This window comes from Oerskovia sp. Root918, assembly GCF_001428945.1.
Taxonomy (GTDB): domain Bacteria; phylum Actinomycetota; class Actinomycetes; order Actinomycetales; family Cellulomonadaceae; genus Oerskovia; species Oerskovia enterophila.
In genome coordinates this window covers 573,728-689,070 of record NZ_LMJG01000001.1, presented here as the reverse complement: position 1 = coordinate 689,070, position 115,343 = coordinate 573,728, and the positions used below count along the sequence as shown (strand labels likewise).

At 72.0% G+C, this 115,343-nt stretch carries 95 protein-coding genes, 2 tRNA genes and 1 riboswitch (2 of these 98 running past the window's edge); of the genes, 48 read left to right on the top strand and 49 right to left on the bottom strand.

Annotated elements, in window-relative coordinates:
* Positions 1–1,224: the 3' portion of a phospholipid carrier-dependent glycosyltransferase gene (locus ASE27_RS02950; protein WP_082608432.1), read on the top strand. It extends 465 nt beyond the left edge of the window; only the last 1,224 of its 1,689 coding nucleotides appear in the window; its start codon lies off the left edge, out of view; it ends in the stop codon at positions 1,222–1,224.
* A gap of 166 nt (positions 1,225–1,390) precedes the next feature.
* On the opposite strand, the gene ASE27_RS02945 is transcribed toward ASE27_RS02950, so the two are convergent.
* The gene (locus ASE27_RS02945) at positions 1,391–2,854 is read right to left on the bottom strand and encodes a family 20 glycosylhydrolase (RefSeq protein ID WP_056645554.1); all 1,464 of its coding nucleotides are present in this window, start codon (positions 2,852–2,854) and stop codon (positions 1,391–1,393) included.
* A 124-nt stretch (positions 2,855–2,978) separates the two neighbouring features.
* Entirely contained in the window at positions 2,979–4,658 is a 1,680-nt protein-coding gene (locus ASE27_RS02940) for a hypothetical protein (protein WP_157257351.1), read from the bottom strand.
* Between the two features lie 111 nt (positions 4,659–4,769).
* Between ASE27_RS02940 and ASE27_RS02935 the strand changes: the two genes are divergently transcribed.
* Both ASE27_RS02935 and ASE27_RS02930 read left to right on the top strand, forming a co-directional pair.
* On the top strand, positions 4,770–5,357 hold the full coding sequence (locus ASE27_RS02935; RefSeq protein ID WP_157257350.1) for a DUF4190 domain-containing protein: 588 nt from the start codon (positions 4,770–4,772) through the stop codon (positions 5,355–5,357).
* 215 nt (positions 5,358–5,572) lie between these two features.
* On the top strand, positions 5,573–5,881 hold the full coding sequence (locus ASE27_RS02930; RefSeq protein WP_056645543.1) for a hypothetical protein: 309 nt from the start codon (positions 5,573–5,575) through the stop codon (positions 5,879–5,881).
* A 49-nt stretch (positions 5,882–5,930) separates the two neighbouring features.
* Here the strand turns inward: ASE27_RS02930 and ASE27_RS02925 are convergent, their stop codons facing one another.
* From ASE27_RS02925 to ASE27_RS02915, 3 genes are read right to left on the bottom strand one after another with little or no spacing between them, the layout of a single operon-like run.
* Complete coding sequence (locus tag ASE27_RS02925) at positions 5,931–6,794, bottom strand: carbohydrate kinase family protein (RefSeq protein WP_056645540.1); 864 nt, start codon at positions 6,792–6,794, stop codon at positions 5,931–5,933.
* A gap of 11 nt (positions 6,795–6,805) precedes the next feature.
* Positions 6,806–8,716 carry an ABC transporter ATP-binding protein gene (locus ASE27_RS02920; RefSeq protein ID WP_200955874.1) on the bottom strand — a complete coding sequence of 637 codons (1,911 nt, stop codon included), beginning with the start codon at positions 8,714–8,716 and terminating at the stop codon, positions 6,806–6,808.
* 45 nt (positions 8,717–8,761) lie between these two features.
* Positions 8,762–9,388, bottom strand: a complete 627-nt coding sequence (locus tag ASE27_RS02915) for a GNAT family N-acetyltransferase (RefSeq protein ID WP_056645538.1) — start codon at positions 9,386–9,388, stop codon at positions 8,762–8,764.
* Between the two features lie 464 nt (positions 9,389–9,852).
* Between ASE27_RS02915 and ASE27_RS02910 the strand changes: the two genes are divergently transcribed.
* Entirely contained in the window at positions 9,853–10,539 is a 687-nt protein-coding gene (locus tag ASE27_RS02910; protein ID WP_235534038.1) for a PAS and ANTAR domain-containing protein, read from the top strand.
* Positions 10,540–10,718: 179 nt separating this feature from the next.
* Here ASE27_RS02910 and ASE27_RS02905 read toward each other — a convergent pair.
* The 3 genes from ASE27_RS02905 to ASE27_RS02895 all read right to left on the bottom strand — a co-directional run bounded on the left by ASE27_RS02905 (position 10,719) and on the right by ASE27_RS02895 (position 13,053).
* Positions 10,719–10,791, bottom strand: a tRNA-Ala gene (locus ASE27_RS02905).
* A gap of 78 nt (positions 10,792–10,869) precedes the next feature.
* A complete protein-coding gene (locus ASE27_RS02900) occupies positions 10,870–12,348 on the bottom strand; it encodes a hypothetical protein (protein WP_235535357.1) in 1,479 nt (492 codons plus the stop codon).
* A gap of 81 nt (positions 12,349–12,429) precedes the next feature.
* Entirely contained in the window at positions 12,430–13,053 is a 624-nt protein-coding gene (locus ASE27_RS02895) for a GNAT family N-acetyltransferase (RefSeq protein ID WP_056646612.1), read from the bottom strand.
* Between the two features lie 276 nt (positions 13,054–13,329).
* Here ASE27_RS02895 and ASE27_RS02890 point away from each other — a divergent pair, with 276 nt between their 5' ends.
* Positions 13,330–13,968: a 5-formyltetrahydrofolate cyclo-ligase gene (locus ASE27_RS02890; RefSeq protein WP_056645528.1), complete on the top strand. Its 639-nt coding sequence runs from the start codon at positions 13,330–13,332 to the stop codon at positions 13,966–13,968.
* A gap of 153 nt (positions 13,969–14,121) precedes the next feature.
* Here ASE27_RS02890 and ASE27_RS02885 read toward each other — a convergent pair whose 3' ends face one another.
* The gene (locus ASE27_RS02885) at positions 14,122–16,824 is read right to left on the bottom strand and encodes a penicillin acylase family protein (protein WP_082608430.1); all 2,703 of its coding nucleotides are present in this window, start codon (positions 16,822–16,824) and stop codon (positions 14,122–14,124) included.
* A 159-nt stretch (positions 16,825–16,983) separates the two neighbouring features.
* Between ASE27_RS02885 and ASE27_RS19640 the strand changes: the two genes are divergently transcribed.
* The 3 genes from ASE27_RS19640 (at position 16,984) to mscL (ending at position 18,773) form a co-directional block, all read left to right on the top strand.
* Entirely contained in the window at positions 16,984–17,343 is a 360-nt protein-coding gene (locus tag ASE27_RS19640) for an FmdB family zinc ribbon protein (RefSeq protein WP_082608429.1), read from the top strand.
* Positions 17,344–17,442: 99 nt separating this feature from the next.
* On the top strand, positions 17,443–18,141 hold the full coding sequence (locus ASE27_RS02875; RefSeq protein WP_082608428.1) for an RcpC/CpaB family pilus assembly protein: 699 nt from the start codon (positions 17,443–17,445) through the stop codon (positions 18,139–18,141).
* A 185-nt stretch (positions 18,142–18,326) separates the two neighbouring features.
* Entirely contained in the window at positions 18,327–18,773 is a 447-nt protein-coding gene (gene mscL, locus ASE27_RS02870) for a large conductance mechanosensitive channel protein MscL (RefSeq protein WP_056645515.1), read from the top strand.
* A 498-nt stretch (positions 18,774–19,271) separates the two neighbouring features.
* Here mscL and ASE27_RS20425 read toward each other — a convergent pair whose 3' ends face one another.
* The 4 genes from ASE27_RS20425 to ASE27_RS02850 all read right to left on the bottom strand — a co-directional run bounded on the left by ASE27_RS20425 (position 19,272) and on the right by ASE27_RS02850 (position 26,774).
* Positions 19,272–23,414, bottom strand: coding sequence for a hypothetical protein (locus ASE27_RS20425; RefSeq protein WP_369818979.1), 4,143 nt, complete (start codon positions 23,412–23,414; stop codon positions 19,272–19,274).
* A gap of 462 nt (positions 23,415–23,876) precedes the next feature.
* A complete protein-coding gene (locus ASE27_RS02860) occupies positions 23,877–24,521 on the bottom strand; it encodes a vitamin K epoxide reductase family protein (RefSeq protein WP_056645508.1) in 645 nt (214 codons plus the stop codon).
* Positions 24,522–24,847: 326 nt separating this feature from the next.
* Positions 24,848–26,119: a HAMP domain-containing sensor histidine kinase gene (locus ASE27_RS02855; RefSeq protein ID WP_082608427.1), complete on the bottom strand. Its 1,272-nt coding sequence runs from the start codon at positions 26,117–26,119 to the stop codon at positions 24,848–24,850.
* The gene (locus tag ASE27_RS02850) at positions 26,112–26,774 is read right to left on the bottom strand and encodes a response regulator transcription factor (RefSeq protein WP_056646608.1); all 663 of its coding nucleotides are present in this window, start codon (positions 26,772–26,774) and stop codon (positions 26,112–26,114) included. The genes ASE27_RS02855 and ASE27_RS02850 overlap by 8 nt, the downstream gene beginning before the upstream one ends.
* 189 nt (positions 26,775–26,963) lie before the next feature.
* Here ASE27_RS02850 and ASE27_RS02845 point away from each other — a divergent pair, with 189 nt between their 5' ends.
* The 5 genes from ASE27_RS02845 to ASE27_RS02825 all read left to right on the top strand — a co-directional run bounded on the left by ASE27_RS02845 (position 26,964) and on the right by ASE27_RS02825 (position 31,792).
* Complete coding sequence (locus tag ASE27_RS02845; protein WP_056645502.1) at positions 26,964–27,446, top strand: hypothetical protein; 483 nt, start codon at positions 26,964–26,966, stop codon at positions 27,444–27,446.
* Positions 27,443–28,546, top strand: coding sequence for an efflux RND transporter periplasmic adaptor subunit (locus tag ASE27_RS02840; RefSeq protein WP_056645499.1), 1,104 nt, complete (start codon positions 27,443–27,445; stop codon positions 28,544–28,546). The genes ASE27_RS02845 and ASE27_RS02840 overlap by 4 nt, the downstream gene beginning before the upstream one ends.
* Entirely contained in the window at positions 28,543–29,232 is a 690-nt protein-coding gene (locus ASE27_RS02835) for an ABC transporter ATP-binding protein (RefSeq protein ID WP_056645496.1), read from the top strand. Before ASE27_RS02840 ends, ASE27_RS02835 begins: the two co-directional genes overlap by 4 nt.
* Complete coding sequence (locus ASE27_RS02830; protein WP_056645493.1) at positions 29,229–30,419, top strand: ABC transporter permease; 1,191 nt, start codon at positions 29,229–29,231, stop codon at positions 30,417–30,419. The genes ASE27_RS02835 and ASE27_RS02830 overlap by 4 nt, the downstream gene beginning before the upstream one ends.
* Positions 30,420–30,604: 185 nt before the next feature.
* A complete protein-coding gene (locus ASE27_RS02825; protein ID WP_082608426.1) occupies positions 30,605–31,792 on the top strand; it encodes an alpha/beta hydrolase in 1,188 nt (395 codons plus the stop codon).
* A 35-nt stretch (positions 31,793–31,827) separates the two neighbouring features.
* Here the strand turns inward: ASE27_RS02825 and ASE27_RS02820 are convergent.
* The 6 genes from ASE27_RS02820 to ASE27_RS02795 form a co-directional block, all read right to left on the bottom strand.
* A tRNA-Arg gene (locus tag ASE27_RS02820) sits at positions 31,828–31,903 on the bottom strand.
* Between the two features lie 189 nt (positions 31,904–32,092).
* On the bottom strand, positions 32,093–33,136 hold the full coding sequence (locus ASE27_RS02815) for a glycoside hydrolase family 6 protein (RefSeq protein ID WP_056645490.1): 1,044 nt from the start codon (positions 33,134–33,136) through the stop codon (positions 32,093–32,095).
* A 107-nt stretch (positions 33,137–33,243) separates the two neighbouring features.
* Positions 33,244–34,443 (bottom strand): ABC transporter permease, encoded by a 1,200-nt coding sequence (locus ASE27_RS02810; RefSeq protein ID WP_231907611.1) that lies wholly within the window; start codon positions 34,441–34,443, stop codon positions 33,244–33,246.
* Positions 34,437–35,297, bottom strand: coding sequence for an ABC transporter ATP-binding protein (locus tag ASE27_RS02805; RefSeq protein ID WP_369818978.1), 861 nt, complete (start codon positions 35,295–35,297; stop codon positions 34,437–34,439). Before ASE27_RS02805 ends, ASE27_RS02810 begins: the two co-directional genes overlap by 7 nt.
* Positions 35,294–36,466 (bottom strand): peptidoglycan-binding protein, encoded by a 1,173-nt coding sequence (locus ASE27_RS02800; RefSeq protein ID WP_056645487.1) that lies wholly within the window; start codon positions 36,464–36,466, stop codon positions 35,294–35,296. Before ASE27_RS02800 ends, ASE27_RS02805 begins: the two co-directional genes overlap by 4 nt.
* Entirely contained in the window at positions 36,463–37,083 is a 621-nt protein-coding gene (locus ASE27_RS02795; RefSeq protein WP_056645484.1) for a hypothetical protein, read from the bottom strand. Before ASE27_RS02795 ends, ASE27_RS02800 begins: the two co-directional genes overlap by 4 nt.
* A gap of 144 nt (positions 37,084–37,227) precedes the next feature.
* On the opposite strand from ASE27_RS02795, the gene ASE27_RS02790 reads away from it, so the two are divergent.
* Both ASE27_RS02790 and ASE27_RS02785 read left to right on the top strand, forming a co-directional pair.
* On the top strand, positions 37,228–37,884 hold the full coding sequence (locus tag ASE27_RS02790) for a response regulator transcription factor (protein WP_056645481.1): 657 nt from the start codon (positions 37,228–37,230) through the stop codon (positions 37,882–37,884).
* Positions 37,881–39,284 carry a cell wall metabolism sensor histidine kinase WalK gene (locus ASE27_RS02785; protein WP_056645479.1) on the top strand — a complete coding sequence of 468 codons (1,404 nt, stop codon included), beginning with the start codon at positions 37,881–37,883 and terminating at the stop codon, positions 39,282–39,284. Before ASE27_RS02790 ends, ASE27_RS02785 begins: the two co-directional genes overlap by 4 nt.
* Here ASE27_RS02785 and ASE27_RS02780 read toward each other — a convergent pair.
* The 3 genes from ASE27_RS02780 to ASE27_RS02770 all read right to left on the bottom strand — a co-directional run bounded on the left by ASE27_RS02780 (position 39,281) and on the right by ASE27_RS02770 (position 42,313).
* Entirely contained in the window at positions 39,281–40,756 is a 1,476-nt protein-coding gene (locus ASE27_RS02780; RefSeq protein WP_162259208.1) for an ATP-binding protein, read from the bottom strand. The genes ASE27_RS02785 and ASE27_RS02780 overlap by 4 nt on opposite strands.
* 112 nt (positions 40,757–40,868) lie before the next feature.
* Positions 40,869–41,477: a dihydrofolate reductase gene (locus tag ASE27_RS02775; protein ID WP_056645477.1), complete on the bottom strand. Its 609-nt coding sequence runs from the start codon at positions 41,475–41,477 to the stop codon at positions 40,869–40,871.
* On the bottom strand, positions 41,474–42,313 hold the full coding sequence (locus ASE27_RS02770; RefSeq protein WP_056645475.1) for a thymidylate synthase: 840 nt from the start codon (positions 42,311–42,313) through the stop codon (positions 41,474–41,476). Before ASE27_RS02770 ends, ASE27_RS02775 begins: the two co-directional genes overlap by 4 nt.
* A gap of 163 nt (positions 42,314–42,476) precedes the next feature.
* Between ASE27_RS02770 and ASE27_RS02765 the strand changes: the two genes are divergently transcribed.
* The 3 genes from ASE27_RS02765 to ASE27_RS02755 all read left to right on the top strand — a co-directional run bounded on the left by ASE27_RS02765 (position 42,477) and on the right by ASE27_RS02755 (position 44,609).
* A complete protein-coding gene (locus tag ASE27_RS02765) occupies positions 42,477–42,956 on the top strand; it encodes an OsmC family protein (RefSeq protein WP_082608424.1) in 480 nt (159 codons plus the stop codon).
* Positions 42,957–43,020: 64 nt separating this feature from the next.
* Positions 43,021–44,040, top strand: a complete 1,020-nt coding sequence (locus tag ASE27_RS02760; RefSeq protein WP_068626139.1) for a hypothetical protein — start codon at positions 43,021–43,023, stop codon at positions 44,038–44,040.
* Positions 44,037–44,609 carry an SRPBCC family protein gene (locus tag ASE27_RS02755; RefSeq protein ID WP_056645472.1) on the top strand — a complete coding sequence of 191 codons (573 nt, stop codon included), beginning with the start codon at positions 44,037–44,039 and terminating at the stop codon, positions 44,607–44,609. Before ASE27_RS02760 ends, ASE27_RS02755 begins: the two co-directional genes overlap by 4 nt.
* A gap of 154 nt (positions 44,610–44,763) precedes the next feature.
* Here the strand turns inward: ASE27_RS02755 and ASE27_RS20795 are convergent, their stop codons facing one another.
* Together ASE27_RS20795 and ASE27_RS20790 are read right to left on the bottom strand one after the other, a co-directional pair.
* Positions 44,764–45,207 (bottom strand): PadR family transcriptional regulator, encoded by a 444-nt coding sequence (locus ASE27_RS20795; protein WP_068706591.1) that lies wholly within the window; start codon positions 45,205–45,207, stop codon positions 44,764–44,766.
* An 11-nt stretch (positions 45,208–45,218) separates the two neighbouring features.
* Entirely contained in the window at positions 45,219–45,557 is a 339-nt protein-coding gene (locus tag ASE27_RS20790) for a hypothetical protein (protein ID WP_235535329.1), read from the bottom strand.
* Positions 45,558–46,094: 537 nt separating this feature from the next.
* Here ASE27_RS20790 and ASE27_RS20095 point away from each other — a divergent pair.
* The 5 genes from ASE27_RS20095 to ASE27_RS02725 all read left to right on the top strand — a co-directional run bounded on the left by ASE27_RS20095 (position 46,095) and on the right by ASE27_RS02725 (position 51,716).
* The gene (locus tag ASE27_RS20095) at positions 46,095–47,060 is read left to right on the top strand and encodes a dimethylarginine dimethylaminohydrolase family protein (protein WP_056645469.1); all 966 of its coding nucleotides are present in this window, start codon (positions 46,095–46,097) and stop codon (positions 47,058–47,060) included.
* A 137-nt stretch (positions 47,061–47,197) separates the two neighbouring features.
* The gene (locus ASE27_RS02740; RefSeq protein ID WP_056646595.1) at positions 47,198–48,430 is read left to right on the top strand and encodes an aspartate aminotransferase family protein; all 1,233 of its coding nucleotides are present in this window, start codon (positions 47,198–47,200) and stop codon (positions 48,428–48,430) included.
* Positions 48,431–48,440: 10 nt separating this feature from the next.
* On the top strand, positions 48,441–49,709 hold the full coding sequence (locus ASE27_RS02735; RefSeq protein WP_056645467.1) for an aminotransferase class I/II-fold pyridoxal phosphate-dependent enzyme: 1,269 nt from the start codon (positions 48,441–48,443) through the stop codon (positions 49,707–49,709).
* 157 nt (positions 49,710–49,866) lie between these two features.
* Positions 49,867–50,874: an ATP-binding cassette domain-containing protein gene (locus ASE27_RS02730; RefSeq protein WP_056645464.1), complete on the top strand. Its 1,008-nt coding sequence runs from the start codon at positions 49,867–49,869 to the stop codon at positions 50,872–50,874.
* On the top strand, positions 50,874–51,716 hold the full coding sequence (locus ASE27_RS02725) for an ABC transporter permease (RefSeq protein WP_056645461.1): 843 nt from the start codon (positions 50,874–50,876) through the stop codon (positions 51,714–51,716). Before ASE27_RS02730 ends, ASE27_RS02725 begins: the two co-directional genes overlap by 1 nt.
* Before the next feature lie 83 nt (positions 51,717–51,799).
* Here the strand turns inward: ASE27_RS02725 and ASE27_RS02720 are convergent, their stop codons facing one another.
* The 3 genes from ASE27_RS02720 to ASE27_RS02710 all read right to left on the bottom strand — a co-directional run bounded on the left by ASE27_RS02720 (position 51,800) and on the right by ASE27_RS02710 (position 54,929).
* Positions 51,800–52,747, bottom strand: coding sequence for a universal stress protein (locus ASE27_RS02720; protein WP_056645459.1), 948 nt, complete (start codon positions 52,745–52,747; stop codon positions 51,800–51,802).
* A gap of 266 nt (positions 52,748–53,013) precedes the next feature.
* Positions 53,014–53,652, bottom strand: coding sequence for a C40 family peptidase (locus tag ASE27_RS02715; protein WP_231907562.1), 639 nt, complete (start codon positions 53,650–53,652; stop codon positions 53,014–53,016).
* 149 nt (positions 53,653–53,801) lie between these two features.
* Positions 53,802–53,991, bottom strand: a riboswitch (cyclic di-AMP (ydaO/yuaA leader).
* Between the two features lie 221 nt (positions 53,992–54,212).
* Positions 54,213–54,929, bottom strand: a complete 717-nt coding sequence (locus ASE27_RS02710) for a metal-dependent transcriptional regulator (protein ID WP_056645453.1) — start codon at positions 54,927–54,929, stop codon at positions 54,213–54,215.
* Positions 54,930–55,061: 132 nt separating this feature from the next.
* On the opposite strand from ASE27_RS02710, the gene serC reads away from it, so the two are divergent.
* Positions 55,062–56,195, top strand: coding sequence for a phosphoserine transaminase (gene serC, locus ASE27_RS02705; protein ID WP_235534043.1), 1,134 nt, complete (start codon positions 55,062–55,064; stop codon positions 56,193–56,195).
* Between the two features lie 112 nt (positions 56,196–56,307).
* Here the strand turns inward: serC and ASE27_RS02700 are convergent, their stop codons facing one another.
* Both ASE27_RS02700 and ASE27_RS02695 read right to left on the bottom strand, forming a co-directional pair.
* Positions 56,308–57,651, bottom strand: coding sequence for an MFS transporter (locus ASE27_RS02700; RefSeq protein ID WP_056645449.1), 1,344 nt, complete (start codon positions 57,649–57,651; stop codon positions 56,308–56,310).
* Positions 57,648–58,115, bottom strand: a complete 468-nt coding sequence (locus tag ASE27_RS02695) for a MarR family winged helix-turn-helix transcriptional regulator (RefSeq protein ID WP_056645445.1) — start codon at positions 58,113–58,115, stop codon at positions 57,648–57,650. The genes ASE27_RS02700 and ASE27_RS02695 overlap by 4 nt, the downstream gene beginning before the upstream one ends.
* A gap of 107 nt (positions 58,116–58,222) precedes the next feature.
* On the opposite strand from ASE27_RS02695, the gene ASE27_RS02690 reads away from it, so the two are divergent.
* A complete protein-coding gene (locus ASE27_RS02690; protein WP_235534045.1) occupies positions 58,223–58,690 on the top strand; it encodes a hypothetical protein in 468 nt (155 codons plus the stop codon).
* A 124-nt stretch (positions 58,691–58,814) separates the two neighbouring features.
* Here the strand turns inward: ASE27_RS02690 and ASE27_RS02685 are convergent, their stop codons facing one another.
* Together ASE27_RS02685 and ASE27_RS02680 are read right to left on the bottom strand one after the other, a co-directional pair.
* A complete protein-coding gene (locus ASE27_RS02685) occupies positions 58,815–59,570 on the bottom strand; it encodes a DUF6270 domain-containing protein (protein ID WP_157257348.1) in 756 nt (251 codons plus the stop codon).
* Complete coding sequence (locus ASE27_RS02680) at positions 59,567–60,670, bottom strand: LCP family protein (RefSeq protein ID WP_235535328.1); 1,104 nt, start codon at positions 60,668–60,670, stop codon at positions 59,567–59,569. The genes ASE27_RS02685 and ASE27_RS02680 overlap by 4 nt, the downstream gene beginning before the upstream one ends.
* Before the next feature lie 309 nt (positions 60,671–60,979).
* On the opposite strand from ASE27_RS02680, the gene ASE27_RS02675 reads away from it, so the two are divergent.
* The 7 genes from ASE27_RS02675 (at position 60,980) to ASE27_RS21150 (ending at position 69,311) form a co-directional block, all read left to right on the top strand.
* Positions 60,980–62,212, top strand: a complete 1,233-nt coding sequence (locus tag ASE27_RS02675; protein WP_056646586.1) for a glycosyltransferase family 4 protein — start codon at positions 60,980–60,982, stop codon at positions 62,210–62,212.
* Positions 62,209–63,957 carry a glycosyltransferase family 4 protein gene (locus ASE27_RS02670; protein WP_056645439.1) on the top strand — a complete coding sequence of 583 codons (1,749 nt, stop codon included), beginning with the start codon at positions 62,209–62,211 and terminating at the stop codon, positions 63,955–63,957. Before ASE27_RS02675 ends, ASE27_RS02670 begins: the two co-directional genes overlap by 4 nt.
* Positions 63,954–64,895, top strand: coding sequence for an ABC transporter permease (locus ASE27_RS02665; RefSeq protein ID WP_082608420.1), 942 nt, complete (start codon positions 63,954–63,956; stop codon positions 64,893–64,895). Before ASE27_RS02670 ends, ASE27_RS02665 begins: the two co-directional genes overlap by 4 nt.
* Complete coding sequence (locus tag ASE27_RS02660) at positions 64,882–65,817, top strand: ABC transporter ATP-binding protein (protein WP_082608419.1); 936 nt, start codon at positions 64,882–64,884, stop codon at positions 65,815–65,817. Before ASE27_RS02665 ends, ASE27_RS02660 begins: the two co-directional genes overlap by 14 nt.
* Before the next feature lie 2 nt (positions 65,818–65,819).
* Positions 65,820–66,968 (top strand): non-hydrolyzing UDP-N-acetylglucosamine 2-epimerase, encoded by a 1,149-nt coding sequence (gene wecB, locus ASE27_RS02655; RefSeq protein WP_056645435.1) that lies wholly within the window; start codon positions 65,820–65,822, stop codon positions 66,966–66,968.
* Entirely contained in the window at positions 66,962–69,085 is a 2,124-nt protein-coding gene (locus tag ASE27_RS02650; protein WP_056645431.1) for a heparinase II/III family protein, read from the top strand. Before wecB ends, ASE27_RS02650 begins: the two co-directional genes overlap by 7 nt.
* Before the next feature lie 94 nt (positions 69,086–69,179).
* Positions 69,180–69,311, top strand: a complete 132-nt coding sequence (locus tag ASE27_RS21150) for a leucine zipper domain-containing protein (RefSeq protein ID WP_082608418.1) — start codon at positions 69,180–69,182, stop codon at positions 69,309–69,311.
* 247 nt (positions 69,312–69,558) lie between these two features.
* On the opposite strand, the gene ASE27_RS02645 is transcribed toward ASE27_RS21150, so the two are convergent.
* From ASE27_RS02645 to ASE27_RS02615, 7 genes are all read right to left on the bottom strand, one after another.
* Positions 69,559–71,121: a DUF6270 domain-containing protein gene (locus ASE27_RS02645; RefSeq protein ID WP_056645426.1), complete on the bottom strand. Its 1,563-nt coding sequence runs from the start codon at positions 71,119–71,121 to the stop codon at positions 69,559–69,561.
* Complete coding sequence (locus tag ASE27_RS02640; RefSeq protein ID WP_056645422.1) at positions 71,114–74,827, bottom strand: glycosyltransferase; 3,714 nt, start codon at positions 74,825–74,827, stop codon at positions 71,114–71,116. The genes ASE27_RS02645 and ASE27_RS02640 overlap by 8 nt, the downstream gene beginning before the upstream one ends.
* Positions 74,824–76,074, bottom strand: coding sequence for a UDP-N-acetyl-D-mannosamine dehydrogenase (gene wecC, locus ASE27_RS02635; RefSeq protein ID WP_056645419.1), 1,251 nt, complete (start codon positions 76,072–76,074; stop codon positions 74,824–74,826). The genes ASE27_RS02640 and wecC overlap by 4 nt, the downstream gene beginning before the upstream one ends.
* An 8-nt stretch (positions 76,075–76,082) precedes the next feature.
* A complete protein-coding gene (locus tag ASE27_RS02630; RefSeq protein ID WP_369818976.1) occupies positions 76,083–77,909 on the bottom strand; it encodes a glycosyltransferase in 1,827 nt (608 codons plus the stop codon).
* A 197-nt stretch (positions 77,910–78,106) separates the two neighbouring features.
* Entirely contained in the window at positions 78,107–79,390 is a 1,284-nt protein-coding gene (gene manA / locus ASE27_RS02625) for a mannose-6-phosphate isomerase, class I (RefSeq protein WP_056645412.1), read from the bottom strand.
* Between the two features lie 16 nt (positions 79,391–79,406).
* A complete protein-coding gene (locus ASE27_RS02620; protein ID WP_056645409.1) occupies positions 79,407–80,876 on the bottom strand; it encodes an NCS2 family permease in 1,470 nt (489 codons plus the stop codon).
* A 68-nt stretch (positions 80,877–80,944) separates the two neighbouring features.
* Positions 80,945–82,462: a sugar transferase gene (locus ASE27_RS02615; protein WP_082608417.1), complete on the bottom strand. Its 1,518-nt coding sequence runs from the start codon at positions 82,460–82,462 to the stop codon at positions 80,945–80,947.
* 591 nt (positions 82,463–83,053) lie between these two features.
* Here ASE27_RS02615 and ASE27_RS02610 point away from each other — a divergent pair.
* Entirely contained in the window at positions 83,054–83,302 is a 249-nt protein-coding gene (locus ASE27_RS02610) for a DUF2530 domain-containing protein (protein WP_235534132.1), read from the top strand.
* Positions 83,303–83,451: 149 nt separating this feature from the next.
* Positions 83,452–84,561 carry an acyl-CoA desaturase gene (locus ASE27_RS02605; protein WP_231907564.1) on the top strand — a complete coding sequence of 370 codons (1,110 nt, stop codon included), beginning with the start codon at positions 83,452–83,454 and terminating at the stop codon, positions 84,559–84,561.
* Positions 84,562–84,586: 25 nt separating this feature from the next.
* On the opposite strand, the gene ASE27_RS02600 is transcribed toward ASE27_RS02605, so the two are convergent.
* From ASE27_RS02600 to ASE27_RS02585, 4 genes are read right to left on the bottom strand one after another with little or no spacing between them, the layout of a single operon-like run.
* Entirely contained in the window at positions 84,587–85,861 is a 1,275-nt protein-coding gene (locus ASE27_RS02600) for an MFS transporter (RefSeq protein ID WP_082608416.1), read from the bottom strand.
* 19 nt (positions 85,862–85,880) lie between these two features.
* Positions 85,881–89,348 (bottom strand): hypothetical protein, encoded by a 3,468-nt coding sequence (locus ASE27_RS02595; protein WP_056645403.1) that lies wholly within the window; start codon positions 89,346–89,348, stop codon positions 85,881–85,883.
* On the bottom strand, positions 89,345–90,394 hold the full coding sequence (locus ASE27_RS02590; protein WP_056645401.1) for a DUF3027 domain-containing protein: 1,050 nt from the start codon (positions 90,392–90,394) through the stop codon (positions 89,345–89,347). Before ASE27_RS02590 ends, ASE27_RS02595 begins: the two co-directional genes overlap by 4 nt.
* A 1-nt stretch (position 90,395) precedes the next feature.
* The gene (locus ASE27_RS02585) at positions 90,396–90,779 is read right to left on the bottom strand and encodes a cold-shock protein (protein WP_056645398.1); all 384 of its coding nucleotides are present in this window, start codon (positions 90,777–90,779) and stop codon (positions 90,396–90,398) included.
* 274 nt (positions 90,780–91,053) lie between these two features.
* Between ASE27_RS02585 and ASE27_RS02580 the strand changes: the two genes are divergently transcribed.
* Positions 91,054–93,042, top strand: coding sequence for a DUF3352 domain-containing protein (locus tag ASE27_RS02580; RefSeq protein ID WP_056645393.1), 1,989 nt, complete (start codon positions 91,054–91,056; stop codon positions 93,040–93,042).
* Positions 93,043–93,567: 525 nt separating this feature from the next.
* On the opposite strand, the gene ASE27_RS02575 is transcribed toward ASE27_RS02580, so the two are convergent.
* On the bottom strand, positions 93,568–94,227 hold the full coding sequence (locus ASE27_RS02575) for a TetR/AcrR family transcriptional regulator (RefSeq protein WP_056645389.1): 660 nt from the start codon (positions 94,225–94,227) through the stop codon (positions 93,568–93,570).
* Between the two features lie 72 nt (positions 94,228–94,299).
* Between ASE27_RS02575 and ASE27_RS02570 the strand changes: the two genes are divergently transcribed.
* From ASE27_RS02570 to ASE27_RS02560, 3 genes are all read left to right on the top strand, one after another.
* Positions 94,300–95,262: an alpha/beta hydrolase gene (locus ASE27_RS02570; RefSeq protein WP_082608415.1), complete on the top strand. Its 963-nt coding sequence runs from the start codon at positions 94,300–94,302 to the stop codon at positions 95,260–95,262.
* A gap of 84 nt (positions 95,263–95,346) precedes the next feature.
* Positions 95,347–97,923, top strand: a complete 2,577-nt coding sequence (locus tag ASE27_RS02565; RefSeq protein WP_056645385.1) for a helicase-associated domain-containing protein — start codon at positions 95,347–95,349, stop codon at positions 97,921–97,923.
* A 47-nt stretch (positions 97,924–97,970) separates the two neighbouring features.
* The gene (locus tag ASE27_RS02560) at positions 97,971–99,638 is read left to right on the top strand and encodes a DNA repair helicase XPB (protein ID WP_056645383.1); all 1,668 of its coding nucleotides are present in this window, start codon (positions 97,971–97,973) and stop codon (positions 99,636–99,638) included.
* A gap of 30 nt (positions 99,639–99,668) precedes the next feature.
* Here the strand turns inward: ASE27_RS02560 and ASE27_RS02555 are convergent, their stop codons facing one another.
* Entirely contained in the window at positions 99,669–100,397 is a 729-nt protein-coding gene (locus tag ASE27_RS02555; protein ID WP_235535326.1) for a DUF5701 family protein, read from the bottom strand.
* Positions 100,398–100,628: 231 nt separating this feature from the next.
* Here ASE27_RS02555 and ASE27_RS02550 point away from each other — a divergent pair, with 231 nt between their 5' ends.
* Positions 100,629–102,806, top strand: coding sequence for a TPM domain-containing protein (locus tag ASE27_RS02550; RefSeq protein ID WP_056645380.1), 2,178 nt, complete (start codon positions 100,629–100,631; stop codon positions 102,804–102,806).
* A gap of 99 nt (positions 102,807–102,905) precedes the next feature.
* Positions 102,906–103,700: a PspA/IM30 family protein gene (locus tag ASE27_RS02545; RefSeq protein WP_056645378.1), complete on the top strand. Its 795-nt coding sequence runs from the start codon at positions 102,906–102,908 to the stop codon at positions 103,698–103,700.
* Between the two features lie 178 nt (positions 103,701–103,878).
* Here the strand turns inward: ASE27_RS02545 and ASE27_RS02540 are convergent, their stop codons facing one another.
* Both ASE27_RS02540 and ASE27_RS02535 read right to left on the bottom strand, forming a co-directional pair.
* Complete coding sequence (locus ASE27_RS02540) at positions 103,879–104,178, bottom strand: Dabb family protein (RefSeq protein WP_056645375.1); 300 nt, start codon at positions 104,176–104,178, stop codon at positions 103,879–103,881.
* A 78-nt stretch (positions 104,179–104,256) separates the two neighbouring features.
* The gene (locus tag ASE27_RS02535; RefSeq protein WP_235535325.1) at positions 104,257–105,015 is read right to left on the bottom strand and encodes a type 1 glutamine amidotransferase; all 759 of its coding nucleotides are present in this window, start codon (positions 105,013–105,015) and stop codon (positions 104,257–104,259) included.
* A gap of 106 nt (positions 105,016–105,121) precedes the next feature.
* On the opposite strand from ASE27_RS02535, the gene ASE27_RS02530 reads away from it, so the two are divergent.
* Positions 105,122–105,730, top strand: coding sequence for an NYN domain-containing protein (locus ASE27_RS02530; protein WP_056645372.1), 609 nt, complete (start codon positions 105,122–105,124; stop codon positions 105,728–105,730).
* 117 nt (positions 105,731–105,847) lie between these two features.
* Here ASE27_RS02530 and ASE27_RS02525 read toward each other — a convergent pair whose 3' ends face one another.
* On the bottom strand, positions 105,848–107,053 hold the full coding sequence (locus ASE27_RS02525; RefSeq protein ID WP_056645370.1) for a winged helix DNA-binding domain-containing protein: 1,206 nt from the start codon (positions 107,051–107,053) through the stop codon (positions 105,848–105,850).
* Between the two features lie 140 nt (positions 107,054–107,193).
* Between ASE27_RS02525 and ASE27_RS02520 the strand changes: the two genes are divergently transcribed.
* From ASE27_RS02520 to ASE27_RS02500, 5 genes are all read left to right on the top strand, one after another.
* On the top strand, positions 107,194–107,943 hold the full coding sequence (locus tag ASE27_RS02520) for a response regulator transcription factor (RefSeq protein WP_056645367.1): 750 nt from the start codon (positions 107,194–107,196) through the stop codon (positions 107,941–107,943).
* Positions 107,940–109,709 carry a cell wall metabolism sensor histidine kinase WalK gene (locus tag ASE27_RS02515; RefSeq protein WP_157257345.1) on the top strand — a complete coding sequence of 590 codons (1,770 nt, stop codon included), beginning with the start codon at positions 107,940–107,942 and terminating at the stop codon, positions 109,707–109,709. Before ASE27_RS02520 ends, ASE27_RS02515 begins: the two co-directional genes overlap by 4 nt.
* Positions 109,710–109,771: 62 nt before the next feature.
* Positions 109,772–110,509 carry a hypothetical protein gene (locus ASE27_RS02510; RefSeq protein WP_056645363.1) on the top strand — a complete coding sequence of 246 codons (738 nt, stop codon included), beginning with the start codon at positions 109,772–109,774 and terminating at the stop codon, positions 110,507–110,509.
* A 197-nt stretch (positions 110,510–110,706) separates the two neighbouring features.
* Positions 110,707–110,997, top strand: a complete 291-nt coding sequence (locus ASE27_RS02505; RefSeq protein WP_056645360.1) for a WXG100 family type VII secretion target — start codon at positions 110,707–110,709, stop codon at positions 110,995–110,997.
* 28 nt (positions 110,998–111,025) lie between these two features.
* Positions 111,026–112,663: a PQQ-binding-like beta-propeller repeat protein gene (locus tag ASE27_RS02500; protein ID WP_056645354.1), complete on the top strand. Its 1,638-nt coding sequence runs from the start codon at positions 111,026–111,028 to the stop codon at positions 112,661–112,663.
* 2 nt (positions 112,664–112,665) lie between these two features.
* On the opposite strand, the gene ASE27_RS02495 is transcribed toward ASE27_RS02500, so the two are convergent.
* A complete protein-coding gene (locus ASE27_RS02495; RefSeq protein WP_056645352.1) occupies positions 112,666–113,067 on the bottom strand; it encodes a helix-turn-helix domain-containing protein in 402 nt (133 codons plus the stop codon).
* Positions 113,068–113,148: 81 nt separating this feature from the next.
* On the opposite strand from ASE27_RS02495, the gene ASE27_RS02490 reads away from it, so the two are divergent.
* Entirely contained in the window at positions 113,149–113,559 is a 411-nt protein-coding gene (locus ASE27_RS02490) for a RidA family protein (RefSeq protein WP_056645349.1), read from the top strand.
* Between the two features lie 64 nt (positions 113,560–113,623).
* Positions 113,624–114,460 carry a 4'-phosphopantetheinyl transferase superfamily protein gene (locus tag ASE27_RS02485; RefSeq protein ID WP_056645346.1) on the top strand — a complete coding sequence of 279 codons (837 nt, stop codon included), beginning with the start codon at positions 113,624–113,626 and terminating at the stop codon, positions 114,458–114,460.
* Between the two features lie 2 nt (positions 114,461–114,462).
* Here ASE27_RS02485 and ASE27_RS02480 read toward each other — a convergent pair whose 3' ends face one another.
* A protein-coding gene (locus ASE27_RS02480) for an iron chelate uptake ABC transporter family permease subunit (protein WP_056645343.1) crosses the window boundary here: on the bottom strand, positions 114,463–115,343 show its 3' portion. The gene runs 82 nt beyond the window's last position; 881 of the gene's 963 nt are visible here — the last part of the coding sequence; its start codon lies beyond the right edge, outside the window — the gene reads right to left on this strand; it ends in the stop codon at positions 114,463–114,465.

Here is a 115,343-nt window from a genome sequence, read left to right as displayed (position 1 = left end):
GGCGGGGCCGAGAACCCGTGGTCGTGGCGCATCTCGACCGCGCTCGTCGGGATCCTCGCGGTGTTCCTGCTGGCCCGGATCGCGCGCCGCCTGTTCGCCTCGACCGCGATGGGCGTCCTGGCGGGCGGGCTGCTCGCGATCGACGGCATGGCGATCGTGCACTCGCGCACGGGGCTGCTCGACAACTTCCTGATGTTCTGGGTCCTCGTCGCGTTCGGCTTCCTCCTGCTCGACCGCGAGCAGGCACGACGCCGGCTCGCGGACCGGGTCGCCGCCGTCGTCGACTCGGGACGGGAGATCGGCCGCTACGGTCCGCGGCTGGGGTGGCGCTGGTGGCGCTTCGCGGCGGCCGTCTCGCTCGGTCTCGCGTGCGGGGTCAAGTGGTCGGGCCTGTACTTCCTCGCGGTCTTCGCCCTGCTGTCGGTGCTGTGGGACGCCACGGCGCGCCGCACCGTCGGTATCAAGAGGTGGTGGGAGGACGCGCTGCTCGCCGACGCGGTCCCGGCCGCGCTCGTCATGCTGCCCACCGCGGCGCTCACCTATCTCGCGACCTGGTTCTCGTGGTTCCGCTCACCGAGCTCGTACATGCGCGACTGGGCCGCCGAGCATCCGGGCGAGGGCGTGCAGTGGCTCCCCGAGGCGCTGCGCTCGCTGTGGGCCTACCACCAGAAGATGTGGGACTTCCACACAGGGCTCAGCGCCGAGCACTCGTACGCGTCGAAGCCCATCGGCTGGATCGTGCAGTGGCGGCCCACGTCCTTCTACTACCGCGACGGGTCCGACGGCGTGACGGGCTGCGGCTACGACGAGTGCGCACGGGTCATCACGTCGCTGGGCAACCCGGTCCTGTGGTGGTCGGCCGCGCTCGCGATCGTGGCCACGGTCGTGCTCCTGGTGTGGCGCAAGGACTGGCGCGCGACGGCCGTGCTGAGCGGCCTGGTCGCGGGCTGGCTCCCCTGGTTCGCGTACCCGGACCGCACGATCTTCACGTTCTACGCGATCGTGTTCACCCCGTGGGTGGTCCTCGCGCTCGTCTACGTCGTGACGGTCCTGCTCGAGGCCACCGACCGGGACCGGACGGCCCGCGGCTGGGTGATCTGGGCCGTGACCGCGCTGCTCACCGCGATCGTCGTGATGAGCATCTTCTTCTACCCGATCTGGACGGCCATGAACGTCCCCGAGTGGTTCTGGCGCCTGCACATGTGGCTGCCGAGCTGGATCTAGGCGTCGCCGGCCGGGTGCGGTCTCCCCGTCCGCACCCGGCGGAGGTCGTGAGCCGAGCATGCGGTTGCGGTCGGTCGAGCATGCGGTCGTCGTCGTGGATCCCAGGATCTCGGACGACGACCGCATGCTCGGCACCGCAGGGCGGGCGGCGCCGCCGAGCGGACGACTACACCCAGTCGACCTGCGGCGTCTCGTGGAACGACAGGCCCTCGCGACGCCACGTCGCGGACTCCGCCACGACGCGGGCGCGGTAGTCGTCCCAGTCCTTGCGCTCGGGCGCGGTCCACGCGACCTCGGCGACCGCGGACAGACGCGGCAGGAGCATGAGGAAGAGCTCCTCCTGGGTCGAGAGGGTCTCGGTCCACACCGCGGCCTCGACCCCCTCGATCTGGTCGGCGGGCAAGCCCTCGATGACCTCGGCCGGGTCCCAGTCGTACGCGGTGCGCAGCTCGATGAGGCCCGCCCAGTCCTGGCCCAGGGGGTACTCGGCGGTGTACTTCATGTCGAGGTAGGCGCGGTTTCCCGGGGACATGACGAAGCGCGAGCCGCGAGCCGCCGCGGCGAGGAACGGGGCGCTGTCGACCCGGTTGTCCCAGTACTGCAGGAGCGTGTCCGGGCGGGTCCCGGCCTGTGCCGCCTCCTGCCACGTGATGGCCTTCTTGCCCGTGTCGGCCACGATCTCCTCGAGCAGCGCGATGAACTGCGCGTACTCCTCGGCGCCCAGCGTGAGCGCCTCGTCGCCGCCCACGTGGAGGTACTCGCCGTCGGTGATCGCGGCGACGTCCGCGAGGACCTCGCGCAGGAACGGCTCGGTCGCGGGCAGGTCGTAGGTGAGCTGCGAGAACCCGACCTCGATGCCCTCGTAGGGTGCGGTGCGCTGCCCGTCGACCCGCAGCTCGCCGTAGACCGAGGTCGCGGCGTTGGTGTGCCCGGGGAGGTCGATCTCCGGGACGACCGTGACGAAGCGGTCCGCGGCGTAGTCCTGCAGGTGCCGGAAGTCGGCGAGGCTCAGGTGCCCGCCGGCCGTGCCGCTCGTCGAGGTCCCGGACGCGAGCTTCGCGAGCTCGGGGCGCGACGGCGTCTCGATGCGCCAGCCCTGGTCGTCGGTCAGGTGCAGGTGCAGGACGTTGAGCTTGTACGAGGCGAGGACGTCGATCACGAGCTCGATCTGCTTCACGGGGAAGAAGTTGCGGGCCACGTCGAACGAGAGGCCGCGCCACGGGTAGCGCGGGGCGTCGTGCACGACGACGGCGCTCACCTCGGGGCCGTGCTCGCCCTCGGTCACGAGCTGGCGGAGCGTCTGGACCGCGTCGAACAGGCCGACCGTCGCGGTGGCTGTCAGCACGGCACCCGAGCCGTCGACCTCGAGCGTGTAGCGCTCGGGGCTGTCCGAGCCGGCGGGGCCCGCGACGTCGGCGAGCCGCAGCGCGATGGAGGGGGCGCCGTCGGGCACGGAGCCCGCGACGGTGACGTGCGTGCCCGCGGCACGCGTCAGGAGGTCCGCGGCGTAGGCGGCGACCCGCTGCTCGGCCTCGGTGGGCCCGGCCACGAGGACGGCACCCTCGAGCGGGAGCGCGGCACCGTCCACGGGGGACTCGACGTGCAGGGGCTGGGGGATGATGGCGACCATCGGGGGGACCTCGTCGTCGTGTCTCTCGACCCGAGCGTGTCGAATCGATTCGTCTGTTCTGGTCGACATACCGTAACTGCCCCGGCAGGCGCGAACAAGCGGCCTCCTGCGCGGGCGCCCTGCCCTACTCCACGACGACGACGAGCGGAGCACCCGCTCCGCCACCGGCAGCGGAAGGTCCCGCGGTCGCGTCGCCCGCCATGTCCGTCCAGCCCCACCACGACACCTCGGGGACGGCCTTGGTGAGCTCGTTCCAGGCCTTCTCCCGCGCGGCGGACGGACCCGAGACGTCGGAGTGCAGCACCACGGCCACGGCGTCGTCGGTCGTCGACAGCGACTGGGCCTCGGTCAGCGCGCCGGGCCGCGAGACGTGCACCACGAGCATCTTCTGCGGCAGAGCCTTGCCCTCCACGACCCCGGCGAGGTAGTCGACGACCGCGTCGACCTCCTGCGCGGGCACCACGCCGTCCTTCTTGACGGCGCCGCTCGCCCGTCGCGCGTCGAGATCGAGCGAGACCCCGACACCGGGCAGGGCCAGCAGCTCCGCATACTGCCGGACCTGCTCGACGAACGTCGCCTTCCCCGGCTGGAACTCGAGGAGCACGTGCTGGCCCGCGCCGAGGGCCGCCTCGACCGCGGGGCGCACGGCCTCGACCGTGAGCTCGGTCGAGTAGTTCCCGTCCTTGCCCGCCGCGCCGGACGCCTCCGTGACGACCAGCTCGAGGGTCGGGACGGTCACGGTCGTGTCGGTCTCGCCCGACTCCCCCGCGACCGCGACATACGGCTCGGCGCGAGCGGCGGTCCGCGCGACGGCGTCGTTGATCTTGGCGGGGGTCGCCGGGACGGTCGTCCCCGGCAGGACGACGTAGCGCTTGCCCGCCGTGACGAGCTGCCCGCCGCCCGTGAGCTCGACACCCGTCTCGGCCGACCGGACGCGGGCGGTCAGCTGTTCGACCGTCCCGAACGACTCGCCGATCCCGACGACCGCGAGCGCCTTGGCCTGCGCCATGGCCTGGACCGAGACGCTCGAGGCCCGGGGGTCGCCACCGGGCACCGCGAGCGGGACCACGCCCGCGGCCTGCGCCGTGGCGAGCGCCGTCGCCTGCCCCGGGGTCTGGTCGACCAGCGCGAGCACCTCGGTCAGGAGCCGTGGGGACTCGGTCTCGGGAAGCTGTTCCTGGACCTCCGCGAGGTCCCGGTCGTCGATCTCCGTCCCGCCGTCCTGGGTCTCGACGAGCGCCCCGGCCCCGAGGAGCACCGTCTGCAGGTCCGGATCGATCGCCCGGACCGTCTTGCGCGCCTCCTCCTCGAGGTCCTCGGACGAGGACACGGACGAGACCGCGGCGACGCCCGCCGCGCCGGAGGCACCGGACGTGCCCGACGCGTCGACGCGCGGGGCCGGGTCGGGCGTCACGACGACGGCCGTGACGGCGCCGAGCCGGGCGATCTCCTTGGTGAGACCGCTGTCGGCGATCGCCCCGCCGGTGAGCAGGACGGGAGCGTGGAGCGGGAGCGCAGCAGCGGCCGCGGCCGCCTGGGCGGTCTCGTCCTCCGCGTCGGCGAGGATCACGACCGGCGCGGAGGCGAAGAACGCCTGGCTCGCCGTGAGCGTGAGCTCGGCGGGGTCGCTCGAGCCGAGGACGACGACGGGCGCGACCTCGTCGGCTGCGACGACGCGCAGTCCGCCGTCGGGCACCTCGGCCGTGCTCGCTGGACCGCCCTCCTCCCCACAACCGGCCAGCAGCGGGGTCGCCACCAGGACAGAGGCGGCAAGAGCGACGATTCGGACCTTCCGTGAATTCACGTCTCTATCATCGCCTACCTGGTCTGTCGCGCCGAGTCGTGGGCGAGTCGTGGACATCCGGGGCGGCCCGCCGCGCCCCAGGAGGCCCGACGGCGCCGCACCCGACACGGGGTGTCCTCACCATTGTCGTGGGTCTTCACGCACGACATACTGTCGGCGATCATCGACCGCACCACGAGGAGTGACATGTCCTACCCCGAGCAGCCCGAGCAGAACCCGTCCGGTCAGCCGAACCCGTACGCCGGCGGCCCCCAGGACCCTGCTGCCGGTCAGGCACCCCAGGCTCCCCAGTACGGTGCCCCGCAGGCCCCGCAGTACGGCGCGCCGGCGCCGGGCGCACCCCAGGCCCCCTACGGGGCGGGCGCTCCGCAGGCGCCGTACACGCCCGGTGGCGTCCCCGGCGCCCCGGCCCAGGACCCGGGCAAGACGCTCGGCATCGTCGGGCTCGTGCTCTCGATCATCGGCTGCACGTCGCTCATCGGCCTGATCCTGAGCATCGTCGCGCTCAACAAGTCCAAGAAGGCCGGCTACAAGAACGGCCTCGCGCTCGCCGGCATCATCGTCGGGGCGGTGCTGCTGGTCGGCAGCATCATCGCCCTCGCAGCGTTCGGCGGGCTCATCGGTGAGGTGCTCGAGAAGTGCGCCGACCTCGGTCCCGGGACCCACTACGTCGACGGCGTGGAGTACACCTGCTCCTGACCGCTCCGCACGACGTCCGTGGGCCCCGACCGTTCGCCGGTCGGGGCCCACGGGCGTTCCTGGGACGGGCACCGGGCGAGACCGCCGCTCGGCCATACTGGAGACGGCCGGCCGGCGGACCCAGACGGCCCGCCGAACGTCCACCGCACCCGCAGCACCGACCGCACCCGGGCACGCCGCCCCGACGAGCGCCCGCACCGACCGTGAGGATCCCCGTGACCCAGACCGAGCCGATCACCCCCACCCCCGGCAAGACCCTGGGCATCGTCGCGCTCGTGCTGTCGATCCCCCTGTCGCTGGTCGGGCTGGTCCTGGGGATCGTGGGACTCGTCAAGGCACGCCGGGCGCACAGGAGCAACTGGTGGGCCGTGGCCGCGATCATCGTCTCGTTCCTCGTGATCGTAGCCATCGTGATCTGGGCCGCGACCCTGGTCTGGCTCATGGGCGAGTGCGCCGAGCTCGGCCCGGGGATCCACGAGGTCGACGGGCGTCCGATCGAGTGCGTCGCGCCCGCCGGGTCCTGACCGGCACGCCCCACCCCTCGACCCCCGCTCGGAGCCCCTCGCGCTGCGCTCAGGCCGGCGGCGCGAGGTCCGGGCTCTGGACGCACAGCGCCCCACGCGCCGCACCCGCCCGCAGCGCCTCGACGACGGTCGCCCCCGACAGGTACGCGTCGAGGAACCCCGCGAAGTACGCGTCCCCCGCCCCGTTGGTGTCCACGACGTGCTCGACCGCCACGGCCGGCACGTCGAACCACTCACCGTCTGCCGTCAGCACGCTCGCTCCCCGGGCTCCGTGCGTGCAGACCACGAGCCGCGCGCCGGCCGCCACCCGCTCCTCCATGAACGCGCGGTATCCCGGCAAACGGTCCGAGCTGAGGAAGAGGAAGGTCGCGGCGTCGAGGAACTCGCGGTGGAACGTGGCCTCCCCGTCGTAGTCGTGCACGTCGCACCAGATCTCCTTGCCCCGTCGCCGCGCCTCGCGCAGCAGCGGCAGCGCGGGCACCGCGAGGTCGATCACGACCGCCGGGGCGGCGCTCAGCGCCGCGACCGCGGCCTCCCAGGTCTCGCCACGAGGCACGTCGCCCGGGGCCTGGAGGTAGATCGACAGCCGCTCGCCCGCGCCACCCATGAGGTTGAGGTGCCGCTCGGTCCGGCCGTCCGGGTCCGGCTCCACGAGGAGCGTGACCCCCGCCCCTCGCAGGACGTCCTCGACACGGGGAGCGACGTCGTCGGACCCCAGGACCGTGCGCAGCGTGACCGCGCGCCCCAGCGCGCGCAGGTTGAGTGCCTTGCCCGCCGAGGTGCCGCCCACCGTGGCGCGGTGGCGCTGCGCGAAGAGCGTCTGCGAGCGGGGCTCGGGCAGGGCGTCGAGGTAGACGAGCTCGTTCCACGACACGGGGCCGGCGACGAAGACCGGAGCGGGCTGGGGTTCCATGCCGCCCGACGCTACCCGTCGTCGCCCGCCGCGACGGTCGGCTCGGGCGCGGGGCGCTCCGGCGCGTCGACGTCGGTGCCTGGGGCACCCTGCTCGCGGTCCCGGTCCGAGAGCTGGGCCTCGAACATCGTGTAGTACCTGCCGCGCAGGGCCACGAGCTCGGCGTGCGTCCCCTGCTCGGCGACCACGCCGTCGGCGAGCATGTAGATCACGTCGGCCTTCTCGATGGTCGCGAGCCGGTGGCTGATCGCGATGATGGTGCGTGACCTGTCCGCGAACAGGCGGCGGAAGATGTGCGCCTCGGCCAGGGCGTCGATCGCCGACGTCGGCTCGTCCATGATGACCACGGGCGCGGCCCGGTAGAAGTTGCGCGCGAGCGCGAGGCGCTGCCACTGACCGCCCGAGAGCTGTGTGCCGCGCTTGCGGCTGCCCTTCTCCTCCATCCAGTTGCTCAGGTAGGAGTCGATCCCGCGCGGGAGCTTCTCGAGAAACTCCTTGGCCTCGGCGTCGTGGGCGGCGGCCAGCGCGCGCTCACGGCTGGGCGGGTCCTCGATGTCGCCGTACTGGATGTTCTCGAGGGCCGTCGCGAAGTCGTACTTGAGGTAGTCCTGCTGGAGCACCGCGAGCTGCTCGTGCCAGGAGTTCACGTCGAGCTCCTGGAGGTCCACGCCGTCGAGCCGGACCGCTCCTGTCGTGGGCGCGTAGAGGCCCACGAGGATCTTGACGAGCGTCGACTTGCCCGCGCCGTTCTCGCCGACGATCGCGACGTGCCGCCCGCGGTGGATGGTCAGCGACACCCCCTTGAGGACGTCGACGTCGGAGCCCGTGTAGCGGAACGTGACGTCCTCGACCGCGATGGTCTCCGGTGCCGCGGCGAGCTGACGTTCACGCTCGCCCCGCACGGGCAGCGCCATGAACGCCTCGTAGTCGAACAGGTTCGCGAGGTCCTCGTCGATGCTGCTGAGCGAGTCCACCAGGCCGTTCGCGCTGTCCAGCGCACGCGAGACGACCTGCTGGACCAGCACGAACTGCCCCACGGGCTGGGCCTGGAGCACGATCTGGCGCACGACCCAGACCAGGGCCGTGACCTCGGCAGCCGCCTGGAGGCCGTCGCCCAGGAGCTGCTTGGGGATGTACGTCTTCTCGAACTCCATGCGGCGCTTCTCGTCCTCGTCGCGCAGCTCCCGGCGCAGCCCCAGCAGGTGGCGGACCATGCCGTAGACGCGCAGCTCGGAGATGTACTGGGGCTGGAGCAGGCCGCGCTCGATCATGCCGCGCCGACGGCGCACCTCGATGTGGGAGTTCCAGTGCGCGATCTGGGCCCGGGACAGCTTGAACTGCAGGTACACGCTCGGCAGGATCGCGACCAGCACGATCAGCGCGATCCACCAGCTCACGAAGAACAGCGTCACGACCGACAGGATCACCGAGACCACCTGCGTGAAGATCGTCGCGAGCCGGTCCAGCACGCGGGGGTACGCCTCGGAGAACCGCTTGGCGCGGTCGAACAGGTCGACCGTCTCCTTGTCGTCGTAGCGCCAGAACTCGAGCGACATGAAGCGCTCGAACATCATGTCGGAGACCTTGGCGCCCACCTTGTACTGCATCGAGCGCTGGATGTAGCGGTCCACGCTGTTGAACGCGACCATGAACAGCCCCAGGGCCGCCGTGACGATCACGTACACGATCGCCCGGTTGCCCGCGCCGTCGGTGCCGGCGTAGGCGTCCGCGAGCGCCGTCGTGGTCAGCGCCGCGAAGAACGTCGTCACGAGCGGGAGCGCGGCCGCCACGATCGACCCGACAACCTTCATGGTCACCGCGAGCGGCGAAGTGCGCGCCGAGAGCCGGACGATCTCCGACAGGGCGCGGACGTACTGGGCGGGCTCGAGCTTCTTGGGCCGGACAGCGCCCTCGGTCGTCATCCGACCATCGTAGGAACCGGCGAGCGGATCGGCCTGGGCTGCGGCTCAGGCCTCGTACTGGGCGGGCAGCAGCCTCGGGGCGTCGGTCTGGCCCTGCAGACCGTTGAGCACGAAGAAGCGGTGCCCCGGCTCGGGCGTCACGACCGGGCGGAGCGTCCGCCCGTCGGCGAGGGTCACGAGCCGGTCCGACGCGAGCATCTCGTCGACGCCCCCGACCCGGAACCCGAGCCGGTCCCAGAAGCCCGCGGCCTCGGGCGGCGTCTGGCCGTAGAGCGTCGAGACCCCCGCGGCACGCGCCTGCTCGACGACCTTGCGGACCAGGTAGGAGCCCAGCCCGGCGCCCGAGCGCCCGTCCGCGACCGCGATCGCGTTGAGGCACCACCACGGCTCCGCGACACCGGCCTGCTCGTCGAGCGCGGCGTCGACCCAGGCGAACGCGACGACGCGCTCGTCACGGACGTCCGAGCCCTCGCCCTGCTCGCGCAGCACCGGGAAGTACCGGTCGCGCGGGTGGAAGCCCGGACCGAACCGGTAGGTCGTGCTCCAGAGCTCCTCGTCGTGCAGGTGGAGCATGTTGGGCAGACGTGCGCGCGAGAGGTCCGCCAGCCCGGGGCCGTCGTGGTGGCACCCGATGGCGAGCGCGAGGGAGTCAGGAAGGAACGGCTCGGTCATCCCGCGACAGTACCCGAGCGGGGGCCGCGGGCTGCGGTCGGGTCCTGGGCGGGGGCGTCCCCACAGCGCTCGGTGGGAGGTCCTCGAGCGGTCTTGACCGGGTGTCACGATCCGCTAACATTCCGGACTGGCACTCGGTGCCGTGGTGCAGATGTTCCTTGTCGTCCGATGCATGAAGGGGGTCAGCGAGCGTGTCCAGGACTCGAGGCTGGAAGCAGGATCAGCTGTGCGCTCAGTGTGGCGGCGTGGTGCTGGTCGAGTGGAGCATGCAGGTGCCGGAGGCTCCTGGGGAGTCGGTGGACGGGGTGGCTGTGGGGTTCGACGCCGCGGGCCACGAGTTCATCTGATCGGCGAGGCCGGTTCGTCGGCAGCGAACCGGTCAGGACAGGCTCAGAGGCGCGGCGACAGGATCCCGCCAGGAGTCTGGAAGTAGGCCCTTCGCTTCCCTGCACCTAGGAGTTGAGATGACGACTTCGTACAACGTGGCTCGCCCTCTTGATGCGGACCTCATGGAGGTTCTGCTCGCTGGGACTCCTCAGCCGGTCGGCCAGTTCGTCCTGACCGTGCGCACCGGCGAGTGGTGGTGGTCCGACGGGCTCTATGCGATGCACGGCTTCGAGCCCGGCGGCGTCGTTCCCACCACCGGTCTCATGCTCTCGCACAAGCACCCCGACGACCGATCTCGCGTGGAGTCGGTCCTTGCGCAGGCGTGCTCGTCCGGAGAGCCGTTCGCGTGCGTGCACCGCATCCTCGACGCGAACGGGCACACGCGCACGCTCGGCGTCGTCGGCCGTGGTCGCAAGGAGAACGAGACCGGGGAGGTCGTCCAGGTCTCCGGCTACTTCGTGGACCTGACCATCACCCAGCGCACGCTCGCCCAGCGTGAGGCGACCGAGTCGATCAGAGCGTCTGCCGAGAGTCGGGCCGTGATCGAGCAGGCCAAGGGAGCGGTCATGACGGTCTACGGGATGACCGAGAACGAAGCCTTCGACCTCCTGCGCCATCACTCGAACGTCACCAACGAATCGCTGCGCAGCCTCGCACGCCGCCTCATGGAGAGCATCGCCGAAGGGAGCGACGTGAGCTCCCCGACGCCGGGCGACCTGGACCTGTTCTTCGAGGCCCCGCCTGCGCCGGCCGATCCCGCATAGGACCGACGCGGACACGGCTGCAGCGCCCGATGCTTCCTGCGCAGCCCGATGCAACGTGCCCCTGGTCCATCCGCTCCGGTCGCGTGCCCTGCTTGTTGATGCCCCCTGCAAGCACTGACCCCACCGAGCAGGGGAACGACGAAGGCCCGGAACCGTGAGGTTCCGGGCCTTGTGCCGGGTGGAGCTAGGGGGATTCGAACCCCCGACCTTCTCATTGCGAACGAGACGCGCTACCAACTGCGCCATAGCCCCAGAACGAGGTCAACATTAACACCTGACCAGCGCACTTCGACAAATCCGCTCCCCCCGGCGGGGTGAGCGGCCCGCGGGCTACTGCCCCGAGACGCGTCGGCGAGCCAGGATCTCGTTGAGGTCCAGACCCAGCGTCTCGGTCCGGGGCTTCTTCTCGTCCCCGGGGGCCGGTGACGGCACGGGCTGGTCGCCCTGAGGAGCCCCGACGCCCGACGGCGTGCCCTCCGACTCCGCGGACCGCGGAGGGGCCGGGTTCGGCTGGGCGGGCGAGGCGGTCGGGACGGCCACCTGGACGGGCGGCACACCCGTCTCCTGAGCCGTGGGCTTCATGGTGTACGTCGGGCGAGGCACCGGCACCGGGTCCCAGGCGGCGCCGATCTCCGCCTCGGGGGTCTCCGGACGGTCCGTGGGCACGACAGGGGTCGGTGCCGACACCGGAGAGGTCGCCGTCGCGGCCGAGCCGACATCAGCAGAGGCGCCGGCTGCCGTCCCCCCACGAGGAGCGGTACCGGTCTGCTCCGCCGCGGAGCCTTCCGAGCCCGTCGAGCGGTCGCGGTCGTCGAACAGGTCGCCGCCGCTCGCGCCCGTCCGGGGCCGTGCTTGGTCGGGCTCCGTCGAGGACTCGACGCGCGCGGTCGACCCGGTCGCGGGGCGCTGGTCCCTGCCGCGCGCGGCGCCACGGGCCAGGTCCTCGGCGGTCACGCGCGGGATCATCTGGGTGCTCGTCTGCGAGGAGCGCACCGCGTGCCCCGTGACGCGCGAGGGGTGGACGTTGCGGGGCGCGACCGGGCTGCCCGCGACGGGCCCCCGGGCGGCCCGGGCTGCGTCGCGCGCAGCCGTGCGGCGGTCGGCATGCCAGGTGGCGTCGGCCCGCTTCCCGGCGAGCGCCGCCTGGCGGCCCAGGACGAGGACGAGGGCGAGGACCGCCGTCGGGCCTGCTGCGGCGAACCACGGCACCAGCCCGTACCCGAAGGCCACCCACGCCCCCACGCTCACGAGGAGCAGCACGACCGTCAGCGCCAGACGACGGCGCGCGGCCTTGGCGCGGCGTTCCAGCATCGCGATGCGCGACGGGGACGCGACCTTGCGCGGGGGGAAGGGGTCGTCGAACCCTCCACCGGCCGGCTGTCGGCGCGGCGGGATGCTCGGGCGAGGATCGCTCGCGCGGACGTCTGTCTCCATGGTCTGCGGCTCCTCCTCCGACGATGGCCGGCGGTCGGTGGTGACCCCGGTCGTGACCTGCAGGACGCGTGAGGTCGACCTGGACGCGTCGGACGCCCTCGACATCAGGGCGACGTCCGGCTCGCTGACCGGGACCGGGCCCAGGAGCAACGAGCGCCCCTCGCCCGACGACGCGTGCTCCGCGCCCTCCCCCGGTGCCGCGCGCCGACGTCCCGAGACGACCGCGAGGACCCGCAAGGACCCCGAGAACCTGTCCTCGACCCGGGCGTCCTGCAGCTGCTGGCGCTGCTTGACCCGGTGCGGGACGTAGTAGGCGAACCACAGGACGAACAGCGCAAGGACCGCCACGCCTCCTGAGCCCGTCGTCGAATCCACATCCCGACCGTAGGCGAGGCCCCTCGCGGTCGACCGGACGCCGGGCGGCGTGTCGGTCCTTTTCGCGGTCGCGTCCGTGCGCTAGGAGGCCGAGCGCCGCGTCTCCTGCCACCGCGCGAGCAGGCCGTCGGGGACCTCCTCGGCCGTGATCGCGAAGGTCCGGTGGTCGCACCACTGCCCCTGGATGTGCAGGTATCTCTCGCGCAGCCCCTCGTCGCGCAGCCCGAGCTTCTCGACGACCCGGATGCTGGGGCCGTTCTCCGGGCGGATGTTGATCTCGATGCGGTGCAGGCCGAGCACCTGGAAGCAGTAGTCCGTGCTCATGGCGACCGCGGTCGGGATCACCCCGCGGCCCGCGACGTGCTCACCGACCCAGTAGCCGATGCTCGCCGAGCAGAGGGACCCGTACGTGATGCTCGAGACCGTGAGCTGACCGACCAGCTCACCGTCGAGCTCGACCGCGAACGGCAACGACGTCCCGGCGCGCGCCTGGGCGGCGAGGATGCGCGCGTACTCGCCGAACGTCGGCGGGCCGCCGGCTTCCGTGCCGGGTCGGGGCGAGGTCGCCTCCCAGCGTTCGAGCCAGGACGCGTTGCGGGCCCGCAGCGTCATCCAGTCGTGGCCGTCACGGCGGTGCAGCGGGCGCAGCACCACGCTGCCGTCGACCGCGTCCTCGCGCAGCGTGACCGGCCAGGGCTTCGACATGCTCCATGCTCGTGCGATCTTGTTGGTCATCCTCGTGCGCCCATCGATCATCCGTTCCCGGCAGCAGAGCCCGAGACGTCCTGCCTCCGAGCACCAGGATCACTGACGTGAGGCCCGGTGGACAGGGTGTATCACGATCTGGCGCACCGACGATAGCGCCGCGCGCCGGGTCACGCACCACGCCCGGCCGCGCACGAGCCCCCGCGTCCCGGACCCTTTCCGTCCGACGACGGGACCCCGGACACTTCTTGCCCGAACCTTTGCGACAATAGGCGCATGAGTGGCCCGGTTCAGCCCTACCCCTTGCACGGAAGCATCGAACCCGAGGACGCGAAGGAGATCCTCCGAAAAGCCATCCGCACCGCCCGATCCACGCGCAGCGAGAGGCGCCGCGACGAAGCGGCCGTCGCGATCGCGGACGTGATCGAGACCATCCCCGAGGTCCTGTCGGCCCGCTGCGTCGCGACCTACGCCGCACGCCCCACGGAGCCCGGCACGACCGCGATGCTCGACCGCCTCGCCGCGCGCGGCGTCCGCGTCCTGCTCCCCGTGCTCGGCGCGGGACTGCAGCGCGACTGGGCCGAGTACGCGGGCTCGCACGACCTGCGCGAGCGCGCCCCTGGCCGCCCGCCCGAGCCGAGCGGACCTGCGCTGGGCGCGGCCGCGCTCGTCGACGCCGACGTCGTCATCGCGCCGGCGCTCGCCGTCGACACGCGCGGGGTCCGGCTGGGCCAGGGCGGCGGCTGGTACGACCGGGCCCTGGAGCACATGCGCCCCGGCACCAAGGTGATCGCCGTGGTCTTCCCCGACGAGGTCTACGACGCCGACGAGCGTCCCCTCCCCCTCGAGAAGCACGACCGGACGATCGACGGCGTCGCGACCCCGCAGGGTTGGCGCTGGCTCGTCCAGGACTGACCCCGCACCTCCCCGACGACGAAGGGGCCGGCCCGGGCGCGATGCGCTCGGACCGGCCCCTTCGTCGTGCTCAGCCGACCGCCCGCCGGGGTGGGCCGGGCGGGCGGGTGCGTGGCGCCGTCGGGCAGCAGGTGCCCGACGGCGGTGCGCCCGTCACGGGACGAGGCGGAGCTCGTCCTTCGTCTGGGCGGCGACGGCCGAGACCGAGAACGGCCACGCGTACGTCTCGCCCGCGGCCCACGTGCCCAGCTGGTCCTCGTAGTGCTTCGAGGCCGGGTGGCCCGAGACACCCGTCACGGTGACCCAGGTCGAGGAGTCCAGGTCGTCGAGGTCGACGACCATGCGCATCGACGGGCCCGAGGTGACCTCGAAGTTCCCCGACGCGGCGTCCCACGACGTGGCGTTGACGATCGAGGACCCGCCCGGCATGCTCACCGTGCGCGGGTTCATGTACGCGCGGACGAAGCCCGGGACGGCGTCGTTGTCCAGGACGAGGTGCCCCAGGGACAGCGTGTGCAGCTTGCCCCACTCCCAGTCGGTCGTCTTCTTGGACAGCTCGGTCGTCAGGTCGAGACGGGCCGAGACGAGCGCCTGGTTGAGGACCTCGTCACGAGTCTCGACGACGCTCACGGTCTGCCGGTCGTCCCAGAACGCGTTGGTCTCGTCCAGGAGCATGTTCTGGACCACGGCGAGCCACCTGCTGCCGCCCGCGGGACGGATCTCCTCGGGCAGGTCGTCCCAGAACGTGATCTCGAGCAGGTTGCGCCAGACGGCCGCGAAGTAGGCCGCGGCTGCCGAGTCCTTGTCCATCGAGCCGTCCCAGTCGGCCAGCAGGTCCTGCCCCTCGGCCGCGAAGTCGTTGCGGACGCCCTTGCTGTTCTCGATGTCCTGGTCGAGCAGCGACGGGACCAGGGCATCGGCGAACGGGCTCCAGTCGTCGTTCTGGATGGTGTTCATCGTCTCGACGTCGATCTTGCGGCCCGAGTCGATCTCGGTCTGCAGGAGCGTCCGGATGCGCTGCGAGCGGTAGCCGTAGTCCCAGTCCGTCGTGAGGAACGGGGTGGTCCCGGCGGGCAGCACGGCCTGGTTCGCCGCGACGATGAAGCCCTCCTCGGGGTCGACGACCCCCGGCATCTGCGCGGCGGGCACGTAGCCCGTCCAGTCGAAGCGCTCGTCCCAGCCCGGGCGGGGCCAGGTGCCGTCCGAGGGCACCGGCCCCTCGACGACCTCGCGCACCGGGATCCTGCCCGGGGCCTGGTAGCCGATGTGGCCGTCGGTCGTCGCGAAGACGACGTTCTGCGCGGGCACCTCGAAGAGTGCGGCTGCCTCGCGCATGTCGTCGGCGCTCGCCGCGAGGTCGAACGCGAAGACCGCGTCGGCCGTGCGGCCGGGCTCGAGCGCGGTCCACTGGAGCGCGACCTCGTAGTCCCCGAGCGGGGTGCCCTCGGTCGGGGCCTCCGCGACCTCGTCCAGGGGCAGCACGGTCGAGACGATCGGGCCGTGGAGCGTCGACGAGACCTCGAGCTCGACGTCCTGCCCCCCGTTGACCTTGATGGTCTCCGTGCGGGTCTCGAGCGGCACCCAGTCGTCGCCCCGCAGGTACGTCTCGTCGCGGACGCGCTCGATGAAGAAGTCGGTGACGTCCGCGCCCATGTTGGTCAGACCCCAGGCGACGTCGGCGTTGTGGCCGATGATGACGCCCGGGAACCCGGCGAACGAGAAGCCCGCGACGTCGAACCCGCACGAGGGGCTCACGGTGTTGCAGTGGAGCCCGACCTGGGCCCAGACCCCGGGGGCCTGGAGCGCGAGGTGCGGGTCGTTCGCCAGGAGCGGCTTGCCGCTCTCGGTGTGCTCGCCCGAGACGGCCCAGGAGTTGGAGCCCGTCCCCTCGCCACGCCCGACGAGGACCGGGACGGCTGCGAGCGCACGGTCGGCGGCGCCGACCGCGGACTGGAGCTCGCTGCCCCCGAGGGTCGGCATGTAGCTCGTCTGCTCGACGTTCTCGACGTCGACCTCGGCCGGGGCGGTCGCCGTCGGGACGTCGGCGGGGTCGAGGATGGGGAGGTTCACGTCCGACAGGTAGGCCGGGAAGAGCGTCCCCACGCGGGCGACGTCCTGCGCGACGCGGGCCGGGTCCTCGGTGCCCGTCCCGCTGCCGGCGAAGCTGCCGTAGGCGATGGCGCGCTCGAGCTCGTCGTCGTAGTTGCCGCGCAGGTCCCAGGCCATGGCCTTGAGCCAGGCGAGCGAGTCGATCGGGTCCCACGGCTCGGGGTCGGCCACGCTCACGCTCGTCCCGAGCACGGTGTACTCGAGCGCGATCTCGCTCGGGTCCCGGTCCTCGAGGTACGCGTTCACGCCGTCCGCGTACGCCTGGAGGTAGGCCTTGGTCTCGGGAGCGACGATCTTCCACTCTTCCTCGGCGACGAGGCGCCAGCCGAAGGTGCGGGTGACCTTGTCCGCGTCGATCGCCTCCTTGCTGTCCCCGACCAGCTCTGCCAGACGGCCGGACGTGACGTGGCGGCGGTAGTCCATCTCGAAGAACCGGTCCTGCGCCTGGACGTAGCCCTGCGCGCGGAACAGGTCCTCGGGGGTGTCGGCGTAGATCTGCGGCACGCCCTGGGCGTCGCGGAGCACGCTGACCTCGCCGTCCAGGCCGGGGACCGTGAGGGTGCCGTCGGTCTGCGGGAGGGGGCGGCGGACCGTGACGAACGCGAAGATCGACACTCCGACGAGCAGCACGACCAGCAGCGCGGCGATCGCGATCGTGGCCCGGCGGGCTCGGGAACCTCCCCGTCGGGACGTGTGGGCGGGCGGCGACGGGTCGCCGTGGACTCCGGCAGGGACTTCAGCAGACACGGTGCGAGACTACCCCGGGCGGGCCAGGCGTATGATTAGCACTCAGAAGCCCCGAGTGCCAGTCCGGCCCTGCCTCCGAGCGGGCGCCGGGCACCCGGTCCAGGCTCGCGCCCGGCCCGCGACGACCGCACTCCCCCCGCGACCTCTTGAGGAGAGACCGTGCCCACCTACGCGTACACGTGCACTGCCTGCGGCCACGCCTTCGACATCCACCAGGCGTTCACCGACGATGCTCTGACGGTGTGCCCGGAGTGCGGCGGACGCCTGCGCAAGGTCTTCTCGTCGGTCGGCGTGACCTTCAAGGGCTCGGGCTTCTACCGGACGGACTCGCGGTCCTCGAAGTCGTCCAGCATGGGAGCCGGCAGCGCGTCGACCGCGCCCTCCGCAGGGTCCAAGTCGTCGGACTCGTCGAGCAGCGGCTCGTCGTCGAGCGGTTCTTCGTCGAGCGGCTCGACGGGCACGTCCTCGTCGAGCGGGACGTCGAGCTCGTCGAGCTCGTCGGGCTCCTCCGCGAGCTGACGCACCTCCTGGCCGTCCACAGGCCGTGGGCGGCGCGGTCCGTCCACAGGTAGACCCGAGGCGACGCACGACGCCCCGCGGACGCTCTACGGTCGCGCCATGCCTCCTGCCTCAGAGCGCTCCCGGCGCACGTCCCGGCCGCGGACCTCAGCTGCCCGACGGCGCCTGCACGCCCTCGCGTGGCGGTCACGTCCCGTCGTGGTCGCCGTGGGGTGCGGCCTCGTGGCCGCGGTCGTCGTGGGCAGGGTGAGCCCGCCGCCCCCCGAGACCAGCCCCGTGCTGGTCGCCGCCCGGGACGTCGGTGCCGGGGTCGTGCTGACCGCACGCGACCTCCGGGTCGAGGACGTCGCGTCGTCGCTCGCACCGCAGGTCTCCCTGACCAGGGTGAGCGACGCCGTCGGGCGCACGACGTCCGTCGCACTCCCGCGCGGGCAGACCATCTCCCCCTCGCTCGTGACCGCGGGCGAGCTCGCGGCGGCCGCCCCCGCCGGGACGGTCGTCGCACCGGTGCGGCTGGCCGACCCGGCCGTGGCGACCATGCTGAGCCCCGGGGACCGGGTGGACCTCCTCGTCGCCGCGTCCGGCGCCGACGGGTCCTCTGACGGGGCGCCCGGCACGTACGTCGCGCGGCGTGCGCTCGTGCTGGCCGGGGCACCCGCCGAGGAGTCGGCGGGCGGGCTGCTCGGCGGCGACACCGCGGAAGGCGGCGTGACGTTCGTGGCTGTGCTGCCCGAGGAGGCTGCGTCGCTCGCGGGGCTCGGTCAGTGGGGTGGGCTGTCGGCCGTGCTGGTGCCGTAGTGGCGGGTGGCGGCCGCGGTCGCGCCCCCGCCGGCGGCGGGGCCCGGACACGCGGCGCGCCGAGACGTCCAGATGCGCGACCACCCGAGCATGGAAAGATCACGTCAGGACAAACCTGCCGGCCGGACGCCGCCGAGACCTCGGCGCGCAGACCGGGTCTGCGCCCCTCTCGAAAGGACCCTGGCATGAAGAACGTGTTCAACGGCTTCAAGGAGTTCGTGCTCCGCGGCAACGCGATCGACCTGGCGGTCGGTGTCGTGATCGGCGGGGCGTTCACGCTCGTCGTGACGTCGATCGTCGACGGCCTCATCAACCCGCTCGTCGCCGCCATCTTCGGGAAGCCGGACCTGACGGGTGTCCTGAACTTCACCCTCAACGGTGCCGACTTCAGCATCGGTCTCATCCTCGACGCGCTCTTCAAGTTCCTGTGCGTCGCCGCTGCGCTCTACTTCGTCATCATCCTGCCCATGAACCACCTGGCATCGATGCGCAAGACGGGTGAGCAGGCCGAGCCCGAGGCACCGGCCGAGGACGTCCTGGTCCTCCAGGAGATCCGCGACCTGCTCGCGGCGCAGAACGCACGCGGCGCCGGCCCGGGTTCCGGTCCGGTCGACGGGCCCGGCATCCGCTGAGGTTCGTGCTCGCGCCCTCTGGGCGGCGGCCGCGTGCCGCCCACCTCACCTGCGGGTAGAGGAGGGTGTTGTTTCTGCGTAGCCACCACCGTGGTGGTGGCTACGCAGAGACAACACCGCCCCCCTGGCAACACCGACCTCCGGCACCGACCCACCGGCGCGGCCCGCAAGAGCGCCGGCCCGACCGGGCAGCCCGCCGAGCAGCGGACGACTCAGGACCAGTGCGGCGGGACGTCTCGCAGAAGCTCGGCGTCGTGACTGCTCTCCGCAGCCCCCGGGCGGGCGTCGCCCCAGGTCGCGGCGTCGTCGTCGGACCCCAGTCCAGCGACTCCTGCCTGCTCGGTGCCCCGTCGCACGACCCGGCGGGACCTGCGCCGCGGCGGATGCCCGCTCGCCGCGCCCACCGCCGGAACGTCGCCCGCAGCGTCCCCCGCAGGGGCCGGGGCATCGGGGCGGGAGGCTGGGTCGTCGGGGAGCACCCGTCCATTCTCTCAGCCGTCAGTCGGTACCGAACTCGTCGTCCGCGACCACGGGCACCACGACGATGCGGTCACCGCCGCCCGTCTGCGCGATCCCGCCCCGCTCGGGCAGCCGAGCGTCGCGCACCGCCTGGACCACGCGGCGGATGCGCTCGGCCTCCTTGGCCGGGTCGAGGAACGCCGCTGCGGACCACACCTGCGCCACGACCCATCCCGCGGACTCGAGCCGCTCGGCGATCTGCCGGTCGCGGACGCGGACGCTGCGCTCGGCGACGTACGCGTCGTCGTCGGTCAGGACCGCCACGAGGAGCTCGCCCGGGAGGTCGGGGTGCCCCACGACGAGCGGGATCCGGTCGCCCCCGGCGACCCCGTAGTCGGTCTCGACCACGAGTCCCGCGCGCCACAGACGCTCGGCCAGGTCGATCACGAGGCGGTCCGGGTTCCCCCCGACGTCCACGCCGTTGCCGAGCGTGACCTGGTCCGCGCGGCCGTTGCGCTGCTCGGCCAGGTCCAGGACCTCGGCGAGCAGCTTGGCGCCGTGCCCGCGCAGCCTCTCGGGGTCGAGGTCGGCCGCGGTGAAGCACGTGACGACGTGCAGCCGACGGCGCGTCGAGCCCAGCGTGTCGAGGAGCATCGCGTCCCCGCCCGCGGCGTTGAGCACGCCGAACCGGTGCAGGACCCGCCCGTGCGGGGTGCGGCCGTAGCCGACCGACAGGACGATCGCGTCACGCGTGAGCCCCGCGACCGCCGAGACCTCGGCCACCACGACGGGCTCGGCCCGCGCACCGGAGAAGAACGCGGCGAGGGCCGGGTTCTGCCGGACCTCGGCGAGCAGCGCGTCCCGGATCCGGTCGGCGTGCACCGCGCTCACCGTGACGATCGCGAGCGACTCCTCGGGGCGCGTCATGGCGTGCTCGATCGCGATCTCCACGACCCGGTCGACCTCGGCCTGCGTGCTCTCGACCGCTCCCGACGTCGGGTCGGGCATCCCGGCGCCGTCGACCAGGTCGAGGTGCACCAGGGGCTCGGCCCGCGGCAGCGGGCTCGGGCGGAGCACGCCCTCGTACCCGTGCGCGACGAGGAAGGCCGTCAGGTACGGGTCGCGTCGTGCACCACCCGCGGACAGGGCGACCGTGGGCAGGACCGCGGCGAGCTCCTTGACGGCCGACCCGGACGCTGCACGCGGGTCCCCGACGACCACGACCTGACGGCCGCGGGCGAGGGACGACAGCACGAGCTCGACCGGCAGGTGCTGGACGGCGTCGAGGATCACGAGGTCGACCGTGCGCGCCGGGGTGAACAGGTGCGGCACGAGCGTGGGCGACGCGACGACGCACGGGCGCAGCCGGCGCAGGATCTCGGGGTAGAGCTCGTGCGCGTCGCGCAGGCTCGTGAGCCGCCCCTCGAGGAGCTCGGTGAACAGAGCCTCCGCCTCGGACCGGTGATCGCGCATCGCGCCGCCGAGGTGCTCGCGCACCGCGACCCGCACGGGGGCCGAGAGCGCGGTGATGTGGGTCCGGTCGAGCTCGCGGAACCGGCCCGCGAGCGCTTCGAGGCCCGCACCGTCCTGACCCGCGAGCGCTGGGTCCTGCGAGAGGATCTGCTCGAACACCGAGCTCCACCACGCGAGGTCGAGCTCGGGCCCCACCAGCTCCTTCTCGACGCGTCGGGCCGAGAGGTCGTCGAGCAGCTCGCCGAGCCCCTCGTCACGCAGCGACCGCAGGGCCGCGGTGCGCGCGGGCAGGTGCTCGAGCGCGTCCTTCTCCTCGCTCAGGCTCAGCAGGCGTGCGGCGAGCTCGGGGAGCGGAAGATCCATCAGGTCCGCACCGACGGGGGTCGTGGACAGGACGGGCTCGAGGTACTCGAGGTCGAGGCGCACGGCCTCGAACGTGTCCTCGATCGCCGCGAGCCCCTCGGGGAGGGTGGGCCAGCCGCCGCGGGGGCACTGCGCCTGCCAGACCGCGCGCTGCGCCTGGACCTCGACGAGGGCCGCGTGGAGATCGGCGACCCGGACCCCGGGGCGGAGCATGTCCTTGGCCTGCTTGCGCAGCCGTCGCCGGTGGGCCCACCCCATGTCGATCCCGTTGTCGGCGCGCCACTGGCGCGTCCCGGTGGCCTCGACGAGGTCGGTCGCGGTGCGCTCGAAGATCAGCGGCTGGAACGCGTCCAGGGTGCCGCGCATCCCGCCGAGCATCGTGAGCTGCTCGCCCCACTGGCGGACCGACGTAGCGGGCGTGAGGCCCGTGGTCCGGGCGACCGACTCGACCTGCTCGCGGAGCTCGGGCAGGGTCCGGCCCGCGAGCCGCTCGACCCGGACCAGTGCGTCCTGGGCGCCCTCGCTGCTCGTGATGTCCGCGCCGAACCAGGGCGTGGACGTCGAGCGGAGCGTGAACGCGCCGACGTCGGCCGCGCCCTCGAGGCGCGCCGCGAGCTCGGCGCGGCGCTCGGCGCCGATCCGGAGCGTGACCTCGGGTCCGAGGCGGACGGTCGTCGCGGGAGCGGGGCGCTGCGCGGTCAGGCGGGCGAGCGCCTGCAGGGCCGCGTACGCGGACACCCCCCAGGGCTCGCGCACCAGGTGCAGCGACTCGACGTATCCCGAGAGCTGGGCACGCGCACCGAGGAGCCCGTCGCGCACGCGGGCGACGGCGTCGGTGTCGACGACCTCGGCCTCGGCGGCCATGGCCGCGAGCAGGCGGTGCGAGGCCGTGGCCCGCCACGTGGGCTCGGGCTCGATGTCGAGGATCAGTCCGTCCAGACCGAGCGTCTCGAGCCGGTGGGTCAGCGAGTCGGCCGCCCGGCGGTGCCCGGGGACGTAGAGGATGCTGCGCCCGCTGGCCGCCGCCTCGGCCACGACGGCCGCGAGCGTGCCCGCGACGTCGGACCCCGCGGGAGCGTCGACGAACAGGTGGCTGCCGGTCGCGAGCGTGTCGATCACGTGGCGCTGGGCGGGGTCGAGGTCGCCCACGCCGCGCTCCTGGGTGGGGTCCGCGTCCCCGACGCGCGGCGCCGGGAGCTCGCGCTCGAGCGCGGTCGCGGCCTCGTCGGAGCCGGCGAGCGCCGCGACGACCTCGTGCCGCTCCAGGCCCGAGGCCAGCTCGTCGAGGTCGTCGACGAGCACCTGGCCGGGGTGGACGAACGTCCCGACGAGCACGCGCTGGGTCATCTCGAAGTCGCCGAGCACGGCCCGACCCACGGCCGTGATCCTGGTGAGCGCGTCCGAGGGGTCGAAGCCCGCGGGCGTGAAGGCGCTGCGGGCGAGCGTCACGGGGTCGATCAGCCCGCCGTGGGCGCGCAGGGTGCGGGCGAGCAGGGGGTTGATCTCGACGGTCGGTTCGAGCGTGAGGTCGTAGTCGGTCTCGCTGTCGCCGCGCGGGGTGAGCGTGAGAGGTCGTAGCAGGACGGGGGCGCGCACGGTGCGCGGCAGGACCGGGTCGGGCGCGTGGGCCTCGGCGGGGTTCGCCGTGGCGCCCTCGGGCCCGACGGCGCCGCTCACCGCGTGCGGCGCGCCGGCGGCGGCCTCGTGGTCGCCCTGCGCGGCCTGGGCCGGGTCGGCCGAAGGGTCGTGGGCAAGGTCCGCGGGGTCGGCCGGCAGGCCGGTCGCCCCGTCGATGGTCCGGCCGTGCGACGAGCCGGCGACGTGCGCGAGCGCGGCGACGTCGTCGGTGGGGAGCCGTGAGGGCTCCTCCTCGGTCCAGGTCGTGACACCGATCGCGAGGTAGGTCGGTGCGACGCCGTAGCGCTGGGCGTGCTCCTGCGACCGGACGACCACGGCGCGGGCCCGGCGGCGAGCAGCGGGCAGCGACGCCCCTTCGCGGAAGAGGTTGGACAGGCGGGTCGGTCGGCCGGCGAAGAGCTGCGCGACCCCCGACGGGTGGGCCGCGGTGAGGTCGATGACGGCGTCCCCCAGGAGCCCGATGTCCGCGAGCGAGGAACCGCCCGCGAGCTCGACGAGCGAGGCACGCCAGGACCGGACGGCGTCCTCGACGAGCTCGGCGGTCGTGGGGGGCTCGACGAGCACGGGCGGCCCTGCGACGGTCGCGCCGTCGGACCCCTTCGGCGGGGCACCGGCTGAGGCGCCGTCGGGCGCGGTCTGGTCGGTGAGCGGCCGAGCGGGATCGGCCACGGACTCGTGGGCAGATGAGGTGCGGGCGGCTGCGTTCACTCTGGAACGCTAACCGTCGCGGGTGGCCGAACCGGCACCGGCACGCCGTGGGCGGCCGTTTCGGGTTGCTCGGGGCGACGAGAATGGCCACCAGGGCGACTGCGGGGAGGGAGGTCCGGCTCCTGTGAACTCGCTGTGAGCGTCATTGCGCACCGAGAACGGGCCGAGAAAGTGTGAGGACGGTGCGCACCGCGCAGGGGGCAGGCGATACGCACCGTCAGAGATGATTCTGCAAGGTCTTCTACGGTTCGTCAAACCTGTGAGCGGACGGCAGCGGGTGAAAGTGGACGAGCGTCCAGTTCGCTGCGGCAGATTCTTCCTGGACGGCCGTCAACGTGGCATTCAGTGCCACACCGGCCACATCGCGTGGTGACGCACGAGCGGCCGCGCCCCGGGTGGGGCGCGGCCACGAGGGTGAGCGCCGGCGTCGGGCGGGAGGCTCTTCCCCGCCCTGCGCGGGGCTCAGCCGAAGAGCTTGGAACCGTGCTTGAGCACGACGCCCGCGATCATCAGGACCACCCAGGCCGCCGTGAGGAACACGTCCGCGTCGGAGCGGACGAACGACAGCGCGCGCTCCTGCGCCCTGGCCGGGAGGTAGAGGTTGTTCTCGAGGATGTTCCAGTGCAGGAGCGTCATGAAGACGAGCGTCGTCGAGAGCGTGACGAGCAGGCACCAGGGGCACAGCGCGCCGATCACGAACATGGACTGGTAGAAGAGCCAGTACGCGAAGATCAGTCCCAGCGTGTAGACGACCTGCGCCGAGAACATGAACCAGCGCGGGAACCGCACCCCGCCGAGGCTCGCGACCGCGATCGTGATGACCACGGGTTCGGCGATCAGCCCGAGGAACGCGTTGGGGAAGCCGAACAACGACGACTGCCACGCGACCCCCACGGCACCGCAGGACAGGACCTCGTTGACGTTGCACGAGAGCTCGGCCGTCGGGTTCGCCGCAAGGAGCACCGCGTCGTAGGACAGGACGAACGACGCGGTCAGGCTGACCAGCGCCGAGAACAGCATGGTGCCGAACACCCACTGGCGGCTGTGCCGGAAGCCCTTCACGGTCAGCGGGTCGAGGGTCTGGTCGTCGTGCAGAACGTCGCTCATGCGTGCGGCCCTTCAGGCAGTGGCCCCGGCCATCCCCGGGGCGCCTCCAGCCTAGGGGCGTGGTGCCCGCTGCACGTGCGGGTGCGGCTTCTCGCGGACAATGCGCGATCAGCAGATGGACCGACCGCGCGGGTACGGTGCACGAAAGAAGCCGTGCACCTCCGGAAGAAACATCTGGAGAATTCGCCACGGATGCTGGGGCGAACATTCCTGACGCCTTTGTCAGGGCTGCCCGGAAAGAGACCCCTCTGGAATTCGATATCCGACCGGCCCCTCGTCGGGAGGGGCGGCCCCGGCGAGGCGACCCGGGCACCGGATCACCTTCTTCACGTCGTGGACCGCGGGTGCTCGCCGTTCACGCTGCGGGCCGGCGGGAGGACCACGCTCACTCGCAGGCCCCCGCCCTGGCGCGGCGCGAGCCGGAGCTCGCCCCGGAACCGGTCGACGATCGCCGCGACGATCGACAACCCCAGTCCCTGTCCGGCCGAGCTCGCATTCCTCGTGCGCCCGGTTCCTCTCATGAACGGATCGGTGAATCTCTCGACGGCCTCGGGATCGAGGACCTGGCCGGAGCTGACGACCTCGATCTCCCATCCCCCCGGAACGTCGGACGGGGCGGCCTCGACCGCGAGAAATCCGCCGGGCTCGTTGTGCCGAATCCCGTTCTGCACAAGATTGGTGACCAGCTGGCGGAGCAGGACGGGTTCGCCGTCGATGGTCGTCTCGGTCAGCCGGTGCTCGATCCGCACGTCGTGGGCCGCTGCCTCCTCGGCGCACGACTCGATCGCCTGGGCGACGACCCTGGACGGGTCGAACTGCTCGAGGCGCGGTGGCGACGAGTCGATCCTCGCCAGGTCCAGCAGGGCCGTCACCGTCTCGATGTTCCGTTCGTTCATGACCCGGAGGCGGTCGAACACGACCCTCTCCTCCGGGTCGTCGTGCTGGGCCAGGGCGACGTCCAGCATGGCCCGGGTCGTCGCGAGCGGGGTCCGCAGCTCGTGCGAGGCGTTGGCCGCGAAGCGGCGCGTGGCCGTGAAGGACCGGTCGAGGCGATCGAGCATCTCGTCGAAGCTCTCGGCGAGCTCCGAGATCTCGTCCCGGGGTCCGGACAACCGGATCCGCTGCGCCAGGTCGCCCTCGCTCGCCCGGTGCACGGCCGAGTTGATGTCCTGCAACGGCCGGAGCATCCGGCCCGCCACCGCCCAGCCGACCGCGGTGCCCAGCACCGCCAGGACGACGAGCACGACGATCGAGGTCACGAGCAGGAGGTTGAGGAGCTGCTCGCTCGACGTCACCAGGAGCTCGGACGCGGGGACGACCACCGCTGCCGGTGCCGTCGGGTCGTCGGTGGGGACCAGCGAGCCCCCGGGGGCGACCGAGGCCGCGTCGGTGGACGCCGTCGTGGCCGCGGCGAAGTCGTAGGTGGGGACATAGCGCATGAAGACGTAGACGATCGCGAGCAGGACGATGCCCGCCCCCGTCAGGAGCGCCGAGTAGGTCAGTGCGAGCCGCGCGCGCACCGTCAGGCGGTAGCGCTTCGTCACCGGCTCCCCGCCGTCGAGGTCCGACGGCGGCGGGGTGGGCCGCGGGCTAGTCATCGCTGATCACGTACCCCGCACCGGGCACCGTCGCGATGACTCCCGGGTCGCCCAGCTTGCGCCGCAGCGTGCTGACGGTCACCTTGACGGCGTGCGTGAAGGGGTTGGCGTTCTCGTCCCACGCCTTCTCCAGGAGCGTCTCCGCACTGACCACGGCTCCGTCGGCTGCCAGGAGCAGCTCCAGCACCGCGAACTCCTTCCGGGTCAGGGTGACGCGCCGACCCCTGACCGTGACCTCGCGGCGGAACGGGTCCAGGCGGACTCCGCGTCGCTCGAGCACCGGAGGCCGGGACGTGAAGCTGCGCCGGTTGAGGGCGCGGAGCCGGGCGATGAGCTCGGGGAACTCGAACGGCTTGGACAGATAGTCGTCGGCGCCGAGGCCGAGCCCGTCCACACGGTCGTCGAGGGTGCCCGCTGCTGTGAGCATCAGCACCGCGGGCCCGGCAGGGTCGGCCGCCAGGCGCCGGCAGACCTCGTCCCCGTGCACGCCGGGGATGTCCCGGTCGAGCAGCACCACGTCGTAGTCGTACAGCTCGACGGCGAGGAGCGCCGCGTCGCCGTCCGGGGCCACGTCGGCCGCGATCGCCTCCATGGCCAGACGTGCCCGGACGGCGTCGGCCAGGTACTCCTCGTCCTCCACGATCAGCACTCTCACGTGCGCGTCCACCTACCTCTCGTTCGCTCCGCCGTTCGCGGCGCCTCGCCGATCCATCTCCCTCAGGAGACCACGGAGAAGGTTGCGTCGAGGTAAGGCGCGGACCTTACGTTTCCGCAACCAAGGGCTTGATGAGATCGGCGCAGCACGTCAGGTCGCCCGACCTCGACGCGACGAAAGGACAACACTGTGCGCACGACGACCATCCGTTCCCTCACCGCAATCCTCGGGACAGGCCTGCTCCTCGCGGTCTCGGCCTGCTCCCCCGCTGCGGACTCCGACCCCGAGCTCGACACGGGAGCCGCCAAGATGACCATCGAGGAATGGCGGCAGGACGTCGACGACTGCATGCTCGACGCCGGCTACGACCTCGTCGCCATGAGCGAGGGGGGTGGCAGCACGCCGTCGATGACGAGCGAGGAGTCGGCGGCGTTCGACACCGAGTACACGGCCTGCATCGACGAGATCGGCGAGGCCCCCGTCGACGAGAACATGCCGTCCGAGGACGAGATGTTCGAGGCCCAGCTGGCATTCGCCGCGTGCATGCGCGAGGCCGGCTACGACTACCCCGACCCCGTCAAGGGATCGGGCATGAGCGAGGCGCTCGGTCCTGAGATCGACCCCGACGTCGTCGACACCTGCTACGCCAAGAGCCAGGAAGCCGTCCAGTGAGCGCTCCCACCACCACCGACCAGTCCTCGGCGACCACCACCGCCCGCCCGCACCGAGCACGACGCTGGATCCTGACGACCCTCGGCGCCCTCGCAGCCGTCGCGGCCGTCGTCGGCGTGGTCGCTCTCACGCGTCCGCCCGCGGCCCCCGACCCCACGAGCACCCGGCTCGAGCTCGAGACCGTCACCGTGAACCGGGGTGACCTCACGGAGCAGGTCCGGACCCAGGGCACCTTGGCCCACAACGCGCAACGCGACCTGGGGACGGAGCTCACCGGGGTGATCACCGGGCTCCCCGCGCCGGGCACCGTGGTCACCGTGGGCCAGGAGCTGTTCCGGATCGACGACCTCCCCGTGACCCTGCTGCGAGGGCCCCTGCCCGCCTGGCGCGCGTTCACCGCCGGGATGTCCCCGGGGAACGACGTCCTCCAGCTCGAGCAGAACCTCGCCCAGCTGGGCTTCTTCGTCGCGAAGCCCGACTCCACGTTCAGCGAGAGCACGACGGCCGCGATCAAGAAGTGGCAGAAGTCGCTGAAGGTCGAGCAGACCGGCACGATCGACCTGGGCCGGGTCGTCTTCTCGCTCGTCGACGTCCGCGTGCAGTCGCACAAGGCGCAGGTCGGCGACACCGCCGGTCCCGAGATCCTCTCCGTCACAGGACCGGACAAGCAGGTCCAGGCCTTCCTCGACCAGGCACAGGCACCCATCGCCCCCGTCGGCACCAACGTGGCGATCACCCTCCCGGGAGGCGTCTCCACGACGGGAACGGTCGCCGAGGTGGGGGCGCCGGTCGAGCAGGAGGGCGGCGACGACAAGACGCTCAAGGTGCCCGTGACCCTCACGCTCGACGACCCGGCTGCGGCCGAGTCTCTCGACAACGTCGCCGTCACGCTCGTGCTCACCCGGACCCGCGCGACCGACGTGCTGACCGTGCCCGTCCTGGCCCTGCTCGCGCAGCCGGGGGGCGGCTTCGCCGTCGAGACCTCGGACGGCGACAGCACGCACCTGGTGCCTGTCGAGCTCGGGACGTTCGCCAACGGCCTGGTCGAGGTGACCGGGGGCGACCTCGAGGTGGGCGACACGATCGTGGTGGCCAAGTGAGCACAGCGATCATCGACCTGGAGGACGTGACCCGCACCTACGGGTCACCACCGACGGTCGCGCTCGGTGGGGTCACCCTGAGGATCGACGAGGGCGAGATGGTCGCGATCGTCGGCCCGAGCGGGTCCGGCAAGTCGACCATGCTCAACATCATCGGGTCCTTGGACCGCGCGTCCTCGGGCGCGACCAGGATCGCCGGGAACGACGTGACCGCCATGAGCGACGCGAGCCTCTCGGCCCTGCGGGCCTACACGATCGGGTTCATCTTCCAGCAGTTCCACCTGTCCGACGGCGTCACGGCCCTCGACAACGTCGCGACCGGTCTGCTGTACACCGGCCTGGCGCCCCGCGAGCGCCGTCGCCGGGCGCGCACTGCTCTCGAACGCGTGGGCCTCGGCGCACGGTTGCACCACCACCCGCGGCAGATGTCGGGCGGAGAGCGCCAGCGCGTCGCGATCGCGCGCGCCGTCGTCGGCGAACCTCGCCTGCTCCTGGCGGACGAGCCGACCGGCAGCCTCGACACCGCCTCCGGCGAGGGCGTCGTCGAGATCCTCCACGACCTGAACAGGTCCGGGACCACGGTCGTGGTCATCACCCACGACCAGGAGCTCGCCGACCGCCTGCCCCGGCAGGTCCGCATCCGCGACGGCAAGATCCTCTCCGACGACCGGGAGGACAGCCGATGAGCCTCGACCGCCGTTCCAGGCTCCGGCCCGGCGACCTCTTCAGCCTCGGCCTGCACGGACTGCGCGCCCGCCCCATGCGCGCGATCCTCTCGTCCTTGGGCATCGCGATCGGTATCGCCGCCATGATCTCCGTGATCGGCATCTCGACCTCGAGCCAGGCGCTCATCAAGGACAAGCTGTCCGCGCTGGGCACCAACCTGCTCACGGTCACGGCCGGCACGGACGTCCTCGGCCAGGACGCGCCTCTCCCACCGGACGCGGTCGCGCTCGTGCGGCGCATCCCGGACGTCCTGCACGTGAGCTCGATCGGCACGCTCGACACGATCACGATCTTCCGCAGCTCCGAGGTCGATCCTGGCCGCACCGGAGGGTTGACCGTGGCGGCCGCCGACCTCGACCTGCTCGAGGCGACCGGTGCCCGGATCATGCACGGGTCGTGGCTCAACGAGTCGACCGCGCAGTACCCGGCGGTCGTCCTGGGCCGCGGGACGGCCGAACGCCTGGGGATCGGCACGGTGGGGAGCCTCGTGTGGGTGGGCGGTCACCCGTTCACCGTCGTGGGCATCCTCGAGTCGTCGCCCCTCGCCCCGGAGCTCGACTCGACGGCACTCGTCGGCGAACCGATCGCCTCCGACCTCTTCGACCACGACGGCGCGCCGACGACGATCTACGAGCGGTCCACGGAGGAGAGCGTCGCCCAGGTGCGCAAGCTGCTGCCGCCGACGATCCACCCCGAGACGCCGAGCCAGGTGCAGGTCAGTCGCCCCTCGGACGCCCTCGCCGCGAAGAACACGGTCGACCAGGCCTTCACCGGGCTCCTGGTCGGGGTGGGCTCGATCGCCCTGCTCGTCGGCGGGATCGGGGTGGCCAACACCATGGTCATCTCGGTCCTGGAACGTCGTCAGGAGATCGGCCTGCGACGCTCCCTGGGTGCCACGCGCAAGCACATCCGGGTGCAGTTCCTCTTCGAGGCGATGCTGCTGTCGGCCCTCGGCGGGGTCGCCGGAGCCGTCCTCGGGTGGGTCATCACGGCCGTCGTCGCCAGGACGAACGGGTGGAGTCTCGCGATCCCACCCGAGGTCCCCGTGCTGGGGGTCGTCGTCACGATCCTCGTGGGGGCGGTCGCAGGCGTCCTGCCCGCCGTGCGCGCGTCCCGCACCTCGCCGACCGCGGCGCTGAGCAGCTGACCGACGCCCCGTCGGCGCGGCGACAGGTGCCGCACCGGCGGGACACCCCGTGGCCGTCAGCCCTCCCCGGGCTGACGGCCGCGGTGCCTGGCCGTGCGGACCTGCCCGCGCGCCGTCGGGCCCGGCGGTGTAGACCGGAAGACGCGGACGACGACGCGTCCGCGCGGGCGGCGAAGGAGCGGGCCATGGCGATCGGGTACCTCGTCCCGGTGCTGCTGCTCGCGTGCTGCACCACGACGTCCCTGGTCCCCGCCCGCCGGCCGCCCGGGCTGGGACGGTTGAGCTTTCGCCTGAGCGTCCTGGTGAACGAGCAGCCGTTCGTCATGCTGGCCGCGCTGACCGCCCTGTCGGTGATCGCGGTCGTCGACGGCGACGGCGCGACGCCCGCCGGCCGTGTCGGGCTCGCCCTGGCCGTCCTGACCGCGGCCGGGCTCGTCGTGGTCGCGCGACGTGGCCTGCGCGCGGTGCCCGCGCTCGACCGCACGCTCGTCGCGGGACTTGCGACCGCGCCGGGAGCCGTCACGGCGCGCGGGCTGCCCTGGCGCCGGATCCTGCTGGCCCCGTTCGCGGTGCGGCGACGCGACGTCGTGCGCGTGCGCGACCTCCCGTACGGCGACGGCGCCCAGCACCACCGGCTCGACGTGTACCGCCCCCGGTCGCGCCCGCCCGACGGGCCGACGCTCGTGTACTTCCACGGCGGTGGGTACGTGAGCGGGCGCAAGGAGCTCGAGGCACGCGCGATGCTCTCGCGCCTCGCGAGCCACGGCTGGGTGTGCGTGAGCGCGAACTACGGACTGCGCCCGACGACGAACTTCCCCGGCCACCTGGTCGACGCCAAGCAGGTGCTGGCCTGGGTCCGCGAGCACGGCGCCGAGCACGGGGCCGACACCGCTCGCGTCGTCGTCGCGGGCAGCTCGGCCGGCGCGCACCTCGCGGCGCTCGCGGCGCTCACCCCGGGAGACGCCCGGTTCCAGCCCGGGTTCGAGGGCGCCGACACGTCCGTGGTCGGGGTGGTCTGCCTCTACGGCTACTTCGGCGAGTACTACGGCAGCGGCCGCGACCTGGCCGTCGCCTCGTCGCCGGCCGACTACGTGCGGCCCGACGCTCCCCCGTTCCTCGTGGTGCACGGCGACCAGGACACCCTGGTGCCGGTCGAGGGGGCGCGACGGTTCGTGCGGCACCTGCGGGAGGTCTCGTCGTCGCCGGTCGTGTACGCCGAGCTGCCCGGGGCGCAGCACGGGTTCGACCTGTTCCACTCGATGAGGTTCGACGCGGTCGTCGCAGCGGTCGAGGAGTTCGCCGAGCGGGTGGTGGCGCGGGACCGGGCGCCGGAGGCGACGAGGGCGTCGGTCGAGCGGCAGGACGAGCGATAGACCGCGCGGGTCGGGGCATGGCGCCTCGAGAACGGTGGTGCGCCTGGCCAGATTCGAACTGGCGACACCCGCTTTAGGAGAGCGGTGCTCTATCCCCTGAGCTACAGGCGCGTGGGCGCGAACACGGAGGATCGGGCCCGGTGGGACGCCCGACAGCCTAGCGTCCCGGCCCCGGACTGTCCCAACCGCGCCCACCCTGCGTCTACCCCGCGACCGCGGCGACCCGGCCACGGCCCGGCGACCACCGGCCGCCCAACCAGCCACGCACCCGGCCGTCTACTCGGCGCCACGCCGGCCGCCCTACCCGCCCGCGCGCTCGACCAGCCCGATCGCGTACTCGGGCCAGAACTGACCGGCGGCCGGGTCGCCGCGGTCGCACTCGCCGTCGGACTCCCCGGGGACCTTGACGTAGAGGTAGGCGTCCAGGGCGCTGCCGTCGTCGATCGCTGCGGGCTTCTCACCGAGCGCGCGCCCCGCGGGGTTGCACCAGTCGAGCGGTCCGTCGCCCAGGGGCCCGAGCCCGTTGCGCGACGTGTCGACCACGTAGTGCGTGCCGAGCAGCGCGGCGAGCTCGTCGCCGTACGCGCGCTCGTCGGACGTGGTGCGGAAGTTCGAGACGTTGATCGAGAACCCGCGGGCGTCCTCGATCCCGGCCTGCCGCAGGCGGTCGGCCATGGTCGGCGCGTCGATCCACGCCGAGTTCCCGGCGTCGAGGTAGACGCTCGCGCCGGCGTCCGCGAGCGCCGCGGTCGCCTGCCGCAGCAGCCCGGCGCGGTCGCCCTGCGCGTCGCATGCGCCGAGGTCGGCGAGCGCGTCGGGCTCCAGGACGACGGCGGTCCGGGTGCCCCGCAGCCCGTCGGCGACGGCCTGGACGAAGTCCGGGTACTCCTCGGGCGTGAGGCCGCCGTCGGAGAACGAGCCGCAGTCCCGGGCCGGGATCGCGTAGACCGTGACGACGCCCGTGCGTCCGGCCGCGTGGGCCGCGGTCGCGTAGTCGTGCACGAGCATCTGCGCCGCGGCGGGGTCGAACCAGTCCCCGACCCACAGGGACGCCCCCACCTCGCTGATGACGTCGAGCGCGGCGGCCCCGTCGGGGTCGCTCGCCCGGAGCGCGTCGGCGGCGTGCACCGACTGCATGTCCGGGTCCGCCGCGGGGGCGCCCGCGAGGAACGGGTTGGTGTCCGCACCGGCCGGGGGCCCTGGCGGGGTCACGGCCGGAGCGGGCTCGGCGCTCGGCGACGCGGCCTCGTCGCCGGTCCCCGCGCTGCACGCAGCGAGCCCGACGGCGAGGATCACCGCGCCCAGCCAGGTCGCGGTGAGGTGTCGGTCCGGTCGCGGGAGCATGTGTCGGGACACTACGGCCTCTACGGTGCGCCGGCCCGGGCGTCCCATCCCGCCGGGCTGTCGACGGTGGGGTGCCGGACCTGAGGCCCGGCACCCCACCTGGGCAGTCAGACCGCCGCGAGCGCCTCGGTCGGCGCCATGCGCGCCGCCCGCACCGCGGGGTAGAGGCCGGCGACGGCCCCGATCGCGAGCGTCGCGACGAGCCCTCCGGCCGCGACGACGGGCGGCACGGCGACCGGCCACCCCTGCGAGGTGGCGTACCCGGCCGTGATGCCGACGCCGATCAGGACCCCGGCGGCCCCTCCCATGAGGGAGAGCACCAGGGACTCGACGAGGAACTGCCCGCGGATCTGCCCCCGCGTCGCCCCGAGGGAGCGGCGCAGCCCGATCTCCGCCCGTCGTTCGAGCACCGAGATCACCATGGTGTTGGCGACCCCGATCCCGCCCACGAGCAGCGCGACCGCGCCGAGCCCGACGAGCAGACCCGTGAACGCCTCGTCCGTCGCCTGCTGGGCCGCGAGCGCGTCCGAGGGGCGCGAGACGTCGACCTCGTTGGGCGCCTGCGGGTTGGCCGTGGGGCCGAGCACGCTGCGCACCTGCTCGACGGCGTCCTCCCGGGTCCGCGTGAAGATCGTCGTCGGCAGCTCGTCCCAGCCGAGGTGCTCCGCCGCGGCCTCGCGCCCGACGAGGGCCCCGAGGTCGACCTCGGGAGCCAGGGGGACGGGGTCGAGGATCCCGACGACCGTGAACCACTCGCCGCCGATCCAGACCTTGACGGCCGGGTCCGGGGCCGAGATCCCGAGCCGCTCGGCGGTCGTGTGCCCCAGGACGACGGCCGGGAACTGCGAGGTCGCCTCGGTGAGCCACGCGCCCTGGGCCACGCTCCCCCCGATGGACTCGAGCAGGTCGAGGTCGGTCGCGTACACCCCGATCCCGCCCGACTCGCCCGCCGGGACCAGGTCCGTGCGGTACGCCTTGGCCTTGAGCAGCGCGACCGACGTCGCCGTCTCGACGGGCGCGATCCGGCGCACCATCTCGACGGACTCGGGCGGGAGGCTGGCCGCCTCCCCGAACAGGTCGGTGCCCGGCGCGACCCGCAGCAGGTTGGTCCCGAGGGTCGCGAGCGTCCGGTCGAGCTCGGCGCGCGAGGAGCTCGAGATCCCGACGACCGCGACCATGGCCGCGATGCCGATCGCGATGCCCAGCGCCGACAGCACGGCCCGCAGCGGGCGGGTCCGCAGCCCGGTCGCACCGACGCGGAGCACGTCGGGGGCTGCGAGCCGGGCCGGGCGCAGCACGGTCAGCACGACGCCTCCTCGGTCGACGCGTCGGTCGGGTGGCCGGCGACCACGCCGTCCGGCACCGCGCCGAGGACTCCCGGCGACGCGTCGAAGACGGTCCCCCGGTCCTCGCGGGCCGGGCCCGAGACGTCCGCGACGATCGCGCCGTCGCGCATCACGACCTGACGCGGCAGCGAGGCCGCGAGATCGCGGTCGTGCGTGATGATGACGACGGTCGTGCCGGCCGCGTTGAGCCCGCGCAGCACGTCCATGACCCCGGCCCCGGCGACCGTGTCGAGCGCGCCCGTGGGTTCGTCGGCGAGCAGCAGGGGCGGGTCGCCGACAACCGCGCGGGCGATCGCGACCCGCTGCTTCTCCCCGCCCGACAGCTCGTGCGGCCGGTGCGTCAGCCGGTGCCCCAGTCCGACCCGCTCGAGCGCTTCCGCCGCCCGACGACGCCGCTCGCGCCGCCCCACCCCGCGGTACAGGAGCCCGTCGGCCACGTTGTCGAGCGCCGAGACCCCGACGGCCAGGTGGAAGTGCTGGAACACGAACCCGATGCGGCTCGCGCGCAGCGCGGACACCTCGCGGTCATCGAGGTCCTCGACGAGGAAGTCGTCGATCATGACGCGCCCCGAGGTGGGCCGGTCGAGCGTGCCGATCACGTTGAGCATGGTCGACTTGCCCGACCCCGAGGGCCCGACGATCGCGAGGAGCTCGCCGCGCGCGACGTCGAGGTGGACGTCGCGGAGCGCGGCGACGCCCCCGGGGAAGACGCGCGAGACCTGGTGCAGCGTGACCACGGGCCCGCCGCCGCCTTCCGGGGTCCCCGGCCCGGGCACGGACGCGGAGGGCGCGAGCGCGACGGTCGCGGCGCTCACGACGGCATCCCGACGACGTCACCCTCGGCCAGGTCGCCCGTGACCTCGAGGTTCCCGTCGGCGAAGAGCCCGGTGGTCACCGCGACGATACGGGTCGAGCCGCCCTCGACGACCTCGACGCCGTACCCGCCCTCGGCGAGCGCGAGGAGCGCTGCGACGGGCACGGTGAGCACGTCGGGCCGTTCGTCGGCGACGAACGTGACCTTGACCGTCCCCGCGTCGGCCTCGGTCCCGTCGGCGAGGGTCACGGTCACGGGGACCACGGTCGTGTCGGAGGCCCCGGGCATGCCGCTCTCGTCCTTGACGATCTCGGGGCTCCCGACGGAAGTGATCACGCCGTCGGCCGACCCGCCGCCGGGGAGCGCGACGCTCACGGCGCCCCCCTCGACGGCCAGGTCGCGGTCGGCGAGGTCGAGGTCGACCGAGATCGCCCGGTCGACGCCCGTCGTCGTGAGGATCTCGGCCGCGGCCGGGGCCCCGACGCGCACCTTGAGCGCGTCGACCCGCACCGGTCCGGGGACCACGAGCACGTCGGCCGGGCCGACGCTCCCCGTCTTCTCGAGCCCGCGGTCCTTCTGCCACTTCTCCACGGCCTTGGCGGTCGCTGCGGTGAACTTGGCGTCCACGGTGAAGCCCGTGTAGCCGAGCGCCGCGAGGTTCTCCTCGAGCTGGCGCACGTCGTCCCCCTCGGCGTCGACTCCCAGGTCGCGGTACATCGGCAGGCTGCCGAGCAGCAGGACCGTGGGGTGCTCGTCGACCTTGAACAGGACGCCCCCGCGGTCGACGACGTCGCCCACCCCGGGCAGCCAGGTCACGGTCCCGCCTCCTCCCCCGCCGTCGCCGCCCGCACCCTGGTGTCCCTGGACGACGGCCTCGCCGTACCCGAGCACTCCCTTGACGGTGCTCCGCTCGACGAGCGTCTGGCGCGTCACGGTCGCGGTCGCACCGGGCCCGGACGCGGTCGGGTCGGGTTCCGTCCCCCGGCCGAACCCGCCCAGGACCAGGACGGCGCCGGCGCCGATCACCACGGCGCCGGCGACCCCGCCGACGATCGCCCCGCGGCGACGCCTCCGTCGGGGCGCGGCATCCGCCGGCGCGGCATCGACCGGTGTCGCGACCTCGACGCTCCGAGGGCTGTCACCCGGGGCGACGTGCCTCCGGCGGCTCACTCGCCACCTGCCGGGACCGCGCCGCCGACCGAGAAGCTCGCGCCGCCCTCGCCGTTGCACGCCTCGATCGCCGCGTCGAACGCGTCGACGTCGTCGGGCACCTCGAGCGCCTGCGTCATGCCACCGTTCGGGTCAGGGTCCGGCATGTCGATGCCGTTCTCGCGCATGCACCTCGCGAACTCGCGCTGCGACTCCAGGTCCTCGGGGCTCGGCTTCATGGGCTCACCGCCGTTGGGCAGGAACTCCTTGCAGGCCTCGAAGGCCTTGTCCATCTCGTCCATGTCGGCGCCCGACTCGGTCGTGAGGGCGACGGCGCCCGAGGAGTCCGGGTCCGGCATGTCCACGCCGTTGTCCCGCATGCAGCTCGCGAACTTGCGGGACAGGTCGTCGCGCTCGGCGTCGGTCATCTCCTCGTACGACTTCCCGTCCTTCGCCTGGCTGTTCTCGCCCTTGCCTCCGCCCGCGCTCGCGACGTCCGGGGCGCCGTCGGGCGCGCACGCCGAGAGCGTGACCGACAGGAGCGCGACGACGAACGCGACCGACGCCGCGCTGCGACGCGAGCGGACTCTGCTGCGCCCCGTGGTCGGGGCCGGGGCCGGGGTCTGGTGGATGGTCATGGTGCGTCCTCACGTCGTGGTCGGTCCCCGTGGCCGCACGGCCTCGGGGACGGGGTGCACGAACAGTTCAGCGGGCGGCCCGTGAGACCCCCGTGAGTCACGCCCTCACAGAGATCTCACAGTGCTCACCGGCATGCTCCTCAGGTGCGAGTACTGGTGGTGGAGGACGAGGAGCTGATCGCGGAAGCGGTCGCGACGGGGCTGCGACGGCTCGCGATGGCGGTCGACGTCGCGCTCGACGGGCACGAGGCCCTGGCGCGGATCGACGTGAACGCGTACGACGTCGTCGTGCTCGACCGGGACCTGCCCGGCGTCCACGGCGACGACGTGTGCCGGGCGCTCGTGGCCTCGGGCGGCGACGCGCGGGTCCTCATGCTCACAGCCTCGGGCGGCGTGCTGGACCGCGTGAACGGGCTCGACCTCGGCGCCGACGACTACCTCGTCAAGCCCTTCGCGTTCGCCGAGCTCAGTGCCCGCGTACGGGCCCTCGGCCGGCGGGCGCGCCCCGCTGCCCCGCCCGTGCTCGAACGCTCGGGCCTGCGCCTCGACACGAGCCGGCACGAGGTCTACCGCGAGGGGAGGTTCGTGCACCTGTCGCGCAAGGAGTTCGGCGTGCTCGAGGAGCTGCTGCGCGCCGACGGGCGGCCCGTGTCGGCCGAGCACCTGCTCGAGAAGGTCTGGGACGAGAACATCGACCCGTTCACGGGCGTCGTGCGCTTCACCATCAAGCAGCTGCGCCGCAAGCTCGAGGACGCCTCGCTCGTCGAGACCGTCACGGGTGTCGGGTACCGGGTCGCATGAGGCCGCTCCCGCGCCCCGTGCTGCGCCCCACGCTGCGCGCTCGCCTCACGGCCGTCTACGCCGCGGCCTTCGTGGTCGCCGGGGCCGTGCTCATCGCCGTCCTGTACGTCCTGCTCGCGGCCGCGATCGACCGCCAGCCGCTCGACTCGGTCGGCATCGCGGTGGGCGCCGTCCAGGCGACCGACCCCGGCCTCTACGCGACCTTGGACGCCTCCACGTCGGCCGCCCTGGTCTCGGGCGAGGCCATCCCGCTCAGCAGCCCGGTCGAGGACCTGACACCCACCGCGACGTACTCCGACACCGCGGGGACACTCACCGACCTGCGCGACGTCGTCCAGCTCAACAACCAGGAGGCCCGCGACCAGACCCTGCGCACGGTCCTCACGTGGTCGGTCGTCGCGCTGCTCGGGATCGGCGTGCTCGCGGTGGGCTTCGGCTGGGTCATGTCCTCGCGCGTGCTCGCGCCCCTGCACCGCATCACGGCCACGGCCCGGCGCGTCGCGGACACCAACCTCCACGAGCGCATCGCGCACTCTGGGCCCGATGACGAGCTCAAGGACCTCGCCGACACGTTCGACGCGATGCTCGAGCGCCTCGACCGGTCGTTCGACGGACAACGCCGTTTCGTCGCCAACGCCTCGCACGAGCTGCGCACCCCGCTCACGATCAGCCGCACGGTCCTGGAGGTCGCGCTCGACGACCCGGAGACGCACCAGGACACGCGCCACCTCGGCGCGACGCTGCTCGCGGTCAACGCGCGCCAGGAGCGCCTCATCGAGGGGCTCCTCACGCTCGCCGCCGCGGACCGGGCCCCGATCGTCACCGAGACCGTGGACCTTGCCGAGGTCGCCGCGCAGGCCGTCGCGACCGCGGGCGTCTCCGCGCGCGACGCCGGTGTCGACCTGCGCCTCGACACGGCCCCGACCCCCCTGCTCGGTGACGCCGTGCTCCTCGAACGGCTGGTCCAGAACCTCGTCGACAACGCCGTGCGCTACAACGAGCCCGGCGGCCGGGTCGCCGTCGCGACGCGCCCCGGGCCGGGCGGGACGGTCGAGGTCGCGGTGTCCAACACGGGCCCCGTCGTCCCGTCGTACGAGGTCGAGGCGCTGTTCGAGCCGTTCCGGCGGCTCGGGCGCGACGGGGCCGTGGCCGACCGGCGCGGCGGGTACGTGCGCGGCGGCGTGGGGCTGGGCCTGTCGATCGTGCGCTCGGTCGCGGCCGCGCACGACGGCGAGGTCACGGCCGAGCCGCGCGAGGGCGGCGGGCTGACGGTCGTCGCGCGGCTGCCGGGTGCTGCGCGGCCGCCGGGCACTGCGGGCACTGCGGGCGCACGGACGGGCCGGGCCGTCGAGACGACCCGGCCCGGGGCCGCGAGCGTGAGGGCCGGCGCGGGCGTCTAGCCCGGCATCGGCACGGGCACGTCCGAGCCGCCCTCGACCGTGCGCCGGGCGCCCATCTGGATGATCGCGGGGGCCGGCACGAACCCGCCCGCGATGAGCGCCTCACCCTGGTGGAAGAACGGGGTCGCGGCGAGCAGCTCGGGCGGTGCGAACCCGAAGACGGCCTCGAGCTCGACCAGGTCGGCGGGAGAGCTCATGCGCATGACGATCACGTTGTCGCACTGCGAGAGCACGTTGGGGTGGATCTTGGAGGGCCGCTGCGTCGAGAGCAGCAGCCACAGCCCGAACTTGCGTCCCTCGGCGGCGATCTGGATCACGCGCTCGGTCGTGAGCCGCTGGAGCTGGGTCGCGGGCTCGGCCGAGACCACGTTGTGCGCCTCGTCGATCACGATCAGTCGGGGCTTGCGCGTGGCGCGGTCGGCCCACAGCTCGTCGAGCAGGGCGAGCGAGACCGCGAGCTGCTCCTCGTGCGTGTGTAGGCTCCCGAGGTCGACCACGACCGCGCGGGGCCCCTCGTCGAGCACCTCGCTCACGGACTGCCCGACGCCCGCCCACACGTCCCAGTCGAGGATCCCCAGGTTCTCGACGCGCTGGGCGAGCCGGAGCGCGTCGGGCTCGCCCGTGGCGCGCAGGGCCGACGGGATCGAGTGCGGGTTGAGCATGCCCTCGGTCGCGATCGCCGGCGGCCCGGCTGCGGCGCCGAGCGCTCCCGCGACGCCGCCCGGACCCGTCGCGCTCTCGAGCATCCGCAGGAACGTGTTGTACTCGCCCCGGTCCGTCAGCGGGTCGAGCTGGAGCACCGCGGCCTGGCTCGCGGCCTCCATCGCGGTGAGCCGCGCGGTGACGGGGTGGTGCTCGCCGTCGTTGCGCAAGACGCGCACGTCCAGCTCGCGCAGGCGCTGGGCGTCCTCCGACGACGCGGACTCGAGGAGCTCGCCGATCCGCACGAAGTCCGAGTTGGGGTCGAGGATGACCATGGGCAGGTCGGTGTCGATGAGGAGCTGCTCGAGGAGGACCCCGAGCGCGTACGTCTTGCCCGAGCCCGACTGCCCGCACAGGAACGTGTGCCGGTTGAAGCGGTGCGGCTGGAGCAGCGCGTCCACGTTCCCGCGGCTGTGGTGCAGGTCGCCGATCCGCAGCGTCGCGCGCTCGCGCGCCTGGAGCGCCTCGAGCACGCCCGCCCCGGCCGGGGCGAGGTCGTCCGACGTGAACGGGTCGCCCCCCGACGTGGCCACCGTGCCGTCCGGGCGCAGCTCCCCGAGGATCCGCCCGTGCCCGACGGCGTCCCCCGCCTTGGTCGCCCGCGTCAGGACCTGCCCCATGACCAGGGCCGCACCGGGGTGCTCGGCGGTCTCCGGGAACGTCACGCCGATCGTCACGAAGTCTCCCGGGCCGATGCTCGACACGCGCGGGAGGCGGTAGGTGAAGCGCCGACCGTCGAAGGACTCGGCGAGCGTGGTCTCGGTCGTCATGCGGGGCCTCCGTGGTCGCAGGTCGCGGCGGGCGGGCGTCATCGCGCCACCCGTGCAGGACAAGGATCGACCAGGGTGCGCGCGAGCGCACGCGCAGGCTCCCGCGACCGGGCTAGCGCCGCCGCTCGTACGTGAGCATCCGGAACCGGACCCCCGCCGCAGAGGTCTGCCAGCCGCCGTCCGGGGCGCCCGGAGCGTCCGGAGCGTCCGGGGTGCCGGCCACGAGATCCCAGTCGCCACCCGGGCCGGCCGCGAGCGCCGGCGCGAACGCGTCGCCGTCGACCTCGAGGTCGATCTCCGTGACGACGCAGCGGTCCGCGAGCGGCAGGGTCGCGGCGTACACCTGCGCGCCGCCCATGACCCAGACCTGCCCCGAGCCCGACTCCTCGGCGGCGGCCGACGCGCGCGCCAGCCCCTCTTCGACGGACGCGGCGACCACGACGCCGGTGCCGAGGGCGCCCGGTTGAGCGGCGCCGTCGGGCACCCAGCCCTCCTGGCGCGTGACGACCACGTTGCGCCGCCCCGGCAGGGGGCGGAAGCGCGGCGGGAGCGAGTCCCACGTGACGCGACCCATGAGGACCGGGTGGCCCGTAGTGACGCGGCGGAAGTGCGCGAGGTCCTCGGGCAGGTGCCACGGCATGACGCCGCCCGCGCCGATCACCGGACGTCCCGCGGCGTCGTGCGCCTGGGCCCAGACCAGTCCGACAGCCGGACGGCTCACACCGCCACCGGGGCCTTGATCGTCGGGTGGTGCTGGTAGCCCACGACCTCGACGTCCTCGTACGTGTAGTCGAACAACGAGTCGCGCGGGGCCAGGCGCAGCGTGGGGGCCGGGTAGGCCTCACGGCTGAGCTGCTCGCGCACCTGCTCGACATGGTTGTCGTAGATGTGGCAGTCGCCGCCCGTCCAGACGAAGTCGCCGACCTCGAGCCCCGACTGCGCCGCGACCATGTGCGTGAGCAGCGCGTACGAGGCGATGTTGAACGGGACTCCCAGGAACAGGTCCGCGCTGCGCTGGTAGAGCTGGCACGAGAGCTTGCCGTCGGCCACGTAGAACTGGAAGAACGCGTGGCAGGCGGGCAGGGCCATCTTGTCGAGCTCGCCCACGTTCCACGCCGAGACGATCATGCGCCGCGAGTCCGGGTTGGTGCGCAGCGTCTCGAGGACCTGGCTGATCTGGTCGACGTGCTGCCCGTCCGGCGTGGGCCACGAGCGCCACTGGACGCCGTAGACCGGACCGAGCTCGCCGTTCTCGTCGGCCCACTCGTCCCAGATCTTCACGCCGTTCTCCTGGAGCCAGCGCACGTTCGAGTCACCGCGCAGGAACCACAGCAGCTCGTAGACGATCGACTTCAGGTGCACGCGCTTGGTCGTCACGAGCGGGAAGCCCTGCGACAGGTCGAAGCGCATCTGGTGGCCGAACACGCTGCGCGTCCCCGTCCCCGTGCGGTCCGACTTGTGCGTCCCGGTCTCCAGGACGAGCCGGAGGAGGTCCTCGTAGGGCGTCGGGACGGGTGAGCTGCTGGGCGCGCTGGAGCTGTCGCTGACGGTGACCACGGGTGCCAGTCTAGAGAGGGAGTCTCCCCACAGCGCACTCGTGGACCCCTTCCAGGCTGTGAAACCGATGACTCGTCCGGGGAATGCGCGGTCCCCCGGCGGCGTTGGTCCGGGCACCGGTCGCACGGAACGGCCGTACCCCGAGGATGGGAAGATCAGCAGCATGACGAACACCGCAGCCGCAGCCGAAGAGATCCCCACGTCGTCGCCGTCCCCGACGGACGCCCTGTGGGTCGAGCGCACCGGCACCCGCACGTACACCGGCTTCTCGGCGCGCGGCGCGAGCGTGTCGATCGGCCCCGCGAGCGAGGGTGCGGTCTTCACCCCGGGCGAGCTCCTCAAGATCGCGCTGGCCGCGTGCGCAGGCATGAGCAGCGACGCGCCGTTCGCGCGCCGCCTGGGCGACGACTACCAGGTGACCATCCGCGTCGACGGCGCCAAGGACATGGCCGAGGACCGCTACACGGCCATCACCGAGCACTTCGAGATCGACCTGTCGGGCCTCGAGGACGACGCGCGCGAGCGTCTCCTCAAGGTCGCCGACCGCGCGATCGAGACCACGTGCACCGTGGGGCGTACCGTCAAGAACGGTGCGACAGTGGAGCACACCTTCGGCCCGGTCGTGGGTGCGGTCGGCGAGTAGTCGACACGTGGCACCGCGGTCCGGGGCACGAGGGACAGCAGCCGTCACTGGAGGGAGTCGTCCGATGGGTCGCAAGAAGAAGGACACCGAGTCCCAGATGGCCGTCTGGGGAACGTCGGACAGCGTCCGGCCGGAGCCGCAGTACGGGCACCTGACCGCGGTCCAGGACGCACCCGAGGGACAGACCGCCGACGACTGGGGCGACCTGCGCAGCACGCCGCTGCTCGACGCAGCCCTGGACAAGGCCGTCACCATCCCGTCGTCGGTCATCCACGCGCACGTGGACGGCCTGCGCCGCCGCAACCCGCACTCGTCGCCCGCGCAGATCATCGGGATCCTCGAGCGCGAGTACCTCATGGTCATCGGGACCGCGGGCGGCGCGGTGGGGGCCGCCGCGGCGTTCCCGGCCGTCGGCACGGGCGTGGGCATCGCGCTGACCGCGAGCGACGTCGCGACGTTCTTCGGGTCGTCGGCCGCGTTCTCGCTCGCGGTCGCGGACGTGTACGGCTTCGAGGTCGACGACGCGGCACGTCGTCGCGCCCTCCTCATGGCCTCGGTCCTCGGGGACAAGGGGTCCCAGGCGGTCGAGAAGGCGTCGGGCGGGTCGGCGCTCGCGTGGGGCAAGGTGCTCATGACGAGCATGCCGTCGAGCACGCTCAAGCAGGTCAACAAGGCCCTGACGAACAAGTTCATGCGCACGCAGTTGGTCAAGCACGGCGGCCTGGCGATCGGGCGGCTCGTGCCGTTCGGCGTGGGCGCCGTCGTGGGGGTCGCGGGCTCGCGGGCGCTCGGGAAGACCGTGATCAGCCAGTCCCGGCGGGCTTTCGGCCCGCCGCCCCAGGCGTTCCGGCCCGTCCTGGAGGTCATCGAGGTGCCCGACGGCGCCGCTCCCCCTCTGCTCGTCCCCGCACCAGCCGACCGGCTCAGCCTGGTCGACGCCCCCGTGCCCGGCGCCGGGCCCGGAGTGGTCGACGAGGCAGCAGAACGGGCAGCGGCCCGCAGGGCACGCGGTGGGTCCGGCGCCGACGGTGCGCCGCGCGGCATCCGGTCGGTGCGCTGGCGCCGACCCAAGAAGTCTTCGTGACAGCAGCGGACGGGCCGAGCACCCCAGCACGACCGGGACGCGTCGAGCTCACGCACGTCCTGCCCCTCGACGCCGAGCGGGCTTTCGCCCTGGTCGCGGACGTGCGGACGCACCCGCGCTGGGTCCCCCTGAGTCGTGGCACGTTCCACGGCGCGGACGGTTCACCGCTCCACGCGACGGCCTGGAAGCCCGGGGTCGGCGCCGAGTTCACCATGGTCTCCGGGCCGTTCGCACCCCAGGGTGCGCCGGGCTTCCCCGACCGCATGCGGATCACGGCCTGGGAGCCGCCCGGACCCGGCGGCCAGGCGGGGCGCGCGACGTACCTGAAGCTCGGGCCCGCGCTGCTCGGGGAGGCGGGGATCGTCGTCGTGCCCCTCGCGGCTCATCACCTGCCCGCCGCGACCCCGCGCGAGCCCGTGGCACGCTGCGCCGTGACCTGGTGGGAGGACGTGTACCTCGCCGGTCCGCTGCCCCGATCCATGACGGCTCCGCTCGCCGCGCGCGTGCTGGACCTCATGATCCGGCTGTCGCTGCGCCGTCTGGACCGGATCGTCGCGCGCGGGCTCTGACGCCGACGGCTCGTCGGCCCTCGGCCCAAGGTCCGTGCCGAGAGCCGGGCGTGGCCCCGCTGCCGAGCATGCGGTCGTCGTTCGTCGACCATGCGGTCGTCGCTCGGAACCAGCCGATTCCTGACGCCAAGCGCATGCTCGGCACCGCTGGGGGTCAGGCCTCCTGGTCCGGCGTCTCCGCCGCGTCAGGCGTCTCGGCGACCGGCGCGTCGGCCGGTCCCGCGAGGATCAGGTAGAGCTCGCGGCGCGTGCGCTCGAGGAGCGCGACGGCCTGGGCCACCTGCTCGTCCGAACCCGACCGGGCGACCTGCCGCAGCGCCTCGGCGACCTGCTGGAGCGAGCCACGGAGCTGCCGCGCCGGGCGGACGCCGCCGTCGGCCGCGTCCTGCCAGGGAGAGCCCAGCTCGTCGGCGTGCTCGGTGACGTAGGTGCGACCGTCGTCGGTGAGGCTCGCGAGCTTGCGCCCGCCCTCAGCCGTGATGGTCACGAGGCCCTCGTCCTCGAGCAGGCTCAGCGCGGGATAGATCGCGCCAGGGCTCGGACGCCACGCACCCGAGGTGCGCTCGCCGATCTCCTGGATGATCTGGTAGCCGTGCATGGGCGCCTCGGTCAGGAGGAGCAGGACGGCGGCGCGGATGTCGCCGCGCCCGGCGCGGCCGCCCGGGCCGCGTCCTCCGGGACCACGGTGGCCGCGAGGGCCGCCGCCGGGTCCGCCGCGGTGCCCACGGGGCCCGCGTCCTTCGAACCGGTCGTCGAACCGCTCGTCGGGTCCCTCGTGGTCGTGGTGCTCGTGGTGGCCCGGGTGACCGTGGTGGCCGTCGGGTCCACGCCCGGGACGGCCCGAGCCCTCGGGCCCGCGACGGGGCGCGTCGCCACGTCCTGGCTCACCACGGCCGGGGCCGTCGGGTCGGCCGCCGCGGCGACCGCGCGGGCCGCCGAGGTCGGCACCGAAGTCCGGGCCGAAGCCCTCTCCGGCGGCGGGGAAGTCGTCGCGTCGGCGACGGGGTCGGCCCCCGAAGGAGTCGAAGGCGCCTGCGCGGCCGGAACGGTCGCGGGGCGGGCGGGAAGCATCTGGGTGCTGGTGGGGGGTACGCATGTGGTGTCTCCTGTGATGAGTCGAGCGTGTCTGGGGAGCCCCTTCGCGGGGCGTCCGAGCGCTGGGCTCGGGTGGCGGGTGCCGGCGGGTTCTCGTCGGTTCTCCGACGGGCCCTCGGCCTGACATCCGGGTCCTCGACGCGGTGCGTTCTTCCGCACTCTCTGCGTCGATGAGTTAAAGATATATCGTTGACGTATCGATAGTCAACCCCTGATCTCGATCGTGTTCCGGGGCCGGTCCGCCGACCACCCAAGTCACCGTCCAGGTCGTACAGTGACGGGAAGGCCTCGGACCGGCTCGCGACCCGGGGTCCCGCAGCAGACACCGTGCAACGACGCACACCCCGCACCGTCGCACGTCCCACGCCCACCCAGACCCCAGAGGCGCAGATGACGACCAGCATCCCGGGACCCACGCAGGTCCCCCGGCACTACCTCATGTGCCGCCCCACGTACTTCACCGTCAGCTACGAGATCAACCCGTGGATGGACCGCGCCCGGCCCGTCGACACCGCGCTCGCCGTCTCCCAGTGGGAGCGCCTGCGCGACGTGTACCTCGACCTCGGGCACCAGGTCGACCTCATCGAGCCCGAGCCCGGCCTGCCCGACATGGTCTACGCGGCCAACGGCGCGACCGTCGTCGACGGCCTCGTCTACTCGGCCCTGTTCCGCCACCCCGAGCGCGCCCCCGAGGGCCCCGCCTACCTCAAGTGGTTCGCCGACCGCGGCTACGTGACCCACTCGGCCGACCACGTCAACGAGGGCGAGGGCGACCTGCTCGTCGCGGGCGACGTCGTCCTCGCGGGCACGGGCTTCCGCACCGAGGTCAGCGCCCACCAGGAGGCCGCCGACCTGTGGGGCCGCGAGGTCCTCACGCTCGAGCTCGTCGACCCCCGCTTCTACCACCTCGACACCGCGCTCGTGGTGCTGCGCGGCAGCGAGGGCGACAACGGCAGCGACGGCACGGCGCGCGTCACGCCGGGCGGCACGCCGCCGCCGCTCCTCTCCTCCCTGCCCGACGGCGCCGCTCCCCCGCGCGACGCCCCGCACCTCACGCACGCTCGCCCCGCCGAGGTGACGGTCGACGTCGCCTACTACCCGCCGGCGTTCTCCCCCGCGTCCCAGGAGCTCCTGGCCGAGCGCTACCCCGACGCCCACCACGCGACCGAGGACGACGCCCTGGTCCTGGGCCTCAACGCCGTGAGCGACGGGCTGCACGTGATCCACACGCCCGCGGCGACCCGTTTCGCGGCGGCCCTGGCCGAGCGAGGCTACGAGACCGTCGGGATCGACACGTCCGAGCTCCTGCGCGGGGGCGGCGGCTCCAAGTGCTGCACCCTGGAGATCCGGCCGTGAGCGCCCAGAGCCAGGCGGCCCCCGCGCCCGCGACCAGCCCGGACACCGCCGACGCCGCCCGGGCCCACGCGTCGGGAGCGGCGCCGTCGGGCACCCGCACCGACCGTCGCGACTCGCTCGCGCACAACTACCACCCGCTGCCCGTGACGATCGCGACGGGCGAGGGCGCCTGGGTCACCGACGTCGCGGGCCGTCGCTACCTCGACCTGCTCGCGGGGTACTCGGCCCTGAACTTCGGGCACCGCCACCCCGGGCTGATCGCGGCCGCGACCGAGCAGCTCGGACGCGTCACCCTCACGTCGCGGGCGTTCGACCACGACCTGCTGCACCCGTTCGCGGACCGGCTCACCCGGTTGATCGGGCCGCTCGTCCAGGGCGCCGACCACGGCACGCCGGCCGGACGGGCGGGCGAGAAGGGCGCCCCGGGCGACTCCGGCAGCGCCGTGATGGTCCCCATGAACACGGGCGCCGAGGCCGTCGAGACCGCGATCAAGATCGCCCGCAAGTGGGGCTACGAGGTCAAGGGCGTGCCGGCCGGGCAGGCGAGCATCGTCGTCGGGCACGGGAACTTCCACGGGCGCACCACGACCATCGTCTCCTTCTCCGACGACCCCGACGCGCGCGACGGGTACGACCCGTTCACGCCCGGGTTCCGCCTCGTGCCCTACGGCGACGCCCGTGCCGTCGCGGACGCGATCGACGAGACCACGGTCGCCGTCCTCATGGAGCCGATCCAGGGAGAGTCGGGCGTCGTCGTGCCTCCCGACGACTACTGGCCCGCGCTGCGCCGCGTGTGCGACGAGCGCGACGTCCTGCTGATCGCGGACGAGATCCAGTCCGGCCTGGGCCGGACCGGGACCACGCTCGCGTGCGAGCTGTGGGACGTGCGGCCAGACCTGGTGACGCTCGGCAAGGCCCTGGGTGGCGGCGTCGTGCCGGTCTCGGCGGTCGTCGGGCGGCGCGAGATCCTCGACGTGCTGACCCCCGGGACGCACGGGTCGACGTTCGGGGGCAACCCGCTCGCGTGCGCGGTGGGCCTCGCGGTCGTCGGGCTCCTCGAGACAGGCGAGCTCCAGGCCCGCACGCGCGACCTGGGCGGGCACCTGCACGCACGCCTCGGGAGCCTCGTCGACGAGGGGCTCCTGACGGGCGTCCGGGGTGTGGGGCTGTGGGCCGGGATCGACCTCGACCCCGCCCGCGGGACGGGCCGCGACCTGTGCGAGGCCCTGCTCGCGCGGGGTGTCCTGGCAAAGGACACGCACGGCTCGACCATCCGGCTCGCGCCCCCGCTCGTGATCGAGCGTCCAGACCTCGACCTCGGGATGGCCGCTCTACGTGACGCCCTGACGCAGCTCGCCGCAGATCGGTAGAGTCCGGAGGGTGACCACTCCTGCCTCTGACACCTCCACCCGCCTCGCCGAGTGGCAGCAGGCCTACGCTGACCTGCAGTCCCTCGGCCTGAAGCTCGACCTGACGCGCGGCAAGCCCTCCGCCGAGCAGCTCGACCTCTCCGACGCCCTCCTGGCACTGCCGGGCGCAGGAACGGTCACCGACGCCGACGGCACCGACGTGCGCAACTACGGCGGGCTCGACGGCCTGCCGCAGATCCGCCGCATCTTCGCCGAGCTGCTGGAGGTCCCCGTCGCCCAGCTCCTCGCGGGCGGCAACGCGAGCCTCACGCTCATGCACGACACGCTCGCGTTCGCGATGCTGTTCGGTCTGCCCGGCTCCGAGCGCCCCTGGTCCCGCGAGGAGAAGGTCCGGTTCGTGTGCCCGGTCCCGGGCTACGACCGGCACTTCGCGCTGTGCGAGGCGTTCGGCATCGAGATGGTGACCGTCCCCATGACGGCCGACGGTCCCGACGCCGAGGCCGTCGCGGCCCTCGTGGCGGACGACCCGAGCATCAAGGGCATGTGGGTCGTGCCCACCTACGCGAACCCGGACGGCTCGGTGGTCTCGCGCGAGGTCGCCCAGCGCCTCGTGTCGATGCCCGCCGCTGCGCCCGACTTCCGCATCATGTGGGACAACGCGTACGCGGTGCACCACCTCACGGACGTCGAGACCGAGTCCGCGCCCGCGCTCGCACTGGCCGCCGAGGCCGGCAACCCGGACCGCGTGCTGCTCTACGCCTCGACCTCCAAGATCACGTTCCCCGGTGCGGGGGTCGCGTTCCTGGGCGCCTCCCCGGCCAACATCGCCTGGTACAAGAAGCACCTCGCGGCCCAGTCGATCGGCCCGGACAAGATCAACCAGCTCCGCCACGCCGAGTTCTTCGGCGACGCCGAGGGCGTTCGTGCCCACATGCGCAAGCACCGGGACGTGATCGCACCCAAGTTCGAGGCCGTCGACACGATCCTGCGCGAGCGCCTCGGGACGGACGGTGTCGTGTCCTGGACCGCGCCGCTCGGCGGGTACTTCGTGTCGCTCGACGTCGTGCCGGGCACCGCGGCGCGCGTGGTCCAGCTCGCCAAGGAGGCGGGCATCGCCCTGACGCCTGCGGGGGCCACGTTCCCGTACGGCAAGGACCCGCAGGACGCCAACATCCGCCTGGCCCCCACCCTGCCCCCGCTCGACGAGGTCCGGGTCGCGATCGACGGTGTCGCGACGTGCGTGCTGCTCGCCGCGGCGGAGAAGGCGGCGGACGCCTGACCTGCACCGCTCCCGACGGGCGGCCCCGGACCTCTGGTCCAGGGCCGCCCGTCGTCGCATGATGGAGATCTCGGCCGCCCGGCACCGATGAGTTCTCACGCCGCCGCCGGTCGAACCTGGACAGACCCGTGCACCACCCACGACACAGGGAGCACGTATGACCAGCGCACCAGATCTCGCGATCGAGGCCCACGGCCTCGTCAAGCACTTCAAGGAGACCCGGGCCGTCGACGGGATCGACCTCGCCGTGCCGACCGGCACGGTCTACGGGGTCCTCGGTCCCAACGGCGCGGGCAAGACCACGGCAGTCCGCATGCTCACGACCCTCCTGCGCCCCGACGCGGGCACGGCCCACGTCCTGGGGCACGACGTCCTGGCCCAGCCCGACGCCGTCCGCTCGCTCGTGGGTCTCACGGGCCAGTACGCGTCGGTCGACGAGGACCTGACCGGCGCGGAGAACCTGATCGTCATCGCGCGGCTCTACGGGTTCTCGAAGCCCGCTGCGAGGCGCCGGGGCATGGACCTCATGGAGGCGTTCGGCATCGCCGAGGCCGCGAACCGGCCCGTCAAGACGTACTCGGGCGGCATGCGCCGCCGCATCGACCTCGCCGCGAGCCTCGTCATGAGCCCCCGGGTGCTGTTCCTCGACGAGCCGACCACGGGGCTCGACCCCCGCAGCCGCAACCAGGTGTGGGACATCGTGCGCGTGCTCGTGGCCGACGGCGCGACCGTGCTGCTCACGACCCAGTACCTCGAGGAGGCCGACCAGCTCGCGGACCGCATCGCCGTGATCGACCACGGCAAGGTCATCGCCGAGGGCACCGCGACCGAGCTCAAGCGCTCGGTCGGCGAGGGGTCGGTGAACCTGCGTCTCGCCGACTCGTCCGAGCGCGCCCGGGCCGCGGAGATCGTCGAGCGCGTACTGCGCGCGGAGGTCGTGCTCGCGCCCGACCCGTACGCGTTCTCGGCGCGCGTGCCCGACGACGGCGCGGACCTGGCAGCACAGCTCCTGCCCGCTCTCGCGGACGCGGGCATCGGGGTACCGGAGTTCACGCTCGGGCAGCCGAGCCTCGACGAGGTGTTCCTGGCGCTCACGGGCCAGCCGGTCGACGAGGAAGACCAGAACCGAAGTGGCACCACGAGCCACACCGAGGAGGTGGCCTGATGGCCGCGACCCAGACCGAGGTGATCACCACCCCGGAGGCACAGACGCTGCGCGAGGCCATCGCGATCGACCAGCACCCGACCCGGCCGTCGCCGCTCGCGAACACCCTGACGTTCGCGTGGCGGGCGCTGCTCAAGATCAAGCACGTCCCCGAGCAGCTGTTCGACGTCACGCTGACGCCGATCATCTTCACGCTCATGTTCACGTACCTGTTCGGCGGGGCGATCGCCGGGGACACGACGACCTACCTGCAGTACCTGCTGCCCGGCATCCTGGTGCAGACCGTCCTGATCATCACGGTCTACACGGGCTTCACCCTGAACACCGACATCACCAAGGGCGTGTTCGACCGGTTCCGCTCGCTCCCGATCTGGCGGCCCGCCCCGATCGTGGGCGCGCTCATGGGAGACACGGTCCGGTACACGATCGCGTCGGTCATCACGGTGGGCCTGGGGCTCGCGATCGGCTTCCGGCCCGACGGCGGGCTGGTCGGCGTCCTGCTGGCCGTCGCCCTGCTGCTGGTCTTCGCGTTCGCGATCAGCTGGATCTTCACGATCCTGGGCCTCGTGATGCGCACGCCCAACGCGGTCATGGGGGTCTCGATGCTGGTGCTCATGCCGTTGACGTTCGCGTCGAACATCTTCGTCGACCCGGACACCATGCCCTCGGCGCTACGCACCTGGGCCGAGATCAACCCCGTGAGCCACCTCGCGACCGCGGTCCGCGCCCTCATGGCCGGCACCGCCACGTTCGACCAGATCGGGTGGGTCCTGCTGGCCTCGGTGCTCCTCACGGCCGTCTTCGCGCCGATCACCATGCACCTGTACCGCACGCGCAACTGAACGCGCCCCGGCCGCCGGCGTGCCGGAGCGGGCGTGACCTCGAGATCACGCCCGCTCCGGCACGTCCACGCGGTGCGGTGTCGTCAGCCCTCCGCCGAGGCGCCCTTCGCCACCGGGGGCTTCTCGTCCTCGCAGCGCTTGGTCACGACCATGACGGGGCAGGCCGAGTGGTGCAGGACCGCCTGGCTCGTCGAGCCCAGGAGCAACCCCGTGAATCCACCACGCCCGCGCGACCCGACCACCACGAGGTCCGAGGCCGTCGAGAACTCCGTGAGGAGCTCGGCCCCCGTCCCGTCGAGCACGATCCGCTTGATGGGGACGTCGGGGTTCTCGGCCTCGTGCCGGTCCACGATGACGTTGAGCCCCTCGGTGATGTCGTCGAGGACCTGCTGGTGGTCGATCGAGGCCGGCAGCCAGGCGAGCAGCCCGGCCCCCGCCCCGACGGGCACGCCGGCGACGGCGACGAGCTCGGCGCTCCACGCCCTGGCCTGCTTGATGGCGTGCCGCAGGGCGATGTCGGCCGACGGTGAGCCGTCCACGCCGACCACGATCCGCTTGAGCGGCTGGATCGCCGGCAGCTCGCCGCCCTCCCCGCCCGACTTCAGGGGCACGACGACCGTAGGGCACCGCGAGTGAGCGGGCAGCGCCGACGAGACGGTGCCGAGCAGACGCTCGGTGAACCCACCCCGCCCGCGGGTCCCCACCACGACCAGGCTGTAGTCCTTGGAGAGCTCGACCAGGACACCGGCGGCGTCGCCGGTCGCGATCGCGGCGGTCGTCCTGACGCCCGCGGCCTCGGCCCGCTGGGTGGCCTCGGCCAGGACCGCCTTGGCACCCTCCTGGATCGCGGTGTCGTCCAGGGCCGCGTAGCCGCCGTCGAGCGAGGCCGCGGTGAAGGACGGGAGCGAGTACGAACACACGACGTGCAGGGGCCAGCCGACCTGGCGCGCGTACGCAGCCGCCCAGTCCAGGGCGTGCAGGCTGGGCTCCGAACCGTCGACCCCGACGAGCACGATCTCTGCACGAGTCATGGTTTCATCTCCTCCCGATGGTGAAGCACCATCCTGAGACAAACCTATCGAAAGAACAGGCAAAGTCCACCGAGACGCCGGACCCCCGGAGGGGCGGGTCGCTCCCTCGTCGGCGCACTGCGCTCCCACGGCCCGCCTGCCGTCGGCCCGGCCCTCGCTCCCCCGCGAACGACAGCACCCCGTCCCCCTGCACGAGGCAGGGTGACGGGGTGCTGTTCGAGCTGCGGAAGATCGCTCCCGCGAGGCTCAGAGGCCTGCGAGGGGACTCAGGCGACGCGGATGAACGTGGGGTTCGACTGCCAGATCTGACGGAACTGGATCGTCTTGCCGGGACGCGGTGCGTCGATCTGCATGTTGTCACCGGCGTAGATCGAGATGTGGCCGGGGGTCCAGATCAGGTCGCCGGGCTGAGCGTCGGCACGCGACACCTTGGTGCCGACGTTGCCCTGGGCGCTCGACTGGCGCGGGAGGGTGATGCCGACCTGCGCGAAGACGTAGCTCGTGAAGCCGGAGCAGTCGAAGCCGTCCGGGGTGGTGCCGCCGTAGACGTACGGGACGCCCACGTAGCGGCTGGCGATCGAGACGATCGCGCTGCCGTTGGCCGAGGCCGGGACGGAGACCGAAGCAGCCTTCTCGGTCGTCGACGTGGTGGCCGTGGTGTTCGCGGTGCGTGCGGCCGAGCGCGAGGAGGCCTGCGTGGCGCGCTCGACGACGGGCTCGGGCTCGGGCTCAGGAGCGGGGGTCACGGCGACGGCCGCGCTCTCGATCGTGAAGCCGGCCTCAGCGGCGACCGTGACGGACGGAGCGGACTCGAGCGCGGCGCGGGCCTGCGTCGTGAGTGCGTTCAGGTCGACGGTGTTGAGCTTGGCCGTGTCGTGGTCGACGGGCGCAGCGTTGGCGGGCATCGCGCCGAGCATCGAGACGATCAGTCCCGACGAGGCAGCGACGACAGCGGTGCGGCGGCCGACGGAGGAAGCCGTCGCCGCCGAAGCAAGGGTGGAAAGCGGGCGTCGCGCTGCACGGTGGCGTGCGCCGGTCGTGACTGCGTTCACTGGATACCTCTCCTGGACGCCTGCGAGGTCAGCTGTCGGGTTCGGGTGGGAGAATCACCCGGCCGTCAGGACCGAGGTCCGTCTGGCTTCACCCCAAGGGCACCGTTTCCGGTACCCGAATTTGGGTCCCCCGTCCCTGTCATCGGGTCGTGGTGCTCCTCGCGCGGTGACAGGGTTCGGCGTTCCGCGCAAGGGCCTCGACGGACGATTCATCCGTGAAGCAGAACCGAACGTACACGACCTCCGGGTGAATGTCACGTTCCCGTCACGACGCCCTGGAAAGGCCTGGTATAGCAGGACGAACCGGCACAAGATCGTTGCCCCGGGCACCCCGCGAAGGCGCCGAGAACACCGCCGCCCCGCACCCCACGAAGGGGGTGCGGGGCGGCGGCGGAACCCGTGGTGCGCTGCGCTCAGGGCGCCGTGACGAAGATGTGGCGAGCGACGTCGTCGGGCAGGTCGAGGACCGTCTCCGCACCCTCCGCGGACACCGTGAACGACCCCGCCTCCGGCGTGACGGTGACCTCCTGGCGGGGCAGGATGCCCGCGGCCGCGATGCGGGCCAGCAGGTCCGTGTCCGTCTGGAGCGGCTCGGCGATGCGCTGCACGACCACGCGCAGCCCGCCCGGCTGGCGTCCCGCGCGGTCCGCGGCGGCCACGTACGCCGGCAGGGACACCACGCCGTCGAGGTACTCGATCTCCTGGATGTCCTCACCCAGCTCCGAGAGCCCCGGGATGGGGTTGCCGTAGGGGTCGTAGTGCGGGTGGTCGAGCAGGCCGATGAGGCGCTTCTCGACGAGCTCGCTCATGACGTGCTCCCACCGGCAGGCCTCGACGTGCACGAACTCCCAGTCGAGCTTGATGACGTCCGTCAGCAGTCGCTCCGCGAGGCGGTGCTTGCGCATGACGCGCTGAGCCTTGGCGTGGCCGTCCGGGGTGAGCTCGAGGTGACGGTCCCCCGTCACGACGACGAGACCGTCCCGCTCCATGCGGGCCACCGTCTGGGAGACGGTGGGTCCCGAGTGTCCGAGTCGCTCCGCGATGCGCGCACGCAGGGGGACGATGCCCTCCTCGTCGAGCTCGTAGATGGTCTTCAGATACATCTCGGTGGTGTCGATCAGGTCGGTCACGTCGCGCTCCTGTCGCTTGGGGGCTTGGGGGCACCTGCCGCACCGGCGGGCCGCTGACCTTAGTTTAGGTCCGAGCCACCGACATTGTGGACGCCCGACGGTGTTCGCGCCAGGCCGGACTATCGTTGCCCTGTGCCTGAGCCCACCCAGATCACCGTCCCCCCGCACCTGCTGCCCAGCGACGGCCGCTTCGGCTGCGGGCCCTCCAAGGTCCGCGACGCACAGGTGCGCGCGCTCGTCGAGGCCGGCACGTCCGTGCTCGGCACCTCGCACCGCCAGGCACCGGTCAAGTCCCTGGTCCGCCGGATCCGCTCCGGGCTCACGGACCTGTTCGACGCCCCCGAGGGGTACGAGGTCGTGCTCGGCAACGGCGGGTCGTCGGCGTTCTGGGACGTCGCGACGCTGTGCCTGGTGCGCGAGCGCGCCCAGCACGCCGCGTTCGGCGAGTTCGGCGCCAAGTTCGCGACCGCGACCACCCGCGCACCGTTCCTCGAGCCCTCGCAGGTCGTCACCGCTCCCCCGGGGTCGGTCGCGCTCCCCGAGCTCGCGGACGGCGTCGACGTCTACGCCTGGCCCCACAACGAGACCTCGACCGGAGCCATGGCCCCCGTGCGCCGCGTGCCGGGATCGCGCGAGCAGGGCGCGCTGACGCTCGTCGACGCGACGTCGGGCGCGGGCGCCCTCCCGGTCGACCTCGCCGAGACCGACGTCTACTACTTCGCGCCCCAGAAGGTCTTCGGGTCCGACGGCGGGCTGTGGGTCGCGATCCTGTCGCCCGACGCCGTCGCGCGCCTCGAGGAGATCGAGTCCGGTGACCGCTGGGTCCCCGAGTTCCTCTCGCTCCAGGCGGCGCTGACGAACTCGCGCCTGGACCAGACCCTCAACACGCCGTCGGTCGCGACGCTCGTGACGTTCGCCGAGCAGGTCGACTGGCTCAACGAGCAGGGCGGCCTCGCATGGTCGAGCGCCCGCTCGGCGACCTCGGCACGCACGCTCTACGCGTGGGCCGAGTCACGCGAGTGGGCCACGCCGTTCGTGACGCGCCCCGAGGACCGGTCCACCGTCGTCGGGACCATCGACCTGGACGAGTCGATCGACGCGACCCAGGTCATCGCGGCGCTGCGCACCAACGGGATCCTCGACGTGTTCCCCTACCGCAAGCTGGGCCGCAACCAGCTGCGCATCGGGATGTTCCCCGCGATCGAGCCCACGGACGTCGAGCTGCTCACGCAGAGCATCGACTTCGTGGTCGACGCGCTGGCCTGAGCCCTGAGACACGACGCGGCCCGCCCCGGACGTCCGGGGCGGGCCGCGTCTGTGTGTGCGCCTGCTCGGAGCGATCGCTCGCCGCGGCCGCTCGGCCCGTGGCCGAGCGAGGTCAGGCTGCCTCGGCCACGTCCTGCGCGTCGTCGACGCCCAGCTGCCCGCGCGTGTCGCTGCGGCTCGCGCGCCGCGCAGCGCCGCCCACGGGGTAGGTCACCAGGAGGTGCGGGCGCTGCGTCACGCGGTAGCTGACCGTGAACTTCCAGTTCCGCATGGCCCAGATCGCCGCGCCCACCGAGACCAGGAGCGCCGTGATGGAGCCGATCCCGATCGCCCAGCGAGGCCCGTAGGCCTCGGCGATCCAGCCGACGATCGGTGCACCGACGGGCGTCGCCCCGAGGAACACGATCATGTACAGGGACATGACGCGCCCGCGCATGACGGGGTCCGTCGTCATCTGGATGGTCGTGTTGGCCGCGGTCATCATGGTCAGCGACGCGAAGCCGACGGGAATGCACGCGAGCGCGAACGTCGTGTAGCTCGGCATGAGCGCCATGACCCCGGTCGCGACCGCGAAGGCGAACGCCGACCCGATCACGAGCCGCACGCGCGGCCGTTCGCGCCGCGCCGCCATGAGGGCACCGGTCAGCGAGCCGATCGCGAGGATCGACCCGAGCATCCCGTACTCCCCCGCGCCCATGCCGAACTCGACGCGCGCCATCATGGCCGACGTGAGCTGGAAGTTGAGCCCGAACGTCGACACGACGCTCAGCACCACCATGATGACGATGATGTCGGAGCGACCGCGCACGTAGCGGATGCCCTCGCGGATCTGGCCCTTCTCGCGCGAGGCGCTGGGCAGTCTGTGCATCTCGCGCGTGCGCATGCGGGACAGCGCGAAGATGGTCGCGCCGAAGCTGATGCCGTTGATGATGAAGACCCAGCCCGTGCCCACCGCGGCGATCAGCAGGCCGGCGACGCCGGGGCCGATCAGGCGGGCCGCGTTGAACGACGCACTGTTGAGGCCCACGGCGTTCGAGAGCTTGTCGCTCGGCACCATCTCGGCGACGAAGGTCTGACGCACGGGGCCGTCGAGCGCGGACACGCACCCGAGCGCGAGCGCGAACCCGTAGACGTGCCACAGCTCGACGTGCCCCGAGAGCACCAGGGCGCCGAGCCCGAGCGCGAGCAGGCCCGAGGCGCCCTGCGTGGCCATGAGCATCTTGCGGCGCGGCAGGCGGTCCGCCAGGACGCCGGCCCACGCGGACAGCGCGAGGACGGGCGCGAACTGCAGGGCCGTGATAACGCCGACGGCGACGCCGGAGTTCGCCGTGAGCACCGTCAGGACGAGCCAGTCCTGGGCGATGCGCTGCATCCAGGTCCCGACGTTCGCGACGAGCGCGGAGCCGAACCAGAGGCGGTAGTTGTAGTACTTGAGGGAGGAGAACGTCGCGCTCATCGTGCGGCGATCCGGGTCAACAGGTCACTGGCGCGGGCCAAGGTCTCTCTTTCTTCGTGGGTCAGGCTGGTCAGCTGCTGGGTGAGCCACGCGTCGCGGCGGCGCCGGGTCTCCTTGACCTCGAGCACGCCGGCGTCGGTCAGCGCGACGACGACCTGGCGCCCGTCCGTGGGGTGCTCGACCTTGTGGACCAGGCCGAGCTCGACGAGCGCGTTCACGGTGCGCGTCATGGAGGGCGGCCGGATGCGCTCGTGCGTGGCGAGCGCGCCGGGGGTCATGCCGCCGTGCTTGTGGAGCACGGTCAGGACCCCGAACTGTCCCTCGGGAAGGTCAGCTCCTCCGCGCTGCGAGCGCAGCGCGCGCGAGACACGGGTCAGGGCGACGCGCAAGTCACCACCGAGGGTCGCGGGCCGACACTGCGCCTTCGTGGGGGACGAGGACGTGATCGGTTCCGCAGCAGGCATCTCTTTACCTTAACTCATTACCTTAGGTAAGGAAAGGGTTCGGGCGGGACGAGAACGCTCCCGACGGGGCACCCGACTCGCCCCGAACGTCCGCTATGGTGTGCGCCGTGCATCAGGAACTCACCCTCGCCGAGACGCTCCACCTCCTCGGGCTCATGGGCCGCAATCTGCCGTCCTTCATCACCTCCGTCTCGGGGCGCGACGACGCGCTCGACCTCGTCGCGGAACCGCGCCAGGTCAAGCGCCTGCCCGCCCCCCTCAAGCTCGCGACCCGCCTCGCGCCCACGGTCCGCGCCACGCTGCGCGTGGTCGAGGTGACCGACGGCGTCGCGACGTTCTCCGTGGACGCGCACGCGGGCGGCTTGCCCGCGCACAAGCTCCTCGGCCTCGCCGCGAGCCGGATCGAGACGGTCGTCACCGCCAAGGGGCTGCCGGCCGGCTCGGTACGCGTCCTGCCCGACGCGAGGATCGCGCTCGACGTCCAGCGTCTCCTCCAGGCCCGCCTCCCCGGCGCCAGCGTCGCGGACGTGTCGTTCCGGGACGGGCTCGTCGTGCTCGACGGAACCGCTGCCTGACCGACCTCCCTGGGCCCCTCGACCCGTCCCGCCGCTCAGCGACGCCCTGCGACGCTCAGCGGCGGGACCAAGCCACTGTTCAGTGGCGGGGCAGGCCGCTCTCAGCGCCCGGCGACGCCGTCGCTCAGCGGCGGGGCGACGCCGTCGCGCGGTCCAGCAGGTCGAGGAAGGTCCGGTAGTACTCCTCGACGTAGTGGACGGGCGAACGACCCCACCGGTGGTCGGGGTCACCGACCACGAGGTGCGCCGGCACCCGGACGAACTGGTTGGGCGCGAGATCCTGCCGCAGCCGCCCGTACATGTACTCGAGCAGATGGTTCGCGTCAGCGGACGCCTGGTAGTCGAACTGTGTCCCGTCGGCACATCGTTCTGCCCAGCGGGCCTGATGCACGACGATGCGGTCCGCCAGACCGGCCGCCCGTGCCTCGGCCATGAAACGACGACGACCGGCCTCCCAGGCCATGAGGAAGTCGATCGATCCGGGAACGACCCGGTGGAGGTCGGGCGAGATGCCGTCCGCACGCAGGAGCTCCGCCGACGGGGTCCCGACGCCTGAGCGGTCGTCCACCAGAAGCCCGTAGCGCTCGTCGACGAGGTCGACGACGATCACGTCCGCCTGCACGTCGGCGAGGTCGCGCCAGAAGTGCTTGCCCAGGTCGCGATCGACCATCCGCCGCTGGAAGGGGGACGGGATGGTCGAGGTTTCGACCCCCTGAAGGCCGTGGTCGGCGAACGCGCTCGCGAGCGAGCTGCGCGCGTAGTAGTCCACGAGCTGGAAACCCGACTCCCCAGGGAGCGCGAACGCATCGCGCGTGACACAGCTCCCGTGGATCAGGACGGACCGTGCAGCGCTACCTGTCGAGCTGTTCGGAGCCTTCACTTCACCGTCGCGGGGAGCACCGTGAGCACTCCCTTGTTCTCCTCGACGAACTGCGCGGCGGTGTCGCTCGCGAACGAGGCCATGAGGGGATCGAGCAGCTCACGGTTGAGCACCACGATCGACTGGCCGTCGGCCGAGCGCCCCGTGCCGTTGTGCGGAGCCGTGAGGAACGTGACGTCGTTGGTCGACAGCCCGCGCGCGCTCATGTACAGGTTCTGGATACGGTCCATCGTGAACTGCTCGTCGACCGCCACGGACTGGCTGAAGGCCGTGAAGAACGACGTCATGAGAGGCACGTCGTTCCGGTTGTTGTTGACCTTGGCAAGGATCGAGCGCATCCAGTTCTGCTGACGCTGCGCACGACCGAAGTCCCCGTTGGGCAGGCCGTGGCGCTGACGCGTGTAGGCGAGGGCCTGCTCACCGGTCATGATGTGCACGCCGGCCTCGAACTGGACCTTCTTGCCGTCGCTGATGTCCTCGGGGATGCGGATCTGCACGCCGCCCAGGGCGTCGGTCAGCGACGTGAAGGACGTGAAGTCGGTGAGCGCGAAGTGGTCGATCCGCACGCCCGTGAGCTGCTCGACGGTCTCGATCATGAGTGCCGGGCCGCCGTAGGAGAAGGCCGCGTTGATCTTCGCCTCGCCGTGCCCCGGGATCGGCACCCAGCTATCACGCGGGAACGAGACCACCTGGGCGGACTTCCGGTCGGCCGGCAGGTGGACGAGCATGATCGCGTCGGTGCGCTGCGCCCCCGCCTTCCACTGGGACGGGTCGCCCGCCGAGATGCGGCTGTCCGACCCGAGCACCAGGATGTTGACGGCCTCGTCGGGCACCTCGGGGTCGCTCGGCGCGGCCTCCGGCCGGTTCTGGATCCCCTCGAACGGGTCGGCCAGCTTCTCGATGTTGCTGTCGAGATTGTTCCGGAAGGCGACCACAGCCGCGACCCCGCCCAGGCAGAGCACCGCGACGAGCGTTCCGAGGACGATCAGCGCCGTCCTGGCGCCTCGCCTGCGCTTGCGGACATGACGGCGACCTGCCCCGACGTCGCCGGAACCTGGGGTGGACTCGGTCCCGACGGGGAGCAGCTCGTTGTCTGACACGGCAAGGATCTTAGGACACCGGCAGTGCTGCGGGTCCCGGAATCGGCGCCCTCGCGCGGATGTTCACCCCACCTACCCATCTCTTGGCGTACCAACGGTCCCCTGGCACGGAGATAGACTGTGGAGGTTTCGCGTCGAACACGTGGGACGCACGTGCAATATTTCGGGCCGAACCGGCCCAGACCACGAGCAGTGTCGATGCCGACCTACCGGGATCGCTGAGAGAAACCAGGGGACATGGCCGGTCGCGCACCGAGGGGGGCGCTCCACGCGCGGCGGAAGCCGTCGTCGGGGCATCGCGTCCTCCTCGTGACCCATCACTACGCGCCCGAGACGGGGGCCCCGCAGCGCCGTTGGGGAGCGCTCGTCGCCCGGTTCGTCCCGGCCGGAGTCGATGTGAGCGTCCTTACTCCGCCTCCGCACTACCCCTCGGGCATCCTCGCCCCGGGGTCCGAGGCGCACCTGCCCGGGACGGTGTCTCGTGGCGCGCACGGTGAGCGCATCATCCGCGTGCGCTACCGGGAGCACACGACCTCCCTGGTCTCGCGCACGCTGGACCATCTCGTGGCCGCCCTGAGCTCGATCCACCTCGGCTGGCGGCGTCTGCGTCGCCGTACCGTCCGCCCCACGGTCGTGATCGGGACCGTGCCCGGGATCCCCAGCATGTTCGCGGCCTGGGCGCTCGCACGGATCTTCCGCGCCGCCCTGGTCGTCGAGATGCGCGACGCCTGGCCGGACCTCATCCGCCCGAGCGGGATCATGACCGGTTCCCTCGCCCAGCGACGCCCTGGCCGGGCGTTCGCGACGACGCTCGCGCACCGGGCCATCACGCGGCTGCAGTCCCGTGCTGACCTGGTGGTGACCACCACCGAGACGTTCGCTGACGTCGTCCGCTCCCGTGGCGCTCGCAACGTGGCCGTCGTGCGCAACGGCACGGCCTTCCCCGTGGTCAGCCAGCCTGCCGTGGCTCCGGGCACGGATCTCGCACCCCGTCCGTTCCGCGTCGTCTACGCCGGGACGCTCGGCAGGTCCCAGGGGCTCGAGGTCGTGGTGCGCGCGGCTGCCGTGGTCGAGTCCCGTGGGCTGCCGATCGAGGTCAGGATCGTCGGCGCCGGCAACGACGCGACGCAGCTCGCCGCACTCGCCCGGTCGTTGGGCGCGCCCGTGACGATCGGCCCGCCCATCCCGCACGCCGAGATCGAGGCCCTCTACGGCTGGGCCGACACCCTGGTGGTCTCCCTGCGCAACTGGGAGCCGTTCCAGTGGACCGTGCCGTCCAAGCTGTACGAGGTCATGGCCTCTGGTCACCACGTCACGGCGTGCGTCGCGGGAGAGTCTGCCGAGCTGGTCCTGTCGCTCGAGGCGGGCGACGTGGTGCCCCCGGGGGACGTCGAGGCGCTCGCGAACCTCTGGGCGGGCTACGCCACGTCCGGGATCGCACCCGTCGCGAGCCACGCGGCCAGCGCGTGGGTCGCTGCCCACGCGAACGACGACGTCCTCGCCGAGACCTACCTCGCGCTGCTCGACGGCCTCGCCCGATGAGCCGCCGGTCCCCCGCGCGCGAGCTCGCGCGCAACGTCCGCTTCGCCGCGTCCTTCGCGACGCACGCAGTCCTCGACGACCCGGTATGGCTCGTGATCCAGGCCGTGCGGCGCTCGCCCGCCCGGGTCCGCGCCGTCGTGATCCGTGCGCTGGGGCTCGCACCGTCCCCCTCGGCCTCGCGCGCTCTCTCGCGCTACCTCGCGGGCGACTCGTCCGGTGCCGCCGACGAGTCGTCACGGCTGCTCCAGACGTCGGGCGGGCGCTCGCGCATCGGCGCCGAGGTCGCCGTCGCCGTCGGACGACCCGACCTCCTGGACGGCGTCCTCTCCCCCGGGCCCGCGGGCCTGCGGGCGCTGTGGCAGCGAGGGGACGTCGCGGCCCTGCGTGCTGCGCACGCGTCGGGTCGCGCCGAGAAGCGGGTCCTGGCGAGCCTGCTGGGTCAGGTCGAGGCGCTCGCGCCACGCGCGGAGGTCCGGCTGCGGGAGGTTGCCGCGCCCTCCCCCGGTCCGACGGCGCCGCTCGCCGTGCTGCACCACCTCACCAACTCGTTGCCGCACACCCAGAGCGGGTACACCCTGCGCAGCCACGCGGTCCTCACCGCGCAGCGCGACGGGGGGCTGCGCGTCGAGGCCACCACACGCGCGGGCTATCCCGTGACGATCGGCTCGTTGGGTGCGCGGGGCGTCGACGTGGTCGACGGGATCCCCTACCGACGGCTCATCCCGACCGGCCTGCCGAACGATCCGGCGCGCCGTTTCTCGGACGCAACGGACCTGCTGGTCCGGGCTGCGGAGAGGTTCGAGCCCGACGTCCTGCACACCACGACGCCCGGGACCAACGGAGAGGTCACGCGTGCCGCCGCGGAGCGGTTGGGGATCCCGTGGGTCTACGAGGTGCGCGGGCTGCCCGAGGAGACGTGGGTCGCGTCGCACGGCACGCCCGAGGCCCGGGAGGTCGCGGAGCGGTCTGAACGACGCGCTCTGCTGCGCGCCAAGGAGACCGAGCTCGCGGTAGCCGCCGATGCGGTGGTGACCCTGAGCGCGACCATGCGCGACGAGCTGGTCTCCCGAGGTGTCCCGGCCGAGCGGATCTCGGTGGTGCCGAACGCCGTGCGCTCGTCGCTCCTGGCCGAGCATCCGGCGCCCGCCGCTGCGCGTGCGTCGCTGGGGCTGCCCGAGGCGTCGTTCGTGGTGGGCACCGTGAGCAGCCTCGTCGGGTACGAGGGGCACGACACGATCCTGCACGCGGTCGCGCTGCTCCGGCAGCGCGGTCTGGACGTGACTGCGCTCGTCGTGGGCGACGGTGTGGCCCGGCCAGGCCTGCTGCGCCTGGCCGACGAACTGGGTCTGGGGCCGCACGCGGTCTTCCCTGGGCGTGTGCCGCACGCGCAGGCCGCGCTGTACATGGCGGCGCTCGACGCCTTCCTCGTGCCGCGCCGCGACGACCGCGTCACCCGCCTGGTCACGCCCCTCAAGCCGGTCGAGGCCATGGCGATCGGGCGTCCTGTGATCGCGAGCGACCTGCCGGCCCTGGCCGAGGTGCTCGACGCACCGCACGGGGGGCTGCTCGTCGCCCCCGATGACCTGCCCGGGTGGGCGGATGCGATCGAGTCGCTGCAGCACGACCCGGCCCTCGCCGGCGAGCTCGTTGCCCGAGGTCGAGTACTTGCGAGCGAACGCACGTGGGCGAAAAACGCGGATGCGTACCGGGGTATCTACCGAGGTTGCCTAGGATTCACCGCATGACCGCATCATCGAAGGCTCCCACGACGGGGCAGACGGAGGGGAAGGCCAGCCCGGTCGACCTCTACTCGATGCTCTTCGAGGGGCCCGAGACCAAGGTCGAGGTCATCTCGGCGGGGCGCCTGACGCGGGTCGGAGCCCGGCCGCCGTTGGGCGAGTACATCGCCCAGCTCTGGGACCGGCGCTACTTCCTGTGGGCCGACGCGCGGGCCAAGGTCACGAGCGGGACGCGCGAGACGCTGCTCGGCACGGCGTGGCTCGTGCTCAAGCCGATCCTGGACGGGCTGACGTACTTCCTGATCTTCGGACTGCTGCTGCAGTCCGGCCGTGGCATCCCCAACTTCTTGGGCTACCTCATCATCGGCACGTTCCTCTTCTCGTTCACGACGCGCTGCGTGACGGGGGGCGCGAGATCGATCACCGCGGGACGAAACCTCATTCGGGCATTCGCCTTCCCTCGTGCCGCGCTCCCGATCTCCGTGGTGCTCCGCGAGATGCTCAACATGATCCCGGTCCTGGGCGCGATGATCGCGCTGCTCCTGGTCCTCCCTCCATCCGAGATGCTCACGTGGCGGGTACTGCTCGTCCCTGCTGTCCTAGCGCTTCAGGTGATCTTCTGTACCGGTCTCGCGCTGCTGCTTGCGCGCGCTGCGGCCAAGGTCCCCGACCTCAACCAGCTCATCTCGTTCGCCATGCGCCTCTGGCTCTACGGTTCCGCCGTGTTCTTCTCCTACGAGAAGTTCATCGACCACCCGACGATCCTCTCGCTCATGGAAGCCAACCCGATGTTCATGGTGCTGAGCATGGTGCGTGACTGCCTCCTCTACGGCGAGACTCCCGCGGGATCCATGTGGCTGTCACTGAGCGCTTGGGCATTCGGCGCCCTCCTCGTTGGGTTCGTCGTCTTCTGGCAGGGGGAAGAGTCGTATGGTCGCCTCTGACCCGTTCGCCTCGGCGACCGTGGCGGTCCAGGACGTCCACGTCCGCTACCGCGTCCCGTCGACCGACGCGTCCGAACGGCGCCGGGCAAACCTCCTGGCTCGCGCCGCCAAGACGCTCCTGGGCCAGCAGCCCATGGTCTTGGTGCGCGCCCTCGCCGGCATCTCGTTCGTCGCTCGATCCGGTGAGCAGATCGGCATCGTCGGTCAGAACGGCTCGGGCAAGAGCACACTCTTGCGCATCATCGCCGGACTCGAGAAGCCGGCCCGCGGTCAGGTGCTCGCGGAGAGCACGCCGGTCCTGATCGGTGTCAACGCAGCCCTCGTCCCTGACCTGTCGGGCGAACAGAACGTCCGCCTCGGTTGCCTCGCCATGGGTCTCACCCCCGAGGAGACCGCCCTGGCTGTTCCGGACGTCATCAAGCTCGCCGGCCTCGGGAAGTCGATCTACCTCCCCATGAAGACCTACTCGTCGGGCATGGGCTCTCGCCTTCGCTTTGCGATCGCCACTGCAGCGAACCCGGACATCCTCTTGATCGACGAGGCACTTGCGACGGGTGACGCCGCGTTCAAGGAACGCAGCGAGGTGAGGATGGAAAAGCTCCGCGAGAACGCGGGCACGGTCTTCCTCGTGAGCCACGCCGCCCAGACCATCGAGGAGACCTGCACCCGCGCGATCTGGCTCAACCATGGGCGCCTCATCCTGGATGGGCCCGCCGAGGACGTCGCTTTGCGCTACCGCAAGTGGGCCTGGGCGATCGCCAAGGAGAAGCCCGAGGAAGCCAAGACCATCATCGAGGACGCGCTCAGCGAGCGTGAGGACACGTTCGTCAAGATCGAAGAACCACCGGGAAAGCTCTACACCCCCCGCCACGTACGAGGGCAGCGGCCGAACATCCGCGCCGACAAGACAGAGAGTAGGTAGCGATGCGCCCCCGCATCATGACCGTGTACGGCACCCGTCCTGAGGCCATCAAGGTGGCTCCCGTGATCAAGGCGCTCGAGGCGAGCGACGAGTTCGACAGCGTCACGGTGGTGACCGGCCAGCACCGCGAGATGCTCGACCAGGTGAACGAGCTGTTCGGGATCGTGCCGGACCATGACCTCAACATCATGAGCCACGGACAGACGCTCGCACAGATCTTCGCGCGGGTGATCGAAGGCCTCGACCCGATCCTCGAGAAGGAGGAGCCCGCGGCCGTGATCGTCCAGGGCGACACGTCGACGTCGACTGCCGCCGCACTCGCCGCGTTCTACCGGCAGATCCCCGTGATCCACGTCGAGGCCGGTCTTCGCTCGGGCAACATCCACTCCCCCTTCCCTGAAGAAGCGAACCGCAAGATCACGACACAGATCGCCGCGTTGCACCTCGCACCGACGCAGACCAGCCGGACGAACCTGGTTGCCGAAGGTGTGGACGACTCGACGATCGTGGTCACCGGCAACACCGTGATCGATGCCTTGCTCATGACCGTCGACAAGGAGGTCGCCTTCAGCGACTACCGCCTCGAAGAGCTCGCGGCATCAGGCCGGCGCATTCTCCTGGTGACGACGCACCGCCGCGAGAACTGGGGCGGTGCGATGGAGGGGGTCGGGCGTGCACTCGCCCGCATCTCGCGCGAGTTCCCCGACATCGAGATCGTCCTCCCGGCGCACAGGAACCCGATCGTGCGCGACGCTGTCCTACCACAGCTCGTCGGCGTCGAGAACGTGACCGTCACCGAACCGTTGGCGTACGGGGAGTTCGCACGGATGATGTCTCTCAGCACCGTCATTCTCACCGACTCGGGCGGAGTCCAGGAAGAGGCGCCGAGCCTCGGAAAGCCCGTCCTCGTCATGCGCGAGAACACGGAGCGGCCTGAAGCCGTCGAGGCGGGCGCCGTCCAGCTCATCGGGACGGACGAGGATCGGATCGTGAACGGGGTCTCGCGGCTGCTGACGGATGCGAGCGCCTATGCGGCCATGTCCAACGCCATCAACCCCTACGGTGACGGCCGAGCCGCCCAGGCGACCCTGTTCGCGCTTCTCGCCAAGACCTCCAGCGCGTCAACAAATCAGGAGATCAGCACGTGCTAGAACTGCTCGACTCGATCGGATGCGACGGCGGAGACGTCGTGTCAACCTGGCCCACCGCACACCTCGACGAGCGCTCAGCGCCCACCCTCAGGTCGAGTGGCGCTCTCGACGAGTCCGGCGACTCGACTCACATGGGCGTATTGTTCGAGGGCGGTTCCCAGGTACACGACCTCCAAGCGCACTTCTCCCTCGCGGGCTCCACCCCGCGGGGCCTCGTGATCCGGTATCGGACATCCGGCTGGCAGACGCTCCAGTACCTGGCGGTGGGCTGGCAGCAGGGAGGTCAGTATTTCCATGTCAAGGTACGTCACGCTAGACAGAACACATGGAACACCGCGCACCTCTTCGTGGACGACCTCATCATGCGGGCGCAGGGCTCATCCCCGCCGGCGGTGCCGAAGATCGACAACATCCGCTTCTTCATCAAGGGCACGCCTACCCACGACGGCGCCCGCCTGGACGTGGCCAGGATGGCGCTCCTGGACAAGCGGTCGGCCACGTCGTCGACCATCGAGTTCTCGGCACGTCTGCACAATGCTGTGGAAGTCATCTCTTCGTCGCTCGTGAGGAATGACAAGGCCGCAACGAATCGTGAGGACCTCGAGGCGTTCGTCACCGCGGGGCAGATCCCTCTTCTCCCTGGGATCCGCGCTGCCTGGGCCCCGTCGGCGATCAGTCCTGTCGCCACAGACGACAACCCGACGCTCCGCTTCTCCTGGAACGCGCTCCACCCGCTGGCATTGCTCGCGATCGAAGCGGACCGCGTCTCCAACGAGACAGCACTTCGATCCGTCGCAGAGATCGCGATCCAGTGGATCACCCTGAACATGCACGCCTTGTCGCCAGATCCGAGATACGCCTGGTATGACCACGGGGCCGCCGAACGACTGAACTCTCTCCTCATCGTCCTCAGGCTGACCGAGCCGCTGATCGGCGGCTATGCGCGCGCGTTGATCTGCGACGCCGTTCTGCAGCATGCCCGACTGTTGGCGAACGAGGCGTTCTACGCTGCGAACCAAGTCTCCCGCCACCACAATCACGCATGGTTCCAGGATATCGCGCTCCTTGTGGCGGCCCAGGCGTTCAGATCGCGCGAAGCCGATGCGTGGCGCAAGCTGGCGATTGAGAGGCTCGACGACCAGTTCAGCAAGCTGATCTGCTACGACGGCCCGTTCGCCGTATTCACCGAGAATTCGATCGGGTATCACAACGGAGTGACCACCCTCATCCGGATCGCCGCCACGCTCGCGGATGGCGCCTCCTCAGGTCGGTTCACGGACATCGCGGACCGCATGGACTCGTTCTCGCACCTCTTCTCATATCCGGACGGAACCTCTCCCGCACAAGGCGACACGTATCGAGCCCGTCAGACATCCCGTCAGAAACTGGCGGTCCGAAACGAGTCCTTTGTGCTTCCCCGCGCTGGCTACGCCGTCGCGCATGGCAGCGACGCGGGCGCACCCTACTCGCTCATGCTCATGAACTCGGGCCTGAACAGCACGCACAAGCACGAGGACAACGCATCCTTCACGCTGTGGTTCGCCGGGGTCGAGTGGCTGACCGACCCGAGCTTCTACTCTCACGCCTACGCGGAGCCCGTCCCGGCCTACCTCCGAAGCCGCTGGGCCCACAACGCCGTCGTCGTCGATTCCTCGCCGTACAGCATCGACCCGGAGCACATGCAGTGCGTCACCTCCGGTCGCGCTGAAGGTCAGGGCTATCGCTTCGCCGCGGAACACACCGCCTACGCGCAGACCACTGTGCATCGTGTCATCGAGGGACGCACCGACGGCCTGGCCTTGTCGATCGTCGACCGTGTCTCGAGCGCTGATCCTGGTTCGGCGTACTCCGTCATCCACCTCGGGCCCGACGTGCGCTGCGTAGCGGCGACGTCTACGGACGACTCCGTCGTCTACCGGCTCGAGCATGCGCTCGCGACGCGGCACCTGACGTTGCGTCTTCCTCGGCACGCGCCGAGGACGGTCGTCGGAGAAGGGGACTCCCCTAGGACGACGAGCATGGTCGGCTATGGCTTCCGAGAGCACGTCGCCACCACCTCGATCCTGGTTCCGATCCAGGCAGGCCACGATCTTCGATGGTCGATCGGTGCCGTCTAGTTGTACGGGCCAGGATCACCATTGACGTCGTGAGAGACCTCCGTATCGAGTAGGAGCTGGCTAAGAGCCCTGCTCGGACCAACGGAGGTCTCTCATGCCTCACGCTAATGCCCGGCTGACGCCTGCCGGAAGGTTGACCATGGTCCAGCGCATTACTGCGGGCAGCCCGGCCGCGCATGTCGCGGCGGAGATGGGGGTCTCGCGCACGACGGCGTGGCGGTGGTAGCGCAGGTTCCAGGTCGAGGGGCGCGCAGGCCTCGTCGATCGGCCGACCGTGGCGCGCACACACCCGCACCGGACGCCCGTTTGTGTCGAGACACCGGTGCGGATCGCGCGGATGCTGACGCGGCGTGGGCCACGCACTACAACCTAGAACGACCCCACCTCGGCATCGGCGGCCTCAACCCATCGACCGACTCAACAACGCTCTTGGTCAGTAGACATAGCGCCTCTGCAGCCCTCGTAGCAGGGCCTCACCCGATGAGCTCCGCGCGAACGCGGTGGAGGAAGTGGTTGTCGGCCGCCTCGCGGCCCGCGTACCCCCCTTGTCGGAGCTCAACACAGCGGGAGAGTCCTTGCGCGGCGACCAACAAGGTCAACGGCTCGATGTGGGCCTGCCAGTACCCGGTGTCCGACCCGTACGAGATCGACATCGATCCCCGGAAGCGGGGACCGTAGCGCTCGAAAATACTTGGGACCAGGTTGTCCGCGGCATCGCGATCACCGTCATCGACCCGCCCGAAGATCGCGTACGCCACGCTCCGCTGCCACTCCAACTGCTCCGGCTCTTGGTACAGGAATGCTCCGAGAGCGATCTGCGGCCCACCGGCGATGACTCGCCCGCCGCCGTGCATGAGCCCGAAAGCGATCGCCGCTGTGCCCCCCTTCGAGGTGCCGACGAAGTACACGCCCTCTGGGGGCACGGAATACTGTGCGATCAGCTCCCTGATCAACGACAGGACCACGTTGCGGATCTGGTTGTCGCCGGAGACGCTCAGCAAGTAGCACCCGTGCGCTCCAACATGGTCCTTGAGATGAACCACGGTCGCGTCGAGCTCCGCACCGAGCCGCCAGTGCGACATGCTGGTGACACCCGGAGTCGAGTCCAGGCCAGGGAAGACGAACACGATCCGTCCGGATTCCGCGCGCTCATGGACTGAATAGACGAGGTGCCGCCGGAGATATACGTGCGCCGCGTCGCGCACCGAAACCTCGGCCTCCCCCGGTTCCTTGCCACGCGAGCGATCCGAGGACACGACTGCCCCGCACTCCCATGCAGTGTCCTTGACGTGGCGTGGTCCCGCGGAAGTCCGTGGCTCGATCACAAGCTCCGAGAGGAAGTGCCGATAAAACGGGTCGATGTAGTGAAAGGGTGAGGCGCCCCACTTGTGCCCTGGATCCCCGACGAAGAGCTCAGGCGGGTACCGCACGAACTGCCAGTCCTCCAGGTCCTGCTCCATGATCGAGTAAAGTCGGCCCAGGAACGTGTTCGCCCGATCGATGCCCTTCCGCGAATACGAGCTGGCGAACTCCTCGTCGCCCGTGCACCCGTCGGCCCAGAACACTCGATTGACGCGAAGGCGCGACCGGGCTCCGAGGGAGTCCAGAGTCGCCAACAGGCGGTACCAGCCCACGACCCACAGGCGCAGGAACTCCTCGCTCCCCGACCGGATCGTCTCGTACGGCGGAGCGGCCGTCGCTGAAAGAAATTCGTTCGACACGGTCGCGATGCTCCCGTCGCCCAACTGAGCCAGGTTGAATCGTTCGTCGATCGGGTCGAAGACGAGGAGGTCGAATTCCACCTGGCGCAGAGTGGTCTCAAGCGCCTTGTCCAGGTCCTGCTCGACCGTCCTACGTTGGAACGCTGAGGAGATGGTCGACGTGTCCACCCCGACGAACCGCTTGCGACGAAACGCGCTGGCGAGCGACGTGCGCGCAAAGTACCCAACGAGCTCCATCCCCGTGGACGCGTCGAGCTCGAACGCGTCGCGCGTCACACAGGAGCCGAGGACGAAGACGCGGGTGCTCTCAGACATCAGACCCACCGACGAGCGTCAGCTCGGCCTGGACGACGAGGTCGCCCGCGACCTGGGCTCGAACGCGCTCTGCCGCTCCCGCAGAGAGCCGCAGGAACATCTCCGGATCGCGGACGAGCTCGATGATCGCAGCAGCGAGCGACGACGCGCTCTCTGGCTCACACAAGATGCCCGAGCGTTCGTCGACGAACTCCGGGACGGCCGCCACACGTGTCGTGACAGGAACGAGTCCTGACGACATCGCCTCGTCACGCGACACTCCTTGCGCATCCATGCGTGTGGGGACCAAGAAGACTCCACTGCGCTTGTGAAGGTCCGCGATCTCTCGATGAGATAGGAACCTCCGGTCCAACGTCACGTTCGAGAGGCCCCGCAGCGGCTGTACGGTCGACTCGAAATGGGGGCCATCTCCGACGAACATGAACTCCATGCGCTCGAACTCCGGTTCGTCGCGGAGCAGTTCTACGGCGGCGACACTCAGGTCGTTGGCGTACTTGGGAGAGGCGTAGGGGCGCACCGAGAGGATCCGCAACCGGTCCTCTGCCGACTTCTCCTCGTACGAGAAGAGGTTCGTGTCGACCGGGTTGTGGATGATGCTGTATCGAGAACCCTCCAGCGTGACCCCCACGTCTTGCATGACCTCGTTTGCGAAGTATTTCGACACGAACACGAAGTGAGTGTTCGCCGCGCGGTCCAAGAACACACGTTGCCAGAAAGCCATCCGAGCATCGGAGGCTCCCTTGGCTCGGTCCAGATCTTCATCAGTCGTGTAGTTGTAGCTGCGCCGCCACCAGGGCTGGACCTCGGCACCATGCAGCCAGACGATGACGCGACGACGGCTACCCGCACGCCGGATAACGTCCCACATGGACTCGTCGAGAAAGTGGACGAGGAGCGGCGCCCCCGGGTCCGAGACCTCGAGCGCCCTCTCGAGCAGATCAATGGAACCCGAGTGAACGTCGACGCCCTCGTGAACAAATGTTTCGTACGACCGACGCGCGGACACCGAGAGCACATCCACGTCCAGCCCCGCGTCCTTATACGCGAGCACGCGCGAGTGAACGAATCCGTTCCGATAGCGGTCCATGTGCGAGGGGTAGACGTTGGTGACCACGATGGCCTGCCCACGCATCTGCATGAACGATGGGGCAGTGGCGCGGTGCGCGAACTCCGCAGACTTCAGGATCGCGGAGCCCTCACCTGCGACGCGAAGCGCAAGACGCAACGACTTCGCGCCGTCCGGCGCCGTGCTGGTGGCGTTCTGATTCGTGAAGTGGACGGACGAGCCGCTGCGGCGATGCTCCTCGTCATAGTAGATCACGGCCACCTGCGTGTTGAGGCCGGGCTGACACTCGACGTGGAGCCGGATATCGCCGTCCTCCGAGACATCCGCGATCGCGTGGGTCTCGCGGGAGAAGAGGTAGTCGTGCGTCCCGGGCGCCAACGTGGACACGACCTCCACGCCATCCCCCAGCTCCCGTGTCAGGACTGCGGCCCGGGCGAACCCGGCGAACCCAACCGCGACGTTCTCGCGCACTGGCACGGTGACGGCCTGGAACGGCAACCGGACGTCCAAGGACTCGGCCCTCGCATACAGGCTCTGCATATCGACTCCCGCGTCCCGCACCTCGGCCTCCACCTCTGCGGCCACTGCCTCGGCATCCACCAGCATTCCTCGTGGGACCTGGCAGTAGCCGAAGATGTCGGTGGCGAAGGCCCCAAGAGCCAACCCGTCCAGTGTCAGCAGAGAGGAAGCCATGGCGTTTTCGCCGAGGTCTTCGACGCGGACGACGGGCGTCCGGAGCGACCCTATCGGCGCGTCACCGTAGCGTTGCCCACCTCGTTCACGGACGCCATCGACCGTCCACTCGTAGCCCCCGGCAATCCCGACGACCTTGCGATCCGAGTACCGGTGGGCCAGAGCCAGGTCAAGAAGAAGATGCCGCCCGTGATGATCAGGCATCGTCCACACCGCTGCGAACTCCGCGGTCGGGGCGAGGTCCGCGACTTTGAGCTGCCGCAGATCGGCGCGCGAAAAGATCCGAGGCCCCCCAGCCTGCGTCAGCCGTGCTACGACACTCTCGTCCGGACTCACCGCCACCGGGACGACATCCACGCCAAGCTGCGTCTCAGCCTGGGCGGCGAAGAGCAGCAGTTCCTCGTGCGATCGCACTTCCGCGACGACAAGGATCTTCGGGAGATGGCCCGTGTAGGCACTTCCCATGATGCGAGAGACGAGGTACTCGATCCGATCCGCGTAGGTGTGCTCCTGGAGGACTTTTCTCAGAGCCGCCTGGCGGAGTCGGCGTGACGTCCGGGGGTCGCTCTCCAACTCCTGGATTCGACCGGCCGCTTCCTCGCCCGCATCGACCGAGGTGGTGAGATTCCCGAACAACATCCGCACGCCACGCGAATAGTTCCCGACGATAAGAGTTCCGCTGGCCATCAGTTCGAAGACCCGCCTCGCGAACATCGTGGCGGACTGCTTCACAGAGTTGAGATTCAGGCCGTACTCGTAGGCACGATAGGCGTGATGCACGGAGTCGGGTGACAAGGTCCCCTTGATCAAGGGGAGATACGAGTCCGGGAACTTGTAGTTCTCGTCCTGCTCGTGAAGGTTGCGGTCGAAAATCTCGACCTCGACGACCGAGGATACGTGGGAGACGAGCGACTCCAGATCCCGATTGCGATCCGGGTATCTCCGATAGTATGCGCCAGCGAACATCATCGCGTTCTTGCGAGGAGCATCCGCAACGGGGTTGTGCAGACGCGGCTGAGCGGCGAACGGCATCAACCAGACCTGCTCGTGCCCCAGGGTCTCCCGGTATCTGGGAATCATCTCGATATCGGTGGTGAAGACATGTTCGAAACGCGAAGCCACGTTGAGGAACGTGGAGAAGTGGACGGGGTCCTCCTTGTTCCAAAATGCGGTGGGCACTCCATGCTCCGCGCACCACGCCAGGATGTCCAGCAACTCTGGGGGAACATGGCCGACTGTGTTGCTCCAAAGGTTGTCGATGCCCCGCCAGGCAGACTCGACGAACAGCAGCTGCGGGTCGCCCTCCTCCAGCTGTCCACGCCACCCCTGGGGCGTGAGGTGGATCGTCTCCCACTCAGGATCGACGCCCGCGCCGGTGAAGTCGTCGACGATGACGGCGACCCTCGGCCTCTTCGTCGCTGCCAGGCTCGCAAGCGTCCTCTCCCGACGCCGCGCCCGCCTTTCCCCATCCACGGTCGGCTGTTCGACCGGCCGTTCTCCGGGCTTACGGCGGATCGCGCTCCGGACGTCGACGATCTTTGCCCGCCACTGCTCGATCTCCTTGTCCAGCTGCGCACGAACCTCGTTCTCGGACGGGGCTTCCCCTCTCGTGCCAACCGCGCGAGCCACGGCGACTGGTAGACCGAAGAGCAGGCGTGGAGACCGTGCGTGGCCGATCGCCTGGGCGAGCCTGACCGCTCTCCTGGCCCGAAGACGTCCGAGGGCAAGCCGCGCTGTCGCCGAGATCCGTATGAGATCGCCCTCAAGATCATTCCGAAGAGCGATCTCGTTGTGAAGCTGACGCACCTGTGCGCTGATCTCGATGATGCGCTCGTTCAGTTGCCGCTCATTGGCCATGGCGGCCCGGTACTTATCGTTCGCGCCACGCAACTGGCGCCGTAGGCGCGCGACTTCCTCGTCGTTCGTCGGCGACTGATCGTCTCTCATCGCCAGACGCCCTTCGTGTCGACGACGACCTTCTCTCCGAGGTGGAGCGGTGTGCGGTCTGCCTGTCTGAACTGCGTGTGGTCGACGAGCACGAGGACGATGTCCGCCTCGTCGACCGCGGACTCCAACTCTCGGAGCTCGACGTTCGGACGCCCGGCGAGCACGCCCGGCAGCTCGTCGATGTGCGGTTCGACGGCGAGGATGACGGCGTCGTCGACCTCGACGGCGAGGCGTGTCGCGATGGCGAGCGCGGGCGACTCCCGCAGGTCGTCGATGTCCGGCTTGAATGCCAGTCCCAGCACGGCGATCCGCGGCGTCTTGAAGCGGTTCGCGTGCGCCTTCACCCGCGAGACGACGTACTCCGGCTTCGCGTCATTGACCTCGCGCGCCGTCCGGATGAGCCGCGCGCGCTCGGGCGCGGCGTCGACGATGAACCAGGGGTCCACGGCGATGCAGTGGCCGCCGACGCCGGGGCCCGGCTGGAGGATGTCCACCCGCGGGTGGTGGTTGGCGAGGCGGATCAGCTCCCACACATCGATGCCGAGGTCTGCGGAGATGAGCGACAGCTCGTTCGCGAACGCGATGTTGACGTCTCGATAGGAATTCTCAACGAGTTTAGCCATCTCAGCGGTTACCGTGTCGGTCAGGTGGATCTCGCCCTGACAAAAGACCTGGTAGAGCTCCTTGGCACGCTCTGCGGCTTCGGGAGTGAGGCCACCGACGATTCGGTCGTTGGTCACAAGCTCGATCATCACGCGGCCGGGCAGGACACGCTCCGGGCAGTGCGCCACGTGAATTCTCGCGCGGCCTTCCGATCCATCGAGCGAGAGGTCGGGGCGAGCCGTGAGGATCCAGTCCGCCATCTGCTGTGTGGCACGAGGCGGCGACGTCGACTCAAGAATCACGAGTGCGTCGGCCTCAAGATGCGGAGCGATCGCCTCTGCGGCCGCTTGGATGTATGAGAGATCGGGGGCGTGCCCGTCCATGAACGGGGTCGGGACGGCGACGATGTAGGTCTGCGCTGGCTCCGGCTTCGTCGACGCACGCAGCGACCCCTGGGTCACGGCTCCAGCGACATATGTCGCTAGGTCAGGTTCGACGAACGGTACGTCGCCTCTGTTCACGGCGTCGACCGTACGTTCGTTGATGTCCACCCCAATGACGTTCACGCCATTGGACGCCAAGATTGCGGCTGTCGGAAGGCCGATGTACCCAAGTCCGACGACGCACACAGTGGTGGTGTTCATGATTCCCCTCAGATCAGGACGTGCGAGTCCGCGCGCCCGTAGAAGTGCACCTCGCCGCTCGCAAGCAGCTCGGCGTCAGTGACCGACCAGGTGTGCGCCCCGGAACCGGAGCGCACCTGGACGAAGTTGAAACGGTCCGCCGAGAACACGCGTGCCCCCGCGTCCACAGCGTCCCGAAGGAAGGCGGTGTCCTCGCCCCGGCCCACGTCGTGGAACGGAGTGGTCACCGCGAGGCTTTGCCGGGTCACGATCGTCGGCCCCATCACCCGGTCGGTGAAGCGACGCTCACGGTCTGCGAAACGCAGCAGCGTGGCGTCCATGCCCTCGACGTACATGTAGTGCGCCTGCTTGCCGACGACATCCGCACCGCTGTATTCCAGGGCGTACAGCTGGTCGGAGAGGTACTGCGCGCCGTAGAGGTCGTCGTCGTCCATCTTGGCCACGACGTCTCCGTCCGCGGCGGCGACCAGGCGGTTGAGGCAGCTTCCGAGCGACACATCAGAGCCAGCAGCCAGGAGCACCAGGTCCTCGACGCCTGCCTCTTTGGCACGCAGACGCAGGTCCGCCTCGTCGACCTCGAAACCGTGGGTCAGCAGCGCCAGCTGCAGCGTGACGTCCTGCTGGCTGCCGACAGTACGCAGGACGTGGTCGAGCTGGTGCGGCCGGTTGGTCGAGACCAGCGCCGTGACCGACGCGCGCGGCACGGCGGGCGAGTCCGCCAGGCCGACGCCGTGCAGCACGCTCTGCACACGGGCCCCGTAGGTGTGCTCACGCCAGATCCTGCGCTGTCCCAGGTGCGTCGCACGATCGCGCAGCTCGTCGGAACGCACGAGCGCCCGCACGGTGTTCCCGGCCTCGACGCGGTCGGAGACCACGAACACCTCGTCCGCGGGGAAGAACTCACCGATCGCGCGGCTCGGGGTCGTCACGACGGGTGTGCCGCAGGCCGTGATCTCGAAGACCCGGCGCGCGCACATGCTCGGGGAGTCCACGATCGAGTTCACGTTGAGGAAGACCTTGTACTCGCGGTACGCGGTGAGCATCCGCTCGTAGTCCAAGGACCCGACGACGCGGTCGGCCAACGGCTCCGGGAACTGGTAGTTCTTGTCGCCGCCCTGGAAGCGGGAGAAGATCTCCAGCCCGTGCTCCATGCGCGGGGAGACGTCGAACGCCCCACCCAGGAGCAGGTCCATCTGCTCACGACGTTCCGGGTACTTGTGGGCGAAGTACATGCCACCGAACGCGACGTCCCGCTCCGGGCCGCGCCCGTGCGACCGGACCGGGTTGTGGATCGCAGGCTGCGCCGCGAAGGGGAGAACGCTCACACGGTCGTGGCCGAGCCGCGCGACGTAGTCGGGTACCCGGTCGACGTCGGTCGTGCAGACATGGTCGAAGAGCGCCGCGGCGTCGAGGAAGTCCTCGAAGTGGACCGGGTCCTCCTTGTTCCAGAAGACCGTCGGGATCCCCTGCTCACGGCAGTACGCGACCAGCTCGACGAACGCAGGCCTGGGGGCCGACGTCCCGGTGAGGTGGTACTGCCAGGCACCCCCGTTGCCGTTCCACGCCGACTCGACGAAGAGCAGGTCGATCGGCTCGTCGGCCAGCACCTGACGCCACGACGGGGGCTTGAGCAGCACCTGGTCCCACTCGAATTCGAACGCAAGCCGGGAGAAGTCGTCGAGGACGACCCCGACGCGCAGGTCGGGTCGGGAGGGCCTGCGCTCGGAGAGGTCCCACGGGTCGAACGTCAGGCCGGCCTTGGTGAAGTACCCGCCGCGCCCGCTCCCCGGGGACGGGACACGCTGCCGACGCAGGAAGGACTGCAGCTGGGACACCCCACCGTGCCGAAGATGCCAGAGGGCCCGGCGCGCCGCGCCCAGTCCCCCGCCCCTGCGAGTCGTCACATCTGCCATCCTGGCTCGTTGCAATGGAGCACCCGTATCCAGCGCGGACGCGGGAAGTGCTCGGACGAGCAGGCCTCGGAGTGCGGCACTATAGTACCGCTCCCAGGCCATTCACAGCAGCGGGCGTCTCACGGCACGTACGCGACGACCGTCCGCCCTGATCCGCGCAGCGCCAACGTTCCTGCAGCGTGCGGGACGAAGACCGACTCGCCCGCGCGCACCACTGCCTGCAGAGATTCACCCGGTGTGCCACTACCGGCAGCAGGACACTCCACCTCGATCTGCCCGTCGAGGACCAGCACGATCCGGGGCCCCTCGGCCGGCACTGCCACGGCCCCGTCGCCGACGGTCACCTCTCCCATGACGAGCGCGAACTCCGGGATCGCCGCCCGGTACTCCTGCAGCCCGCCGCCGGCCGCGAGCGTGCCCCGACGTCCGGGCGCGGTCCCCGCCCCGAGCCGCCGGACCCGCGGGCGGGCCGCAGGCCCTGGTGCGTACGCGACGCACGCCAGCAGGGCCTCGACGTCCACCCGCTTGGTGGTCAGCCCGGCACGCAGCACGTTGTCCGAGCTCGACATGACCTCGACCGCGCACCCCGAGAGGTAGGCGTGCACGTGCCCGGCCGGGACGAACATCGACTCCCCCGGCTCGAGCGTGACGCGGTTGAGCATCATCGACACGATCGCCCCGGGATCCCCCGGGTGCTGCTCCGCGAGAGACACCACGGTGGCGTCGGCGCGAGGCGACGTCGTGCCCGCACCCAGCCGAGCAGCGACGTCGGCGACCGTCACGGCCAGGTCCGCTGCGACGTCGGGCAGGGTCCTCGCGTGCAGCGCGAGCGTGAACGCCTCCTGCAACCCGGCTGCAGAAGGGCGCGCCGCGAGCGCGGCCCGCATCCGGGCGACCAGGTCCCCCCGGAGCCCGTCGAGCAGCTCCAGGACCCGCGCCGGACGCCGGAACCCCGAGAGTCCCTCGAACCTGCTGATCGCGACGACCATCTCCGGCTTGTGCTGGTCGTCGTGGAAGCTGCGCTCGGCCGACCCTCGTGGGATGCCCGCCCGGTTCTCGCGGTTGAACCCCGCCCGCGCCCGGTGCGGCTGCGGGTGGACCTGCAACGACAGCGCGCGATCCGCCGCAAGCACCTTGAGCAGGTACGGCAGGCGCGGACCGTACTCGTCCAGCACGCGCTGCCCGAGCATCGCGACCGGGTCCGCACGGATCAGGTCCGCCAGGGACGCCGAAGGCCCGCCGTCGGCCGAAGCCGACGACGGGCCCTTCGGGTGTGCGCCCATCCACATCTCGGCGAGAGGGCCTCCGTCCTGCTCCAACCCCAGCAGCGAGTGCAGGGCACTCCTCGAACCCCAGTCGTAGGACTGGAGCGTGGGCGTCAGGTGCAGGATCGGCGAGGTCATCGCCAGCGAGCGTACGTCAGACGCCCAGCGCGTCGCTGATCGGGTCGAGGGTGAAGTAGATGACGAACGCGGCCGCGGCCACCCACATGAGCGGGTGGATCGCCTTGACCTTGCCCAGCGCCAGCTTGATGACCACGAACGCCAGGAAGCCCGCACCGATGCCGGCCGTGATCGAGTAGGTGAACGGCATGAGCGCGATCGTGAGGAACGCGGGGATCGCGACCTCGACGTTGTTCCACTTGATGCCCGTGATCTGGGTCATCATGAGGAAGCCGACGAGGACGAGCGCCGGTGCGGCCGCCTCGCTCGGGACCAGGGCGACGAGCGGCGACAGGAAGGTCGCCAGGAGGAAGGCGATGCCGGTCACGACAGCCGAGAGGCCCGTACGGGCGCCCTCGCCCACGCCGGTCGTCGACTCCACGTAGCTCGTGTTGGACGAGACGCTCGCGGCGCCACCGGCCGCGGCAGCGACCGAGTCCACGATGAGGATCGCGCGCGACTTGGGCGGGTTGCCCGTCTCGTCGAGCAGCTTGCCCTCTGCGCCGACGGCGACCATGGTGCCCATGGTGTCGAAGAAGTCCGCGAGGAGCAGCGAGAAGACGAGCAGGACGACGGTGACGACGCCGACCTTCTCGATCGAGCCCAGCAGCGAGAACTGACCCAGCAGACCGAAGTCGGGGACCGAGACGGGGCTGCCGTCGAGAGCCGGGGCGTTCAGGCTCCAGCCGTTCGTCGCACCGGCGCCCTTGGTGCCGACGCCCGCGATCGCCTGGATGACCACCGCGAGGACCGTCGCGGCGAGGATCGAGATGAGGATCGCGCCCCGGACCTTGCGGACCCACAGGACGATCATGAGGACCAGGCCCACCACGAAGACGAGGATGGGCCAGCCCGCGAGGGACCCGGTCGCGCCGAGCTGGAGCGGCGTCCCGCCGCCCGAGGCGACGAAGCCCGCGTTGACCAGACCGACGAGCGCGATGAACAGTCCGATGCCGACGCTGATCGCCGTCTTGAGCTCGACCGGGACGGCACGGAACACGGCCTCGCGGAATCCCGTGAGGACGAGCACGAGGATGATGAGCCCCTCGATGACCACGATGCCCATCGCGTCGGCCCACGTGACGTCAGGGATCGTGGCGATCGTGAACGCGACGACCGCGTTGAGGCCCAGGCCCGCGGCCAGAGCCATGGGGTAGTTCGCGAAGACGCCCATCGCGATCGTCATGATCCCGGCGACGAGCGCCGTGGTGGCCGCGATCATGGCCATGTTCGGTCCGTCGGTGCCGCCGCCAAGGAAGCGGCCCGTGCCGTCCGCACCCGAGAGGATGATCGGGTTCAGGATGATGATGTAGGACATCGCGAAGAACGTGACGAGACCGCCACGGATCTCGGCGCCGATGGTCGAGCCGCGCTCGGTGATCTTGAAGAAGCGGTCGATGCCGCTGGAACGCGGGGGTGCTTCGCGCTCGTCAGTCGTGGTGGTCATGGGGAGAATGGTGCCAGATGTCGTGTCGCGCCCCCGAATCGGTGGCGTTACGTGCTAGTGAACGACGCTCAGTACGCCCCGTGACCCGACACCACGGCGCGCGCCGTGCGGGCCAGGATCAGGAAGTCCCCGAACATGGTCCAGTTCTCCACGTAGTACACGTCGAGGCGCACGCTCTCCTCCCAGGAGAGGTCCGAGCGGCCGCCGACCTGCCACAGGCCCGTGAGGCCCGGCTTGACCAGGAGGCGGCGACGGACCTTCTTCTCGTACTGGCTGACCTCGCGCGGCAGCGGCGGGCGCGGGCCCACGAGGCTCATGTCGCCTCGCAGCACGTTGAAGATCTGGGGCAGCTCGTCGAGCGAGTACCGGCGGATGAACCGGCCCACGGGAGTCACACGCGGGTCGTCGCGGATCTTGAACAGCAGCCCCGACCCCTCGTTCGCCTGGGCGAGCGCCGTGAGGTCCAGCTCCGCGTCGACGCGCATCGAACGGAACTTGAGCATGGAGAACGTCTCGCCGTTGCGACCCACGCGCTGCTGCGAGTAGAAGACGGGTCCCTTGCTCGTGAGCCACACCGCGAGGCCGACCGTGATCAGCACGGGCAGGAGCAGGATCGTGAGGATCGCTGCGCCGAACCAGTCCGAGATCGACTTGAACACGAACTTGGGGCCCGTGAACCGCGGGGCGTCGACGTGCAGGAGCGACACCGACTCGGCGGGGGTGATGGTGATGCGCGGGCCGGCCACGTCGACCAGCTCCGTCGTGAGCATGAGGTCGACGCCCACGGGCTCGAGCTCCCAGCTCAGGTGCCGCACGACCTCCGCGGTCACGGCGTCCGACCCGCTCACCGCGACGCACCCGGCCTCGACGCGCGCGGCGATCTGCCCCGCAGACCGCAGGTCACCGAGGATCGGGACGCCCAGGATCGAGTCGCCGTCTCGCACCTGGCCGCTGGGGATGCACACGGCCACGACGCGGTAGCCCGAGCTGTCGCGCTCGTTGAGGTCGCGGATCAGCCGCTCGGCCTGGTCGCGGTGACCGATCGCCAGGACCGCGGTCCGGTGCGAGCCGGCAGACCGCTTGCGGTGGAGCCACTGGCGCCAGAGGTAGCGCCCCAGGAGGAGACCGCCCAGCCCCAGGGGGAACGCGACCACGAGGTAGCCACGGCCCTCCGGGAAGCGGAAGAGGAACGCGAGGATCGCCAGGACGGCGAACAGTCGCCACGAGGAGTCGAAGACCCGCTGGTACTCGGTGGGCCCGCTGCCCACGATCCGCACGTCCCGCGTCTTGGAGAACGCGAGCGAGCCGGCCCAGGCGACGCCGATCAGCACGCTCAGGACCAGGTACGGGACACCGACGTCCTCACGGACCGGCTGGCTGATGAACTTGTCCCAGCGCAGGAAGTACGCGGCGACGACACCGACCATGATGGCGAGCGTGTCGGTCGCCACGAGGCGGATCCGGTAGGACCTGTCCCAGGAGACCTCGGCGAACGACGCACGGGCCGCCCGGAGAGGAGCGGCAGGCGAAGCGGTGAAGATGTGGCGGAGTCCACGACGCGTGTCGTGGATGACGCTTCCGGCCATGGCCCGGCTACCTCTCGATAAAGTCCTGCAGCCGACTTCTTGACTGCGCGGAACGACTCATACTAGGAGCCGTCCCCAGGTAATAAGAATGCTGTGAAGGCCTTTTCACCCGGGTGAGAAGGTTGCGGACGCTCGGACTCTCAGCCCTGAGATTCAGCGCCTCCCGGCAGGAGGCGCATGCAGCGTGCTGGGGCAGGAATGGGAGTCGGACGACCGTCCAAGTAAAGGTCCCGAGGAGACGACCTCCGGGGGGACGCTGCGGTGCGTCACCCCGAACCCTGGACGTGCGTCCAGGTCTGAGCGTTCATCGAGCCTTCGGATACTAGCGGCTGTCGAGGCGAGGACGGAACCGTCGTCCACCGTTCGTCTCATACTGGAAGGATGAACGGCCGCCCAGGTTGTGACGCCGGTCACCGGGTGAAAAGGGCATCGCGCCGGAAGAGGGCAAACGGCCGACCCCAGGAGGCTTCGGCATGCACCGACACGTGCCCGCGCGCCTCGGCGCGCAGGCCGCGCCCGGCCCGTCACGCCGCAGATTTCACCCGCTCCCCCGGCTCACGCCGCCCGCACTAGACTCGTCCCGTGCCCTCGATGATCTCCCTCCTGATCCACCCGGAGCGGCGCCGCCCCAACCCGCCGGCGCTCCGCGTCGACCTGCGCCACGTCGCCCTCGCCGGGATGTCCCTCTGGGCGATCGCCCTCGCTGTCTCGCTGGTCCTGCTCGCGCTCGGGCACGTGACGTACCAGGCCCCGGCCACGTGCGGCGCGGGCCTCCTGCTGGGCCTCGTCGGCCTCGCGTGGGAGCGCAGGAACCGTGCGGAGTACCGCTCGCCCGAGTGAGCCGCACCCGCCGGGGGCCTTCGTCGCCCCGCTTCCCGCGCCGCCCTCCCGATAGGGGGGACAACCCCATAGTTCTTCGCCCACCCCGTTCGTAGAGTCGATCACGCGGCGTCTTGTTTTGCGTCCGCCCCCCGATCGACGAGTGGACGATGATGACGCCTAGCAGCGCGGTACTGGAGCTCGACCCCCCTCAGGCGAAGGCGCCGTCGGCTCGCCAGCGACAGGTCAGCGACTTCTCGGAGCTGACCCGCATGGTCCAGGAGACCGGGCTCATGCGTCGTCGCTACGCCTACTACTGGGCGCGGTTCGCGGGCATCGTGGCACTGCTCGCCGCGTGCGGCGTGGGCATGGTGCTGCTGGGCGACTCGTGGTGGCAGCTCGCGATCGCGGGCGCGCTGGGCGTGCTGTTCACGCAGATGGCGTTCCTGGGGCACGACGCGGCGCACCGCCAGATCTTCCGCTCGGGTCAGTGGAACGACTGGGCGAGCCTGGTCATCGCGAACCTGTTCGGCGGGCTGAGCTACGGCTGGTGGCTGCACAAGCACTCCAAGCACCACCAGAAGCCCAACGTCCTGGGCACGGACCCGGACATGATCAACGGCGTCCTCGTGTGGGAGACCGAGACGCTCGAAAAGCCCAAGACCGGTGTCCGCGGGTGGCTCGCGTCGCACCAGGGCTACTGGTTCTTCCCGCTCCTGCTCCTCGAGGGCCTCAACCTGCACGTCAACGGTCTCAAGACGATCTTCGGCAAGGAGCCGGTCAAGCGCCGCGCGGTCGAGATCACCTTCGTCACGATCCGCCTGGTCGGGTTCGCCGCGGCGGTCTTCCTGCTCATGCCCGTGGGCATCGGCTTCGCCTTCATCGGTGTCGAGCTCGCCGTGTTCGGCTTCCTCATGGGGGCCTCGTTCGCCCCCAACCACAAAGGCATGCCGGTCATCGCGCCCGACGTCAAGATCGACTTCCTGCGCCGCCAGGTCCTCATGAGCCGCAACATCCGCGGAGGCCGCGCGGTCGACGTCTTCATGGGCGGCCTCAACTTCCAGGTCGAGCACCACCTCTTCCCCAGCATGCCGAGCCCCGCGCTCCGCAAGGTCCGCCCCATGGTCATCGAGTTCTGCCAGGCCAAGGGCATCAAGTACACCGAGACGACGCTGATCGACTCCTACCGGATCGTCATCGCGTACCTCAACCGGGTGGGCATCGCCTCGCGCGACCCGTTCCAGTGCCCCCTCACGGCGCAGTTCCGCTCGGCACGCTGAGCACGCCTCCGGACGCACCGTCGGGTCAGGATCGGGACGAGGTCTCGATCCCGGCCCGACGGCGTGTGGTCCGGTTCGCGTGCACGGACCACCGGGGCACCCACCTCGCGAGCGCGACCGCCCCGAGCAGCCCGACCGTCCCGGACGCGACGATCCCGCCCGCGAGGCTGCCGAGCGCGGCCCCCGCCGAGACCACGAGCGGGCCCAGTGCGGCCCCGGAGTCCTGGAAGAGGCGCCAGATCCCGAGGAACTGGGCGCGCACGTCCGGTGGAGCGACGTCGGCCCCGAGGGTCATGAGGATCCCCGAACCGATCCCGTTGCCGAACCCCATGACCATCGCGACGACGGCCACCCCGGCGACCGTGCTCGTGAGCGGCAGGACGACGATTGCCCCGCCCAGCACGACCATGCAGGGGATCGCGACCCACAGCCGGCCCATGCGGTCCATGACCTTGCCGGCCGGGTAGAAGAGCAGCATGTCGACCGCGCCGGACAGCCCGAAGATCACGCTCGTCGTCGCGGGGCTGAACCCCAGGTGCTCCGACCACAGGGGCAGCACGACCTGGCGGGCCGCGCGCGTCGCACCGACCATGACGACCGCGAGCCCGAGCGTCGCGAAGACCCGCCGGTTCTCGACCAGGACGGTCCGGAAGCTCACGGGGGCCGCGGTCCGGCGGTGCTCGGTGGACCGGGCCGCGACGTCGGGCACCACGAGGGTCACGAGCCCCGCGAGCAGGCTCGTCCCCACGGCCAGCCAGTACGCGGCCTGCAGGTCCCACACCGCGAGCACGGCCGCCGCGGCGAACGGGCCGACGAACGCCCCGATCCGGTGCGTACCCGCGAGCGTCGACAGCGCGCGGGCGCGCTTGAGCACGGGGGTGACCTCGGTCAGGTAGGCCTGGCGCGCGAGCATGAAGACCGCGTTGGTCATGCCGACGCAGAAGACCCCGGCGCCCAGGACCCACAGGTTGGGCGCGAGCGCGCACGCGACGAGCCCCACGACCGACGCCGCAGCGGCCGTCATCATGGCCCGCCGGTCGCCGAACCTCGCGGCGAACGCGCCCGCGGGCACGTCCCCGGCGATCTGCCCGATCCCCAGGAGCGCCACGACGAACCCCGCGAGCGCGATCCCCGCGCCCATCGAGAGTGCGGTCAGCGCGATCACGGGCACGATCGCGCTGACCCCGGCCTCGAACACGAACGTGGGGACGTACACGCCGCCCACGAGCCGACGGTCGAAGATGCCCGAGGGCCCGTCGTCCGACGGCGTCGCGCGGCTGGGGCGGGTCGTGCGGCTCATGCGGTGCGTGACGTGCGGGTCATCGGTCCCACGCCGACTCGGCGAGCAGCTCGTCGGCCGCGTCGGGGTCCAGGAGCGCGACCTCGAGCAGGTGCCGCGCGTCCGGGCGACCGGCCGCGGCGGCGAGCCCCCGCGCGAGGCCCGACGTCGTCGCGGCGTGCACCTGCACCCCGTCGCGTCCCGCGCACACCCACCAGTCGACCTCGGCGCCGTCCACGCTCAGGGTGTCGTGCTCGAACCAGCGCGCGGGGACGTCCGGGACGAGCCCCACGACACGGGGGTCGACGGCCTGAGGCGAGCCCTCGCCGTCGGGCAGGGGGACGTCCACGCTCCCCGGGGGCGCGAGCAGCGGGAGGTCGAGCAGGTCCGCGAGGGCCTCGCCCACACGCGCCGCCTCGCCCGCGCTGCCGGGCGCGACGGGCAGCACGGTCCGCACCTGCGCCCACATGGCGCTCGTCGCGACGGCCAGGTCCTCGGCCGCTACGCACGTCGCGCGCCCTGCGCGCAGGCCGGGCAGGCGCTCGGGCAGCTCGTCGAGCACCTCCGCGGCAGGGGCGCGACCCGCGAGCGCGCCCAGCCCGCGCCACACCGCGAGCGAGGCGGGCAGCGGGAGGGGCGTGCCGACGTCGGGCAGCGCGGCGAGGTACCCCGACCAGTCCGCCGGGTCCAGGTCCTCGAGCCGGGCGACCCCGCCCAGCGCGCGCACCACCTCGGCGTCCAGGCCGCGCACGGCCGGGGGCGGGTCGGCCAGGAAGGGGACGGTGCCGGGCTGGGCCGCGAAGGGCGCGCCGAGGTGCCGGCGCAGCCACCACGCGGTGTACGACGGCGCGTCCCCCACCCGCGCGCTCCCCTGGCCCCGGACGGGGGCGAGGAGAGCGGCGCGGGCGTCGGGGTCGTGCGCGAGGCGCGCGAGGAACGCGGGCCAGGCGTCGTCGGACACGGCGTCGAGGTCCGCGACCCCGTCGAGGTCGCCCACGTACGCCCCACCACCGTGCAGGCCCGCGAGGAAGTCCAGGTAGTCGGTCCAGCCCGCGAGCCAGGACTGCGGGTCGGCCGGGTCGGCCGCGTCGTCAGCCAGGTCGGTCCCCCTGGCCCACGGGGTCAGGACGTCCGCGACCCGGTAGACCGACACGTCCGCCTGGACACCGACCGCGCGCAGCACGTCCTCGCTCCACGCGCCCGACGGCTCGGCCTGCGCGACGAGCGGCACCAGGCCGTCGAGGTGCTCGGCCGCCCACGACCCGGGCAGCACGCATTCGCGCGCCGGGGACAGGTCGCCGTCGGCGGTGGGCAGGGGGAGCTCGCCGAGCCAGAAGGGCAGCTCGGCGGGCAGCGCGCCCTCGTCGAGCGCGGCCCGCACCAGGGCGAGCACCTGCCCGACGGCGGAGGGCACCTGGGCGGGCACGTCCCCCTCGGTGCCGGGAAGCGGGGCGTCGGGCTCGCTACCTGGCAGGGGAACGGCCGTCCACGGCTCGGGCTCGACGTCTCCGAGGTCCTCGAGGTCGCCCAGGAGCGGATCGCCGTCCGCGGCCTCGTCCGCGAGGTGCAGGACGTGGTCCTTGACCGCGGGCTCCTCGAGGAGCGTGCGCGCCGAGGACACCGTGGCGCCGAGGCGTTCGAGGAGCGGGTGCGCCGCCTCCGGGTGGACGAGCCGCAGACCGAGCGAGCGCGCGAGCGCGAGGAACGGCGGGGAACCAGCCTTGCCGGCTGTGCCGGCCGTGCTCGGATCCTGGTCGTCCGGCGTGAGCAGGAGCGTGCCGCGGGCCCCCCTCACCGTGCGTCCGTCCGCGAGCGGGACGGTGACGGCACCGAGAGCGTCGAGCACGCCCGGCTGGCCGCGGTGCGGCGCAAGGACCGTGTAGATCTCCCGCCAGCTGCGCGGGCCCATGCCCGCGGGAAGCTCGTCGAGCACGTCGGCCAGGTCACGGGCCTGCACGCCCAACGAGCGCGCGACCGCGAGGAAGGGTGACGGGACGTCCACGAGTCCGGGCACCCAGCGTCCGAGGACCCGGAGCACGTCGGGATCGCGGCCCACCTCGCCCGCAAGGACCTGAGCGTCTCGGGGGGCGACGAGGTGCCGTAGAGCGTCCGGCTCGTCCTGGTCGTCCCTGTGCGCCGTCGGCGCAGTGTTCTCTCGGACCGGGGCGAGCATCGGCGTGCCCCGCAGGGCGTCGAGGGCGACGTCTCGGATCCGCGCGTCGACCTCGCTCGCGGGCAGACCGGTGGGGACGAGCCCGAGGACGTGCCCACCGCGGACCGGGACGTGGCCGGGATCGATCCCGAGGACCGAGCCGGGCCGGGCGTCCGGCTCGCTCGCAGAGGGGCTCGGGTCGACCGCCCCCTGCGCCGCGAGCCGGGCGAGGAGGCGCGCGTAGGCCTCGCCCGCCCGTGCCGCGAGAGCCTGGGCCACGGGACCGGCCAGGACGTGGCGCCTGCTCGGGTCGAGCGGGAAAGACGCGATCAGGAGCGCGGGGAAGGTCAGCCGCTCGTCGGTCGGCGTGGGTGCGTGCAGCAGGCCCGGGACCGCGGTCGGCTCGTGCGGCAGGGCCCACAGGAGCGACCACCCCGCATGCCGCTGCTCGACCGGGAGCGACGTGAGCAGGTCGGCAGGGGTCTCCCCCGCGTCCCGCAGCACGGTCCACCGGGCGTCGGCGTCCTGGAGGCGGCGCACCTCGCCGGCGCCCGCGACGTCCACGACGACCTCGCCGAGCGCGGGCAGGGCAAGGAGCAGGGCGTCGTCGAGCTCGTCGAGCTGGTGGCGAACAGCCTGGACGGCCTCGTCGTCCCGCAGGCGCAGCGACACGACGGTGTCCGCGGGCGCGGCGGGCGACCGATCTGTGGGCAACGGGTCAGCGGGGAACGGCAGCCGCAGCACCGGGAGCGCAGCTCCCCGCTCGCGGACCGCGGCCGCGAGCCTGTCAGCGTCCGCCCGGTCCGCCCCGGAAGCTCTCGTCAGCCCGTCCAGGGCCTCGCGCGTGCGCTCGAGCGAGAACTCGACGCCGCCCAGCGTCGACCGGACCACGATCTCGTCGGCCACCGACCGCACGGCTGCGAAGCCCACGCCGAACCGGCCCACCCGCCCGGGTCCCGCGACCGCGGAGGTGCGCTCCGCCGTCGGGCCGGAGCCGGACCCCGGAGCGGGGGCGTCCGGGCGAGCCCCGGACGGGGCGAGCTTGGCGGAGGCGCGCATGGACGCCAAGGACGCGACACCAGCCGCGTCCAGCGGGGCGCCCGAGTTCTCGGCCGTGAGCCACCAGGCACCCGCCTCGTCCGGCGCGAGGCGCAGGACGAGGCGGCCCGGGACGCCCGCGTGCGCCGCGGCGTCGGCCGCGTTCTGCGCGAGCTCGACGACCACACGGTCGCGGTAGTAGCCGCGCGCGTGGTCCTCCTCGGTGTTCGCGTCCTCCCGGAAGCGAGTCGGCGACGCGAGCCACGCCTCCGAGACAGCCCGGCGCAGGGCCGCTGTCCCGAAGGCGTCCTCGGTCACCGTGAGGGCTCGTCCGGCGCGGCGTCCTCGGCAGGGGCGGACGGCTCCTCGCCCGGACCGTCACCCGTGGAGTCGGCCGACGAGGCGCCCGGCTCGGGCAGCGTGATGCGCGACAGCGCGAGCTGGATGCTCGCCTCGACCTCGGCCGAACGCTCCACGGGGGCAGCCTCGACGTCGACGGGCACGTCGACGTGCGCCCTGCCGCCGTCCGTCGCCGGACCGGCCGTCTCGCTCGACGCCTGCGCGGCATCGAGGAACTGCACGATCTCGACGTCCATCTCGTCGATCAACGGGTCCGGCGCGGGCCAGTCCGTCGGGTGCGGCTCGACGTCCGTCTCCGAGTGCGCCCCGCACCCGTGGTCGAGGCTCACGACCTTGCCGTCGTCCGGGGACCACGGGTTGGCGCAGACCGCGAAGAGCTGGCCGAGCGCCCCCTGGAGCGGGACCAGGAAGCCGCACGAGCCGCACTCGGCGCTCGACGCGACCGCGCCCGGCGCCGTGGGTCCCCGCGTGCCGCGGTACCAGCGCTCGGCGGCCTCGTCACGGCCCTGCGGCGAGAGCACGCGCACGCGGGCGAGCGCGAGCTCCTCGATCGCGACCTCGTCCTGCTCCTCGTCGCCCGTCGGCACGTAACCCGGCTCGAGGCGTGGGTCGTCCGCCTGGAACGGCAGCACGTCACCCGTGCCGATGTCGCCGGGGCGCAGGCGCTCCGACCACGGCAGCCACTCGGGGGCCAGGATGGCGCCGTCGCCCGGCAGGAGCTCGACCTCGCAGACCGTCGCGACACGACCGCGCGGCACGCGGGCGAGCGTCACCGTCCAGCGCCACCCCCGGTACCCGAGCATGGTGCAGGCGAACAGGTGGGAGATCAGGCGGTCCTCGACGGCGAGGGTCCCCAGGTGCTCCCCGACGTCCCCGGGGTGCTCGGCGACCTGCTCCGCCGCGGCACGCGCCAGGTCCACCGCACCCGTGAGCACGGCGTCCTTGGCGGCGCGCGCGCTCACGCGACGAACGGTCGGTCCTTCAGCGGCGGCCACGGCAGCCATGTCATGCCTCCAGGTCGTCGGCGACAGCGCGCAGGACCCGGGCGATCTGGGCTCCCTTGGCGGCGTCCGGGTAGCGGCCACGGCGCAGCGAACCGCCCACCTGGTCCATCACCTTGATGAGGTCCTCGATCGCGACCCCGAGCTCCTCGGCAGGGCGGCGCTGCGCCTTGGCGACCGAAGGCGCCGGGTCGAGCAGCTTGATCGCGAGCGCCTGCGGGCCGCGGCGGCCGTCGGCCACACCGAACTCCACCCGGGCACCGGGCTTGGGCGCAGCAGCGCCGTCGGGCAGCGCGGAAGCGTGCAGGAAGACCTCGTCTCCCTCATCGCTGGCGATGAAGCCGAACCCTCGTTCGGTGTCGAACCACTTGACCTTGCCGGTGGGCACGTGAACCTCGTTTGTGCTCGTGGGAATCAGAACTCCCAGGTTACCGGGCGCGCGCCCCCACCGTCGCATCCGCCCGGCCGCGTCCGGGAGCGGGCTCCGGGTGAGAAACACGGGACGCGACGAGCCGCGAGCCGCACGGCCCCGCGGCAGCCCGCCACGGAGGGGAGAACTCCCCATGAGAGGGGGCGGCGGCGGACCCGCTGGCTCCACTAGCCTTCAGGCGACCGCCGGCCCCGCAGCGCCGGACGCGCCGCCCCCGACACAGAGGTTCTTCATGACCACGCCGCCCACCTTCCCGCCCGCCGACCCTTCCGGGGCGTGGCAGCAGCCTGCCGGCTACCCACCTCCCGCCCCGGGCCCCGTCAAGCCTTCGCGCCTGCGCACGGGCCTGGTCCTGGGCGGTGCGGCGACCGCCGCACTCGTCCTGGTGGGCGGCGGGGTCTTCGCGTACACGACGCTCGACGGCGGCGGCGCGCAGCCCGAGGCCGCGCTCCCGGACACCACGATCGCCTACGTGCGCGTCGACCTGGACCCGTCGGCCACCCAGAAGGTCAACCTCCTGCGCCTCGCGAACCGCTTCCCGGACCTCGCGAAGGACCTCGACGTCGACCTGAGCGAGACCGCGGACCTGCGCGAGCTCCTGGTCGACGCGATCGCCGGGAGCGGCGAGTGCACGGTCGACTACGCGGCCGACGTCGAGCCGTGGCTGGGTCAGCGTGCGGGGTTCGCGTCCCTCCCGGCCACCGAGGACGGCGCCGAGCCCGAGCCCGTCGTGGTCCTCCAGGTGACCGACGAGGGCGCTGCCCGCACGGCCATCGAGTCCGAGCTGGGCTGCGGGGACGGCATCGAGCCCGCACAGGTCGCGTTCACCGACGGGTACGCGCTCATCACGTCCGAGACGCTCGCTGCCGCGGACGTCGCGTCCGCCGCGAACAAGGCCCCGCTCGCCGACGACCCGCTGTTCAGCGCGGACAGGAAGGCCCTGGGCGACGCCGGGCTGGTCTCGGTGTGGGTGGACGTCCAGGGCGCCAAGGGCCTGCTGGAGGACTCCCTCGCCGGTCAGGGCGACAGCGAGGAGACGACGGCGGCGCTCGCCGAGCTCGACGGCGTCACCTCGGTCACGGGCGCGCTGCGCGCAGGCTCCGACCACCTCGAGCTCGCGTTCGCGGTGGGCGCCGACGAGGCGACCCTCACCCCGCTCGAGGGCTCCGGGACCTCGCTCCTGACCGGGCTCCCCGACACGACGCTGTTCGCGTCGGCGGGCACGGTCGACCCCGCGGCGATCGACGAGGCGTGGGAGCAGCTGAGCACTCTCGCCGACACGTTCGGGTCCAGCGGGCTGGATGGCCTGGAGGACCTCGGCAGCCTGGGCGGCGACGACCTGCTCGACGACGACTGGTCGCTGTCCTCGAACCCGGTCGGTACGACGACGCTCCCCACGGTGACCGAGGCCGAGTGCGCCGCGCTGCTCGCGCAGCCCGAGTACGCCGCCGACTTCTCCGGGCTCGGCCTCACGGCCGAGGAGGAGGCCGAGTACAAGAGGACCTATGACGAGGCCTTCATGTCGTCGTGCACCGGCACCGACCTGGGCCTGGGGGCCGACGACCTGGGCACCGAGGACCTCGACACCGATCTCGGCACCGACGACCTCTACGGCGACGACTACCTGACGGACGACCCGTACGGCGACGACCTGCTGCCCAGCGGTCTCGGCTTCCAGGAGACGGTCGAAGAGCTCGAGAAGTCGTTCGACATCAAGCTGCCCGAGGACCTCAAGACGCTCCTGGGCGAGCAGATCGTCGTCGCGCTCGACTCCGCGGGTCTCGACGACATCTCGTCGGTGACGGGCCCGGGAGACGTGAGCTTCGGAGCACGCACGATCGGTGACAAGGCGGCGCTCGAGGACCTCCTGGGTCGGATCGACGCGATCCTCGTGGACGCCGGGGCAGACAAGCTCTCGAGCGCCACGACCGAGGACGGCCTCGTGATCGCGTCGAACGACGACTACGCGGCCCAGCTCGCAGCCGAGGGCAAGCTGGGCACCAAGCCCGCGTTCACGACGGTCGTGCCCGACGCGAAGTCGGCCAGCTCGGCGGTTTTCGTCGACATCGACGCGATCGAGAAGATCGCCCGAGCGAACATCGACGCGCTGGGCGGCGACGACTCCTGGATCTCCTACGTCGCGCCCCTCCAGGCGTTCGGCGTGTCGACCCGGGTCGACGGCGGGCACGCCGTGTCGAGCGTGCGCCTCAGCTTCGACTGACCGGCGCGCGCCGGGCCGGCGGCCCGTGAGGGCGCGCCGCACTACAGCGCGACAGCGCGACAGCGCGACAGCGCGACAGCGCGACCGCGCGACACAGATCAACGGCCGGCCACGGGACTCTCGTGGCCGGCCGTCGGTGCTCCCGGATCGAGGGCCACGGCGATCCCTGGGAGCGCGGGCGGCATCGGCTGCAAGGCCACCGCAGCCACGGCCCTGGAGCGGGTGCAGCGGTTCGCCGGACCGGCCGGGCACCGGGCACCGGGCACCGAGCACCGAGCACCGAGCACCGAGCACCGAGCACCGGGCACCGAGCGCGGGACAGGGGATGCCTGCGCAGCGCTTTCCGGTGAGCGGAACTCGCGTTCGCTGACCGGGACAGGGATTCGCTCAGCGAACCCTCTTCGACAAGGCCCCCGCGCCAGGCTCGGCTGGGCTCCCGGCCTGGCTCGGCCCGCAGGGTCGATCGGCGTCGACGAGCGCGAGCTCCGCCGGGCCGCCCCATGATCAGCCAGCTCGTCGCGAGGCTCAGCCCGCGAGATCCAGCGCGCCGAGCAGCTCGGGGTCCGCCCCGGCGGCGAGCAGCCGGGCGCGCATCGCGGCCGCCGCGAGCACGTAGGGGCGGTCGTCGCCCAGCAGCAAGGACCGCGAGTTGGCGGCCTCGTCGAGGGCCAGCAGCTCGAACGCGAGGACCTCGGCCGCGGACTGGTCGATCGCGAGCTCGCCCGCTGCCACCGCCGCCCTCGTCTGGGCCTCGACGTAGCCGTACCAGTCCGCGAGCGCCGACCGCACAGCGGCGTTCACGGGACCCGGTTTGGAGTCGACGTCGGCCGCGGTCGCGGCGAAGAAGCAGCCGCCCGTGAAGACTCTGTCCCTCGAGTACACGAGAGCGTTCCTCAGCAGCACGACCAGGCGGCGCAGGCCCCTCGGCTCGGTGCGCGCCGGCTCGACGATGGTCGCGACGAAGATCTCCCGTGCCGCGACGACGGTCGCGAGCTGCAACCCCTCCTTGCCGTGGAAGAGCGTGGCGATGCTGCTCTTGCTGCGGCCCGACGCCTCGGCCAGGCGACCGATCGTCAGTCCGTCGAGCCCCTCGACCGACGCGAGGTCGGTCGCGCGTGCGAGCACGTCCCGCCGTGACGCGTCACCACGGGCTCGTCGACCGTCCAGGGCTGCGAGTTCTGCCATCCCCCTAGTGTACGAACGATCGTTCGCGTAATCTACAGAACGAACGATCGTACGCATTCATCTGGAGGAGACATGCCCGTCCTGAACAGCGCGGTCGGCCGCGGCCTGCGCGCCGTCGCCACCGTCTCCCCGGGGCTCGCCGGCCGCTTCGCGCTGCGAGCCTTCTTCGTCACCGCTCCCCGCATCCCCGTGCGCGATGCCGACACGTCCACGCACCACACCGCGCGGCGAGCAACGCTCATCGTCCGCGGCCGGGCGCTCACGAGCTACGAGTGGGGGTCCGGCCGGCGCACGGTGCTGCTGGTCCACGGGTGGCGCGGGCGCGCGTCCCAGCTCTCGCCCCTGGTTCGCGAGCTCGTCGCCGAGGGCTTCCACGTCGTGTCGTTCGACGCCCCGGCGCACGGCACGTCTCCGGGCGGCCCGGCCGACATCCGCGACTGGGTCGCGGCGACCGAGGCCCTGCAGCGCGTCCACGGCCCGTTCCACGCGCTCGTCGGGCACTCGTTGGGCGCCCTGGCTGCACTCACCGCGGCCCGTTCGACCGTCCCGACGCGACGCGTCGCGGTCGTCTCGGGCGTGGGCAGCCCCGATCCGTATCTCACGCAGTTCGGGCGCGACCTGGGCCTGGACGCCCGCACGCTGACCCACGTCGGGGCCCGCTTCCTCGCCCGGCTCGGCGAGGACCGGGCCTCCGCCTCAGCCCGCTACGACGCCGTGACCCACCTGTTGCCGGCGACGACCGAGCTCCTCGTGGTGCACGACCGTGGCGACCGACGGATGCCGGACCTGGACGCGCGACGGCTGCACGCTGCCCACGGCGACAGGTCTCGCCTGGTCCTCACGTCCGGGTTCGGCCACACCAAGGTCCTCTCGTCCGACCTCGCCCTCGACGCCCTGACCGCGTTCGTCACGGGCGGGCTCGACGCGGTCGACTCCCTCGACGTCGCGGAGGCCGGGGCGCGGGCGCTCGAACCGCACGCCCCGCGGACACCGGTCGACACGCGACGCTCCGCACGGCCCCAGGTCGGTGCGTGACCGCCGCGGCACAGCACCACCACGACCATCCGCGCCTCGAGGACCCGGGTGAGGCGCACCCCCGACCCGCGTAGCATCGGACGAATGGCCTCAACGCCTCCGGCTCCGCGCCGGACCTTCCCCGAGGCTCTTCGCTCCCGCAGCGACGAGCACCTCGTCGCGCTGCTGATGCAGCGCCCTGACCTGGCCACTCCTTCGCCGTCGACCCTGCGTTCGCTCGCAGCCCGCTCCACCAGCCGTACCAGCCTGGACCGGGCCGTCGCCCGCCTCGACGCCCTCGAGCTGCAGGTGCTCGACTCCGTCCTGGTCCTCGGGGACCAGCCCTCCGCCCCGGCCGCTCCCCACCCGCCCGTCACGATCGACCGGCTCCTGGCCGCCCTGGCGACCGAGCCCGCCGACGCCCCGCTCGTCCGTGCGGCGGTCGCGCACCTGCTCGAGGGAGCCCTGCTGTGGGACCGGGGCGCCTCCGACTCGACGGACCCGTCGGCAGCGACCGACCTGGCCGTCGCCCCGGGCCTGTCCGAGGTCCTCGGCCCCTACCCGGCCGGGCTCGGCCCCGCGGACCCGTCCTCCCCGCTCGCCCACGCGCCGTCGGGCCCGTCGTCCGACCAGGCGGCCGCGACCCTCGGGGCCCTCCTCGCCGACGCTCCCCCAGGGGCACGGAGCATCCTCGACGCCCTGACCTGGGGGCCGCCCGTGGGGGTCGCGCCCCGCGCCGACCCCGTGGGCCGCGAGGCCACGACCTGGCTCCTGCGCCACCGCCTGCTCCTCGCCTCGGACGAGCGTCACGTCGTCCTGCCGCGCGAGGTCGCGCTCGCGCTGCGCGGCGGCCGCACGCACGCGAGCACGGCCGCGCACCCACCCCAGCCCGACGCCCCGCACTTCACCGAGGACACCATCACGGCCGAGGCCGCCCGCGCGGCCCAGGACGTGGTCCGGCTCGTCGCGCACCTCCTGGCCCTGTGGCAGGCCTCGCCCCCGAACGTCCTGCGCGCGGGCGGGCTGGGCGTGCGCGACCTGCGTCGCCTCGCGACGACCCTCGAGGTCGACGAGCCGACCGCCGCGTTCGTGGCCGAGCTCGCGCTCGCGACCGGCCTCGTCGTCGACGACGGCGAGGACCCGCCCTCGTTCACGGTGACGCTCGCGGGCGAGGACTGGCTCGAGCTGCCGCTCGCGAGCCGCTGGGCCGCGCTCGCCGCGGCCTGGGCCGCGTCGGGACGCACCCCGTGGACCATCGGCAGCCGCGACGAGCGCGGCACGCTCCGCGCGGCCCTCGAACCCGACCTGAGCCGCCCGTGGGTCCCGCGCCTGCGGTTCGACCTCCTCTCGGCCCTCGCCGACCGCCCCGGGCAGGCCCTGACCCCGACCGACCTGCTCGAGGTCCTGCGCTGGGGATCGCCGCGCGCCACTCCACCGGCCCAGGCCGTCGAGGGCCTCGTGCACGAGGCCGCGCTCCTGGGCGTCACGGGGGTCGGCGCGCTCGCCCCGACGGGTCGGGCGCTCCTGCTCCCCGTGCCCGACGGCGCCGCGCACGGCCCGCGCGTCGGCTCACCGGGGGCGACGGGCGGGTCACCCAAGGCAACGAGCGGGGGTGCCGACGCGGGCTCACCCGAGACCGCGCTCGCGCACGCCCTCGAGTCGGTCCTGCCGCCCGAGGTCGACGAGCTGCTCGTCCAGGGCGATCTCACCGGGATCGTGCCGGGACGCCCGAGCGCCGCGCTCGAACGGCTCCTCGAGGACGCCGCGGACGTCGAGTCCCGCGGCGCCGCGATCACGGTCCGGTTCACGCCCGAGTCGCTGACCCGGGCGTTCGACGCGGGCCGCAGCGCGGAGGACCTGCTCACCGAGCTCGCCTCTCACTCGCGCACGCCGCTCCCGCAGCCGCTCGACTACCTCGTGCGCGACACGGCCAGGCGGCACGGGCGGCTGCGCGTCGGGACCGCGTCGAGCTACGTCCGCGCCGAGGACCCCGCGCTCCTCACGGGTCTCGTCGAGGACCCGGCGCTGCGCCACCTGTCGCTCTTCCGCGTCGCACCCACGGTCCTGGCCGCGCTCGTCCCGGCCGCGACGCTCCAGGCGGCGCTGCGCGACCGCGGCCTCGCGTCCATGGTCGAGGGGCCCGACGGCCGGGTCGTGCGCACCGAGCGCGTCCGGTCGACGGTCCGCTCTCGCGTGGGCGGGCGACGCCCGCTGGACACGGCCACCCGGGGGCGCTCCGCCGTCGGACACGGGGTACCGGCACGGGAGGGCGCCGCGCTCGACACCGCAGCCCGGCGCGAACGGTACGCCGACCTCGTCCCGCGGCTGCGCGCCGCCGACGACGCGGCGCTCGCCGCCCCCCCGGCGTCGGCGAGCCGCGCGGACGCCCCGCCCGAGCCGCGCGGAACAACCGAACCCCCTGCCGCGTTGGGACTCCTGCGCGACGCGATCGACGCGGGCGACCACGTGGTGCTCGAGACGATCGACCCCACGGGCCAGCCGACCCGCCGCCGCGTGAAGCCCCTGGTCCTCGAAGGAGGGCGCTTGCGCGCTCTCGACCCTGCCCGGGACGCCGAGCTGACCGTCGCGGTCCACCGCATCGCCGGCGTCTTCACCGACGCCCCTGCGCCCGCGCAGGACGACGCACCCACGGGCGCCTCCTCGGGGGCGCCGAACGACTAGCCCGCACCACCGCGCCACGACACGACGCACCACCCGGAAGGACGCACATGGCCGACGGCCCCCTGATCGTGCAGAGCGACAAGTCGCTGCTGCTCGAGGTCGATCACCCGCTCTCCGGCGACGCCCGCCGGGCCATCGCCCCGTTCGCCGAGCTCGAACGAGCCCCCGAGCACGTCCACACCTACCGGCTCACCCCCCTGGGCCTGTGGAACGCGCGGGCTGCGGGGCACGACGCCGAGCAGGTCGTCAACGTCCTGCTCCAGTACAGCCGCTACCCCGTGCCGCACGCGCTGCTCGTCGACGTCGCGGAGACCATGTCGCGCTACGGGCGCCTCCAGCTCGTCGCGCACCCCACGCACGGCCTGGTGCTCCAGGCGACCGACAAGGCGGTGCTCGCCGAGGTCCTCAAGTCCAAGCGGACGGCGGGCCTCGTGGGTGACCGCCTGGGTGACGACTCCGTGGTCGTGCACCCCTCGGAGCGCGGGCACCTCAAGCAGGTGCTGCTCAAGCTCGGCTGGCCCGCCGAGGACCTCGCGGGCTACGTCGACGGCGAGAAGCACCCGATCGACCTGTCGCCCACCGACCCGGCGCACGAGGACAAGCCCTGGGCCATGCGGCCCTACCAGCAGCAGGCCGTCGACGGGTTCTGGCACGGCGGCAGCGGCGTCGTCGTGCTCCCGTGCGGTGCGGGCAAGACGATCGTCGGGGCCGGAGCCATGGCGAAGTCCGGCACGACGACGCTGATCCTCGTCACGAACACCGTGAGCGCGCGCCAGTGGCGCGACGAGCTGGTGCGGCGCACCACGCTGACCGAGGACGAGATCGGCGAGTACTCGGGCGCCCGCAAGGAGATCAAGCCCGTCACGATCGCGACCTACCAGGTGCTCACGACCAAGCGGAAGGGCGTCTACACGCACCTCGAGCTGCTCGACGCGCGCGACTGGGGCCTCGTGGTCTACGACGAGGTCCACCTGCTGCCGGCCCCGATCTTCCGCATGACCGCGGACCTCCAGGCGCGCCGCCGCCTGGGCCTGACCGCGACGCTCGTGCGCGAGGACGGCCGCGAGGACGAGGTCTTCAGCCTGATCGGGCCCAAGCGGTACGACGCACCCTGGAAGGACATCGAGGCCCAGGGGTACATCGCGCCCGCGGACTGCGTCGAGGTGCGGCTCACGCTCCCCGACCGCGACCGCATGGCGTACGCGACCGCCGAGCCCGAGGACAAGTACCGGCTCGCCGCGACGGCACCGGGCAAGAACCGGGTCGTCGAGCAGATCGCGGCCGCGCACCCAGACGACCAGGTCCTCGTGATCGGCCAGTACCTCGACCAGCTCGAGGAGCTCGGCGAGCACCTCGACGCGCCCGTCATCACGGGTGCAACGACGGTGCGCGAGCGTCAGCGCCTGTTCGAGGCGTTCCGCTCCGGGGAGATCAACCGGCTCGTCGTGTCGAAGGTCGCGAACTTCTCGATCGACCTGCCCGAGGCGTCGGTCGCGATCCAGGTGTCGGGGTCGTTCGGCTCGCGCCAGGAGGAGGCGCAGCGCCTGGGACGCATCATGCGGCCCAAGCAGGACGGGCGCACCGCACACTTCTACGCCGTGGTCTCGCGCGACACCGTGGACCAGGACTTCGCGGCGCACCGGCAACGCTTCCTGGCGGAGCAGGGGTATGCGTATCGCATCGTCGACGCGGAGGACCTGGACGTCGTGCAGTAGAGGGTGGGGGCGCCGTCGGGCAGCGATCCCCTAGACCACCCGCCGGTCCCCCGACGCGAAACCCAGCCACGTGTGACGGTTGCCCGCCCAGCACCAGCCGACCTTGGGCGCGCCGCGGCGCGCCTTGCCGTCGCGCCCCGTGCCATTCGAGATCCACACCGCGGGCGTCCGCGAGTCGAGGCGTCCCTCGTCCTTGCGCAGCCGCGACCCGATCGTCATGAAGCAGTGGTTGCGCGCCACGACGTCGGGCGTCTGCAGGGCCCAGTGGATCCCCTCGCTGAGGACGAGGGGCGTGCGGCCCCGTCGAGCGATCTCCGGCAGCGCCTCGTCGGGGGACCAGTTCGCCATGTCGTCCCCACGCTCGACGTCCGTCACCACGTAGAGCGCCTCCTCGGGCAGCTCGAGCCCTTCGAGGGGCTCGAACCGGTCCACGTCGTCCATGTCGACCACGACGAACCCCTCCTTGTCCCCGAGACGGAGCAGGGGTGCGAGGACGGACGGCGGGGCGAGGCGCGGATGGACGGCGAGCAGCCCGCCCAGGGGCGCGCTCAGGGCGAGGCGCCCGACGGCGTCGCGCACCTCGCGAGCGGACAGCCCGGCGACCTCATGGACACCGAGCGCGATCAGCCGCTCGGCCTGGTCGGCGAGCGACGGCAGGGGCGAGACGGCAGGCGCGGCAGTGTCCGGAGACGGGGTCGTGCCGTCGGGCAACGCCGTGGCTGGGGCTGCGGGCGAGGACGTCGTCGTGCGGGGAGTCATGAGGGCCTCTCGTCGGGAGCGTGACGCTCGAAGAACACTGTACGCCGTACGACTATTCCGACTTCCTCGGATGGGCAGCGCCCCCGGGCGGGCGCCCTTCACACGGCACGCCCCCGACGCCCGGAAGATCCAGATCGCCCTGATCCAGCACACGACTCAGTCCGGGTGAAATGCCCACCGGTGTCCGGAATCGCGATTGCGGCGGGGCGCCCCCTGGGAAAGGATCACGAGGTGACCTCGTCGTCCGATACAGCCGCACTCCCTCGCCCCGCCCGCACGCTCCGGTCCACGGTGCGCACCGGGCTCACGCTCACCGCCCTCGGCGCTCTGGGCCTGGCGACGTTCGCTGCGCCCGCCGGCGCGGTCGACACCGCGTGGCCGAGCGGCGGCGCGGCCACCACGTCTGTCCTGGTCGAGGCGCCGAGCACCGGCACCTCATCGGCCACCGCCGACACCCGGCTCCCTGCTGCACAGCCCCTGGACCTCCCGGGCCGCATCACCGACCCGGACGGTGTCCTGGGGAACCAGACCGACGAGGTCGAGGCCGCGATGGACCGCCTCGAGGCCGACACCCCGTACCAGCTCTACGTCGTGTACGTCGACACGTTCGACGGTCAGGACGCGCAGACCTGGGCCACCGCGACGGCCAACCTGTCGGGGCTGGGCCGTGACGACGTCCTGCTCGCCGTCGCGACCGAGGATCGTCGCTACGACCTCTCGGCCGACAACAACATCGGGCTCTCGGACGCCTCGCTCGACAAGGTCCAGGCCGCGGTCGAGGACCAGCTCAGCCAGGAGGAGTGGGCGCAGTCCGCGATCGTCGCCGCGGACACGCTGCGCACCGAGGCGACCGGTTCGTCGTCGTCGGGCGGATCCGGCTGGCTGATCGTGCTCGTCGTGGGCCTGCTCGCGATCGCGGGCTTCTTCGTGGTCCGCTCGATCCTGCGCAAGCGACGGGGCACGGCCGCCCGGCAGGGTGGCACGGACGAGGCCGACGAGCTCTCCCAGCTCCCCACCGACGAGCTCAACCGTCGGGCCAGCTCGGCCCTCGTCGCGATCGACGACGCCATCAAGACCTCCGAGCAGGAGCTCGGCTTCGCCCAGGCACAGTTCGGGCTCGAGGCCACCAAGGAGTTCCAGGTCGCGCTCGAGACGGGCAAGCAGAAGGTCTCCCAGGCGTTCGCGCTGCGTCAGCAGCTCGACGACCAGACCCCCGAGACCGAGCCGGTCTCGCGCTCGATCATGGCCCAGATCATCACGCTGTGCGCCGACGTCGCGGCCGCGCTCGACGCCGAGTCCGCCCAGTTCGACGAGCTGCGCGACCTCCAGTCCCGCGCCCCCGAGGTCCTCGACACCGTGGAGCGGCGCGCCGGTGAGGTCGAGGCCCGCATCGCCCCGGCCCGCAGCACGCTCGCGGGCCTCTTCGCGACCTACCCCGAGGCAGCGCTCGCGTCGGTCGCGGCCAACCCCGACCAGGCCACGCAGCTCGTCGCGGGCGCCCGCGAGGCCGTCGCCGCAGGACGCGCCGCGCTCGAGGGCAAGGACCGCGCGTCCGCCGTCGCGCACGCCCGCGCCGCCGAGAACGCGGTCGGCCAGGCCGTCATGCTCCTCGACGCGGTCGACTCGGCGGGCGAGGACCTGGCCCAGGCCGGCAAGCGCCTCGACGTGGCCGTCGCCTCGATCACCGCGGACATCGCCGATGCCGCGCGGCTCGCCCCGGGCGACCCCGCCGTGACCGCGCGCTCCACCGAGGCCCAGGCCGCCGTGGCCGACGCCCAGGGCGCACGCACCGGCGGAGACCCGCTCGCCGCCCTGCGCCGGCTCACCGACGCCGAGGCCGCGATCGACGCCGCCCTCGCACCGTTCCGCGAGAGCGCCGAGCAGGCCGCACGCGCCGCCGCGCTCCTGCGCGACACCCTGGGCCGCGTCGACTCCCAGATCCGCGCGACGAACTCGTTCATCGAGACCCGGCGCGGCGCCGTCGGCCCCGAGGCCCGGACCCGGCTCTCCGAGGCCATCCGCTACCTCGGCGAGGCGCAGGCCCTGCAGCCGTCCGACCCCGTCCGCGCCCTCGCCACAGCCCAGCAGGCCGACTCCCTCGCACAGTCTGCGGCCCAGCTGGCCCAGCGCGACGCGGCCGCGTGGGAGCAGCAGCAGAACGGTCCCGGCATGTTCGGTGGCGGCGGCTCGGGAGGCGGGAACAACGTCGGCGGCATGGTCCTCGGCGGCATCCTGCTCGACCAGATCCTGCGCGGAGGGGGCGGCGGAGGCCGTCGCTCGAGCGGGGGGTTCGGCGGCGGCTACGGCGGTGGGGGGTTCGGCGGCGGCGGTTCGTCCGGCCGGTCCTCCCGCGGTTCGTCCGGTGGCCGTTCCTCGGGCGGCCGCTCCAGCAGAGGAGGGCGGTTCTAGGGGTCGGACCCTCGCCCGGCCCCGCAGGTCGCACGGCCGGGCGCCACGTCGCCACGACGGCACCGCGTACACGCATCCACGAGCAGGAAGGCACGACCGATGGCAGAGAAGCAGAGCATCTTCGGACGCATCACCCAGCTGGCCAAGGCGAACATCAACGCGCTCCTCGACGGCGCCGAGGACCCGCAGAAGATGCTGGACCAGCTCGTCCGCGACTACACGAACAGCATCGCCGACGCCGAGCAGGCCGTCGCGCAGACCATCGGGAACCTCCGGCTCGCCGAGCAGGACTACAACGAGGACGTCGCCGCGGTCCGCGAGTGGGGCGACAAGGCCGCCGCAGCCTCCGCACGCGCCGACCAGTACCGGTCCGCAGGCGACCCGGCCAACGCCGACAAGTTCGACAACCTTGCCAAGGTCGCCCTCCAGAAGCAGATCTCCGCAGAAGGCGAGGTCCGTCAGGCCGAGCCCCTGATCACCTCGCAGCGCGAGACGGTCGAGAAGCTCAAGACCGGGCTCGCGCAGATGAAGGACAAGCTGGGCGAGCTCAGGTCCAAGCGCGACTCGCTCGTCGCCCGTCAGAAGTCCGCGGAGGCACAGCAGACCGTCCAGGGCGCGATCAGCTCGATCAACGTCCTCGACCCCACGAGCGAGGTCTCACGCTTCGAGGAGAAGGTCCGCCGCGAGGAGGCCAAGGCGCTCGGCCAGGCCGAGGTCGCCGCGTCCTCGCTCGACGCGCAGTTCGAGGAGCTCGAGACCTCGGGCGCCAACATCGAGATCGAGGCCCGGCTCGCAGCGCTCAAGAGCGGCGGCTCGTCCCCCGCCCCGCAGATCTCGCCCACGACCGTCACGTCGATCGAGGCCGGCACCCAGGACGCCCCCAGCGAGTGGTAGTCCCCTGACAAGACAGCTCTGCGGCCGGGGTGCGAGCGCCCCACGCAAGGATGCGGCGACGGCCGGTGACCTCGTGGTCACCGGCCGTCGCGTCGTCGTCGGAAGGGTGGTCGGAGGGTCCGGCTCGGGCGCCACGCGCCGTCAGCAGGGGCTGCCGGAAGGGGCCTGCGGTCGCGCGTCAGCCCGCAGGCAGCGGCTCGTAGTCGATCTCCAGGAAGTCCTCGACCTCGGGGACCCAGCGATCGGCCACGAACGCCCGGTGGTCCGGGTGCTGGTCGTAGGCCGCGTACGCCGCAGCGTCCGCGAACTCCATGGAGAAGCCGAACGTGAAGTCGTTCTTGGCGCTGGTCTGGCGCAGCTGCTCGAACCGCTCGACCCCCGGGATCGTCGCGAGGACGCGGGCGTCGGTCAGGAAGGCGGTCTCTGCGGCGGACCCCTCGGGGTGGCGCAGGCGGAAGGCGACGGTGTGACGGATCATCCCGACACCCTGCCACCGACCGACCGGTCAGCCCGGGCGGACACGCGTCGTGTCGCGGCGCGACGCGCCCTGCGCGACCTACGCCCGCACGCCCCGGCGAGCGACGTCGTCGTGCACGACCGCCAGGAACGACTCCACGAGGAGGCGGCCCGTCTCGAGGACCTCACCCTCGAACGGCGCGGCGTCGGCCAGGATGTTGGTCGTGTCGACGTCGTCGTGCTGGTCGGCCCAACCCCGGATCGTGGCGAGCGTCGCCTCGGGGTGGAACTGGACCCCCAGGGCCGAGCCGTGGCGGAACGCCTGGTACGGGTACATGTCCGACATGCCGAGCCACGACGCGCCCTCGGGGAGGTCGATGATCGCGTCGGCGTGCATGCTGACCGTGAACGAGCGGGCCCGCTTGCCCGTACCTGCCGCGGCGCGTGCGATCGGCCCCAGGACGGGGTCGCCCTCGGCGCCCGCCTTCCAGAACACGCGGGTCAGGCCCGCCTCGCGACCGGGAGGGGCCGCGACCTGCACCTTGCCACCGCCCGCGACCGCGAGCAGCTGGGCGCCGAGGCAGATCCCGAGCGTCGGGACGTCCGAGAACACCGCGGCGGCCAGCAGGTCGCGCAGCGCGGGGAGCCAGGGGGCGACGTCGTCGGCGTAGGCGGACATCTGCCCGCCCAGGACGACGAACCCGTCGCCCAGGTCGGTCGCCTCCGGCAGGGCGTCCCCGTCGAAGGGGCGGACGAGGCGCACGTCGGGCCCGAGCCGGTCGGCGAAGGCGTCCAGGGTGACGTCCGGGGAGTTCTGGACGACCGTGATCCGGACCGGGTCGAGAAGCTGCTGGTTCACCGCTGAAAGGTACTCGCCCCCGGGGGGTCCGGTGCAAACCGTGCCCACGCCTCGACCCGTTCCGTGTCGGGAACGGGGACTCTCCCCGCCGGATAGGCTGGACCCCATGTCGGACTCCAGCACGTCGAACGGCCTCGTCAACATCCAGGGAGAGGCCCCGCGCCGCACCTACCTGATCGTCGACGGGGAGAACATCGACGCGACGCTCGGCATGAGCGTCCTGGGGCACCGGCCCAACCCCGAGGAGCGACCGCGCTGGGACCGCATCGTCGACTTCGCGGCCCACCTGTGGGCCCAGGACGTCACGCCGCTGTTCTTCCTGAACGCCTCGTCGGGTCAGATGCCCATGGCGTTCGTCCAGGCGCTGCTCGCGATGGGCTACCGGCCCATCCCGCTGGCCGGGTCCAGCTCCGAGAAGGTCGTGGACATCGGTATCCAGCGCACCCTCGAGGCGCTCAAGGACCGCCCGGGTGACGTGCTCCTGGCGAGCCACGACGGCGACTTCATCCCGCAGGTCGAGGAGCTGCTCGAGGACAGCGACCGCCGCGTCGGGCTGCTGTGCTTCCGCGAGTTCGTGAACTCGCGCTTCTCCGAGCTGGCCTCGCGCGGCCTGAGCTTCTACGACCTCGAGGACAACGTAGGGGCGTTCACGACGATCCTGCCGCGCGTCCGGATCATCCCGCTCGAGGAGTTCGACCCGCTGCGCTACCTCTGAGTCCACCGAGGGGCGGGGCCGCGCAGCACGCGCGGCCCCGCCCTTCGCGTCATCAGCAGGGCCGGCACGCACGCAGGGCGCACGCCGTCCGCACGACGCGTCGGGCCGTGCCCGGGCTCAGCCCCGCAGCTCGCGGTACAGGGGCGTGGGGAACGACGCCGTCACGCCACCCCCGCCCAGGAGCGACCCGATCCGCTGTCCCTCGGCCTCGACGGCCGCGGCACCGTCGGTCCCGACGTCCTCGAGCAGACGGGACACGACCTCGCCGTCGGCCCGCACGGCCCATGCCCCCACGATGCGCCCTTCCCACCAGACCGTCGCGCCGATGTTGCCCGCCGAGTCGAAGAGCTGCTCGCGGTGCGGACCGAGGTACCAGTCGCGGTGCTTCCAGCCCATCGCGGTGGGGTCGAGCGAGGGCAGCAGCGCGACGTGCCCGGCCGCAGCACCGAGACCCGGCCCGGTCGGCAGCTCGGTCGAGCGCAGCACGACCCCGGAGCCGAGCCCCTCGAGCTCGACCTCGCGGACGTCGAGGGCTGCGACCGCTGCCCGCGTCTGCCCCAGGTTCCACCCGGTCCACCACTGGAGGTCCGCCAGGGTCGCGGGCCCGAACGCCTCGAGCCAGGCCCGCGCGAGCCGCACGCGCGCCTCGGCCTCGTCGACCTCCGGGATGCCGCCGGGCAGCCAGTCCTCGACGGGCCGCCACAGGAAGCGGTTGGACGACCAGCCGCCGGTCGGCTCGCCGCGCACGATCCGCCCCTCGGCCGACAGCAGCGACAGCAGGGGCGAGGTCAGCGAGCGCCGCACGTCCCAGGACTTGGTCGTGGTGGGCAGGAACGCCGTCCGCAGCACGGGGGCCCGCGCCGAGAGCTGCGCCCCGGTGAGGGGTCCGTGCTGGGCCAGCGCGTCGTGCACCTGCTCCTCGGCGGCGGCGAGGAAGGCCTCGGCGTCCTCGACGGGCGGGTCCATGGGGAGGGTCGCGAGCTCCTTCAGGAGGCGGGCCCTGAGCCTGCGCCCGACGGCGGCGCTCGCCCCCGCGTGGACGACCGGCACCATCTCGCGCGCGACGACGAACAGGGTCCGGCGCATGGCCAGGACCCGCACGAGGGTGCGACGGTCGTACATCGCGGCCTGCACGTCCTCGATGCGCAGCTCGGGCACGCGCGCGAGGACCGAGAGGTAGACGCTGGGCGCGTCGGTCGCGTGGAGGGCGACGAGCCGGTCGACGACCCCCTCGACCGTGCTCTCCGGCGCGGGACCGGCAGCCCCGAGGTCGAGCTGGTGCGCGACGAGCCGCGCCCTCCTCTGGTCGTCGCTGATCCGCATGCCTGCATCCTTCCGTCTCGACGGGCTGCTGTCAGTGCCTGGACGGCCCCGCCGCACCATGGTCCGGCACCCCACCCACAGCCCCCTTGCCCACCGCTCGCGCCCAGGCGACTCCCAGGGTTCGGTCGCACACTGGAACCATGAGCGAACCCGAGGCGCGGCTGGTCGTCGTCGACGACGAGCCCAACATCCGCGAGCTGCTGTCCACGTCCCTGCGTTTCGCCGGGTTCGAGGTGTTCGCCGCGGCGGACGGCACGAGCGCGCTCAAGCTCGTGCGCGACGTCGAGCCGGACCTCGTGGTCCTGGACGTCATGCTTCCCGACATGGACGGCTTCACCGTGACGCGGCGCATGCGGGCCACGGGCCAGCACACGCCCGTGCTGTTCCTCACCGCGCGCGACGACACGCAGGACAAGGTCACGGGCCTCACGGTCGGTGGCGACGACTACGTGACCAAGCCGTTCAGCCTCGAGGAGGTCGTGGCCCGCATCCGTGCGGTGCTGCGCCGCACGCACGCCGAGCCCGAGGACACCGCGGTGCTGCGCTTCGCCGACCTCGAGCTCGACGAGGACTCGCACGAGGTGCGCCGCGCAGGCCAGGTCGTGGACCTGTCCCCCACCGAGTTCAAGCTGCTGCGCTACCTCATGCTCAACGCCGGCCGCGTGCTCTCGAAGTCGCAGATCCTCGACCACGTCTGGCAGTACGACTGGGGCGGCGACGCGAACATCGTCGAGTCCTACATCTCCTACCTGCGCCGCAAGATCGACAACCTCACGGTGACCGGTCCCGACGGCACCGAGGAGCCGGTCCAGCCGCTCATCCACACCAAGCGCGGGGTCGGGTACCTGCTGCGCACGCCCCCGGAGTCGGGGAGCGCCCGCAGGTCATGAGCACGCCTTCTTCCGGTCGCCCGGTCGGGGCTTCCGGGGGCGCCCTGCCCCCGGTCCCGCCGCCCCCGCCGTCCGGCCCGACGACGTCGCGCCCGTCCTCGGCGTCCCGCACCCCCGGTGTGGCGCGTCCTGGGACGCAGGCTCCGTCGTCGGGCAGCGATGCCGGCTCCGGCGGTGCCAGCGGTGCCGGCGGCCACGGCCCTGCTGCACCCGACTCGCCCCCCGTCCCCTCGCCCGACGAGCCCCGCCCCTACGGCCGGACCGTCCCCACCGAGAACTGGGGCTGGTTCGCCCGCGTGCCGCTCCGGGCACGTCTCGTCGCGATCATCGCGCTGCTGCTCGCCGCGGGTCTGGGCATCGCCGCGCTCGCGACGACGACCGTGGTGGCGCGGTACCTCGTGGGACAGGTGGACCAGCAGCTCGACCTCACGGCCTCCGCGGTCGCCGACGAGACGTTCCGGGGCAACGCCTCGAGGTCCACCCTGCCCAGCGAGTACTACGTCCTGGTCCGCTGGGACAACGGCACCGAGACGCCCAACTACTGGGACCCGGTCGTCGAGCGCTCGGGCGCGCCGCAGATCCCGACGTTCATGGCCCAGGAGATGGCGACCCGCACGGGCAAGCCGTTCACGGTCACGTCGGCGGGCGGGACCACGCCGGCCGAGTGGCGCGTCGTGCCCTACCCGGTCATCAGCAAGCTCACGGGCGAGACGGTCGGGACCGCCTACGTGGCGCTCCCCCTCACCGGGATCCACGAGACCGTCAAGGTGCTCGGCCGGACGCTCGCGGTCAGCGCCCTGGGCATCGCCCTGATCGGTGGCGCCGTCGCGTACCTCGCGGTGCAGCGCGCCCTGCGCCCGCTCCGCGAGATCGAGGAGACCGCGGCCGACATCGCGGGCGGCGACCTGACCCGGCGCATCCGGCCCGCCCCGCCGAGCACCGAGGTCGGCTCGCTCGCGGCGTCGCTCAACACCATGCTCAACCACATCGAGCGCGCGTTCGCGGCGTCCGAGGCCTCCGAGGCCCGCATGCGGCGCTTCGTGTCGGACGCGAGCCACGAGCTCCGGACCCCGCTCGCGACCGTCAAGGGCTACGGCGAGCTGTACCGCATGGGGGCGCTGACCACGCCCGAGCAGATGGACGACACCATGCGCCGCATCGAGGACTCCGCGACGCGCATGGGCACGCTCGTCAACGACCTGCTCGCGCTCGCCCGCCTCGACGAGGGGCGTCCCATCCGCCACGAGCCCGTGAACCTCGCGGCCCTGGCCCGCGACTCCGCGGGAGACCTGCACGCGCTCGACCCCACCCGGCCGGTGCGCGTCGTGAGCCTGGGCGGCTCGGGAGACGCCCCCGAGGAGCTCACCGTGATCGGGGACGAGGACCGGCTGCGGCAGGTGCTCGCCAACCTCATCGGCAACGTCTCGCAGCACACTCCCGCGGGCACCCCGGTCGAGATCGCGCTCGGGACCCAGGAGCCGCAGGACGCGGTCGACGACCCCCTCGCGGTGCTCGAGGTCCGTGACCACGGACCGGGCATCACGCCCGAGCAGGCGGCCCACGTGTTCGAACGGTTCTACCGCGCGGACTCGTCGCGCAACCGCGCCTCGGGGGGCTCGGGGCTGGGCATGGCGATCGTCGCGGCGATCGTCGGGGCGCACCAGGGACACATCTCGGTGGCCCCCACGCAGGGCGGTGGCCTCACGGTTCATGTGGAACTCCCGACACAGGGCTACGATGACGGGTCGTCGCCCGATCGGACGTAGGCTCGAGATGAACCTGTGGACCGACGGCGCACCCCGTTCCCGCATCGAAGAAGGCTGATCTCATGGGCGTCACCACCTCTGACGCACCGCAGTGGTTGCTCACCTCCTGGACCCGTAGCTGCCGAGGCGCCGGAGCGACGGCGTCCGACGACGAGATCCGCGCCGTGGGCGACGGGCTCCTCGAGCGCTGGAGCCAGCCGGACCGTCACTTCCACAACCTGCGGCACCTCGCCGACGTCCTCGGCCGGGTCGACGAGCTCGCCCAGGAGACGCACGACGCCGACGTGGTCCGCCTCGCGGCCTGGTACCACGGCGCGATCTTCGACGCGGCCCGCAAGGCCGCGTACGCGAACAAGGGCGGAGAGGACGAGACCGCGAGCGCCGCGCTCGCGTTCGACCAGCTCTCGTCGCTGGGCGTGCCGGAGAAGGCATGCCGGCGGGTCGCGTTCCTCGTGAACGCGCTCGTGCGTCACGCCCCCGACCCCGCGGACTTCGACTGCGCGGTGCTGTGCGACGCGGACCTCGCGATGCTCGCGGGCGAGCCGCAGCGGTACAAGGAGTACCTCAAGGACGTGCGCGACGAGTACGCGCACATCCCGCTCCCGGACTACCTGCGGGCGCGCATCGCGATCATCACCAAGCTGCTCGACCGGCGCACCCTCTTCTCGAGCCCCATGGGGGCCGCGTGGGAGGAGCCGGCACGGCAGAACCTCGACGCCGAGCTCCAGCGCCTGCGCAAGGAGCAGGCCAAGCTGCAGGCGTCGGCGCCCCCGGCCCTCGTCGCGCCGTCTCCCTCCTGAGTCGTTCCTCGTCGCGGGCGCGGTCCAGGTGACGAGCCGTGCACAGCCCGGCCTCCTGAGGCCCCGTCCACAGTCGCCGGGTCTCTCCCTGCCCGACGACGCCGCTCCCCTCTAGCGTCCTGCTCACCCGGTCGCGCACGCCGCGCCGGGTCGGGGCGCCGACCGGTGCCCAGCGGACGCTGGAGAGGCAGGACGTCATGAGCAGGTACGAGGTCGACAGTGCACGGGTCGCGCAGGCGAGCGCCGCGGTCGGAGGCTCGGTCACGGCCATCCGCGCCGAGGTCGGAGCGATGATGCGTCACCTCCAGGACCTCCAGGCGAGCTGGCAGGGTGGCGCGGCGACCGCTTTCGCCGGGGTCATGACCGAGTGGCAGGGGGCGCAGGTGCACGTCGAGGCAGCGCTGGACTCGATCACCGCGGCCCTGGGGTCGGCCGCGCAGACGTACGCCGACGCGGAGGCCCAGGCGTCGAGGCTGTTCCTGCGCTGACGGGTGGGCGGCCGCTAGGCTCCCCTCCATGCCGCGCCGCCGCCAGTCCGCCGCCTCCCGTGCCGTGCCGTTCGAGGTCGTCGAGGACCTGGACGACGGGCTCGCGTCCCCGGAAGCCTCGGTGGGGGCTGCGGCGGCGGACGGCTCCGCTCCTGCCGGGCACGTCGGCGACGGTGCTCGAGCCGCAGGTTCCGTCGGCAGCGCTGCTGGTGACGGCGCTGACGGCACCCAGGGACGCCTCGGCGAGGCGCCCTCCGCGGCCGGGGACACGTCGTCGGGCAGCAGGACGATCCGGTGGAAGCCCTGGGCCGCCGTGGCAGGCGTCGTGGCCCTCGTGGTCGGCGGGCTCGCGATCGGTGGCGAGATCGAGGAGCGGCGGACCGCCGCGCGTCTCGTCACGAGCGTGGGCGGCGTGCTGCCGTTCACCGGACCGCCGCAGGAGCTGTGGTCGTTCGACCTGAACAACCACCTCTGGATGCCGTTCGGGGGTCTGCTCCTCAGCCAGGTCGACGAAGGGGGCCTCACAGCCGTCGACGTCCTGACCGGGAAAGAGGTGTGGCAGGCGACGGTGGGGCCGGACGCGTACTGCGGCCGGCCCAGCATCTGGCAGACCCCCGCCGAGGAGACCGGACCTCTGCTGTGCCTGTCGGGGACCGCGGACGCCCAGGTCGTCTCGGTCCTGGACACGGAAGGACAGGTCACGGGAAGCCGGAACCTCGGGCCGGTCGTCGAGGGCGCGAGCTACGCCGTCGGTCCGGGAAGCACGGTCGTCCGCGTGCGTCGCGACGGGCCCGTCGGGCCCCCGGTCGGCCCGCGCGAGCTCTACGACGAGGGCGGGGAACCGACCTTCGTCGACGTTCCCGGTGGCCGAGCGGTCGTCGTGACCCTGGAGGACGCGGTCTCGGGCGACGTGCTCTGGGAGAACGAGGTGCCGTTCGTCGCGCCGGACGAGGCCTGGGAGTGCCAGGACCTCGGCGACATGGCCACGTTCGCGCTCGACAGGGTGAGCTCGATGACGACGGGCTACGTCGTCACGGTCGACGGATGCGGGATCAGTGCGGCGTTCGACGCCGACGGGACCCGTCTTGACGACGTGACCTCGCAGGACGACCTGGTCGAGCCGCTCACCGCCACGACCGTGAGCAGGTTCGACCAGACGACCCAGCACACGACCGTGCTCGACCGCACAGGCACCTCGCTGTGGGAGGTCACCGGTCCTCTCCTCCGCCCGTCCGCGACCGACGGGACGGGCGAGGACACCGTCCTCGTCGACACCCTGAGCGGCCTGGCCGCGTTCCGCCCCGACGGCACGGAGCTGTGGGACGCCTCGACGTACGCGAGCAGGCTGTTCGTGCACACGAGCGCTGTCATGGTCGTCGACGACGGCGCGAACGGCTTGACCGCTCTCGACCCGACCACGGGCCGCACGTTGTGGACCGTGCCCGGAGAGGACTCGGTCTACCCGTTCGGGGCCGCGACCGACGGCTCCCAGGCGGTCGTCCTCGCGCACGACGACGACGGATCGGCCCGGTCGGTCGGGTACGACCTCGCCACGGGCGAGGTGCTGTGGACCGGCGCGAGCGCCCCGAACGTGGGCATGCTGGGCTACCACGGTGCGCTGCTCCAGCTCCAGCTGTCCGAGAACCGGGTGAGCCGGGTGGGGTGAACCTACCTGCCGAGGCGGCCCAGGTCGTGCTCGGCCTCGTCGTCGAATCGGCCACGAGCACGGTCGACGTCTGCCCCGTGCGTCGCGATCCACTCCAGGAGCGCGTCGATCGGCGCCCGGAGCGTCTTGCCCAAGGGCGAGATGCGGTACTCGACGGCCACCGGCCGGGAGCGGACCACGGACCGCTCGACGATCCCGTTGCGTTCGAGGCGGCGCAGGGTGGCCGTGAGGGACTTCTGCGTCACGGCAGGTATCGCGCGGCGCAGCTCGTTGAAACGAGCGGGTCGCTCACAGAGCTCGTCGAGGATGTGGACCGACCACTTGTCCAGCACCTGGTCGAGCAGTTCCCTGTGCGACGCGGTGATCTCCAGAGGGTGGGCGGCAGGGCGAGAGGTTTCCGTCACGACACCTAGTCTCGTTGAAGTGTCCTTCGGAAACCAGGTATCACTGGGGTACCCAACCGGACCTCGACCAAGGGACCCACCATGACCGTCCATCTCTTCTCTCCCGCCAGCATGGTCGGGCCCACGCCCTACCATCACGTCGCGATCGGAACGGGCACCCGCCAGGTGCACGTCGCCGGCCAGGTCGCCGCGGGCCTCGACGGGCGCCCGGTCGACCCGAACGATCTCGCCGGGCAGGTCGCACAGGCACTCGTGAGCACGGCGAGCGGGCTCGAGGCAGCGGGAGCGACGTTCCAGGACGTCGTCCGACTCACGTTCTACGTCGCGCGGTGGACGCCCGACAAGATGGGTGCGTTCCTGGCCGGCATCGAGACCGTCGCCGCCCGCCTCCAGATCCCGCAGCCCATGCCCCCCTCCTCGCTCATCGGTGTCGAGTCCCTGTTCGAACCTCATGTCCTCGTCGAGGTCGAGGCGACCGCAGTGCTCGACTGAAGCGCACGGGAACCCCGCCCCGCCGATGCCTGCCGGGGACGTCCCGACCTCCTAGAGTGTCGACGTGCCGACTCCTCTCCTGACCGCGAGCGTCACCGTCTGGTGCGCCGCTCCCGGTGCAGCCGGGGTCCGGGCGTCGGCGTGGCTCTCCCCCGCCGAGGCACTGAGGGCCTCGGCCTTCCGGCACGAGGAGGACCGTCAGCGGTTCGTCACGGGCCGGGCACTGGTCCGTGCAGCCCTGGGCGAACGCCTGGGCGTCTCGCCGACCGAGGTCGCGATCCGGGTCGGCCCGCGGGACGCCGCGTCCCCTGGCAGGCCGTTCGTCGAGGGGGCACCGTCGTTCTCGATCGCCCACGCGGGCCGCTGGGTGCTGGTCGCGGTCGTGGGTGCGGTGACCGGCTCCCGAGGCGTCGCGGGCGACGCCACGAGCGACGGCGACCTGGACGTCGCAGCGGGTGTGGACGTCGGTGTGGACGTCGAGTCCACGGCGCCGGCCCGGGACCACCTCACCGACCTCCTCGATGCCGTGCCCCCGGGCGAGCGCCCGGCCGACGGCTGGGACGCCGAGTCGTTCACCCGGTCGTGGGCGCGGCGCGAGGCCGTGCTCAAGGCGGTCGGCACGGGGCTCCTCGCCCCGCGCGACGACCTGCTCCTGTCCCCGGCGGACCATGCTGCCGCCGTCGTGCGCAGCAGGGGCGCGGTCCCGGCCCCTGATCGGCTCGCGCTGCGGGACCTGGAGCTTCCGTCGGAGCCGTCGGGGGCTCGGCCGTCACCCTCGGCGGGCGAGACCCACCTCGCCGCGGTCGCGCTCTGCTCCCCCGGGGCACCCGTCGCGTTCTCGACCGTCGAGCTCGCCGACGGCCCGACCCTGCTGTCCCGGCACGGGCTCGGGAACCCCTGACATCAGCGCACCTCCCGGCTCTCGCGCAGCAGCAGCCACAGCAGGAACGGTGCACCGACCGCCGACGTGACGACCCCGACCGGCAGGTCCACGGGCAGCGAGCGCGCACCCAGGTCCGCGGCCAGGACCACGCACGCCCCCACGAGCCCCGCACCGAGCGGCGGCGGCCCCTGGGCCGCGAGCGCCCGCCACGCGATCTGCGGCGCGACGAACGCGACGAACGGGATGGGCCCTGCGGCCGCGGTCGCCGCGGCCGCGAGGACCACGGCGAGCCCGATCTGCAGCAGCTGCGCCGACGACCGACGCACTCCCAGTCCCACGATCACGCGCGCGTCGAACCGTAGGACCGCGAGCCACCGGGACGACAGGGCGCTGACCACGACCGTCACCACCACCACGGCCGCGACGGGGCCGACGATCGCGAAGCTCGCCCGGTTGAGGCTGCCCGTCATCCAGATGAGGGCCGCATTGAGGTCGGGCAGCTCGGCGCGGACCAGCAGCCACGACGTGATCGCGGACGCGCCGGCGTTGACGCCCAGGCCGACGAGCACCAGGCGGTATCCCTCGATCCCGCCCCGCCACGCGAGCACGCACACGAGCGCGGTCGCGAGGAGCCCTCCCGTGACCGCGACGATCGGCAGACCGGCCGAGACCAGGAACCCGCCGACGACCCCGGCCCCCGTGCCCGCCACGACGATCGCCGCGACCGCCGCGGCCGTCGCGCCGGCCGTGACCCCCAGGATGTCGGGGCTCGCGAGCGGGTTGCGGGCGACCGACTGCGTGATGGCCCCTGCGGCACCTAGCGCGAAGCCCACGACGAGCGCGGTCACGGCCCGCGGTGCCCGCAGGCCCAGCACGACGAACCTGTCGGCGGGGTCGCCCG

Coding starts and splice junctions, on each gene's coding strand:
- ASE27_RS02890 (WP_056645528.1), top strand. CDS start 13,330: ATGAGTGGCCCGGTTCAGCCCTACCCCTTGCACGGAAGCATCGAACCC.
- ASE27_RS02575 (WP_056645389.1), bottom strand. CDS start 94,227: ATGGCAGAACTCGCAGCCCTGGACGGTCGACGAGCCCGTGGTGACGCG.
- ASE27_RS02570 (WP_082608415.1), top strand. CDS start 94,300: ATGCCCGTCCTGAACAGCGCGGTCGGCCGCGGCCTGCGCGCCGTCGCC.
- ASE27_RS02795 (WP_056645484.1), bottom strand. CDS start 37,083: ATGACCATCCACCAGACCCCGGCCCCGGCCCCGACCACGGGGCGCAGC.
- ASE27_RS02600 (WP_082608416.1), bottom strand. CDS start 85,861: ATGAGCCGCACGACCCGCCCCAGCCGCGCGACGCCGTCGGACGACGGG.
- ASE27_RS02560 (WP_056645383.1), top strand. CDS start 97,971: ATGGCCGACGGCCCCCTGATCGTGCAGAGCGACAAGTCGCTGCTGCTC.
- ASE27_RS20095 (WP_056645469.1), top strand. CDS start 46,095: ATGACGACCAGCATCCCGGGACCCACGCAGGTCCCCCGGCACTACCTC.
- ASE27_RS21150 (WP_082608418.1), top strand. CDS start 69,180: ATGCCTCACGCTAATGCCCGGCTGACGCCTGCCGGAAGGTTGACCATG.
- ASE27_RS02760 (WP_068626139.1), top strand. CDS start 43,021: ATGGGTCGCAAGAAGAAGGACACCGAGTCCCAGATGGCCGTCTGGGGA.
- ASE27_RS02860 (WP_056645508.1), bottom strand. CDS start 24,521: ATGAGCGACGTTCTGCACGACGACCAGACCCTCGACCCGCTGACCGTG.
- ASE27_RS02555 (WP_235535326.1), bottom strand. CDS start 100,397: ATGACTCCCCGCACGACGACGTCCTCGCCCGCAGCCCCAGCCACGGCG.
- ASE27_RS02855 (WP_082608427.1), bottom strand. CDS start 26,119: ATGACTAGCCCGCGGCCCACCCCGCCGCCGTCGGACCTCGACGGCGGG.
- ASE27_RS02715 (WP_231907562.1), bottom strand. CDS start 53,652: ATGCCCGCCAACGCTGCGCCCGTCGACCACGACACGGCCAAGCTCAAC.
- ASE27_RS02910 (WP_235534038.1), top strand. CDS start 9,853: ATGACGACTTCGTACAACGTGGCTCGCCCTCTTGATGCGGACCTCATG.
- ASE27_RS02610 (WP_235534132.1), top strand. CDS start 83,054: ATGATCTCCCTCCTGATCCACCCGGAGCGGCGCCGCCCCAACCCGCCG.
- ASE27_RS02920 (WP_200955874.1), bottom strand. CDS start 8,716: ATGACGACCGAGGGCGCTGTCCGGCCCAAGAAGCTCGAGCCCGCCCAG.
- ASE27_RS02530 (WP_056645372.1), top strand. CDS start 105,122: ATGTCGGACTCCAGCACGTCGAACGGCCTCGTCAACATCCAGGGAGAG.
- ASE27_RS02580 (WP_056645393.1), top strand. CDS start 91,054: ATGACCACGCCGCCCACCTTCCCGCCCGCCGACCCTTCCGGGGCGTGG.
- mscL (WP_056645515.1), top strand. CDS start 18,327: ATGAAGAACGTGTTCAACGGCTTCAAGGAGTTCGTGCTCCGCGGCAAC.
- ASE27_RS02565 (WP_056645385.1), top strand. CDS start 95,347: ATGGCCTCAACGCCTCCGGCTCCGCGCCGGACCTTCCCCGAGGCTCTT.
- ASE27_RS02620 (WP_056645409.1), bottom strand. CDS start 80,876: ATGACCACCACGACTGACGAGCGCGAAGCACCCCCGCGTTCCAGCGGC.
- ASE27_RS02665 (WP_082608420.1), top strand. CDS start 63,954: ATGACCGCATCATCGAAGGCTCCCACGACGGGGCAGACGGAGGGGAAG.
- ASE27_RS02500 (WP_056645354.1), top strand. CDS start 111,026: ATGCCGCGCCGCCGCCAGTCCGCCGCCTCCCGTGCCGTGCCGTTCGAG.
- ASE27_RS02945 (WP_056645554.1), bottom strand. CDS start 2,854: ATGGTCGCCATCATCCCCCAGCCCCTGCACGTCGAGTCCCCCGTGGAC.
- ASE27_RS02695 (WP_056645445.1), bottom strand. CDS start 58,115: ATGCCTGCTGCGGAACCGATCACGTCCTCGTCCCCCACGAAGGCGCAG.
- ASE27_RS02915 (WP_056645538.1), bottom strand. CDS start 9,388: ATGACCGAGCCGTTCCTTCCTGACTCCCTCGCGCTCGCCATCGGGTGC.
- ASE27_RS02825 (WP_082608426.1), top strand. CDS start 30,605: ATGGCGATCGGGTACCTCGTCCCGGTGCTGCTGCTCGCGTGCTGCACC.
- ASE27_RS02615 (WP_082608417.1), bottom strand. CDS start 82,462: ATGGCCGGAAGCGTCATCCACGACACGCGTCGTGGACTCCGCCACATC.
- ASE27_RS02670 (WP_056645439.1), top strand. CDS start 62,209: ATGAGCCGCCGGTCCCCCGCGCGCGAGCTCGCGCGCAACGTCCGCTTC.
- manA (WP_056645412.1), bottom strand. CDS start 79,390: ATGACCTCGCCGATCCTGCACCTGACGCCCACGCTCCAGTCCTACGAC.
- ASE27_RS02645 (WP_056645426.1), bottom strand. CDS start 71,121: ATGTCTGAGAGCACCCGCGTCTTCGTCCTCGGCTCCTGTGTGACGCGC.
- ASE27_RS02725 (WP_056645461.1), top strand. CDS start 50,874: ATGGCCGCGACCCAGACCGAGGTGATCACCACCCCGGAGGCACAGACG.
- ASE27_RS02895 (WP_056646612.1), bottom strand. CDS start 13,053: ATGTCGAAGCCCTGGCCGGTCACGCTGCGCGAGGACGCGGTCGACGGC.
- ASE27_RS20795 (WP_068706591.1), bottom strand. CDS start 45,207: ATGCACGGCTACCAGATCATCCAGGAGATCGGCGAGCGCACCTCGGGT.
- ASE27_RS02505 (WP_056645360.1), top strand. CDS start 110,707: ATGAGCAGGTACGAGGTCGACAGTGCACGGGTCGCGCAGGCGAGCGCC.
- ASE27_RS02660 (WP_082608419.1), top strand. CDS start 64,882: ATGGTCGCCTCTGACCCGTTCGCCTCGGCGACCGTGGCGGTCCAGGAC.
- ASE27_RS02545 (WP_056645378.1), top strand. CDS start 102,906: ATGGCAGAGAAGCAGAGCATCTTCGGACGCATCACCCAGCTGGCCAAG.
- ASE27_RS02525 (WP_056645370.1), bottom strand. CDS start 107,053: ATGCGGATCAGCGACGACCAGAGGAGGGCGCGGCTCGTCGCGCACCAG.
- ASE27_RS02720 (WP_056645459.1), bottom strand. CDS start 52,747: ATGACTCGTGCAGAGATCGTGCTCGTCGGGGTCGACGGTTCGGAGCCC.
- ASE27_RS02730 (WP_056645464.1), top strand. CDS start 49,867: ATGACCAGCGCACCAGATCTCGCGATCGAGGCCCACGGCCTCGTCAAG.
- wecB (WP_056645435.1), top strand. CDS start 65,820: ATGCGCCCCCGCATCATGACCGTGTACGGCACCCGTCCTGAGGCCATC.
- ASE27_RS02785 (WP_056645479.1), top strand. CDS start 37,881: ATGAGGCCGCTCCCGCGCCCCGTGCTGCGCCCCACGCTGCGCGCTCGC.
- ASE27_RS02700 (WP_056645449.1), bottom strand. CDS start 57,651: ATGAGCGCGACGTTCTCCTCCCTCAAGTACTACAACTACCGCCTCTGG.
- ASE27_RS02590 (WP_056645401.1), bottom strand. CDS start 90,394: ATGGCTGCCGTGGCCGCCGCTGAAGGACCGACCGTTCGTCGCGTGAGC.
- ASE27_RS02510 (WP_056645363.1), top strand. CDS start 109,772: ATGGGCGTCACCACCTCTGACGCACCGCAGTGGTTGCTCACCTCCTGG.
- ASE27_RS02490 (WP_056645349.1), top strand. CDS start 113,149: ATGACCGTCCATCTCTTCTCTCCCGCCAGCATGGTCGGGCCCACGCCC.
- ASE27_RS02520 (WP_056645367.1), top strand. CDS start 107,194: ATGAGCGAACCCGAGGCGCGGCTGGTCGTCGTCGACGACGAGCCCAAC.
- ASE27_RS02815 (WP_056645490.1), bottom strand. CDS start 33,136: ATGCTCCCGCGACCGGACCGACACCTCACCGCGACCTGGCTGGGCGCG.
- ASE27_RS02540 (WP_056645375.1), bottom strand. CDS start 104,178: ATGATCCGTCACACCGTCGCCTTCCGCCTGCGCCACCCCGAGGGGTCC.
- ASE27_RS02640 (WP_056645422.1), bottom strand. CDS start 74,827: ATGAGAGACGATCAGTCGCCGACGAACGACGAGGAAGTCGCGCGCCTA.
- ASE27_RS02875 (WP_082608428.1), top strand. CDS start 17,443: ATGCCTCCTGCCTCAGAGCGCTCCCGGCGCACGTCCCGGCCGCGGACC.
- ASE27_RS02515 (WP_157257345.1), top strand. CDS start 107,940: ATGAGCACGCCTTCTTCCGGTCGCCCGGTCGGGGCTTCCGGGGGCGCC.
- wecC (WP_056645419.1), bottom strand. CDS start 76,074: ATGAACACCACCACTGTGTGCGTCGTCGGACTTGGGTACATCGGCCTT.
- ASE27_RS02765 (WP_082608424.1), top strand. CDS start 42,477: ATGACGAACACCGCAGCCGCAGCCGAAGAGATCCCCACGTCGTCGCCG.
- ASE27_RS02925 (WP_056645540.1), bottom strand. CDS start 6,794: ATGGAACCCCAGCCCGCTCCGGTCTTCGTCGCCGGCCCCGTGTCGTGG.
- ASE27_RS02780 (WP_162259208.1), bottom strand. CDS start 40,756: ATGACGACCGAGACCACGCTCGCCGAGTCCTTCGACGGTCGGCGCTTC.
- ASE27_RS02830 (WP_056645493.1), top strand. CDS start 29,229: ATGAGCCTCGACCGCCGTTCCAGGCTCCGGCCCGGCGACCTCTTCAGC.
- ASE27_RS02605 (WP_231907564.1), top strand. CDS start 83,452: ATGATGACGCCTAGCAGCGCGGTACTGGAGCTCGACCCCCCTCAGGCG.